Source organism: Candidatus Eisenbacteria bacterium (genome assembly GCA_016867715.1).
Lineage (GTDB): Bacteria > Orphanbacterota > Orphanbacteria > Orphanbacterales > Orphanbacteraceae > VGIW01.
In genome coordinates, this window is sequence record VGIW01000005.1 from 1 (window position 1) to 81,230 (window position 81,230).

Below are 81,230 nucleotides of genomic sequence, written 5' to 3' on the forward strand. Positions count from 1 at the left end.
CTCTTCGCGGATCAAACGTCCGGCGCGAAGAACGAGGCGAGTCCCCTCCCCCCCTTCGGGAGCGGTGAGAAGCTCGACCTCCGCCACCGAGGCGATGCTCGGGAGCGCCTCGCCCCGAAAACCGAACGTGGCGACACGGAGGATGTCGTCGGCGTCCCGGATCTTGCTCGTCGCGTGGCGCGCGAAGGCGAGGCGCGCGTCCTCGGCGTCCATTCCGGCGCCGTCGTCGGCGACCTCGATGAGAGCGCCGCCCCCCTCCTCCACGCGGACCTCGATCGCCCGCGCGTCCGCATCGAGCGCGTTCTCGACGAGCTCCTTCGCGACCGAGGCGGGGCGCTCGACCACCTCCCCCGCGGCGATCCGGTTCGCCGCCGACTCCGGGAGCACGCGGATCTTCGCCATCGCTACGCCCCTCCGTTCGCGGGGCCGAGCCGGGACTTCCATTCGTGCAGGAGCCGAAGCCCTTCGAGCGGCGGAAGGCGGTCGGGGTCGATCTCCCGGATCTCGTCCGCGATCCGCTCCTCCTCGCTCCGGAAGAGCGGGATCTGGCGGGGGACCCCCTTGCCGAGCACATCGATCGGCTTCGTCACGTGCTCGCGCTCGAGGTGCGCGAGAACCTCCTTCGCTCGCCGCACGACCTCCTCGGGAAGCCCGGCGAGGCGCGCGACCTGGATGCCGTAACTCCGGTCGACGCTCCCCGGGACGACCTGCCGGAGGAAGACGACGCGGTCGCCGTACTCCTTGACGAGGACGGAGAAGTTCCGCACGCGCGCGAGTTCGTCCGCGAGGACGGCGAGCTCGTGGTAGTGCGTCGCGAAGAGCGTCTTCGCGCCGACCTCCTCGTGCCGGTGCAGGTACTCGACCACCGCCCACGCGATCGAGACCCCGTCGAACGTCGAGGTCCCGCGCCCGATCTCGTCGAGAAGGACGAGGGAGCGCGGCGTGGCGTTGTGGAGGATGTTCGCCGTCTCGGTCATCTCGACGAGGAAGGTGCTCTGTCCGCGCGCGAGATCGTCCGCCGCGCCGACCCGGGTGAAGATCCGGTCCGCCGCGCCGAGCTCCGCGCTCTCCGCCGGCACGAAGGAGCCGGCCTGCGCGAGGATCTGGATGAGCGCGACCTGGCGAAGATACGTCGACTTCCCCGCCATGTTGGGGCCGGTGAGGATGTGGATCTGGCTCTCCGCCGCGTCGAGGTCGGTGTCGTTCGGCACGAACCGTCCGGGGCCGAGGATCGCCTCGACGACCGGGTGCCTTCCCGCGCGAATCCGGATTCGGTTCTCGCCGTCGACCCTCGGGCGCGCGTACTTCCTACGGACCGCGCAGTCGGCGAGGGCGAGAAGGACGTCGATCGCGGCGGCGGCTTCTCCGATCCTGCGGATCCGGGGCCCCTCCGCGGCGGCGGCGGCCCGCACCTCGACGAACCGCTCCTCCTCGAGCGCGCGGATCCGCTCCTCGGCGCCGAGGATCCGCTCCTCCTGCTCCTTGAGCTCGGGCGTGATGTACCGCTCGGCGCCGACGAGCGTCTGTTTCCGCGTGTACGAGGGGGGCACCTCTTGCGAGCGGCTCTTGGAGACTTCAATATAATATCCAAAAACTTTGTTGTAGCCGACCTTGAGGTTCGGGATGCCGGTCTTCTTCCGCTCGCGCTCCTGGAAGCCGGCAATCCATCCCCGTCCGTCCGTGCCGATGCTCCGGAGATCGTCGAGCTCCGCGTCGAAACCCTCGCGGATCACCCCCCCCTCCTTCATCGAGAGAGGGGGCTCATCGACGATCGCGCGCTCGATGAGATCGGCGAGCGCATCGAGGCTCTCCGCCCGCTCCGCGAGGGCCGCGAAACGCCGGCTCTCGGCGCCCGCGAGGCGCTCCCGAAGGTGCGGCACGAGGCGGAGCGAGCCTTTGAGCGCGACGACGTCGCGCGGGGTGCCGCGGCCGAGAACGATCTTCCCCGCCAGCCGCTCGAGATCGCCGAAGCGGCGGAGGAGATCGCGAACCTCCTCCCGCCACGAGGAGCGGCGGACCGCCTCCGCCACCGCTTCCAGGCGCTCCTCGATCCTCGCCGGATCGACGAGCGGGCGGAGGAGCCAATCGCGAAGAAGCCTCCCCCCCATCGCGGTGACGGTGGCGTCGAGAACGCCGATCAGCGTCCCGCTCTCCGCCCCCTCGCGGATCGGGCGGAAGATCTCGAGATTTCGCCGCGTGGTCTCGTCGAGGATGAGGTGATCCCGCGTCCGGATCGGGAGGACTCGGTCGATGTGGCGAAGGTCGGTCCGTCCGAGCGCGCGGAGATAATCGAGGAGAGCGGCCGCGGCGGCGAGCCCGCCCGCGAGGTCCGCGCACCCGAAGCCATCGAGCGTCTCGACCCCGAGATGATTCTTGAGGGCGCGCTCCCCGCTCTCGGCGTCGAACTTCCAATCCTCGACGTGCGTGAGGGAGGGCTCGCGGCTTCCCGCGGCGGTGAGAGAGAACGAACCGCGCTTCCCCTCCGGAAGGAGGAGCTCGGAAGGCTCGAAGCGGGCGACCTCCTCCGCGATCTCCTCGTCCGCGATCTCGCCGATTCGGAAATCGCCGGCCGCGAGGTCGATCGCCGCGATCCCCCACGCCCTCTTCTCTCGCCCGGCGCCCGGCGCGAGCGCGACGAGGTAGTTCGGGCGCTTCCCCTCGAGGAGGCTTCCGACGAGGGCGGTCCCCGGCGTGATGACCTCGGTCACCTCGCGCCGCACGAGGCCCTTCGCCTTCTTGGGATCCTCGGTCTGATCGCAGACGGCGACCTTGCAGCCGAGGCGAAGGAGGCGGTCGATGTAGTGATCCGCCTTGTGCCAGGGGACCCCGGCGAGAGGGATCGGCGTCTCCTCTCCCTTTGATCGCGTGGTGAGCGTGAGCCCGAGGAGCTGCGAGGCGACCTCCGCGTCCTCGTGGAACATCTCGAAGAAGTCGCCCATGCGGAAGAAGAGGATGGCGTCCGGATGCTGCTCCTTCACCGCCCAGTACTGGCGCATCATCGGCGTCCGGGCGTCCATCACTCGTCTTCCGGAAGCGCGCGGACGATGTCCCCCCCGAGCCCTTGCCGAGAGAGGTGTTCTCTCGCCGTCTGCGCCTCCTCGGGCGTGGCAAAGGGGCCGACGCGGACCCGATAGAGAACGCGTCCTTCTCCGCCGCTCGGATAGACGTCGATCGCGCCGACCCCCCGGGCCCTCTCGCCGGCGACGAAACGCCGGGCATTGCTTTCATCCTCGAAGGAAGCGATCTGAACATAATAGACGGCGAGGATCGTGTCCCGAGGGGGCGGGGCCGGAGGAGCCGCTGCTTCCGCGGCAACTTCCTCCGGGGCGCGCCGCGGCGTCTCCCCGGAGCCGGCGGCGGCCCGATCCTCGCGCGTGTCCGCCCCCTCGAGACGAGCCTTGAGGAGGAGCGCCGGGGCGCTGAAATCGTGCCTCCCGGCGAGAAGAGGTTTCAACACCGATGCCGCCCGATCGAGGGAACCCTTCCGAGAGAGCGCCTCGGCAGCGAGGTATCGGGCGCGGATCGCGGGGGGTGCGTCTCTTCCGTTCTCGGCTGTCCCGAGGAGAAGCTGGATTCCCGAATCGACTTCTCCCGCCGCGACGAGCGCGAGCCCGCGCCAGCAGGATGCGTCCATCTTCTCCTCCCCCGCGAGCAGCCTCGCCGCCTTCCCGAAATCGTCGGCGGCCGCCCGGTACGCGCCGACCGCGAAGCGATAGCGCCCGAGCGCGAACCAAGCGCGCGGGTCGTCCCAGCGATCGGCCAGGCGGGCGAGGCGCTCGAGGTAGACCGGGCCGTCCGGCTCGAGCTCGTTCCAGCGGAAGAGCGCCTCGTTTCCAAGCGCGCTCCCCTCGTGTTCATCGGCGATGCGCCGGAGCTCGGCGCGCGCCTCCTCGGCCTCTCCCGCGGCGAGAAGCTCGTCGGCGGCCGAGAAGATGCCACCCACGGCCGGCGCGCTTCCGATCGCGAGCGGGATCAGGATCGCGAGGAGGAGGTCGCCGGACCGGGAGCGGCGGCGTTCCACGTCAGGCATTGGGGGCACCTCCAGAACGGTTCCTCGCCGGGAAAGCCGCAGCGGGGGCACGCGAGGGGGGGCGTGGGGATCGGGTTCTCTTTCAGGAAGTCGGCCGCCTCGCGGACCGCCCGTTCGGGGGTCCGGTTCGTGCACAAGAGATAGAGAAGCCGGCTTCGCGCCGCAGAGGATGACGGATCGCTCTCCACCGCGCGCCGCGCGGAGTCGATCGCCTTGTTGTCCTCCCCTCGCCGGGAGTAGAAGTCCGAAAGGGCGAGAAGCGTCGGCGGGTTCTCCGGCGCTCGGCCGAGAATCGCTTGGAAGACCTCCTCCAAGCGGTTCAGGTTTCCGGTTTCGAAGAGAGCCTGCTCGAGGCGATCGAACGTGACGTAGGCCAGTTCCGGCGCCGCCTGGTGGAAACGCTCCCAATACCCGATCGCCTCCTCCATCTCGCCCGCGTCGTACGCGATCGCGCCGAGCCGGTAGAGAGCCTCGGCGCATTCCGGATGAAGCTTCAACGCTTCAAGAAAAATCAGCTTCGCGCGTTCCGCATCCCCCGCTTGGAGGACCGAGCTCCCGCAGATCGCGCGGTAGCGGGCCAGCTTCTCCGGCGCCTTCTCCTTCCGGATCTTCATCCCTTCCCGGAAAAGCTCGTAGGCCTCGTCCCATTCCGAGCGCCGCTCGTGGAGGGCGACCATCTTCGAGCGGATCCTCGCGTTCTCCTTGTCGTGCGCCAGAAGGCCGGAGAGGACCTGGAGCGCCTCTTCGGTCCGGCGCAGCGCGAGAAGATCGTCCGCGATCGCCTCGCGGACGCGCGCCTTCTCCTCGGCGCTCAGCTTGCGGCGAAGGATCGTCCCGACGTCGAGATCGCGATGGATGCGGAGCGCGCGGTCGAGCGCCCCCCGCTTCCGGAGCAGACTGCCGAGCCGAAGGTACGCGTCGGTATTCGTCGGATCGACCTGGACGGTCTGTCGAAGCTCCCGGAGCGCGTTCTCCTCGTCCCCTTCGAGAAGCGCGTTCAGCGCTTCCACGTAGCGAGGGCGCGGCGCGGGTCTTCTCCGTCGGAGAATCCAGACGATCAGCCCGGCGACCGCAAGAAGAAAGAGGAGGCCGAGCAGAAGGACGGCCGGGGATTCGGGTCTGCCGTAGTTGCCCAGCATGCGGGTTCCGTTCTATGGCCTTTCGGAGAGCGGGTTGCCTTCGTCTTCATCGACGACCGGAATGTTCCGGAGGGCGATCAGCTCCTTCTCGTATTGCTTGTTCCGCATTCGGAGCTCCCGGATCCGAAACTGCAGCCGGATCGTGTGCACGAGAAGGTACAGGAACGTGAGCAGGGACCCGAGGAGGAACGCCAGGAAGAGCGCGAGCACGAGCGGGACGTCGTAGAACGTTCCGAAGTACAGATTGAGCTTGACCCGCGGTTCCGGGTTCAGGACGGCGATGCCGAGCACGAGCAAGAGAATCAGAAGGAGCAGGAAGGACGTCAGGATTCGGCCCACGGTTTGTTCCCGCCTTTCCTCGGTGGATCCGCTTCCGTGTCGGGATTCTAGGGGGCTCGGCGGGGTCTGTCAATGCCCTTCGGGCGCGGGTCTTGCGCCGCGCCGCTTCTGTCTCCCGTGTCGTCGGACGCGCGGGTCCCAGACGACGAGGTCTGTCTTGCTCCGGAGACGGGGGGCGGGGCAGAGCGGCGAGTTGCCGCGCGCCGCGCGCGGCATGTTTGAGCAAGCGAGCCTCACCCTCGGCGCCGGAGCTTCCCGTCTTCGCTGGATCGGATCCGCGTTTTCCTGTCGCCGCCACCCGCCGTGGTTGCGTTGGTGAACGGCGGGTCTCTCCTTCGCGCCGCATGCGCGAAGGAGCTTCCTCGCCACCCCGTCGCTCTTCGCGACGGGGAGCCCCGGCTCGGTCGTGTCGGCGGCTGTCCGCTCGATGCTCGCCAGTCGCCCTTTCGGGCTAGGAAATAGGGTATCAGGTACCGAATTTAGAAGGCGAACGAGCCGGAGACGCGGTGCGTGTCGTCGAGGTCCGCGTTCGTGAGAAACGCGTAGTCGAGAGAGAGCGCGTTCCCTCCGAACGGAATCCGGAAGCCCGCGCCCGCGGCGAAGGCGTTCTCCCCCGAGCGTTCCTGTCCGAGCCGAAGCGCGAGGCGTTCGCGGAAGAAGTACTCGAGCCCGAGCCGGAGGTCGGCGCTCGCCTCGCCCATCCAGTAGGCGGTCGCGTACTTCCTCCCCTCGAAGCGCGCGTCGATGTCCGCCGCAAGAGTGAGCCTTCCCCCGATCGAGGGGAGATGAAACGGATACGAAACGCCGAGCTTCACCGTCGGCAGGATGGTTTCCGTCTCTTTCTTCCATGCAAGAAACGTCGTGGTCGCGTCCTGCACGTTGATCCCGACAGAGAGACGCCTCCACGGGCGGAGCAGGGTCCCGACGTCGAAGCCGATTCCGAGGGCGGAATCGTCGCCGATGCTCTTGCGGAGGATCTTCGCGCTCCCCCCGACCGCCGCCCAACTCTTCCAGAGGCGGCCGTACGAGAAGAAGAAACCCCACTCCGCGTCGCTCACCCAGCGGGAGACGTACGGCCGGAGCGTCGTCGAGTCGAGCTCCGTGTAGCCGATGTCGTCGATCCCGGTCCGCACGAACGAGAAGCCGAACGCGGCGCGGTTCTCGTTCGCCGTTCCGAGCTGCTGCACGAAGCTCCCTGCGTCGTAGTTCACGAGATCCCCGAACCGTTCCGAGTGCATGAAGACGATCTCGCGCCGCTCGACGAAAATCATGCCGGCCGGATTCCAGTAGCCGGCGGTCGCGTCGTCCGCGACGCTGACGAACGCGCCCCCCATGCCGAGAGCGCGCGCCCCGATTCCGGTCGCGAGGAACTCGCCGCCGTACTTCGCGAACCCGAATGATTCCGGCGCGAGACCGATGAGGAGGAGCCCTGCGAGAAGCCCACTTCTTTTCATGCTGCCGACGAATTTCCTTTCGGGAGCCTTTGGCCGGCCGAGGCGCGGCCGTGTGGGGGGCTCAATCGCGGGTCGGAGCCGAACTCCAAGGTGAATTGTACCCCTTCCGCGCTTCCGGGTCAAGACCACCTCCCCTTTCTTCCTTCCCAGAGGGCCCGAAGCCGGGAAAGCTCTCCCCCCTCCCTCGCCGCCGGGCGCCCCGCCCGCTCGAGCTCCCCCCTCCTCCGTTCCCTCGCTCGCTTCATCGTTTCGACCGCGCGATCGAAATCGTAGAGGGCGTTTCCTTCCCCCCAGGTGAACGGCGGGACGTAGCCCCCGACGAGCCCCCTCTCTCCGAAGAGGTTGCTCGCCGCGCCGACGACGGCCCCCGTTCCGATCCGCGTTCCGATCGCGCTCTTCACGTGGTCCCCGATGAAGCAGCCGAGCTTCCGAAGCCCGGTGTCGACCGAGCCTTCTCCCCAGTCGACGCGGATCGTCCCGTAGTTGTTCTTTAGGTCCGAATTGTTCGTGCCGGCGCCGAGGTTGACCCACTCCCCGACGTACGCATGCCCGAGAAAGCCCTCGTGCTGCTTGTTCGAGAAGGCGCCGAAGACGGTCTCCTCCACCTCGCCCGCCGCCCGGCTCCCCTCGCCGATCGTCGTCCCGGGCCCGATGCGGGAGCCGGACTTGATCCGTGCGTCCGGGCGGATCCAGAGAGGTCCCCGGAGCACGGCGTGCGCCTCGATGGCGGCCCGCTCCCCGATGCGGACCGGGCCGCCCTTCGCGTCGAGGAGGACGAACGGTTCGATCGCCGCGTCCTTCCCGAGGAAGACGCCCGCTTGTCCGAGGACGCGCGCGTCGGGAAGGTCGCCGCCGGATGCGGGCGCGTACGTGAAGCAATCAAGATCGGGGCGCCGGCGGCACGCGTCGAGAAGGGACCCGTCCTCTCCGATACGGCGCGCGTTCCCTGCCACGAGGTCCCACGGGTTCTCCACGATCGCTCCCGATCCCTCGGATGCCGGAAGATCCCCGCGAAGGTCATCGAGGAGCGGATCGTCCCCGCCGCCCGCGGCGCGTTTGGAATCCGCGAGGACCGCGAGGATCCTCCCTCCGTGCGTCCACGCGCGCGGCCGATCGCCGTTCGTTCGGATCGTCTCCGCGAGCGACGGCTCCGGGATCGAGAGCCGGTTCACGAAGAGAACGCATTCCGACTCGCTCGTGTCGAACCCCGCATCGAAGAGAACGAGACGCCAACGCTCCTCGAACGTGAAGCCCCCGAAGAGAAGGCGCTCGAGAGGGCGGACCGGAAAAAGACCGCGAAAGGGGCCGCTCCGGGCTTCGTCAGCGAAGAGGACGCGGGCCAAGGGCCTCTCCTGGGCGGCGTCGTGCCGAGGGCCGGACTCGAACCGGCACGAAGTTGAGAACTTCAGCGGATTTTAAGTCCGCGGCGTCTACCCGTTTCGCCACCTCGGCGCTTGCGGGCGGAAACGGAGCGGAGAGAAAGGCGGCACCCGGATTCGAACCGGGGATCAAGGATTTGCAGTCCTCTGCCTTAGCCACTTGGCTATGCCGCCTCGCGCAGGCTCGCAGGGCTTCATGGACGACGATGGAGCGGGAAACGGGACTTGAACCCGCGACATCCACCTTGGCAAGGTGGCGCTCTACCACTGAGCTATTCCCGCTCTCCATAACAACGAACGTTCGGGCGGCGGCCCTCCGTCACGCGTCCGGATAGAACCGCTCGCCCCTCTTCCGGTAACGACCGGCCCAATCATAGTACCGGATCCGGAGCAGGTCAACCAGCATTCGGGACGCATCCCGAAGCGGATCGACGCGCGTGTCCTCCCGGTTGATCCAGACGACCGGGATCTCGCGGACGGCGAGCCCGTGTTTTCGGGCGACGAAGAGGATCTCCACGTCGAAGCTGTATCGATCAATGCGGAGGAGCGGCAGAAGCGGAAGGAGCGCGCTTCGCCGAAACGCCTTGAAGCCGCATTGGGTGTCCGAGAACCCGGAGAGGGAGAGAAGGCGGACGATTCGATTGTAGACCCGTCCCATCGTCTCCCGATACCACGGCTGGCGGACGCGGACATCCGACCCCGGGAGGTCGCGCGAGCCGATCGCGAGGTCGCACCCGGCCTCCAGAGCGGCGAGCAGCTTCTCCGCTTCCTCGATCGGCGTGGAGAGGTCGGCGTCCGAGAAGAGAACGAACGCGCCCCTCGCTTCCTCGATCCCGCGGCGGACCGTGTATCCCTTCCCGCGGTTCGTCTCGTTCCGAAGGGGGCGGCATTCCGGGCGGCGCTCGGCGAAGGCGCGCGCGAGGCGGCTCGTTTCGTCGCCGCTCCCGTCGTCGATCGCGAGGATCTCGAAGGGCGCGCCCCGCCCGGAGAGGTACGCGTGAATTCGTTCAAGAGACGCGGGGAGGACCTTCTCTTCGTTGAAGGCCGGCACGACCACCGAGAGGCGCGGAGGGCTCCCCGGGCTCTGTGGATCGCTCAACGCTCGTCCCCGGCGGTCCGCATCACGAGCGTGGCGGTGACCCAGGCTTCGTCGAAGCCGGCGTCCTTCGCCCGATCGAGGAGGAGGCGCGCCTCCTCCCGCGTGAGGCAATCCCCGACCCGGACCTTGTAGTACGGCTCCAGGTACTCGACGTAGATCTTCTCACGGAAATGCGCTCGCGCGGACTCTGCGAACGCCTTTGCCTTTTCCGGTTCGCGGGTCGCGTAGAGCTGCACGCGATATCCGGAGACGTGCCGGACGGCGATCGAGGCCGACTCGGGCGGCGCGGACGGCAGGGGCAGCGGCTCGTCCTCAGGTACGGCGTGAAGAACCGGCTCGGCCTCCTCCGCGGGAAAGGCGACCGACCGTCTCTTCTCCGCGGCGGTCGTCTCGGGAGAGCGAACGTAGGTGTCGATCTCTTCCGCTTCGGTCTTTCGGACCGGCTCGCCCGAGCCGCGCGGTTCGAGGCCGGCGCAACCGAGGACGCCCGCGATCAGGAACACGGCGAGCGAGGCTCCCGCCGGACGCATGATCTGTCTCATGGCGATCCCCCTCCTCGCTTCCACTATAGCCGGAGCGCGCGTGAGGGTTCAAGGGGAAGACGAACCCGGTCGGGAAACGGTGACCGACACCCTCGGGAAGACGGTGTCGGTCGCTAGCATTCCCTCGCCACTAGTTCAGGTAGCCCAGGGCGCGGAGCTGCTCGCGGAGCATCGCGTCGTCGGCGTCCCCTCCCTCTTCGGGGACCGGAGAGGTGAGCACATAGGTCTCGGCGACGGGAGGATGCGCGGCGAAGTGCGCCTCCTCGAACGCGGGCGCGAGAACCCTCCCGACCATCGCCTCTCCGACCGGAAGCCCCATCATGTAAAGGGCGGTCGGGGCGACGTCGTACAGGTCCGCGTCTCCCCCGAGCGCCCCGCGGCGGATGCCGGGACCCTTGACGAGGAGGATCGCTTCCAGGCTGTGCTCGCCGGAGATCTTCGCGTAGGTCTCCTCGACGACCTCGCTCGCCGGGAACGACCCGCGTCCCGGAACGACGAGCCGCTCCGCGGCGACCTCTCGGACCGGCAGAACGGTGACGATGAAGTTCCCTATCTCGTCGATGTTCACCCCGAACACCGGCTCCCCCGTCCGCTCGACGCGGACGTCGCGGATGAAGGCATCGAGCCCGGGCGGGAGGTCTCGGCCTCGTTTCGGCTTGAGGTGCATGGTCGAGGCGAGGTTGACGCCGTCGATCGTCTCGTCGAGCCCGAGCGCCCGGAGGAAGTTCTCCGTCCGGATGAGGCGGACCGCTCCCGACTCCTCGGTCTCGATCGCCTGCTGGCCGTGGTCGGAGACGACGAGAACGGACACGTTCTCCGGCGCGAACCGGAGGATCTTCGCCATCACCCGGTCGGTCGCCTCGTAGATGTCCGGGATGTGATGGCGGTGGCGGGCCGCTTCTTCCGGCGTGACATCCGCGAACTTTTCGGGCTCGAAGTATTTCCAGCAGTAGTGGCAGGTCACGTCGATCGCGTTGTCGTAGAACGCGGCGAAGCGGGGCGTGTGCCTCTCGTACAGCTCGAGGAAGACGTCGCTATGGATGAGCATCTTGAGGCGGCGGAGCGCGACGGTCTTCTCGGTGAAGTCCATCCGCCCGGTCATGACCTCGAACGCGGAGCGGAAGGTGGAGAGCTTCACGCCATATTGGACCATGCGGACGGAGAACTCCGCGTACTTCCCGAGATTCCGCTTCCTCCCCCCCTTTTCGAGCATGGCGAGCTCGCGGATGAACTGAAGCTCCTTCGGGTAGGTTTCCGGACCGCGGGCGAAGAGATCGGGGATGAGGAAGCCGGGAACCGGGCGCGGCGGCCAGGTGACCGGCCATCCGAGGAGGCCGATCGTCCATCCCTTCTGCTCGGCGATATCCCACAGCCGCGGCGCGCGGACGTCCGACGCGGAGCTGTAGAAGCTCTCGACCCCGTGCGTCCAGAGAGGAACGCCGCTCCCGATCGTGGTCCAGAGGATCGGCGACATAAGCGGCGGGATCGACTCGAGGTCGAAGCGCGTGCCTTCCTGTTGAAGGGCGCGGAAAGTCGGGAGCCTCCCCTCGGCATCGAGCGGATCGATGATCTTCCATGTCGCCGCGTCCACGCCGAGGATGAGCAGGCGCGGCTCGTCGTCGAGCTCGATCGGCCGGTGGGAGAGCCAGGACCCGACCGGCGGAAGAAGAAGGAGCGCCGCGACGGGGAGAAGAAGAAGCGCCGGTCGCGGCCTTCCTTCGGCGAGAAGAACGCGCGCGAGCAGGCGCCCGATCTGGTAGCCGCCCGCGAGGAGGAGCACGAAGCCGATCGCCCCGGCGGCGAGCACGAGCGCGCGCGATTCGAGAAAGAGCCGCGCCGCCTGAAGGTAGAGGAGCGAGCCCCCGATCGGCGCGGCGACGAGGGCGACGAAGACGCCGAGAAAGCGTGCCCCGCCCTGCCCGGGATCCCGCGGCGAGAGGAGGCCGACGATCGCCGCGAGCACGAACAAGGGAACCGATGCGGCGAGCGGCAGGAGAACGAAAACGAGCCCTCCCGCCCTCGCGGAATCGATGAAACGCTCGTTGAGGGAAAGAAGCGCGAGGGCCGCGAGAAGGGCGGTCCACGCGGCGGCGAGCACCGCGAGCAGCCACGAGCGGAAGGCGAAAGCGCGCATCACGAGTCCTTTCTCTATGAGGAAGCTTCCCCTAGAAGATCGGCATAGACCTCCGCCAGCCTGACGGATGCGTTTCGCCAGCCGTGGCGTTCCCTGGCCAGGCGGGTCGCCTCCGGGTCCGGCTCCACTCGGTCCAAATGATAAGAAAACCGGTCGACCCGCGCGACCGTGACGTGCTCGAGAAGGTCGTCGAAGCCGCGCATGCCGAACGCGGTCGAGATCACCGGGAGGCCGGATCCGAGGTACTGCAGGACCTTGATGTTCGAGCCGGACCCGAAGCGGATCGGGTTCAGGCCGATGTCCGCGGCGCGGAAGTAGGGGACGATATCCGGGACCGGGCCGGTGAAGAAGACGCGGTCGCTCGCGGAACGCTCGAACGCGCGGCCGATCCCCCCCGCGACGAGAAAGAGAACGCCGGCCGGCGCATGCGGGGCGATCGCGCGGAGGATCGACTCGACGGCGTCCCGGTTCGGGGAGACATCCGAGCCGGCGAAGAGGGCGATGCGGCGCGCGGCCGGAAGCCCGAGACGCGCGCGGATCGCGCGCTTCTCCTCGTCGGTCGCCGGTCGGAAGCGCTCCTCGTCGAAGCCGTTCGGGACGACGGCGATCTTCTCCGGGTTCGCACCGAACGCGCGGACGAACTTCTCGCGATCCTCCTTCGTCGTCGCGAGCACCCGATCCGCGCGAAGGACGGCGTTCCGCTCGAGCGCGGCGAGCTTCGCGGCGTGGACGCGCGGGAAGAGGAAGCGCCGAATCTCCCCTTCGTACCAGTCGCTCTCGAAGTTGTGGCTTCCGTAGACGACGGGGATCCCCCGCGGCACGCGGCGCATCCAGGGCGTCAGCCAGAGGGAATCGAACTGGACGAGATCCCACTCTTCCCGAAGCCTGCGCGCCGCGGCTCCGGGAAAGAGGTCGTGCGCGGCGGAGACGTGAAAGAACGGAACCGCGCGCATTCTTTCGATGTAATAGAAAAGGGTCTGAAGCGGCGAGCGGAGGCGGATCTCGAGCACGCCGCCGGGAAGACGTCTCTCGCCGGCGGGGCCCCGGAGGCCGGTCAGCGAGACGAGCGTCCGCTCGTACGCGTCCGGAAGATGGCGGTACAAGCTCCCGATCCGCTCGGCCCCCGCGCCGAGGTTCTCGTCGATCGGAATCGAGGAGAGGCCGAGAATCTTCTTCATGCTTCATATACCCGGCGGTACGCCTCGAGCATCCGCTCGAACGAGAACTCGGTCTTGGCGCGCTTCCGGGCCGCCTCCGCCCGTTGCCTGGATGCGGCGGGATCCGAGAGAGCCTCGCGCATCGCCTCCGCCAGCGCTTCCGCGTTCTCGGGGGGGACGAGAAGCCCGTCGGTTCCGTGGCGGATCGCCTCGACGCTCCCGTCGACCGCCGTGGCGACGATCGGAACGCCGGCCGCCATCGCCTCGAGGATCGTGAGCGGAAACCCCTCCCATCGCGAGGGGAGAACGAAGAGGTCGAACCGGCGAAGGAACGGCCCCGCGTCCGGCACTGCTCCGGCAAAGCGGACGGCTTCGCCGAAAGCGAGGCGCCGCGCCGCTTCCTCGAGCTCGCCGCGCACGGAGCCTTCCCCCACGATGAGGAGCGCCGCTTCCGGACGCTCCTGTCGGAGCCGCGCGAAGGCATCGAGGAGGAGATCGAACCCCTTCTGCGTCTCGAGGCGCCCGATCGCTCCGATCCGAACGCGCGCCCAAGGAGGGAACGGGTCCTCGCCGCCCTCTTCGCCCTCTTCTCTTCTCTCCCCGATTGGGATCCCGTTTCGGATGATCGTGATCCGGCCGGGATCGATCTTCCAGTAGCGGACGAGGCTCTCTCGGACCGCCTCGGAGACCGCGACGATTCGGTCGTCGAACCGGGCAACGATCCGCTTCGTCGATCGATCGCGAAGGCCGCACGATTCCCACCGCACGTGCTCCGTGGCGACGACCCTTCGGACGCCGGCCCGCTTCGCGGCAAGCGAGGCGAATCGGTCTCCGAGCGGCCAGGTCCTATGGACATGAACGATGTCCGGGCGGATCTCTTCGGCCGCCCGCATGAAGGGGAGTGCGCGCGCCAAGCAATCCGTTTCCTGGAAGGGGATCGCCTCGACGCCGGACCGTCGGAGCTCCTCGCGGAAGGTCTCCGCTTTCTCCGACGCGAAGCAGAGGACCTCCGCCCCTTGCGCCGCGAAGGCGGAGGCCAAGAGAAGTGTGATCCGCTCGGCGCCGCCGAACGATCGCCCCGTGTCCACGTAGAGGATGCGGCGTCCTTTCATCGGATCACGCGAGCGACACGGTCTTCCCGTCCTTGCGGGCCGATTCGGTCGCCGCCTCGAGGCCGCGCACGACGGCGAGTCCCTCCTCCCCCGTCGCGCGCTCGGGCCTTCCGTTCGTGATCGCGCGGAGGAAATGGTTCGCTTCGGTCTTCAGGGGTTCCGAGTCGTCCAGCTTCGGGGTAAAGATGTCGCCGAACCGGTAGGCGAGATGGAACTCGCCGAAAGTCTCGTAGTGCGGCTGCACCGAAACCCCCTTGTCGTAGATTCGGATCTTCTCGAGCGTCTCCACGTCGTCGTAGACGACCATCTTCTTGCTCGCGACGAAGGTCGATCGCCGGATCTTGCACGGGTCGAGCCAGCTCACGTGGATGTGCGCGAGGACATCCCCCGGATAGCGGAGGGTGAGAAACGCGACGTCCTCCACCGGCCGGCGGATGAAGGACTGCGCGTGCGCGCTCACGGAGAGCGGCCGGTTGTTCAAGACGTAGTTCAGGATCGAGATGTCGTGGGGCGCGAGATCCCAGATCACGTTGATGTCTTCTTGGAAGATGCCGAGGTTGACGCGGGTGGAGGCGACGTAGTGGATGTCGCCGATCTCTCCGCTCTCCAGGAGCTGCTTCACCTTGTTCACGGCGGCGGTGAAGAGGAACGTGTGCCCCACCATGAGGGCGCTCCGCTTCTTCTCGGCCGTTTCGACCAGGTCCTCGGCGTCGGCGACGGAGAGGCTGAGCGGTTTCTCGATCAGCGTCGCCTTCCCCGCCTCGAGGAAACGCTTCGCGATCGAATGATGGCTCGCGACCGGCGTCGCTACGACCGCCCCATCCACCTCCGAATCCTCGAGCGCGTCCTCGAGGCGCGTCGTCGTTCGGACGTGAGGATAGAGAAGCCTCATGTGAGCCAGCCGCTGTTCGTTCGTGTCGACACAGTACTTCACCTGGGAGTCCGGAAGCTGGGTGAAGATGCGGATGAAGTTCGGACCCCAGTAGCCGCAACCGATGACCGCGATCTTGTGCATGTCGTTCCCTTCCTCTAGTATGCGCCTCTTCCGAAGAGGATGACCGGAATCGTTCGAAGTAGGATCTCGAAGTCGAGTTTTAAGGACCAATGATCGATGTAGTATAGATCGAGAAGAACCATCTCGTTGAACGGAACCTCGCTCCTTCCGCTCACCTGCCAGAGTCCGGTAAGGCCCGGCTTCGCGTCGAGGCGCCTCTTGTGCCACTCCTTGTAGTATTGCAGCTCGTAGAGGATGGGAGGCCGGGGCCCGACGAGGCTCATCTCCCCCTTGAGCACGTTGTAGAGCTGGGGAAGCTCGTCGAGGCTCGTCTTGCGGAGCATCACCCCGATGCTCGTGACGCGCGGATCGCGGGTCATCTTGTACACCGGTTTCTCGGACGCTTCCCCCTCGATCTTCAGCTCCCGTCCCGAAATGAAGTCGTTCGCGTATTCCCGGTGGATCCGGTCGTCGGTGTCGGTCCGCATCGTGCGGAACTTGTAGAACTCGAAAGGTACTCCCCTCTGCCCCGCGCGGGTCTGCCGGAAGAAGACCGGTCCGGGCGAGAGGATCTTGATGCCGAGCGCGATCATCGCGAAGATCGGAAGAAGAAGAACGAGCAAGATCGCCGCCGTCACCACGTCGAAGAGGCGCTTCACGAAATAGGAAACGCCGCGCATCGGGTTCTCGCGCACGCCGAGCATCGGGATTCCGTCGACCCGCTCGATCGTCGCGTGGGATGCGAAGAGCTGAAACTGGTCGGAGACCATCTTCACGGGGACCTTCCCGCGCATGCAGCGCGAGATGAGGTCGATCATCTGCTCTTCGTTTAGACCGCGGACCGCCACGAAGATCCTCTCGATCTCCTTTTCCTCGACGATCCGCTCGATGTCCGCCGTCGTTCCGAGGATCGGCGCGTCTCCGACCGTTGTTCCCTTCCTCTGCGGATCGTCGTCGATGAAGCCGGCGATCTCGTAGACGTGGTTCATCGTGAGGCGGGCGAGGCGGACGAAGTGGAGGCCCGTCTCCCCCGCCCCGACGACCGCCACGCGGCATCGGAACGGATCGCGCTGCTGATTCCGGAGAATCCTCACGCGGAGGATCCCCACGCGGACCACCGAGAGAAGAAGGATGCAGAGAGCCCAGGCGATCAGGAGCACGAGGCGTCTCTCGAGGAAGTAATGCGTCTTCGTCACGAACGCCGTGGCGAGGATGATGAGGACGCCGATGTTCACGCTGTTGAAGATCCCCATCATCTGGTCGAACACGGAAAGATACACTTCGCGGCGATAGAGCCCGTGGGCGCCGAAGATGAGGATCCAGAGAGCCAAGACCCCGAGAAGCGCGTAGACGTGGACCGGCTCGAACGGGATATGCGTGTCGAAGAAGCCGGAAAGGAGCCGGAACCAGAACGCGGCGAGGAAGCAGGCGACGATCACGGCGGCATCCGTCGCGACCAGCAGGAGGGCGCGATTGCGGGTCTCGCGCCTTCTTCGTTCCGCCCGGCTCTCCCTCATCCCTCTTCCTCTCGATCCTTTAGGCGTGGAGCGCCTCGCGAAGGGCCCCCGCGACCTCGTCGATCTGAGCCTCGGTCAGCTCGGCGTACATCGGGAGCGACAACCCTTGGCTCGCGACCCGCTCCGCGCGCGGGAAGCTCCCCGGCCGATGGCCGAGATGCCGGTACGCCTTGAGGAGATGAACCGGGATCGGATAGTGCAGCCCGGTCGCGATCCCCTTCTCGGCGAGCCGCTCCCTCAGCCGGTCCCTCTCCTCGGAGAGAACGACGAAGAGATGATAGACGTGGCGCCTCCCCTCCCCCTCCTTCGGGAGGACGAGAGGAAGCCCCTGGAGCTTCTCCTTGTAAAGCGCCGCCGCGCGTCTCCGTTTCTCGAGCCATCCCTCGAGATGGCGCAGCTTGACGCTGAGAATCGCGGCCTGGATCGCATCGAGGCGGTGATTGAATCCCTCGATCGTGTGGTCGTGCTTCTCGACGCGCCCGTGATCGACCATAAGGCGCACGTGCGAGGCGACTTCTTCGTCGTTCGTGACGAGGGCTCCGGCATCGCCGTAGGCCCCGAGGTTCTTTCCCGGATAGAAGCTGTAGCAGACGGCCCGCCCGAGCGACCCGAGCTTCTTCCCCTGATAGTGCGCCCCGTGCGCCTGCGCGCAATCCGCGATCACGACGAGGCCGCGCTTCTCCGCGATCTCGAGGATCGGCCCCATGTCGGCGGGTTGTCCGAAGAGATGCACGGGGAGAATGCACCTCGTCTTCGGCGTGATCGCGTCCTCGAGGGCGTTCGGATCCATGTTGTAGAACTCGGGTTCCACATCGACGAACCGGACCGAAGCTCCCGCTTGGGTGATCGCCTCCGTCGTCGCGATGAACGTGTTCGGGACGGTGATCACCTCGTCCCCGCGCCCGATCCCGCAGGAGACGAGAGCGAGTTGAAGCGCCGAAGTTCCGGAGCTCGTTCCGACCGCGAAGCGCGCCCCCACGTACGACGCGAACGCGGTTTCGAACTCCGCGACCGGCTTGCCGCCGATGAAGCTCGTGCTCTCCAGGATCGTGTCGATCGCGCCCCGGATCTCACCCTCGATGCTGCGAAGCTGTGCTTTCAAGTCCACGAACGGTATCGACATCTTTCGGCTCCTCGAAGGGCGGGTCCTCCCCCGCCTCTCTCGTTCGCGAAGAGGTCCGGCCCGCTCTCCGCACGATTCCGATTCTCCGGGGCAAACGGGGGCCGGACGGCCCGCTCGAGAACGTTTCTTGGATCGGTCCCCTTCCGCTCGCCGGAGAGACGGGGCGGGGGGCCCGCGGCCTGCCGGACGACGAGGCGTCCGACGGCGACTCCGGAAAACGAATCGCGTTCGCTCACGAAGTCCCGCAGATAGTAGTTTCGAATGAAAGAGGACCGCCGGAGGGCGACCTCGAGGTCGTAGAGGCCCGGTTCGAGATCGGCCGGAATCGTCCATCGGATCGTGTCCGCGACGAGCGCTCCGACCGGCCATTCCTCGGGCGGATAGGCCCCTCGTAGGAGGTTCCGCATGGTTCGCGCCCGCGCGAGCCGGCCGGTTCGGATCTCGCGGGCTTTCCGCTCCCACTTCGCCCATGCGCCGCCCGCCGCGCCTCCGGCTTGCACGAGGCGAAGGTAGACCTTGTGTGGGAGCGGATCGTCGGTCTCTCCTTCTTTCGACCAGTAGCAGGCGAGCGCGACCGTTCCTCCCGCGTGGATCGTGTCCGGGGACGCGAGCGCCCCCGCGAGACGAACGCGGTTCGGGAAGAGATGGTCCGCGCGCGAGGCCTCGGCCGGAAGCGCCTCGACGCGGGCGGAGAGAACCGCGGTCTCTTCCCCTCCGCCTTCCGCATCATCATAGCGGAACGCGAACAGGTGACAGCGGTCGCGCGCGTAGATCTCCCGGTAGCGCTTGGGATCGCGCCGGAACTTCTCCAGGGTCGGCTCGTAGAGTCCGGGATCGAGGCTCGCGAGGTAGCTCGTGTATCGATCGCGAAGCCGGAAGTTGATGAGTACATAATCGACATCATAATGCTTGAGAATACGCGCGGTTTCGGCACCGGAGACGTAGGGGCTCATCGACCGGATCATGTCGCGTACGCGCTCTGGCGCGAGCGGGTCGCCGGTCGAGCTGTGCTGCTCGAGAACGGCAATCGTCTTCTGCGGCGTGCAGGCGGGGATCAGGTAGCCGGTGATCGGGTCGGTCGCCACCGCCGCCCGCGCCGGAAGCTCCCTCTCCATGAACGCGAAGAGATCGCTCCACGCCTCGGGTCTGGGCGCGTCGGCGAGCCGGCACGGCTTCGCGGCGAGGCGCATCCGGAGGTCCTCGGCGTCCGCCGAGCGAAGGCTTCCGGCGAAGAGGGCAGAGAGGACGAGAAGCCCCGCGAGCGCGCCGATCCTCCGCGGCGCCGGCTTCCCGCGCGCGGCGGTCTCCGTCCAGCGCGCGGCCAAGAACCCGAGCACGAGGAACTGCCCGCCGAACCAGACGATCCGCCCGAGAAGGTATCCGACGAGGGGGACGAGGAGCGGCGCGAGGAGTGGGTTCAGGATGAGGAGGAACGGGAGGAGCGCCGTCGAGACGGCGAGGAGAACCCCGCGATCCTGGCCCGCCCGGGGGAGGAGGAGAAGGGCGAGCGGAATGCCGGCGAGGCCGAAGAGCCCTACGCGATCGAACGCGAGAAGTGGGTTCGCCGTGTAGAGACGTTCGGTCACGTGCACGATCCCTTGGAGGTGCGTGTGGATCGGGTCGAGCGGCGGGTAGCTCGTCGCGAGCCTCCAGATTCCGATCGGAAGGGCGCCGGCGGCGAGGAAGACGAGGGAGACGAGCGCGGGCTTGCGCGCGCCTCTCCCCGCGGGCGCGATCGCGAGCGCAATCCAGTAGAGCCCGCCGAGAAGGAGCGCGGTGACCGCGGAGAAGACGTGGATCCCCATGAGCGCGAAGCCGGTGAGGAAGAGGCCGACCGCGGGGGCTCTCCCTTCTCGCACGGCGCGGAGCACGAGCCAGAAAGCGCACCAGACCGCCGGAGCGGCGAAGAGGTAGGGAGATGCGCTCCGTCCGAACCAGGCGCCGAACACGCCTCCCTCCCACGAGAGGACGGCGAAGGCGAGAGCGAGAACCGCCGCCCTACTCCGGCCGAGGCTCTCCCGCGCGAGCGCGTGGAAGGAGAGCGCGAAGAGAAACGCGGTGAGCGCGGGGAGCGTGTCATGAACCGCGCGAGCCCCGACTCCCGCGAGCGAGCCGGCCGCCGCCGCGGCCGGAAGGACGAACCCCTTCCGCGAGTCAAGGCGCTGGTCGGTGCTCTTCGCGTAGTAGCTCGTGAGGGGGAAGCACTCCCCCGTGTCCTGAATCTCGCGGAGGACGGCGATGTGGTCGAGAGCGTCGCTCGGGAGCGTCACGAGGCCCCCCTTCGCGAGCGCCGCGGCCGCGATGAGAACCGCGAAGAGAAGAAGCGCCGGCGGCGTCTCCCCCACGGTCCTCCGCGCGCGCGCGAAAAGGACCACGGAGGCAACGAGGAGGAGCGGTCGGACGAGCCAAGCGAAGATCCTCGTGCCGGCCCCCGCAAGCTCCCCCGCGAAGAGTGGAAGAAAGGAGACCGCGCAGGAGACGGGGAAGGCTAGCGCGAGCACGTGTTCCTTCCTTGCGTCGCGCGCGCCCCCTGCGGCGGAGAGAAGCGCGTAGCCGACCGAGAAGAAGATCCCCCCCGCCACCGCGAGGAACCGGATCCGTTCGGGTCCGAGCGGGACGAACGTCGCCGCGAACCCGAGGAGCGCGACGGCGCCCGCGAGGACCGCCGCGATGTCGCCGCTACTCCGGTTCTGCTTCAAGGCGTGCCCTTTCCCTTTCGTCGGCTCTCCGCACGGCGACGCGGCTCGCCGAGACGAGGAGCCCGAGCATCGTCCATGTGAAATGCTGCGTGTTCTCGTACCGCAGGAACGCGATCTTGATCTCGTCCACGAAGAAGATCACGAGGATCCCGGATAAGAGCACGACGGTGTACGCCAGCTCGCTCCGCTGGGTCGCGTAGCGCTTCGCCGCGCGGTAGCTCATGCGAAACGCGCGAAACAGCATCCAATAGAAGACGAGGGCGCCCGGGATCCCGATCGTGTGCGCGAGAAACAGAAAGAGACTGTGCGGGTCTTGGTGATCGACGTTCTTCTCATCCACGCCCTGGAAATAGAAGGGGCCATAGCCGATCCAGGGGCTTTCCTTGATGCGTCCCCATGCCTCGCTCCACCGTTGTGCGCGCGTGTCCGGCATTCCGCTGATGAACTTCGTCTTTCCCAACCGGCCGAAGAGCGAGGCCGTTTCCGTGTACCTGTCCAGGACGAGGGCGGAAGCATAGAAGATCAAGGACGCCGTGATGAGAACCGGAAGGAGCTTCTGGTAGTTGATGATCTTGCGGGCGATCCAAACGAGATAGACGATGCCTGCTATAAGGCTGAGGAAGGCTCCGCGCGTTGCGGTCGCGAGAAGAAGCATGATCGCAATCCCGAGGAGAGGGGTCCAGACGAGCTGCTTCAGCACGGCCCTCTCGTTCAGAACACGGATGAGCAATATCGGGATGAAGATCGCGAGATACTCCGCGAACATCTCGTAATCCCCGAAGACCGAGCCGACGCGGATCCCTTGTACGGTAGCGATCTGCACGCTCTTCACGCGGAGGATTTCGAAAACGTACGCGTAGCGGGGCAGCCATAGCTCCACAATCGCCACGAGCGTGACGAAGCAGAACGATACGAGAAGCGCGTTCAGGACGAAGTGGATGTCCCTCTCCGTCCGAATCAGGTTCACCACCAGATAGAAGATGAGAATCGACGAGATGTAGATGCGGAACTTGGCCACCGCCTGGGCCCAGTGTCCGGGGTCCACCGCCGCGAACGAGATCACGTAGCAGAGGGTGAGAAGGATGAGCGGAACCTCGAGCCCGGACGTGATCGGCCTTCTCTCGTATCCGAGAGCCACGCGGAGAATCCAGAACGCGAAAATAATGAACGCGAAGATGACCGTGGTGCTTCCGATCGTTGTGTACTGCGGGAAGGGGATGATGAACAGCATGAAGCCGACCGACCAGCGGCTCGGCAATAGGAACGCCGCAACGAGGACGGCGGCGCCCATCAGGAACTCGATCATCCGCTTGCTCGGGCTGAGGATCTGTCCGGAGAGGATGAACCCGATCCCGGCCGCAACGAGAAGAGAGACGCCGAGCCCCACGACCTCCGGCCGCACGCTCCGCACCCGCTCGCCGAAACGCCCCGGGTTTGGCCTCACGGAAGCACCTCCAGCGTGTCGAGGACGGTCCATCCGGTTCGGATCGCGCCGCGTTCGAGCCCTCGGATCCTTCGCACCGGAAAGAAACGCGCCTCGTCCGCCGCCGCCTCGATCTCGTAGATCCCCGGCGGAAGATCGGAGGGGACGCGGACGAAATGGCTGTCGGCGACGACGTCCCCTTCCCTCCAGAGGAGGTACGGGTAGTCCGGCTCGCCGAGCAAGAACGCGTTCCACTGGCGCCGCGCCGGATCCCTCCGAAGCGCGAAGCGCTCGGGTGCGCGCATTCCGAGAGGCTGCGCGCGCACATGAAGTTGGACCGGAACCGCCCCGGCGTCCTCTCCCGTGAGCTCCCAGCGGGTGATCAGGACTCCTCCCTCGCCCGGTCTCGCCCGTTCGGCGCCGTACCGGGCCTCCAGAAGAACGAGGCCTGCCGCTGTCGGCTGCCGGAGGTGTGGTCTCCCGAGCGGAGGATCGGCGCGCGGGGAATCCTCCTCGTGCGGGGCGGGGGGGCCGTGGACCTTCCAAAGCGACAAGCCCTCCGGCGCGTCGATCCGTTCGAAGCGCTCCGGGCGTTTCTCGATCGCCTCGCGGCAGGAGCGGAACGACTCGCGCCGGATCGCGACGTTGTACGTTCGAAAGTCGCGCGGGAATCGTTCGTTGATGAGTACATAATCGATCTCATGATCATCGAGAATCGCGTCGGCCGCGCCGGCAGAGAGGCGGCCGAGGAGAAAGCGCTGGCTCTCGGCGAGGCGGCGCGGCGCCTCCTTGTCGTTCGGCGAGGAGTGCTGGTCGAGAATCGCCGCCGGGTGGACGAGGCCCTTCCCGAAAAGGGTGTAGCCGGTCACCGGGTCGGAAAGGAGACCCGCGCCCACCGGGATGCGATCGAGAATCCGCTCGAGAGGAAGCTCCCAATCCATTCTGGTTTCGGGAGTTCCGAGCGGGAGATCGCGGCGCGGCTCCGCCCGGGCCGCCGGGGAGAGAACCGTGGCTCCTACCGCGAGGAGGGCGGCGAGGGCGGGAAGCGCAGCGCGCGCGCGTCGTCTCCCCTCCCACCCCCCGCGGATCGCCGCGGCCGCCACGAACCCGGACGGAACGAGGAGCGGGATCCTCCGCGCGAGGTACCCGGCCTTCTCCTCGACGAGCGGAAAGAAGAGCGGGTTCAGGACGAGGAGGAGAACGACCAGCGACGCCGAGACGAGAAAGACCTCGCCCGCTCCGAAGGGCCGCTCCGGCGGCGCCACGAAGGGGAGCAGGAGAAAGGAGACGAACCCGGCGAGCCCGATCACCTGGGCGAGCGTGATCGGATCGATCACCGAAAGGTTTCCGGGAAGAAGGAGAACCCCCTGACGGTGCAGATGTAAAGCGTTCGACGGGGGATACGCGTGAACGAGCCTGAAGACGAGAAACGGAAGCGCGCCGATCACGCTCCCCGCCAGGAAGTGAACCGCCCCGGGCGCCTCGGAGCGGAGCCTTCGGACGAGAAGGAGCCCCGCCGCGAGCGCGCCGCTTCCGAGCCAAACGAGGATCGCGCTGAAGGCGTGGACGCCGGCAGTTCCCGCGCCGAGGAGAACGGCCAGAAGAGTTCCGCGCGTCTTCCGTTTCCGCCGGGAACTCTCGATCGCGAGCGCGGCCGCCTGGATGTAGAGAAGCGGCCCCGCCTTCCCCGGATAGCCGGCGGCGGCGAACCACTCGTCCTCGAGACCTGCGCGACAGAGAAGAAGGAACGCCCCGGCCGCGACCCAGGGGATCGTCCGCCCTCCGAACACGCTTCCCGCAAGCCAGAAGATCGTGAGCACGAGAAGGGCGATGTGCATCTTTCCGAACAGTGCATAGGCGTCCCCGGGGTCCGTTCTCGACAAGGCGCACGCGAGCGCGAAGAGCGTGTGGTTCGTCCCCTTCCGCGGATCGAGAAGCGCCTCCCGCCCCTTGTGGAAGTACTCGCCCGGCAAGACATCGGCGCGCGCGATCTGGAATCGGACGGTTCCGATGTGATCGGGCGCGTCGGTCCAGAAACCCTCGCGCGGGCTCGTCGTCAGGGCAAGGAGAAGAGCGATGCCGGCGAGAGGCCAGAGGCGTGCGTCCCTCTTCGATTCCGCGCCGGGAGGGTCGCCGGCCCACGCGCTCCAGGCGCCGAGAAGGAGGAACGGCGCGAGAAGGGCTCCGAGCGGAAGGCCGGCGACGTGGAACGCGAGAACGAGAAGAGCGAGGATGCCGTGGCCGATTCCCCACGCGAGCGGAATGCGGATGCGGAGCGGGCTTCCCGGGCGGAGCCGTCCCGCGATCCACCATCCGGGAAAGAGCGCGAGCGCGAGAAACGCGGCCGGGAAGCGAGCTTCCGCCGGGAGCGAGCTCCCGAGCGCCGCCGCGCCCCAAAGGGCGGCGAAGAGCGCGCCGCGGATCCATCTCCCTTCGTTCATCGGTTCACGATCTCCTCGGTCCGCCGAACCGTCTCTTCACGAGGAAGAGAAGGTTCTGAATGCCGTCCTTCCACATGTTCAGCTTCACCTCGCCGATTCGCTCGTGGTAGTCGATCGGGTGCTCGCCGAACCGCACGTCCTTCGCCAGGATCGCCTCGATCTTCAGCTCCTCCGAGAAGGCCATCCCGTCCGAACCGGGGGCGATCTTCGGGTAGATCGACGAGTAGAACGCCCACATGCCCGATTGCGAATCCCGGATCGCCCGGAGAAAGAGGAGAAGAGTGGCCGCGGTCAGCACCCAGTTGCCGAACCGGTTCATGATCTGCATCGATCCCTTCTTCCGTAAAGGGAATCGAGAGGCCGACACGAAGTCGAAGCCTCCGTCGAGAAGATGGTCGAGAAGCGGGGCGATCTCCTCGACCGGATAGCTCCCGTCGCCGTCGAGCGTGACGACGATCTCCGATTTCGCGGCGGGGATCCCGGTCTTGTACGCGCGCCCGTACCCCTTCCTCTTCTCGTGAATCACCCGCGCCCCGAGATTCCGCGCCACCTCGCCGGTCCGGTCGGTCGAGTTGTTGTCCACCACCACGATCTCGTCGATGAAGGAGGGCATCCGTTCGATCACGTGCCGGACCCCCTCTTCTTCGTTGTAGCAGGGGATCACTGCGGAGACGGTCTTGTTACGGTACATGCGAAGACTCCATCCTCAACGCGAGTCGCTGTTTCGGAACAGCCAGCGCGCGAGAAGCCGCTTCCCGGGGGCGTTCGACCGTTCGAGAAGCGCGCGCTCCTCCGGCCCGAACACCCCGACCCAACGGACGGCGATCGCGAAGAGCACGACGGCCGCGACGAGTAGCGCGAGAAACCCGGGCGGCGAGCCCGCGTAGGGGCGCGCCGGAACGAGGAGAACGAGCACCGCCGAGGCGAGATAGCACCTTCCGAGGAAGCGCCAAGGGATGCCGATCGGTCCGTAGTATTTCCGCACCGCCCAGCCCCGGAGAAACGGCGAGATCCCGACCGCGAGCGCGACCCCCGGGATCGCCCCGGGGAGGCCGTAGCGCGGGATGAGCAGGAGATCGACGCCGAGGTTCACCGCCGCGAAGAGGGCGGAGAGCGCGAGGTTCACGCCGGTCTTCTCCAAGAGATAGAGCGCCATCGAGTACGGGGTCCCGAAGAAGGACACGTGAAAGATCACGAAGAAGATCTGCGCGTAGGGGCCCGAGGCGGCGCGCTCCGCGCCGTAGAGAACCCGCACGAGGAGATCCCCGTAACACGCGCCGAAGAGCGTGATCGGCGTGACCAAGAGGAAGAGAAGCCGGAAGTAGTGGCGCGTCATTTCCGCGAGGCGGGCGCGGTCTCTCGTGTACACCTCGACGAACGCGGCGAGAACGAGCGGCCAGATCGTCTCCGGAACGAACTCGAGAAGAAGCTGCGGGAGCCGGTACGCGATGTCGAAGATCCCCGCCTCCGCAGCGCTCCGGAAGTGGCCGAGGAGAAGCGTTTCCGACTGGCGCCAGGTGACGAGGTTGAGGATCTCGATCGCGAGAAGCGGTAGGGCGTAGCGGGCGATTCTCGATCCTTCCCGCGGGCCCGGCCTTGCGGCAAGCGATTTCCGGAGAAGCGCGACCGCGACGAGACCGAGAAGAAGATGCGGCAACGAGGTCGCCGCGAGCACGCCGATCACTCCCCACCCGGCTCGGAGCGCACCCCAGGTGAGGAGGAGGATGGCGACGCTGAGAAAGCCCTGAAGAAACGCGAGCCGTTTCGTTTGGAACGTCGCGTTTAGCGCGTTCATCGCGAGGGAGAAGAGCAGGTTCCCCGAGAGGAGCGCGAGCCCCGCGAGGAGCGGGGTGCCGATCGGCGTCCCGTAGAGGGCGTCGATCGTCCCCCGGAGCCCGAACGCGAGAGCGACGAAGAGGACCCAACCCGCCGCTTGGAGAAGGCCGCAGAAGCGAAGGAGCCGGAGCGATCCCGCGCCGCTCGACTCCCGCTCGGGGAGATAGCGAAGGATCGCGTTCCCCATCCCGAGACCGATGATCGCCGCCGCGAAGGCGAGCGCCGTCCGCACGATCGCGAGCTCTCCGTACGCTTCCGCCGAGAGAAGACGCACGACGAGCATCGACGCCCCCAGCGAGAAACCGAACCGGAGCGCCTTCGCGAGAAGGCTCCACGGGACCGCCGAAGAGGCCTTGGCCAGCGTTCCGCTCAACGCTCGTCTCCATCTTCCATCCCGCCGTGCGCGCGCGCCGCTTCCGCCTCCACCAGAGACGCGAGATCCTGGATCGACCGAACCCCTTCCGGGATCGGCCGGTTCGAGAGAAGGCATCCGTCCGAGCCGCGCTCCTCGGGGCGGTATCCGTGCATGGCGGCCGGCGGCGCGGATCCCATGAACGAGGGGACGATCACCGTCCCCGCGTCGGCGACGAAGATCGACTCCCCGTACTCTCTCCCCGGGAAGTAGACGCCGTACCGCTTCTCCTCGTCGGTAGAGAGAAGACGTCCTCCTTCCGTCTCATCGAGCAGCGCGCGGATGCTTCGCTCCGCCTCGCCGTTTCGGAACCAGAAGCGGGCAAAGGTTGAATCATAAAATGGAAGGTAGTCCTTCCCCTCGCGGAAGGGGAGGGCGCGCACGCGCTGCATGAGGTCGATCGTCCGCTCGACGTCGACCATCCCGTGGTCGCTGAAGAGAAGAAGGGTCGTCTCGTCGAAGCGCCTCTTCGCTTCGTCCAGGACCGCGCGAAGGCGCTCCTCGTACCGCCGGATCCGCTCGCGCGTCTCGGGGGACCTCGTGCCGTGCTCGTGCATCGTCCCATCGAGCGCGAAGGCATAGAAGAAGAGGAAGGGAACGTCCCCCGCGCGCGCCGAGGAGAGAAGCTCCTCGAAATTCCGATCCTCGGGAGTGCGCCAGAACCAGACCCGATGCGGAATGCGGCGCTCCTCGATCCGGTCAAAGAGGGTGGGGAATCCATCGAGAGCGCCCGGCTCGAAGACCGGGCGGCGCTCCGGAAGGTCGAACCAAGGGAGGAGCCGGAGCGGGACCTGATACAGATGGTAGTAGCCGCGGATCTCGGTGAACGAGGCGAAGCACCTCTCATACGCCGTTCGCGCGCGCCTCCCGACCCCGGGGGTGCTCTCGAGGGGAGCGAGGAGGCGCGCGAAACCAAAGGGAGTCTCGGACGGGTTTCTGCGATAGAGAAACCAACGACCGTGCTCGTCCGGCCGGCGTCCGCTGAGGAGCGAGGGGAGAGCGGCTGAGCTGAACCCAAGAACGGTGCGGAGGGGTTTCCGGTGCTCGAGTTCGGGGAGGAACGGATGAGCCTTCAGAACCTCCCAACCGAACGCATCGATGAGAACGGCGATCGTGAGGCGCCTCATGGCATCTCCACGGGGAGCGGGGGGCGGCTCCCCCCCATCACCTCCCGGTTCCAGTACCCGCAGACGCTCCCGCGAAGGGCGAGCCAGCGCCGTGCGAACGCGTCCTTTCCGTTCGCGCCCACCGGAGCGATCCGCCCTGCCTCGGCGAGGAACGCGCGGTCGCTCGTCCTCTCCTCCTCACCGGTCAGAGGGCCGGACGCGCGAAGGAGAAGGACCGCCGCCGCGTAGTTGGCCGCGAGAGGCGTCGCCGGAAGCCCGCGCTCGAGCGCGCGCACGAGCGAGCCGAGCCCTCCCGCTCCCTCCCGCCGGATAAAGCGGATCCACGCGCGAGCTCTTCTCCGGAGAGGATCCGCGCCCCGAATCGCCTCCTCCGCGGCCGCGCCGGGCCGCGCGCCGAAGATGCGCGCCGTCTCCCAATCCCAGAGCGCATCGACGTACTTCCGTTTCCTCGCCTGCGCTTCTCGAAAAGCCCCCGCGTTCCCGTATCGTCTCCTGGCCTCTTCGAGGTCCGGGCGCTCCTTCTGCTCGCACCAGAACGCGTGGTCCTCGCCGAAGCCGGGCGCGCGCTCCTCGATCGGTTCACGCTTCAACAAATCGGGGAGCGCCTCCCTCCTCTCCCGCAAGGTCGGCCGGAACGAGCGGGCGACGACGAGCGCGCTCGTCCCGAGGTCCCGAACCGTCTTCCCGAAGCGGTACCAGAAGTCCCTCTCCTCCGCGCCGCGCGGGGCTCGCGCGCGGAACTCCGCGAGCTCTTCCGTCGCGCGGTTCAGGAGAAGAAGAAAACCGTCCCGGGGCGGGATCTCCTCGAAACGGGGACGGCTTGCGAGGCGGAGCGTTTCCGGGTCCCCGGCGAGGATCTTGCCGAAGCGGACCAGGAGGCAGTTCGCCACCGAGGGCTGGAGCTTGGCCAAGCGATCGGGCGAGGTCACGCCCAGATCGACGACGAGCCCGGGCACCCCGAGCAGAGAGAGCAGCCGCTCTCGGAAGCCGACCATCCGAGCGCTCAGCTCCCCAACGTTCTCTTCCTCTGTGACCAGATACAGGTCGATGTCGCTTCCCGGGCGCAACCCTCCTTCTTCCAGGGCGTACGCGCTCCCCTCGCCCAGCGCGAGGCTTCCAGAGAGAACGACCGAGACGAGACCGCGTCCTTCCGTTTCTTTCCGAATCTCCTCGGCCGCTCGCCGAAGGAGACTTCGGTAGAAGAGGTCCGTCTCCCGGTCCGGCGAGGTCGCGAACCGAAGAGGACCGCTCCTCTCCTCCTTTTCGCTCGGAACCACGGGTTCCCGGCCGCCTTCCCTACAGATACCGGTAAAGAAGTTCCGGAATCACGTAGCGTCTTCGGTTCAGGACAACCCCGAGGATGTTCCCCTTCGCCTCCTCGATCGCGGACTTGGCCCTCTTCACGATCTCCCTCTTCGTGCGGTCCGACTCGACGACGAGGGCGACCCCGTCGGCGACCGACGCGAGAATCGTCGTTTCGGCGAACGAAATAGCGGGGGGCGCGTCGATCAGAACGAGGGCGAAGCGCTCCTTCGCCTCGGCGAGAAAGCGCGTCATGCGCGTGATCGTGACGAGCGCGCCCGGCGAGGTCGTCGTGACGCCGGTCGGCAGAAGGTAGAGGTTCTCCTCGCCCAGGCGCACGGCTGCCGAGGCGAGGTCGGAGACGCCGAGAAGGACGTCGGCGAGCCCCTTCTCGTTCGGAACCCCGAAGATCTCGTGGAGGCGCGGCGAGCGGAAGTTCGCGTCGACGAGGAGGGTCGCCCGCTCCTTCGTCGGTCCGAGGGAGGCGGCGTACTCCGCGATCACCGTCGACGTCCCCTCCCCCTCGACCGAGGAGGCGAAGACGATCGCTTTGCCGGTCACGCCGCCCAGCGCCTTGCCGAGCGCGCTGTGGAGCGATTCGTACCGGTTCCAGACCTCGCGGAGCTGCGCGCCGAGCCGTCCCCGGGCTTCCTCCCGGATCGGGACCTCCCCCTCGGGGGGGCGTCCCTCGTCAGAGGGCTTCCCTGCCTTGTGCAGCGCTTCGTAGATCTTGCTCATGTCGATTCTTTATGCCTTGTTGTTCAATCCCTTGCGTTTCGGGATCGACGTGAGCACGGGGAGATCCACGTGCCGTTCCACGTCTTCCCGGCTCTTCAACGAGTGATCCATCGTCTCGACGAAGAACGCGAGGCTGATCCCGACGAGAAGACTGAAGGCCGGGACGAGGGCGAGCCGGATCGGATCCCTCGGGTTCGTCGCAACGGGAGACCCCGCCTCGGAAAGGAGCGTCAGGGTGTAGTCCCGCGAGCTCACGGTCGCCACGTCGATCGCCATCCGGTTCTCGAGCAGTTTCGTGTAGTTGGCGCGCGCGACATCGATCGCCTGGTCGAGCGCCTCGATCTCCCGTTCGGCCTCGGGGAACACGGCGAGCTGAACCTGGAGGTCGGCGATCTCGGCGCGGAGACGACCCGCCTCGGCCCGAAGAGCGTTCAGGGAGTGCTCCTTCAGGAGAAGGACTTGTTCCGCTTCCGTGCGCACCCTCTCCTTGAGATCCGCGATCCGTTCATCGAGCGCGACGACCGAGGGGTGCTGATCCGTGAAGCGAGTAAGGAGCTCGACGCGCTCCTGCTCGAGGCGGGCGAGGTTGGCCCGAAGGTCGGTGAGGATGCGAAGCGTTCCGGCCTGGTCCTCGATTTGAGCGATCTCGAACGGGCTGTCGAATCCCTCTTCGTAGAAGAGGCGCCTCATTTCCTCGATCTCGGTCTTGCGGGCCTCGAGCTCCCTCTCGACATCGACGAGCTTGTCGCCCGTGAGGGAGATCGCGCGGATCACGTAGTCCTGCTGGGTGAAGATGCGGACCATGGAACCCGCTTCCTGCGCCTGCTTCTTCCGGTCGCGCAGGTCCGAAAGGTCCTTCTCCGCCTCGGCCACCTTCTCTTCGAAGAACTGGCGCGCGTCGGGGAGCGCGAAAAGCTCGTCGTGCACCTCGACGTACGCCTGGGCGAGCGCGTTCGCCACCGGACGGACCTCGTTCCAGTCGAGAGACATGTAGCTGAGGCCGATCACGTTCGACTCGCCGAGGAGAAGAGAGCGGACCATCGCCGGATCGATCTCGATCGCCTCCACTCCCTCCTCGATCGCGCGTTGGTTCAAGATGCGCTGCGCGCGGTCGACGACCGGCTGACTCTCGGCGATCTGGAGCTCGGAGTTCACGGTCTCGTCCCACGTGAGCAGCGAGATGTTCCGGTCGAGGGCGCTGTTCCGCATCCCGCGGTTCAAGAGGACCTTTGCCACCGCGCTATACTCGGTCGGAATCCGGCTCGCGTTCAACGCGACGAAAGCGGTCGTGGAGAGAAAGAGGATCAGGATGATCCACTTCCTCCGAAACAGAACCTTGAAGACGTCGCGTCCGGTGAGCTGCGGAGCGGCGCGTTCTTCGGCCGGCTCCAGGGGGGCGCGGATCGTCGTGTTCGGCGCCAAGTCGGGACTCCTCCTCCTAGCGATAGCCCGTCAAGATCGCGGTCCTCCATGCTGCGTCGATCGGCGGCAGGATGATGCCGAAGAACCGCGTCGTGAAGTTCCGCGCGGAGGCCACGCGCCCCGCCGGAACGTACACGATGTCCATATGCGTCAAGAACGGATCGGCCTCCGGCGCGCGCTTGAGCGCCTCCTTCAAGTTCACCTTGAACGCGAAGGCGCTCCGATCCTCGCGCATCCGGATCACCATCACGTTCTCCATGCGCGCGTTGTCGGTCCAGCTTCCCGCGTGCGCGATCGCCTGGCTCAGCGTGAGAGGCGGGAGGAGCGGGTACTGTCCCGGGCGGTTCACCTCTCCGAGAACGAAGAAGAGCTGGTTTTCGAATGAGCGAACCACGATGTTGATCATCGGATCCCGAAGATAGACGGCGTACAACTCCTCCAGAGTTCGCGCCAATTCGCGCAGGGTGAGCCCCGCCACGGGGAGATCTCCGAGGAGGTCGAACGAGACCATCCCGTCCGGGCGCACGGTGAACTCCCCGTTCATGCTCGGCTGGTTCACGAAACGAACCGAGAACTGATCCCGCGCGACGAGCCGGTACTCGATCGGCTCCGGACGAAGCTCGACCTCCTCCTCCGACTCGATGTAGAGGCGCATCTCCTCGCGAAGCATCTCGCGGCGGCGGGCCGCGTCCTCCTCACTGAGTCGCTCGATTTCCTCGTCGGTCAGCTCCCTCTCGAGGCCCTTCGGTTCGGGAAGGCGCGTGAAGTCCTCCTCGAAACCGGGCCTGGACCCGCACGCGCCGAAACATGCGACGAGGAGAACGAACCCGAGGGCCGCGGCGAGATACCGTCTGTTCACGAAGCCTCCTTCAACGAGATCACGATGATCAGCGTTTTCCAGAGGATCTTCAAGTCGAGCCAGAGAGATCGCTTTCTCACGTACTCGATGTCCGAGTCGATCCACTCGTGGAACTGCGTGGAGCGGCGGTTCGTCGCCTGCCAGAGGCACGTGATCCCCGGCACGACCTTGAGGCGCTCGCGATCGGATTCCCGGTAGCGGGAGACCTCCTCCGGGAGATGCGGGCGAGGTCCGACCAAGCTCATGTCCCCCTTCAACACGTTGATCATCTGGGGGAGCTCGTCCAGGCTCGTCCTTCGAAGGAAGTACCCCACCGCGGTCACGCGCGGATCCCTCCGGATCTTGAAGAGCGGCTCCTCCGCTTCGTTCAGATCGCGGAGCGCCGCCTTGTGGCGCTCCGCATCTCGAATCATCGACCGGAACTTGAAAAACCTGAAGGGTTTTCCGCTCTTTCCGATGCGGGTTTGGCGGAAGAAGACAGGGCCGGGGGAATCGATCTTGACGAGGAGGGCGATGATGAGGAAGAGGGGCGAGAAGAGGAGAAGGGAGACCGACGCCGCGAAAAAGTCCGAGCCTCGCTTCACCGCGGGGTAGACGCGCCCCGCCCCTGTCTCGCGAGCCATCGGAGAACCCCCCTCGCCGAAGGCGTCCGCGAGCGTGCGCCCGCCCTCGGCGATCTCGCCGGTCTCCCGGAGAGCCTCGCTCTCGGCGCAAACGATCGCGTCTTGACGAATCGAGCCAGCCGTTTCTGCCAAAGAGCCTCTCGTCCCGCCCCGGATCTTAGGGCTCGAGGAGCAATTCGACTGCTCCTCCGCGCTCCGGCCTCGTGCATCCTCGCCTGATGTCCGAACTCGGCGTCCGCAGTCTGCGGAGAGGTTGCCGCTTCGGTCCGCGCTCTTTAGCAAAGGTCCTGTAGGCTGCCTCCTTGGTGAGAGGGAACGGAAAGCGACGGTCCGCAGGCTCGCCGCGGGTCGTGGGAGCCGCCTAACCGGGTGCGGCGAACCGCGATGCCCGGCACCATCGCCAAAACAAGAATACCAAAGCCGGCCTTCGGAGTCAACAACGAGAAAGGGGCGGAAGCCGAGAGGAAATCCCCGGGTGCGGCGCCCGGAGCGCCTTTGAATCCCCTGGACAGCACGCGCTCCGGCCGCGTATGATCACCGTCCGGAGGAGTGCGCACGATGAGCGTTCCGAGCGTTCGGTTGTCGACCGTCAAGAGCCACGCGGTGATTCGGGGGGGGCAGCCGGACGAGAAGGGGCTGATCCGGGGGGTCGTGGTGCGGCCCCTCAACGTCCTTCCCGACGACCGGGGCCATTTCGCGGAGATCCTGCGAGCGAGCGAACCGATCGCCGCGGGCTTCGAAGTCCGTCAAGCCTCGCTCACGCGGACGCGCGCGGGGGTGATCAAGGCGTTCCATTACCACGAGCGGCAGGATGACATCTTCTGCCCCATCGCCGGCACCGCCAGGATCGTGCTCGTCGACTTCCGGGAGGGATCGGAGACGCGCGGCTTCGCGAACTCGATCTTCGCGGGCGCGCTCTATCCGAAGGCGGTTCGCATCCCAGCAGGGGTCGCGCACGGGTACGAGGTCCTTCCGGGGGACGATCTCCTTCTCGTCTATTTTACGAACCGAGAATACGATGCGGACGACGAGCATCGAGCCCCTCACGACGACCCGAGGATCGGTTTCTCCGAGTGGGGGATCCGAAACCGGTAGTCTCCCCCGCGCCGTTCGCGGACGGAGCGACCTTCTCCCGATCGCCCGGAGGGCGCGGAGGTTTCCTCGTATGAAAGGGATTGTCCTCGCGGGCGGCCTCGGGACGAGGCTCTATCCCCTCACGAAGATTACGAACAAGCATCTCCTTCCCGTCTACGACAAGCCCATGATCTACTTCCCGATTCGGACGCTGGTCCGCGCGGGGATCACCGACATTCTCATCGTAACCGGTGGAAACCACTCGGGCGACTTCCTCACGCTTCTTGGAAACGGCAAGGAGTTTGGTCTTCAACATTTGAACTATACGTATCAGGAGGGGGAAGGCGGGATCGCGGAGGCGCTCGGTCTCGCTGAGTACTTCGCCGCCGGGGAGAAGATCTGCGTGATCCTCGGCGACAACATCATCGAGAAATCGATCGCTCGGGCGGTGGAAGCCTTCCGGAGGCAGCCGAAAGGGGCGCGGATCCTCCTCAAGGAGGTGCCGGACCCGGAGCGGTTCGGCGTCCCGGTGATTGAGGAGGAACGGATCGTCCGGATCGTCGAGAAGCCGAAGGATCCACCGTCGCGCTACGCGGTGACGGGGATCTACATGTACGACGATAAGGTTTTCGACATCATCCGCGGGCTCAAGCCGTCGGGGCGCGGAGAGCTCGAGATCACCGACGTGAACAACGCGTACATCGAGACGGGGGATCTCGCGTGGGATGTGCTGGAGGGATGGTGGACCGACGCGGGGACCTTCCCCTCCCTCTTTCGCGCGAGCGAGCTCGTGCGCCGGACGGGGGCGGACAAGAACGAATGAGAAAGGGCGGCGCGTGAGAATCCTCGTCACCGGCGGGCTCGGCTTCATCGGGTCGAACTTCGTTCACTTCATGCTCAGGGAACATCCCGAGGTTGCGATCGTCAACCTCGACAAGATGACCGACGTGGCGAACCCGGCGAACGTAGAGGGTCTCGAAGGGGACCCGCGCTACCGGTTCGTGCGAGGGGATGTGGCCGACCCGGCCGCGGTCGCCGCCGTCCTCGATGGAATCGACGCGGTCGTCCACTTCGCCGCGGAGTCGCACGTCGATCGGAGCATCAAGGACCCCGGCTCCTTCTTCCGCACGAACGTGGAGGGGACGCTCGTTCTCGTCGAACAGGCGACCCGCCGCAAAGTCCGCCGATTTCTTCACATATCGACGGATGAGGTTTATGGTTCGCTCGGCGCCTCGGGGAGCTTCCAGGAGGGTTCCCCTCTCCGCCCGAACAGCCCGTACGCGGCGAGCAAGGCGGCGGCGGATCTTCTTCTCAGGGCGTGGGCGAAGACTTACGGCGCGCCGGTCGTGATCACCCGCTCGTCGAACAACTACGGGCCGTATCAGTTCCCGGAGAAGCTGATCCCCCTCATGATCCTCCGCGCGCTCGAGGACGGGACTCTCCCCGTCTACGGCGACGGGTCCAACGTGCGCGATTGGATCCACGTCGAGGACCACTGCCGCGCGCTCGACCTGGTCCTTCGCGAGGGTCGCCTCGGCGAGGTGTACAACATCGGCTCCAGGAGCGAGATGCCGAACATCGAGATCGTGCGGACGATCCTTCGTCTTCTCGAGAAGCCGGAGTCGTTGATCCGATTCATCGAGGATCGGCCCGGGCACGACTTCCGCTACGCGATCGACCCGGGAAAGATCGAGAGCGAGCTCGGATGGAGGCCGGAGCGAACGGTCGGCGAAGGCCTCGCCGAGACGGTCGCGTGGTACCTCTCCCATCGCGAGTGGTGGGACGAGATCCGGAATCGCCCCTCCTGGCGCCGCTACTTCTCCGCGATGTACGACCGCCGCCTCGCCGACGGCAAACCGCTGCAGTAGAGGGTCAGGATTCGGGGACGTAGTTCCGTTCGTTCCGCTCGCAGCGGAAGGAACGGAACGACGCCCCCCGAGAGGAAGAGCGGCATCAGCGCCCAAGCCGCCCGCGGATCCCCGCGGCGAGGAGCGGGATCAGGATCTCGTGGTGGCCGGTCAGGTGGATCCCCTCGCCGGAGGGACGGCGGAGGACGTTTTCGGTCGGGCGGTAGGCGCGGTTCATGTCGAGGTCGACCGCGAGGAACTTCGCCGGCGGCTTCCCCGCGCTCTGAACCATCGCGACCGCTTTCAGGAAGACCTCGGGGAGAATCACGGCCGATCCCGCGTGAAGCACGACGCTCCGGTCGGTGAGCGTCTCGACTGACGCGACGAAGGCGAGGAAGTCGAGCATCGTCGCCTCTCCGATCGCGGCGCCGTCCGCGCTCTCGTGCATGTGCACGATGTCGGTGCCGACCGCGACATGCACCGAGATCGGAACGCACGCTTCGTAGGCCGCCGCGAAGATCGAGCGCTCGCGATGCGGCGCCTTCTCGCGGACGAGCGCGCGGCCGACCGCCTCGCCGAGGCCGATCCCCTCCTTCGCCCCCTCGCGCGCGGCTCGGTTCATCCCCTCCGCCGTCTCCCTCGCCATGCCGAAGATCCCCTTCGGCAGGTTCTCGGGGACGTTCTCCGAGGTCGATCCGAACCGCGCGATCTCGTAGTCGTGGATCGCCGCGGCGCCGTTCGTGGCGAGAGCGGTCACGATTCCCTCGCGGATGAGCGGGATGAGAACCGGCGCGAGGCCGCACTTCACGACGTGCGCGCCGAAGAGGAAGAGCACGGGGTCCTTCGCGCGCGCCGCGGAGACGATCCGATCGATCACGCGGTTCAGATCGCGCGCGGCGAGGAGGTCGGGGAGGCTTCGGAGCAGATCGCCGACCGCCGCATCCTTCTCGATCGGCGAAGCGAACTGCTCGATCCGAACCTTGTGGCCGATGCCGGCGACCGGGACCGAGCGAATCCGTTTACGGTCGAAGCGATCGCGCCGCGGGGGCATGAACGACTCCATCCGGCCGGGTGTCTCGGCGCGCGCACCGCCGGCGCCGAGAGGACTCCGTTCCTATTGATACTCGGTCAGGACCGCCTCGAACGCGCCGAACACGACCTTGCTCTCGAGCTTCACCGGCATGCGCCGCTCGTCCGCCGTGATCCAGATGCGGAGCCGGCCGGTTTGGCGGAAGACCCCCACGCTCTTCAGGTTCGGCTCGATGACGAAGCAGCGGAAGGTTCCCGCCGGAACCTTGACCGTCTCGACCGCCCCGACATCCACGTGGATCGACCAGTTCTTTTTACTTGAGTGATAAACGAGCGGGACCTGCTCCCCGATCCGAAGCCGCTGCCGGCGAAGAGAATAGAACGAAGCGAGAATGTCGCGCGCCCCCGGAAGGAGGGGAATCTCCTTGCCGTCAGCATAAACGGCGAGATCCCTCTCCCGATCGTACACGACGATCTCCGTGTCGCGAAACTTCCCCTCTTGGAGCCGCTTCTCGAAGCGGAGGCTCTCCAGCGTGTTCGCGTCGACGGTAGAACGAACCTCGTCCCGCACCTTGAAGAAGTGGTCGAAGAAGGAGTTCGTCCACGCGCGCGAGGAGAGCACCCACTCGTCCTCTCTCTCTCCTCGGCTCACCCGGAGCTCGGCGGTCCCGGCCCGGATGAACCCGTACTCGATCGCGAAGGTGAGCGTCTCGCCGAGACCAAACGGCTTCTCCGACGCAGCGGCGCCCGCCGCGAAGAACGAAAGCGCGAGCGCCGCCGAGACGATCCGAAGAAGCGCGTTCCCCCGAGATGCACGCACGTTGGAGTTCCCCTTCATTTGCCGATCTTCTCGATCGGGCGCGCCGATCGACCGGAGGCTGCGCCGGCCGCGCGCCTCGTGTCTTCCCCCGCGCGCAGCTCCCGAGACGAGTCGGATCATGGTACCCCGGGCCGCCGCTCCGAGTCACGGAGGATGTGCAGAGCGGCGCGCGCGACCTCCTCGGGAGAAACGCGCGTCATGCAGACATGGCTTCGATCGGGGAGCGGACAGATCTCGGTGCCGTGAAGCGAACAGGGACGGCACGGGAGATCGACCGACACCACCTGGTCCCTCTCACCCGCCGGACCGAACCCGAGTTCCGGCGTCGTCGGCCCGAAGATCGCGACGACCGGCGTGCCGACCCCGTTCGCGAGGTGGAGGAGCCCCGAGTCGTTCGTGACGAGGAGCGCCGCGCGTCGAAGACTCGCCGCGATCTCGGCGAGCGATGCTCCGGCGAGAACGCGCGCGCCCGTTCCCGACTCGCGCGCGATCGCCTCGAGCATTCCTCGCTCCGCCTCGGAACCGAGAAGAAGAACCGGTCGGCCGGCGCTGGAGGCGATCACTCGCATCGCCGAGGCGAACGAAGACGCGGGCCACCTCTTGGTCGCCCGCCCGGCGCCGGGCGCGAAGGCGATCGCCCCCTCTCCTCCCCTCGCGCCGCCCGTGTCGATCGTTCGGAGCCTCGGCGGCTCCTCGCGCACGGCGAGCCCGATCCTCTCGAGCGCGGCGAGATAGCGGCGCCAGACCGGCGGGAACGCGCGCCCCTTCCCCCTCTTCCAGCGGACGAGCATTCGGCGCGAGAGAGCAAGCCTCGGGTAGAGCGCGACCTTCGCGGGAAAGAGAAGAACAGCGAGCGCCCGGCTCCGAACCCCGCCGTGAAGATCCACCACGAGGCCGTATCGTTCACCTCTCGGTCTTCGATAGCGAAAGAGTCCGGCGATCCCGCCGCCGAGCGCCGTCACGCGATCGACCCCGGGGAGGAGATCGGCCGCCTCCCGGTACGATTCCTTGACGGCGAAATCGATCCGCGCGCCGGGGAACGCCCGCCGGAGCTCCCGCGTGGCCGCCGCGGCGAGGAGCACGTCCCCCAGCCGGCCCCAACGGATCACGAGGATCCTCTCGGGCGGCCTCACACGCCCGCCCCTCCCGCGCGCGGAAGGAACTGCATCTCGAAGAGCCGCTTGTAGAGCCCGGGGCGGCCGAGAAGCTCCTCGTGCGTCCCCTGCTGCACGACGCGCCCGCGCTCGAGCACGACGATCCGATCGGCGCGCCGGATCGTGGAGAGGCGGTGCGCGATGACGAGGGTCGTTCGGTTCCGCACGAGGTTCTCGACCGCGCTCTGGACGAGCGTCTCCGACTCGCTGTCGAGGCTCGAGGTCGCCTCGTCGAGGATCAGGATCGGAGGATCCTTCAAGATCGCGCGCGCGATGGCGAGCCGCTGCCGCTCTCCTCCGGAGAGCCGGACCCCGCGGTCCCCGACCCTGGTGTCGTATCCTTGCGGCATCTTCTCGATGAACGCGTCCGCGTTCGCGGCGGCCGCCGCGGCGCGGATCGCATCGAGAGGAAGGTCGCTCCTTCCGTACGCGATGTTGTCGCGCACCGAATCGTTGAAGAGCACGACTTCCTGCGTGACGATCCCCATGAGGCCGCGAAGCGAGCCGAGGTCGATGGCGCGGATATCGGTCCCGTCGATCGTGATCCGGCCCGCGGTCGGATCGCGGAAGCGCGCGAGAAGATCGACGAGCGTCGACTTCCCCGCACCGCTCGGGCCGACGAGTGCGACCATCGTCCCGGCCGGAACGCGGATGTCGACGTTCGTGAGCGCGGGGACCCCTCCTCCCTCGTAGCGGAACGAGACGTCTTCGAAGCGGATTCCCTCGCGCACCTCGCGAAGACGCGCTCCGTCCCTCGGGCGCGGCTCCTCCCCTTCATCGAGAACGACGAAGACGCGCGCCGCCGCGGAGAGCCCTTGCTGCACGAGCGTGTTCACGTGCGAGAGCTTCCGGATCGGCTGCATCATGTTGAGGACGGCGGCGAGGAAGAGGAAGAACCCCTCCGGTTCGAGCCCCCGTCCCTCGAGGACCCGGTTCCCTCCGGCCCAGAGGACGAGGATCGCGCCGACGACGCCGAGCTGCTCGGCGATCGGGCTCGCCAGGATCGCGACCCGCTTGAAGCGGAGATACGACCGAAGGTATCCGCCGGTCGCCTGCTCGAACTTCGCCTGCTCGAAGCGCTCCGTCGAGAAGGCCTTCACGATTCGAATCCCCGCGATCGTCTCCTGAAGACGCGCCGTGATCCTCGCCATGTCCTCCTGGAAGCGCGTGCTGTACTTCCTGAGGCGCCGCGAAACCCTGCCGGTGAAGACCCCGAGGACGGGAAAGATGACGAACGAAAGGAGCGCGAGAGGCCAGCTCACGAGGAGCGCCACCGCGGCGAACACGAGAAGGAGCATCGCGTTCTGGATCGCCTCGGTGAAGAGGACCGAGACCATGTCCTTCACGAGCGCCACGTCGTTCGTCACGCGCGAGATCAGCTCTCCGGCGCGGCTCCTCTCGAAAAAGGCGATCGGGAGCCGCTCGATGCGGAAGAAGAGGTCGTCTCGGATCCGTTTGATCACGCGTTCTTGGAGGGTGATCATGAGGATCTGGTGCAGATAGTGGAACAGCCCCTTGAGGAGAAAGACGACGAATACCCCCGCGCACACCTTGGCGAGCGCCCTTCTCGGTTCTTCGTCCGCGAAGAGGCCGAGGAAGCCGGCGCGGAGTCTCTCCTTCCACTCGGCGAGCGCGGGGATGAGCGCGGACGGCTCTCCCGCCGGCCCCCGAATCATATCGATATCAATCTTTCCTTCAAAAAGGATCTGCGTGAAGGGGAGGATCATCCCGATCGTGACGCCGCTGAATAGGGCGAACAAGAACGTGAAGAGGAGCGCGGCGGCGAGATCGCGCCACCAAGGGACCACGTAGCGAAGCAGTCTGGCGAGGGTGTTCATCCCTCGGGCCCCGCGACGAGCGCGCCGAGTCCGTCCACTGCCGCGAGAAACCGCTCTTCCGTGATCTCCTTCTGGAGCGGAAGGAGAGCGGCGGCCGCCTCGGCGGGAGGACGGTACCACGCTTCCTCGTGTTCCGCGAAAAGGCCGAGGGCGGGGACGCCGAGAGCGACCGCGTAGTGAAAGAGAGGCGTGTTCGTGCACACCGCGAGGTCGGCGCGTGAGAGGAAGGCGATCACCTGCGCCTGCTCGTCCACGGGCGCGCGGTACGGCTCGAGAAACGCCAAGCGGCGCTCGAGCTCCTCCCCCGCCGCGCGGTTCTCCGGTTCGGTGACGATGAGGATCCGCGCGCGGTAGGAACGCGCAAGAAGACGCGCCACTGCGGCGAACTTGTCGAGATCCGGCTCGCGCCCCTCGATTCCCGCCGGTTCGATCGCGACAAGAAGCTCCTCGGCGCGCGGCTGCCAAAAATGGATGAGGCGGTCCGCTCGGCGCGCATCGGGCTCCGGGACGCGCCACCGGACCGAATCGTCAAGGTAGTCGACGAAGCGTCCGGTGATCGCGCCGACCAGCGACAAAAACGCGCGCGCGAGGTACGGCTCCCCCTTGGGCGGAACCGCCTCGAAATTCAGGAACGGGAAGTGATCGCCGCATCCGAAACCGATTCGGAGAGGGACGGCCGAGGCGTGCGCGAGCGCGAGGAGCGCCGGATCCGGCCCCGGATCGAGCACGAGGAGGAAGTCCGGCTTCAGCTCGGCGATCTCTCTTCCGATGCGGCGGATCTCGCGGACGAGCCCGGCTCCCTTCGAGGCCCGAAAGACCAGGGCTCGATCTGCAAGCTTCTCCCGCCGGAAGACGGTCGTGTTCGAGGAGCTGGAGGCGAGAAGGAGCCGAGCCTCCGGGAATCGATCGCGGAGAAGCCGAAGAGCCGGCACCGCGAGAGGCGGGAGCCGCGGATCGCCGCGCATGCAGACGGCGATCCTCTTGGGCGAGGAGAGCGCCTGGCGGACCGCCACGGGAGAGGCGGGCGACCGACGGCTCAGCCAGTCTTTCTGATATCGAAGATAGAGAGCGAGAAGGTTCACGTTAGGCCCTCCTCCTGCGCGGAGGACAGGCGAGCGCGAAAACCTCTTCCACCCGATGGGCCGGGAGGATCTCGAGAAGGCTCCGAACCTCGGTCGGGATCTCCTCGAGCTCGGGGAGGTTTCGCTCGGGGAGGATGACGCGCCGAATTCCCGCGCGATACGCGCCGAGGATCTTCTGCTTGACGCCGCCGACCGGAAGCACGTGCCCGCGGAGCGTGATCTCCCCCGTCATCGCGATGTCGTGGCGCACCGGATAGCCGGAGATGATCGAGTAGAGCGCGGTCGCCACCGCGACGCCGGCGGAGGGGCCGTCTTTCGCGATCGCCCCGGCCGGGACGTGGATGTGAATGTCGTGGTTCTCGAGGAGCTCGCGCGGCGCGCCGCTCCGGTCGAGGAAGCTTCTCACGAACGAGAGAGCCGCCTCGGCCGATTCGCGCATCACCTCCCCGAGGTGCCCCGTGATCTGCAGCGTCTGTCGGCCCGGCATCAGGGTCGCCTCGACGAAGAGGATCTGGCCTCCGGACGGAGTCCACGCGAGGGCGGTGGCGACCCCGATCTCCGGGCGCCTCCCCTTGAGCTCCGGGTAGTGATGCGGCGTGCCGAGATAGTGCGGAAGGCCCTTCTCGCCGACGACGACCCTCCGCTTGTCTCCCTCGAGCAGCGTCATCGCGCGCTTCCGGCAGATGGCGGCGAGGCTTCTCTCGAGCTCGCGGAGCCCCGCCTCGATCGCGTACTCCTCGATCACCCTCCGGATCGCACGGCGCCGCACGACGAGGGTCCCCGCGGAGAGCCCGTTTCTTCGGATCTGCTTCGGCAGGAGATGCCTCTCGGCGATCCGCACCTTCTCCTGGGTCGTGTAGCCGGGGAACTCGATGATCTCAAGCCGGTCGAGAAGGCCGGCCGGGATGCTGTCCATGCTGTTCGCGGTCGTGATGAAGAAGACGTCCGAGAGGTCGAACGGAAGATTCAAATAATGATCCGCGAAACGTCGGTTCTCCTCCGGGTCGAGCACCTCGAGGAGGGACGCGGAGGGATCTCCCCGGAAATCCGATCCGATCTTGTCGATCTCGTCGATCATGAAGAGCGGATTCCGCACGCCGACCCTCCGGATCTCCTGGAGGATCCTTCCCGGGAGCGCCCCGCTGTAGGTGCGGCGATGCCCTCGGATCTCGCTCTCGTCCGTGATCCCTCCGAGGGAAAGATGGGCGACGCGGCGTTCGAGCGCCTCGGCGATCGAGAGGCCGAGCGATGTCTTCCCGACTCCGGGCGGCCCGACGAAACAAAGAAGCGGCGGCGGCGAGTCCTTCTTCAGCTTCCGCACGGCGAGAAACTCGAGCACGCGCTCCTTGATCTTCCCGAGCCCGCAGTGGTTCCGATCGAGGATGGCCCGCGCCTTCTCGAGGTCGATCGTGTCCTCGGATACGCGCGCCCAAGGGAGGTCGAGAACCCAATCGAGATGCGTGCGCCCGATCGTGAACTCGCCGCTCTGGACCGGAACGCGGGAGAGGCGGATGATCTCCTCGCGGCAGGCCTGGCGGACCGGCCCGGGGAGAGCCGTCTCGGTGAGGCGCCGCTCCATCTCGCGGATCTGCGTCTCCCGCTCGTCCTCCTCGCCGAGCTCTCTTCGGATCGTCTCGATCTGCTGTCTCAGAAACGATTCCTTCTTCTTCTCGTCGAGCGCGGTCTCGACCTTCTCGTTGATCTTCTTCTGCAGCTCCGCGATCTTCTTCTCGCGGTCGAGAAGACGCCCGATCTCCTCGAGGCGCCGCTCCACGTCCTCCGTCTCGAGGAGCGTCCTTCTCTGCTCGAAGGGGAGGCGGAGGCGCGCGGTGATGAGATCGGCGAGATGGCCGGCGGTCGCCACGCGCCTCGCGATCTCCAGAATCTCCTCTTCGGGTGAACCGCCGAGAAGCTCTCCGAACGAATCGAGGCAGGAGCGCCGGAGCGCTTCGATGCGAAGCTCGTGCCCCTCGCTGGAGGGGGCCGGGGAGACGGCGGCGATCGGGAACGGTTCGGCGCGGACGAGCGCCGCCCGGTCGATCCGCGCGATCCCCACCACGGCGATGCGGACCGTGCCGTCCTCGAGGCGGCGCATCTGCTCAATCCTCGCCGCGGTGCCGCGGACCGGGAGCGCGTCCCACGTGTCGGCCGCCGGATAGAGCGCCACGAAACGGTCGTTCGAGAGAGCGGCGTCGACGAGATGGATGTCCGACTCGCGCTCCAACAACAATATCAAACGTTCATAAGGAAAGAGAATCGTCTCCGGCACGGCGAGAAGCGGAAGCTCGCTCGGGATCGGGATCTTGGGCGGAGCGGTCACCGAGTGATTCCTTCCCCGGCGCCGGGAAAGGAGATCTCCAGGACGCCGTCGACGTACCGGGAGCTCGGCCGCGCGAGGTCGAAACCGGCGGGAAGCGGGATCCGCTTCTCGAAAGGTCCGCTCGCCCATTCGAGCGAATGGTAGCGCCGCGGCTTGCGGTGGTGCGGGGCCTTCCGCTCGCCTCGCACGGTGAGGACGTTCTCCTCGACGCGGATGTGGAAGTCCTTCGACTTCATGCCGCCGATCTCGAGAACGACGAAGAGAACCCCGTCCAGCTCGTAAACGTCGGCGGGCGGGGACCAGAAGACCGGTTCCAGAACCGCTTCGCGCCGTCCAGGATAGGGGGCGTGCGTCGCCAAGAAGTCGAGCATCTCGCGCACGCCCTCATCCTTCTTCGGTCCTTCCCTTTCGGGCACGTCCTTCCCCCCGCGGATGTTCTACTCGGAGGTCCAGCAGTAGCGGTCCTCGAACACCGTCTTGAAATCGTAAACGCCGACGAAGTCGTCGATCGAATCGGCGGCGGTCTTGGAGAGAACTCCGTGATCGATGAGCATGAACACGATCCGGCCGAAGTCCTCTGTCGAGCGGAGGCCCCAGTGTTCGAAGACCATGCGCGAGGTCGGACCGAAACGTTGGATCGCGAGGCGCCGGATTCCATCGAGGAGTTCGCGCCCGTCGACATGCCGCGGCCTCTCGAGCCCGGAGAGCGTGAACTCGAGCGCCTCGAGAAGGAAGAGATACGCCTCCTCTCGGTAGGGGGACTCCCCGCTTCGTATCGCCTCGAAGGTCGTCCGAAGATCCTTCGCCACGTGCTCAAGCTCCTTCACGGATCACGCGTTGATAGATCGCCTCGTATTCGGCCGTGATCTTCTCCGTGGAGAAATCCGCGGCCGCGCGCTCCTTGGCCGCGCGGCTCATCTCGCGTCTTCGTGCGGGATTCTGCAACAGCTCCCGGGTCATTTCAATCATTCTTTCGAGGTCGCCGAGGGGCGCGAGCGCGCCGTCGACGCCGTTCCGCACGACTTCCGGGAGCCCGCCGCCGTCGTAGCCGACGACCGGCACGCCGGAAGCCATCGCCTCGAGCGCAACCAGCCCGAAGCTCTCGACGGTGCTCGGGAGAAGGAGCAGGTCGGCGAAGGGGAGGATCCGGTGAACGGCGATCCGGTTCCCGAGAAAGTGGATCCGGTCTTGCACGCCGAGCTCCTCGGCGAGGATCCGGCAAGGAACCCGCTCCGGCCCGTCGCCGACGAGAAGGAGCTGCGCGCCGGTCGCCTCGCGCACGCGCGCGAGAAGGCGGACCACGTCCCTCACGTTCTTCACCTTTCGGAAGTTCGAGATGTGCATGAGGACCGGCCCCTCGTCGAGATCGAGGCGGTCGCGGAGGCTCTCGTCGGGCGTTCCGGAGAAGACCCTGGGGTTCACGAAGTTCGGGATGACGTCGATCGGCTTCTCGACGCGCAGCTTCTCCCTCGTCTCGCGCGCGAGGAAACGCGAAACGGCGGTGACCGCGTCGGAACGCTCGATGCTGAACTTCGTGATCTCGAAGAAGCTCTCCTCGCTCCCCACGAGGGTGATGTCGGTCCCGTGGAGCGTCGTGACGACCTTCACCCTGCTCTCGCCGAGGATCTGATTGGCGAGGAAGGCGCTCGTCGCGTGCGGGATCGCGTAGTGGACGTGCAAGAGGTCGAGCTTCTCGCGGCGGACCACCTCGGCCATCCGGACGGCGAGGGCGAGCGAATAGGGAGGATATTTGAAGAGTGGATAGGTCATGGTCTTGACTTTGTGGAAGACGATCCCGGTCCCCTCGGTCTCGAGACGGAACGGGCGCGAGTAGCTGACGAAATGAACCTCGTGGCCTTTTTCGGCGAGGGCGTGCCCGAGCTCCGTGGCCACGACCCCCGATCCTCCCGCGGTCGGATAACAGGTGATGCCGATCTTCATCATTTGCTCCTCTCGACGACGAGAAGGCGCGGGGTTCCCTCGAGGGACGCGGCCTCCTCTTCGACCGCCTCGAGAATCCCCGGCCCATAGCGCGCGAGAAGATGGAGAAGAGAAAGAACCGTCTCCTGCGGCTTGCCTCCGGGAAAGAGCTCGTTTCGGATTCGGTGGATTCGGTTGCGGCGGTTCTCGCCGCTCTTGTCCGCGAGGCGGAGGAGCTTCTCCCCCATCCGCTCCGCTTCTCGCGGAAGGCGGGTCCGGGCCGCGTCCTCCGGTCCGAGCGCCCCGGGCGCCGCGCGGTCGAACGCTTCGAGAAGCGACCCGGTCTCGGCGCGCACTCGCTCGGCGAAGTCCCGAACTTGTTCTTCGATCTCTCCGCCGGTCGTCTTCGGCGTCCTTCCGGGAAGGAGATCCTCGGGCTGAAGGTTCATCTGTTGAAGAAGTTCGTCGGAGCGCCGGGAGAGGACGAAGACGCTCGCGCGGGGGACGAGCGGCGCTCGTCCTACGCCGAGGCATTCGTAGAGCGGCCCGAGCTCCGCGTGGTAGAGGAGCTCGGAGTGCCCCGCGATCATCCCGGCGCTCGGGAAGACCGCGTCTTGGACGACCGGGCGGAGAGCGGCCGCGGGAGTCGCGCGCGTCGCCCCGCTCTCGATCCGATCGGCGAGCTCATTCGCCGGAACCGTCTCTTCCCCTTCCGCGCGCACCCGGTCCCCTTCGAGGAAGAGAGGGACCCGCGCGTCCCCGTCGACCCGAAAGAGAGGAAGACGCTTCTCATCGAAAGGAATCGGCGGCGCGAAGCCGGCTCGTTCGAGAAGATCCGTTCCCGCGCGGAGCGCTTCGATCGCCCGGGGAGCGCTGCGAACGGCGGCGGCGAGCACGGAGCGCCCGCGCGGATCGATCTCCGCGTCCCTCCCGTCGAAGAAGACGATGTTTTCGGTGCGTCCGATTCGGCGCGCGGTTCGCGCGAAGAGGAACGGGAGGTGTGTTCTCTCTCCGACGAGCGCGCCGAGCTCTTCCAGGAGCGCTTCCGCTTCGGCGCCCGGGGGAAGGGCCGCGCCAACCGCGCCGAGAAACTCCCTCCATCCATTCGGCTCCGCCGCGAGGGCGCCGACCTGCGTCCTCGGAGGAGCCGCCGCGAGCGGGGAGCGGATCGTTCCCGGCTCGCCGTGCTCTCGCGCGAGGACGATCCGGTCGATCTCGTCGCGATCCGCGTCGTGCGATGCGATCCAGAAGAGCGGAACGACGGGGCGGCCGGTTTCGGCGGCGCGAGCGCGCGCGAGCGCGCGGAGCGAGGCCATCTTGTAGAAGACGAGGCAGGGGCCGAGAAGAACCCCCGGCTGTTGTCCGGCGACCACGAATACCGTGCGGGGATCCGCGAGCGCCGCGCGAAGGTTCGAGCTCTTCTCTCCGTCCGTCTCCCGCGCGAACCCGAGAATCCGCTCGGCCGTCTCCGGCGCGATCGGTCCGGGCGAGGTCGGCCCGGACGGAGCGGCCGCGGGTCGGCGAAGCGGGAATCCCGCGTAGAGCGGCCCGAGCCTCTCCTCGCCGTCGAGATACGACCGGAGGAGCGCCGGGGCCGCCTCGGGGAAGAGCCTCCGCTCGACGCGGAGATCGCTAGGCGCCATGAATGCGCTCCAGAATCACCGGCTCCCCGGCGGCGACGCCGAGGCGCCGCGAGGCATTCCCCATCGACACCGCGACCTCGAGGGTTTCCCAGCTCCCGAAGAGGAGGACGAGGCTTCCGGCCCCCGCTTCGAGGAAAGTGTGAACCCTCGCGTCGATCGAGGTCGCGCCGACGCGCGCCCGGTACGGTGTTCCCCTCGCCCAATCCTCGATGAGCGAACGATCGAGGTTCGTAAGAAGGTTGCCGAAACGATCGACCCAGACGACCTCGCCGGTCAGGCGCTCCGCGGTTCGCTGAGGGGGGCGGATCGGGGAGGGGACGAGCCTCTCGACGCCGATCGGGACGCCGAACCGCTCCGGGTTCTCGCCCCGCGCGAGGCCCGCCGCCGCATGTGCGAAAAGATCGCGTGCGTGGAAGGTCGGGCAGATCCGGGGCGGCAGCCATTCCCCTTGCTCGATGCGCCAGGCGCGCGGGGATCCCATGCGGAGGACCTCTCCGAAGATCCCGTTGTCCGGCCCGACGTAGAAGAACCCTCCCGCCTCCGCGATCAGCGCGATTCGATCGGTCCCGACCGCCGGATCGACCACGGCGAGGTGGATCGTGCCGGACGGGAAGCAGGGGGCTGTGTGATTGAGGAGGTGCGCCGCCGATCCGATCGCGCCCGGGGGAACCGAGTGTGTGATGTCGACGAGCACCGCGTCGGGGGCGAGGCGGAGAAGGACTCCCTTGACCGATGGGACGTACGTCCCCTCGCCGAAATCGGTGAGAAGCGTGATGACCCGCGCGCGTGCGCCGCTCACTTCTCTTCCCCCCACACCTCGGCCTCGAACCGCTCGATCGACGCGCCCTCGCGCCACGAGCCGGGAGGAAGGCCTGCTTTCCGGCAGGTCTCCTCGAGAAAACGCTCTGTGCTCCACCCTTCTTCTCCGGCCACTTGCGGGAGAAGGAGCCCGCTCCGATCCCCCTTCCGGATGATGAGACCGTCCCGGCCGACCGCGATCTCCGACGGGTCCCGCACGGGAACCGGAGCCGTCAGCGCGGAGATCTCGATGCGAATCTCGGGGAGCTCGCGCGGAGCGAGGCTCTCGAAGCGGTAATCGTCGCGCGCGGCGGCGACCGCCATCTCCGCGACAACGCGCGCGAGCGGCTCTTCGGCGAGCACGCGGCCGATGCACCCGCGGAGCCGACCGGCCCGCGTCAGCGTCACGAACGCGCCGCGCGCCTCGGCGAGCGGTCCGGCGAGAGGGATCTCGGGCTCGTAGCGTCTCCCCTCGAGAAGAGCCTCGATCGCGGACCTGGCGACGGCGAGGAGCTCTTTCCGGTCCGATTCGCCGATCATTCGCGCCCCTCCCGAACGAACGCGAGGGAGGCGTAGCCGACCACCTCGCTCTTTCCGCCGGCCGTATCCCCGGAGTTCGCGTAGCGGAGAAGGCGCGCGCGCGCGCCGAATCGGTCGCGGGCGGCCGCGCCGAGCGCGAGGATCGGACCGATCCCGCACGCCTCGGTGTTTCCCGCCTCGATCGCTCCGGCGAGCTTCTCGATCTCGAGCCTCTCGAGAAGGTCGAGGAGGAGCCGATCGATGCGGACCGCGTCATCATAGGAGTGAAAATGCGAGAGATCGGAGCTTGCGAGATAAAGCGTATCGTCCGAGCCGAAGAGGTCGGCGAGCCGCCCCGCGAGCTCCTCGGCGAAGGAGAGGTCGTGCGAGCCGAGCACGAGCGGGATGAGGCGGAACGCGCCGAGAGAGACCTGGAGGAACGGGATCTGAACCTCGAGCGCGTGCTCCTCGATGTGCGGTCCCGGCAGGTCGCGGACGAGATCCTTCGCCGCCAGTAGGAGACCGGCCGCCCCCTTCTCGTCGATCGGGACGTCTCCGAGAGGCGTTCGGTAAGCTCCCGCCGGCCAGATCGACGCTCCGTGAAACGCGGCGCGGTGCGAGGGGGAGAGGACGACGACGCGGGCGAATGAGCGCCCGCGCACCGCGGCGTACGCGGAGCCCGCCACCGGTCCCGAGTAGACGTAGCCGGCGTGGGGAGAGACGAGACCGATCACTTCTCCGCCCGGGTTCGATCCCTCCGCTTCGTCCAGGAAGCGGAGGATCTCCCGTTCCAGATCGCGCGGGTCCGCGGGATAGAACTGCCCGTCCCAGCGGGCCTCTCGAATCGAAGGATGCGTCCTTCGCACGGCCCTCCCTCCTTCTCCTCAAGCTATCCGATTCTCCGGCGGTAAACAACGGTGTTGCGGAGGAAGCGCGGGTCGGCGTGGGGGTAGTCCTCGACGTAGTGGAGGCCGCGGCTCTCGCGGCGGCGGAGGGCGCAGCGCACGATGAGCGATCCGGTCGCCGCGATGCTCCGAAGCTCGATCAGGTCGCGAGTGAGGACGGAGCCTTCGTAGCACGCCTCCACGTCCTTTCGGAGCGAGCGAAGCTCGCGGCGAGCGATCATCAGGCGGTCGACGGTGCGCGCGATGCCGACGTAGCGCCACATGATCGTCCGAATTCGGTCCCAGAGATCGAGAACGAGGAGCCGCTCCGGCTTCTTCCGTTCGCCGTCCGGCCTGGCCGAGGGGATCCGCCGCGGGAAAGGATCGCCGGAGAAGCGCGCGGCCACCGACTCGGCCGCGCTCGTCGCGAAGACGAGCGCCTCGAGAAGCGAGTTCGAGGCGAGACGGTTCGCCCCGTGAAGTCCGGTGTGGGCCGCCTCCCCGCACGCGTAGAGCCGAGGGAGGTTCGTTCTTCCCTCCAAGTCCGTCGAGACGCCGCCGCACATGTAGTGGGCGGCGGGAACGACGGGGATCGGTTCCTTCGTGACGTCGATGCCGAGGGAGAGGCACTTCCGGTAGATGTTCGGAAAGCGCGAGCGGATCCGTTTCGGCGGGATCGCCGAGAGATCGAGATGCACGTGGCGTTCGCCGCGGGTCTTCATCTCGCGATCGATCGCGCGGGCGACGACGTCTCGCGGGGCGAGCGAGTCGGTGAAGAGCCGCCCCGCGAGATTGCGGAGGACCGCCCCCTCTCCGCGCACCGCCTCGGAGATGAGAAACGACTTGTCGCGCGGGTGGTAGAGGCACGTCGGGTGGAACTGGACGAACTCCAGGTTGGCGAGGCGCGCCCCGGCCCGATACGCCATCGCGATCCCGTCCCCGGAGGCGATGTCCGGATTGGTCGTATAGAGATAAACCTTTCCGGCGCCGCCCGTCGCGAGAAGGGTCGTGCGGGCGAGGAAGACGCTCACGGCCCCGCGCGAGGGCCCGAGGGCGAACGCGCCCCAGATCTCGCCGTTCTCGGTTCGGATGAGATCGAAGACCTGGCGGTCCTCGAGGACCTTGATGTTCCGGTTCTTTCGGATCGCGGCGAGGAGGCCTCGTTCGATCTCCCGCCCGGTGGCGTCCTTCGCGTGAACGATCCTCCGGCGCGTGTGCCCCCCCTCTCTGCCGAGCGCGAGCTTCCCCTCTTCCCGAGAGAACCGGATGCCGATCTCGATGAGCTCGGCGACGAGGGCCGGCCCCCTCTCCACAACCAGTCGCGCCGCCCTCTCGTTCGAGAGACCCTCGCCGCAGCGAAGCGTGTCGGCGAGGTGGATCTCCGGCGAATCGTCGGGACCCATCACGGCCGCGATCCCGCCTTGCGCCAAGTTCGTGTTCGTGTCCGCGCTGTTCTTCTTCGTGAGAACGGTCACCGTTCCGCCGGCGGCGGCGCGAAGGGCGAAAACGAGCCCGCCGATCCCGCTTCCGAGCACGAGGAAATCGCTTCGATGGATCACGGGAGATCTTCCTCTCCGAGCGCGGCGAGGAGAGCCGGGAGTCTCCCCTCGGGGTCCTGAAAGCGGACCTCGACGCGCAGCGTGTGGAGCCCGGCCCGCTCTGCTTCTTCCGGCGCGAGTCGGCTCCGATCTTTTTCGGTCGTGACCGCGAGCGCGCCGATCCGCGCGGCGCTTTGCGCGATGCGTGCGCGATCCTCGCAGTCGAAACGATGATGATCGGGGAAACGGAGGCGTCCCGCGATCCTTGCACCCGTCTCCTCGATCGTCTTCTCGAACGATTCCGGGCTCCCGATCCCGCTCACCGCGAGCACACGCCGGCCGCTGAGGAACGTCCGCGCGTCGGCGGTCGCGCCGGTCGGAAGAAGCACGCCGATCGTTTCATAGGTAAAGCGAATGCGGGCGGCGGGCGCTCCCGCCCGGTCGAGGACCGCGTCGAGGTTCTCGTCCGTCCCCTCGAGCGCGCGGACGAGGACGAGGCCGGCGCGGCGGAGCGCGCCCGGAGGTTCGCGAAGGGTCCCGCGCGGAAGAAGACGGCCGTTTCCGAACGGCCGAACGCCGGGGACGAGAACGATGTCGAGGTCGCGCGCGAGCCTCCGATGCTGCATGCCGTCGTCGAGGAGGAGGAAGTCCGCTCCGAACCGATCGATCGCGAGGCGCCCCGTTCGGACCCGGTCTGCGCCGAGGACGATCGGGAGATCCGGGAGGCGGAGCCGAACGAGGCACGGTTCATCCCCGTAGAGAAGATGTCCCCGAGGTCCCGGCTCCTCTCCGGGAGGCATCGCGACGATCCGTCCCGCCCGCTCCCTCCCGTAGCCTCGGGAGAGGAGCGCGGGGCGTCTCCCCTCCCCGAGGAGGATCGAGGCGAGCGCGATCGCGACGGGGGTCTTCCCCGTTCCGCCGACCGAGAGGTTCCCGACGCTCGCGACCGGCGCGCCGAGCCGGACCGAACGGAGAATCCTTCGGTCATAAAGAGTGTTTCGCAAAAGGACCGCCGCGCGGAAGACCCACTCCCCCGCGGCCCCGAGCGGTCCGCCGATCGGCTCCGGCCGTCGTTTCATGCGGGAACCTCCCCGAGGAGGCCCTCGCGCGCGAGACGGCCGGCGCAGCGCGCGGCCGCCCCTCGTTCCGCGAGAAGGGCGGCGCGCCCCGCCTCGCCGCGGCGCCTTCGCTCCCCGTCGTCGGCGAAGAGATCGAGAATCCTCCGAGCGAGCGCCTCGCTGTCGCACGTTTCCTCGAGCGCGCCCGCCTTCTCGAGAAGGTCGGCGATCTCGCGGCAGTTCTCCCGGTGCGGCCCCATCAGCACCGGCACGCCGAATCGGGCCGGTTCCGCCGGGTTGTGTCCGCCGTGGCGCGAGAGGGACCCGCCGACGAACGCGACGTCCGCCGCGGCATAGAAGGAAAGAAGATCGCCGATCGTGTCGACGAGGACCGCCCGTCCCGGGGAACCGCGCGCCTCGCTCCAACGACTCCACGGAATCCCGATCGCCGCGAGGTACTCGGCGGCGCGCGCGGGGTGTCTCGGGACCACCGCAACGCCGTGCTTCTCGTTCGCCGCGAGCACGGCGCGCACCGCGCGGAGAACCGCGCCTTGCTCGCCCGATCGAACCGAACCGAAAACGACCCATCGCTCGTCCGCGTGTTTTCGGAGCCCGAGGTCGCGGGGATCGGCTCCCTCCGAGTCGATCTTGGTGTTCCCGTGGACGAAGATCCTCTCCGCCGGAACGCCGAACGCCGCGAAGCGCCGTGCGTCGATCGCCCGCTGCACGCCGAGGAGCGACACGCGCGCGAGCGCCGCCCGATAGAGCGGCCGCGCGAAGCGCATCCTCCGGAACGCCCTCGCGGAGATCCGCCCGTTCACGATCGCGACCGGGACGGAGCGGCGCGACGCCTCTCGCAGAAGGTTCGGCCAGATCTCGGTCTCGACGAGAAGAAGGGCGCGCGGGCGAATCGCGTCGAACGCGGAGCGCACCGCGGGCTCGAGATCGAGAGGCGCGTAGAGGGAGCGAACCTCCGGGATCCTCCCGGCGCGCCGCTTGCCGGCGGCGGTCATCGAGGTGAGCACGAGGTCCGCCTCCGGCCGCGCGCGACGGATCTCGCGAACGATCGGCTCCGCCCCTTCCGTCTCTCCCGCCGAGGCGGCGTGAATCCAGATCGGGCGGCGGGTCCCGAGCGCCTCGTAGCGACCGAGCCTCTCGTTTCTCTCGCTGGGGTCCCGGACGAGCAGCCGAAGCAGGGGAATAGCAAGAGGGCCAACGCATTTCGTAGCAATTCTATACAAAGCTTCCATCATGTGGATTCTCTCGCCCCGCAGAGCCGGTCCGCCTCCTTCGAGAGAACGACGAGCGCGTTCTCCACGCGAGCGCGCGCCTCCTCCACCTCTTCGGGCGAGAGAGTCCTCGGCACATCGATCGGCGGGCCGTACCCGACCGCGACGCGCGCGAAAGGGGCCGGGATCCGGAATCGGTCCCACGATCCGAGCGTGAGGCCTCGGTTCGAAGCGCTCGCGAGAGGAAGGATGGGAACACCGGCCCTCTGCGCGATGCGCACAACCCCCGCCTCGGCCGATTCCCGCGGGCCTCGCGGACCGTCCGGCGTGATCGCGAGATCGTAGCCTTCGGACGCGCGGCGCGCCATCTCCAGAATCGCGCGTGCTCCCCCTCGTCCCGTCGACCCGCGCACCGATCCGAAGCCGAGGCTCTCCGTGACGCGGCGGATCATCTCTCCGTCCCGGTGGCGGCTGATCAGAATGTGGATGCGCCGCCCGCGGTGCGTGAAGGTGAGCGGAAGAAGACGCCCGTGCCAGAACGCGTAGAGGACCCGCATGCCTCGCGACCGGCACGACTCGAGATGCTCCTCGCCGAACCATCGAACCCGCCACGTGGAGCCGAGGATGCGGATGACGACAGGGCCGAGCCGCACCGCGAGATGAAAGACGAGCGCGTCGGAGAGCTTCGAGAGGCGGCTCATTCGAGAATCCTCAAGACTTCTTCGGCGGCGCGTCCCGAGGCGCCCCCCTCGCCGAGCGTCTCCTTGACGGCGCGGATCCGCGCGCGCATCGCCTCGAGGCGTTCGGGATGCAGGAGCCACTCGCGGGCGACCGGAAGAAGACGATCGGGCGCCGCGTCCCCCTGGAGAAACTCGGGGGCGAGGCGTTCCCCCGCGAGGAGGTTCACCATGCCGACGTGCGGAACGCGCACGAGCCTCTTTCCGATCATCCAGGAGATCGGCGAGACGCGGTAGAGGACCGCCATCGGGGTCCCGACGCAGACCGCCTCGACCGTCATCGTCCCCGACGCGACGAGCGCGAACCCCGAGGCGGCGAGCAGGTCATAGGTCTCCCCTCGAAGGAGCGGCGTCTGCCCCGCGTCCGAACGGCGATAGACGACGTCGTCCAAGGTGGGCGCCGCCCCGATGAGCGGCGCGACCGGAAAGCCCTCGTCCGCGAGGCGCCGAATCGTCCGCGTCATGACGGGGAGGAGGCGCTCGACTTCATGCGCGCGGCTTCCGGGGAAGAGCCCGATGATCGTTTGGCTCTCAAGAATCTCCCGGCGCTCGCGAAACTCCCCCGGGGTTCCGGAAGGCCTCGCGAGATCGACGAGGGGATGGCCGACGAAGCGGACCGGCACGCCCCGCGCGCGAAAGAAAGTCTCCTCGAACGGGAGGATCACGAGAAGAACGCGGACGAGCTCCCGAAGAGCGCGCACCCTTCCGGCGCCCCACGCCCATGCTTGCGGCGCGACATAGTAGACGACCGGAACCGACTCCGACGCGGCGGCGCGCGCGAGACGAAGGTTGAAGCCGGGGAAATCGATGAGGACGACCGCGGCGGGGCGCCTCCGGCGGATCTCCTTACGCATGCGGGAGAGGGCGCGGAGGAAGAAGGGAACGCGGAGCGCCACCTCGGAGAACCCGAGCACGGAGAAGTCGCGGATCGGGAAGAGGATCTCAACCCCCTCCTTCTCCATCCGCTCCCCGCCCGCGCCCCAGAAGGCGAGGTTGTCCGTTCGCGCGCGAAGCTCGCGGACGAGCTCCGCTCCGTAGAGCTCGCCCGAGGCCTCTCCCGCGACGACCAGCACGTTCTTCATCCGCGCCCCCCGAGAAGCGGCGCGCGAAGGAGCATCGCGCCGAGAAGAAGACCGATCGCGGCAAGCGTTGGTCTCTCGACGCGGAGCGCCGCGCGCATCCCGAGGCCCGGCTTCCCGATCGATCGTCCCCACCCGCGCGGGAAGAAGCGGGGAACGGCGTTCTTGTATGCGGCGAACTCTTCGGGAAAGCGGCGCGCGAGCTCCGCCTCCTCCGCGCGGATGATCGCCGCGTACTGGACCGCGAAGAGGATCCAGAGAAGAGGAGGAAGGACCGGAATCCCCGAGAAGAGAGCGAGCCCGGTCGAGAGAAGGAGGTTGCCGAGATAGAGCGGGTTCCGCGTGCGGGCGTAGGGTCCCTCCGCGACGAGGGTCTCCCCTCCGAGCGCGCGCGAACGGGACGATCCCCCGATGAAGCGGAGCGAGTCGATCCGAAGCGTCTCGCCGAGAAGAACGAGAGGCATTCCGGCGCCGATCGACCATCCCGTCGGCCGGCTCGCGAGGAGAACGACGAGGACGAGGGGAAGGGGCGTGTAGGCCCGCCATCGATAGAGGAAACGCCCGATCCGTTCCGCACGCGGCCTCACGCCCGCCGCCCTATCCACCGGTCCCCCGGTTCTTGCGGATCTTCTCGAGAATCGCGTGGCCGATGCAGAGCGCCTCGGTCGCCTCCCCCGCCGGAACGACTCTCGCTTCCCCTCCCCTCACGGCTCTTAAGAAATGAAGGATCTCAATGCGAAGGGGTTCTCCCTTCTCCACCTCGAGGGCGCGCCTCTCGATCAGTCTCGCGAACGACTCAGGCGTGAGACGGTCGGGCGGCGGGAGCTCGCCGGTCCGTCGATAGATCGTGGCCGCCTGCTCCGTGTAGTCGAGGGAGATATACCGGTTCTCCTCGAAGATGCGGATCTTGCGGGTCTTCGCGAGGGAGATCCGGCTCGCCGTGAGGTTCGCGACGCACCCGTTCTCGAAGCGAAGGCGGGCGTTCGCGATGTCGATGTTCGGCGAGAGGACGGCGACCCCCGTCGCCTCGAGCCCCGCGAGGGGCGAGCGCGCGATCCGTAGGAGGATGTCGATATCGTGGATCATGAGATCGAGGACGACCGAGACATCGAGACCGCGCACGTCGAAGGGGGAGAGACGGTGGATCTCGACGAAGCGGGGATCGCACCCCTCGGCGAGAAGCGCCGCGACCGCCGGGTTGAAGCGCTCAAGATGCCCGACGGCGAGGATCCTTCCGGCGCGGCGGGCCGCGCGCTCCATCTCCTCGGCCTCGGCGGGAACCGGAGCGATCGGCTTCTCGACGAGAACATGGACGCCGCGCGCGAGTGCCCGGAGAGCGACCTCGCCGTGCGCGGAGGTCGGAACGGCGATCGTTGCCGCCTCGACCTCGCCGAGCAGATCGTCGAGGTCGTCGTACGCGCGGCCGCCGCCTCGGGCCGCCGCCGCGCGCGCCCGCTCCGGATCGCGATCGTAGCAGCCGACAAAACGGGCTTCCGGCGCCGAGGCGAGCACGCGGACGTGGTTCGCACCCCAGGCGCCGACGCCGATCACCCCGATGCGAACCGGTTCCATCGTTCGGAGTCTCTCAACAATCGGCTCGTGCCGCGCCCTTCCCCGCGTGCCGGGCGGGGGGTTCCGCCGATTCACCGGGCCGGGACTAGGTGATGCCCCTCTCCGAGGTCTCGATGAAGCGGAGAAGGTGCCGGATCTCCGGCAGGTCAGGAAGCTCCGCGCGGATCGCCTCCACCGCTTGCGGCGTGTTCTTCTCCGACCGGTACAGGATCTTGTACGCCTTGCGGAGCGCCGCGCGCGTCTCGGCCGGGAAACCGCGCCGCTCGAGCCCGACCTGGTTGATGCCGGCCACTCGAAGAGGATTGCCCGCGGCGAGGAAATACGGAGGAACGTCCTGGGCCACGCGCGAGCCGCCTCCGATGAAGGAGTGTCCTCCGATTCGCACGAACTGGTGAACCGGGGTGACCCCGCCGATGCTCGCGTGATCCTCCACCGTCACGTGGCCGGCGAGGTTCACCGCGTTCGCGAGAATCGTGTGGTTCCCGACCACGCAGTTGTGCGCGATGTGGACGTACGCCATCAGAAGATTGTGGCTCCCGATGCGCGTCGCCTCGTTCTCCTCGGTCGCGCGGTGGATCGTGACGAACTCGCGAATCGTGTTCTGTTCGCCGATCTCCACGAGGCTCTCCGCCCCGCGGTACTTGAGGTCCTGCGGCTCGACCCCGATGCACGTCGAGTGCAGGATCGTGCATCCGGCTCCGATCACGGTCCGCCCGTCGATCACGTTGTGCGCGCCGATCGAGGTTCCGTCCCCGATCGACACGTTCGGGCCGACGATCGTGTACGGACCGACGGCGACATCCTTGCCGATCCTCGCCCCCGGCGCGACGAGAGCGGTCGGGTGAATGGTCCCGGGCATGATCCCGGGTTCGATCCTCATGTTCGTCTCCTCGGGGGTCGCTCTGCTTCGGCTCACCGGTCCACGATCATGGAGAGGAGATCCGCTCCGGCGACCAGGTCGTCTCCCACGTAGGCGCGGCCGCGCATCTTGCAGGCCCTCGTCTTCAACCTCAGAAGCTCGAGTTCGAACCGGAGCGTGTCTCCGGGGAGAACCGGCTTGCGGAACTTCGCGTCATCGATGCCCATAAAGTAGACCAGCTTCCCTTCCGGGTGATCCACCGACGAGAGGAGAAGAATCCCGCCGGTCTGCGCCATCGCCTCGATGATGAGCACGGCGGGCATGATCGGGTGCCCCGGGAAATGCCCGATGAAGAACGGCTCGTTGATCGTGACATTCTTGATCCCCACCACGCGGGTTTCCGTGAGCTCGATAATCCGGTCCACCAGGAGGAACGGATAGCGGTGGGGCATGATCTTCATGATGAAGTTGATGTCGACGTTGGATGCGTGAAGGACCTCGTGCCGGAGCTTCAGGGTCGGCCCGTGCTTCTCCTCGGCGTAGCGGCGAAGGAGGCGCGCGAGCTTCACGTTCGCCGTGTGCCCCGCCTTGTGGGCGAGGATATGGCACCGCATCGGCAGGCCGACGAGGAAGAGGTCGCCGAGGAGGTCGAGGACTTTGTGGCGCACGAACTCGTCGGCGAACCGGAGCTGCTCGTCGCTCTCGACCGTCTCCTTGTGCACGACGATCGCGTTCGCGTATGTCCCTCCCTTGATCAGCCCCATCTGGCGCAAGCGGTCGACCTCGTTCTGGAGGGCGAACGTCCGCGCGGGCGCGATCTCCCGGCCGAACGATTCCTCGTCGATGTCGAAGTTGACGTGTTGCGTGCCGATCACCGGGTTGTCGTACTGGATCGTGAAGCTGACCCGGAGCCCGTCGTGCGGAAGAACGACCAGCTCGATCCCGTTTTCTTGAAGCGCGATCGGGCGATCGACGCGCAAGTAGAAGCGTTCGGCGTCCTGCTCTTGAATCCCCGCTTCGCGGAGGAGGCGCACGTAGGGGAGAGCGCTCCCGTCCGGCTCGGCCGGCTCCTCCGAGTCGATCTCGATGCGGACGTTGTCGATCCCGAGCCCGGCGACCGTCGCGAGGACATGCTCGACGGTGCTGATCCGGACGTTTCCTTTCTCGAGAATCGTCCGGCGCATGCTCCCTTCCATGTCGACGGTGTTCGTGATGTCCGCGACGATCTCGACCGGTTCATCCAGATCGACGCGCACGAAGCGGACGCCCGTGTTCGGCGGCGCGGGGCGAAAGCGCATCGTGACCTCGTGCCCCGTATGAAGCCCCACGCCGGAGATCGAGGCCTCGCGGGCGATCGTTCGCTGGCGCGTGCGGGAGCTCATTCTTCGTCCCCCTCTTCGCCGTTCTCGAGCGGCGGGTCGCCCGCGGGCTTCCCCTCGAGCACGTTGACGCGCCTCTCGAGCGTCGCGAGCCTTCGAATGAGATCGGGAAGGCGCGTGATGCTGGCGTAGATCTTTCGGGAGAGGCTGTGCTCGCGCGCCGGATAGCCGGAGACGGCCGTGTTGGACGGGACGGATTTGGTGACTCCCGCCTGGGCCCCGACCTTGACGTTGTCTCCGATCCGGATGTGCCCGACGATGCCGGCTTGCCCCGCGAGCGTGACGTTGTCGCCGATCTCGGTGCTCCCGGAGATCCCCACTTGCGCAACGATGATCGTGTTCTCGCCGACCACGGCGTTGTGCGCGATCTGCACCAAGTTGTCGATCTTCGTCCCCTTGCCGATGCGCGTCGTTCCCACCGTGGCCCGATCGATCGTGGTGTTCGCGCCGATCTCCACGTCGTCTCCGATCACCACGCGGCCGATCTGCGGGATCTTCATGTGCCGGGGCCCGTTCTTCGTGAAACCGAAACCGTCGCTCCCGATCACGGAGCCGCTATGCAGAATGACGCGATCTCCGATCTCGGAATCCTCGCGGATCGTCACGTTCGGGTAGATGAGACAATCGCGGCCGATCCGCGCGCGGAACCCGACGTAGGTGTTCGGAAGAATGCGCGTCCCTTCCCCGATCGCCGCGTCGTCCTCGATCACCGCGTGCGGTCCGATCGTGACCGACGCGCCGATCGTCACGTTCTTGCCGATCACGGCGGTCGGGTGGATCCCGCATGGCTTCTCGTAGTCGCGCGGCGCGAACAGTTCAATCACGCGGAGGAACGCCACGTACGGATTCGGGCTTATGAGCAGCGTCTTTCCGGCGCCGGCCTCGACCCCGTTCTTGGAGAGGATGATCGCCGACGCGTCGGTGGAGCGGAGATGCGCTTCGTAGCGAGGGTTCGCGAAAAACGTGATATCGCCGGGACGCGCCTCGCGAATCCCGGCAACCCCCGTGATTTCGATGTCCGGATCCCCGACGATCTCCCCGCCGACGCGATCCGCGATCTCTTGGAGTTTCATGACAGCGGAATCCTAGCTGCGGGGGCGCCTTCCGTCAAGGTCTTTTTCGCTCACGGCGCCGGTCAAGGCGTTGCGGAACCGCGAGTTATCGCGTCTCCGTCGGCTCGATCCCTCTGTTCAGCTCCTCGAGGATCCGGTCGGTGAGGTCGATCCCCGGGGCGGCGTAGACGATCCCTCCGACCGACGCGTCGAGCACGATCGTGTAGTTCTCCTCCTCGCCGATGCGCTGGAGGACGACGTTGATCTTCTCGATGATCGGCTGGATCAGCTCGCTGTTCTTCTCGGCGATCTTTCCTTGCGGGCCCCAGACCGACTGCGTGAAGGTCTCATAGGCCGCCTTCTTCTGATCGATCGCCTGCTTCCTCTCCTCCTTGCGCGTGTCCGAGAGCATGAGGCTCTGCGCCTGAAACTCCCTCTGAAGGGAATCGAGCTCGGCCTTCATCCCCTCGGCCTCCTTCACCCAGCCCGCGACCTCCTGGTCGAAGGAGCGCTGCGCGTCCTCGGTTCCTTTGAACTCGGCGAAGATGCGCGCGGAGTCGATGTACCCGATCTTCGGTTCCGCCGCGTCGATCGGACCGGCGCCGAGGGCCGCCGCAACGAACGCCGCGACCGCGCCTCCTCGAACGAGCCGCGCGATTCCTGTCTTCACTCGGTCACCTCCTGGTTCCGCGACGAAGCCCGCCGGGTGCGGCGGGCCCGTCTTCTCCTTCTCGTCACAAGTATCCCACAATCGTCCGCCGTTCCCGGTTCCCCGGCTCGGAGCGAGTGTTGTGTCCCGTGGGTGACTTGGCCGTTTCCGGCGAGGCCTCGCGGTTCCTGGCGAGGCGCGACGACGACCGCGTATCCAAAGAGATACGCCGAGGAGGAGCAACGAAGCCAGGGGCCGCGAGGGTCGTCGAAAACGTCAAGGAATCCCCGGGACACGACACTAATAGTCCGTTCCAATCTGGAAGTGAGGCTCCCACCGTCCCCCGCCCTCCCGATCGAGACCGTATCCGAAGTCGAACCCCATCTGGCCGAGCATCGGGATCTGGAAACGGATGCCGAAGCCGACGCCCCGCTTGAGCTCGTTCGGCCGGATCTCTCGGAAGCTGTTCCACGTGTTCCCCGCATCGAAGAAGAAGAGCCCGAAGATCTGCTCGACGACGGGAAACTTGTATTCCGCCGAAAGGGAGAGCATGGTCCGTCCCCCGAAATCGAAGTCGTTTCCCTCCGGGACGACGTCGCGGTCGTCGTAGCCTCGCAACCCCCAGATTCCCGTCCCGCCGAGCCGGTAGCGCTTGTAGATTGGAACCGTGGAAGCGTTCTCAAGACCGTCCACGACGCCGATGCGCGCGCGGAGCCCGAGGAAGAACTTCCAGAAGCTCGGGAAGTACCACCGGTTCTCCAGCTCGTACAGCTGGTATTCGGTGCTTCCTTGGAGAGGACCGCCGGCCCATTCTCCCGCGAGGATCGCCACCGAACCCTGCGTCGGATGGTAGAGCCGATCGGTGGAGTTCCGCGTGAAAGTAAACCGGGTGCTCGAGATCGATTCCGTCCCCGCCGCGGCCCGCACCGCCGCGCTCGCGTTCGCCCGCGGCTCGATCTCGCGCTCTTCGAGGCGGTAGCGCGCGTCCATGCGCGAGTAGTCGAGCCACGGAAGTCTCCGCCCGAGGAGGACGCCTCCCCCCTTCCGTTTCTCGAAGTAGCTGTCCCAATTTCGGCGAACGCTCGCGATGTCGAAGCCGGCCGCGGTCGGCGTATCGAAGAGCCACGGCTCCGTGTACGAGAGCTCGAGCTGGTTGAAGTTGCCGAACTCCCACATGAGGTTCGCCCGCTCGCCCCCCCCGAAGAGGTTCACCTGTCCGAGCCGCACGAATCCTGTCGCGCCGTTCATCGAGCTGAACCCCGCGCCCATTTGCGCCTCGCCGGTCTGCCGCTCCACCACCTCGAAGCTGATGTCGATGAGGTCCGTTCCCTTGACAGGTCGATAATCGAATCGCACATCGTCGAAGAACCCGAGCTGGAAGAGCTCCCGTTGGGAGCGCATGATCCGCGAGCGCTGGAAGAGGTCGCCCGGCGCGGCGACGAGCTCGCGCCGGATCGTCCGCTCCTTCGTCCTCTGGTTCCCGGTGATGTTCACCTTCCCGATCCGGGCCGGCTCTCCCTCGGTGATGCGGAAGACGAGGTCGACGACGTTCCCCTCGCGCACCGTTCTCTCGGGGACGATGTTCGCGAAGATGTACCCCTCCTCGGAGTAGACCGCATAGAGGTTCGAGAGGGTTTCGTCGTATTCATCCCGATTGAACACACGGCCCTCGCGGAGCTTCACCGCGGCGGAGAGGACCGCGTCGCCGAAGCGCTCGTTCCCGTCGAAGGAGACCTCCCCCGCCGCGTACTTCTCTCCCTCGGTGACGAAGATCCGGAGGATGAGATCGCGGGGAGTTTCTCCCGGCTCGACCTCCGTGCTGTCGACGCGCGCGTCGAGGAACCCGTTCCTTCCGTAGACCGCGCGGATCTTCTCCTTGTCCTCCTCGAAAACCTCCGGCTTGAACTCGCCGCTTCGAATCCACGAGTCCGGCTTGGTCTCCATCTTCTTGCGAAGCGCCTTCTCCTCGACCTCCTCGACGCCGACGAACTCGATCCTTTTGACACGAACCTTCTCTCCCTCGCGGATCTCGAGGAGCACATTCCGGTTCCCGAGGCTGTCCTCGCCGGCGAACTTCCACTCGACCTCCGCGTTCCGATAGCCCTTCTCCTTGTAGAGGTCGAGGATCCTCTTCTTCTCCCGCGAGAGGAGATGAGGTCCGACGACGAGGCTCTTCTTGAGCAGGGTCTCCGCAAAGAGATCCTTGTCCTTGATCTTCTGGTTTCCGCTTGCGGAGAACGAGCCGAGGAGCGGGTACTCGGCGACGCGCACGAAGAGGTCGACCGAATCCCCCGCGATCTCGCGCGTCACCTCGATTCGCTCGTACTGGTTCGTGGCGTAGAGATTGCGGATGCCTTCGGCGACAGCCCGCGGGTCGTAGCGGTCTCCCGGGCGAATCGCGAAGGTGCGGACCGCGGACGCCTCGCCGATCCGCGAGCCCCCGCGGATTTCTACGGAGCGAACCGACTCGGCGCCGCGCGCCGTTTGGGGAAGGAGCGAGAAGGAGAGGAAAGAGAAAAGAGAGAGAAGGAACAAAGGCGCGGCGGCCCTTCCCGCTCTTCTTCGAACGAGGACGGCTCCTCGGAGCCCTTCTTTCGAGACCATCAGCCTTCCCGATCAGGGGTGCCTAGACGAGGCGGGAGGCTCGGAGAGGAGCATCCCCCCCGCTCACGCCTGCTCGGTGCTCTCCTGCCCGGGGGCCTGTGCCGCGCTGATCGTCTCTCCGTCCGGCGGGCGGACCTCCTTGCGGAACTCCAGCCCCTCCTCTCCTCGATCGACCACGATCCGGTCGCCGGGAAGGAACTTTCCGCCGAGGATCTCCTCCGAGAGCGGATCCTCGATCGCCTGCCGGATGACGCGCCGAAGGGGACGCGCCCCGAAGCTCGGGTCGTAACCCTTCTCGACGATCAGTTCCCGGGCCCGGTCCGTGAGGACCAGCGCGAGATCCCGATCACCGAGACGATTCTGGACCTCCGTGAACAGAATGTCCACGATCTTGAACATGTCCTCCCGCTCGAGAGACCGGAAGATGATCGTCTCGTCGATCCGGTTCAGGAACTCCGGGTTGAACGTGCGGCGCACCTCGTCCATGATCTGATCGGTCATCAGGTTGAACTTCGATTCCTTGTCCTCTCGCTGGAAGCCGAGCGTACCGCCCTGCTTGATCCGCCGCGTGCCGAGGTTCGAGGTCATGATCACCACGGTGTTCCGGAAGTTCACGCGGCGCCCGAAGCTGTCCGTCAGGTGCCCGTCCTCGAGAACCTGGAGGAGAATGTTGAACACGTCCGGGTGCGCCTTCTCGATCTCGTCGAGCAGGATGATCGAGTAGGGTTTCCGGCGAACCTTCTCGGTGAGCTGCCCGCCCTCCTCGTGCCCGACGTACCCCGGGGGCGCCCCGACGAGCCGGGAGACGGCGAACTTCTCCATGAACTCCGACATATCGATCCGGATGAGCGCCTCCCGGTCCTCGAAGAGGAACTCGGCGAGAACGCGGGCGAGCTCGGTCTTTCCGACACCGGTCGGTCCGAGGAAGATGAACGAGCCGATCGGACGCCTCGGGTCGTGCATGCCCGCGCGGTTTCTCCGAATCGCCTTCGAGATTGCGACGACGGCCGCGTCCTGGCCGATGATCTTCTTGTTGATCTCGTCCTCCATGTGGAGGAGCTTCTCCATCTCGGTCTGCGTGAGCCGGCGCATCGGGATGCCGGTGATGCTGGAGACGACCGCCGCGACCGCCTCGGCGTCGACGACCGCCTTGTCCTCTTTCTTCTGGACGTCCCAGTCCTTCTGGAACGAGAGAAGCTCCTGGCGGAGCCGCTTCTCCTGATCACGGAGGGCCGCCGCCTTCTCGAACTCCTGGGCGCAGATCGCGGCTTCCTTCTCCTGCGTCACCTTGTTCAGCTTCTTCTCGATGTCGTTCAGGTCCTTCGGGATCGCGCTCACCGCAAGCCGCGCGCGCGAGCCCGCTTCGTCGATGATGTCGATCGCCTTGTCCGGAAGGAAACGGTCGCTGATGAAGCGGTCGGAGAGCTTCACCGCGGCGACGATCGCCTCGTCGGTGATCTCCGCCCGGTGATGCGCCTCGTACTTGTCCCGAAGCCCGCGGATGATCTCCATCGTCTCCGCCGCGGTGGGCGGGTTGATCATGATCGGCTGGAAGCGGCGCTCGAGCGCGCCGTCCTTCTCGATGTACTTCCGGTACTCGTCGAGCGTGGTGGCGCCGATGCACTGGAGCTCCCCGCGCGCGAGCGCCGGCTTCAGCATGTTGCTCGCGTCGATCGCCCCTTCCGCGCCGCCCGCGCCGACGATCGTGTGGAGCTCGTCGATGAAGATGATCACGTTGTCCGATTCGCGGATCTCGTTCATCACCGCCTTGAGGCGCTCCTCGAATTGTCCTCGGTACTTCGTCCCCGCGACGATCGATGCTAGGTCGAGCGTGACGAGCCGCTTGTTCATGAGGATGTGGGGGACGCGGTGCGTCGCGATCCGTTCCGCGAGCCCCTCGGCGATGGCGGTCTTGCCGACCCCGGGCTCGCCGATGAGCGCCGGATTGTTCTTCTTCCGCCGGCAAAGGACTTGGACGACCCGCTCGATCTCCTTGTGCCGCCCGATCACCGGGTCGAGCTTCCCCTCGCGGGCGAGCTGCGTGAGGTCGCGCCCGAACTGGTCGAGCGCCGGCGTCTCGCTCTTCTGCGGGGAGGCCGCTTGCCCCGGCGCGCTGTGCCCGCCGAGCAGCTTCAGCGTCTCATCGCGCACGCGCTTCTTGTCCGCCCCGAGGTCCATGAGAACACGCGCCGCCACGCCTTCCCCCTCGCGGATCAGGCCGAGCAGAAGGTGCTCCGTTCCGACGTAGTTGTGACCGAGAAGCCGCGCTTCTTCGACGGCGAGCTCGAGCACGCGTTTCGCGCGCGGCGTGAAGGGGATCTCGCCGATCGTGAGCGTTCCCCCGCTCCCCGACACCATGCTCTCGACCGCCTGGCGGATCTGGTCGAGATCGAGGCCGAGGTTGCTTAGAACCGTCGCGGCGATCCCTTCTCCCTCGCGAACGATGCCAAGAAGGAGATGTTCCGTTCCGATGTAGTCGTGCTGGAGCCTTCCCGCTTCCTCACGGGCGAGGTACATCACCTTTCGGACTCGTTCCGTGAATCGGTCGTGCATGTCTTCAGTCCTCTAGCGGGACTTCCCGCTCGTTCCTCGGCCCCCGATCCCGCGTCTTCTTCCCCTATATACTACCGGCCCTCGCGCACGGCAACCGCCGCGCGGGCCGCAGGTCGCGATGCCCACGTCGTTTTCGCGAACAGGGTCGTCGCCGACAACCCTCTACTATAGATCGGCGTTCGGGGGTGTTTGCGCAAGCCCCCCGTCCCGTTCCCGCGCGAGGAGCCCCCGGACGAGGGCGGCGCGCTGATAGTCCCGCTCCACCTGGTCCAGCTTCTCCCCCGCCCGCTTCTGGAGGTGCGCGGGGAGCGTCTCGATCATCAAGCGGTTCAAAACGCCGAGATCGATCGAATCGAGGAGACCCGCGGTCCGCCCGAAACGGACGGCGGAGACGAGGCTCATCACCTCCTGCGATGAGATCACGCGGCAATGCGCGAGCAGGCCGACCGAACGGAAGACCTTGTCCTCGACCTGCACGCGGGCGCTTCGGAGAAGCACCTCGGATGCGCTCTTCTCGTGATCGAGGATCTGGCGCGTCACGCGGTCGAGGCTCTCGATGATGTCCGGCTCGCTCTGGCCGAGCGTCGTCTGGTTCGAGATCTGAAAGAAGTTCCCCATCACCTCGCTCCCCTCGCCGAACATCCCGCGCACCGCGAGACCGACCTGCGCGATCCCGCGGAGAACCTTGGCGATCTGTTTGGTGAGGACGAGCCCCGGAAGGTGGATGAGGACGGAGACGCGTAGGCCCGTGCCAACGTTCGTCGGGCACGCGGTGAGGTAGCCCCATTCCTTCGAGAACGCGAAGTCGAGCTGCGAGTCGAGCTCGTCGTCGATTCGGTCGGCTCGTCTCCAGGCCTGCAAGAGGTCGAGACCGGAGTGGATCGACTGGACGCGCAGGTGGTCCTCCTCGCTGATCATGACGCTCGCGCGTTCGTCCGCGCCGATCGCCACCCCGCGCGGCCCGTTCCCGTTCGCGAGGTCGGGCGAGATCAGATGGCGCTCGACGAGATACTGGCGGTCGAGCGAGGAGGTCCGGTCGACGCGCACGACCCGCGCATCGGCAAGCGACGTGGAGCGTGCGATCGCCTCGCGCGCGGTCTCGAAGACCTGTGCGCGCTCGTCCGGGTTCGCGCGTTGCGAGAACGGATGGCCGGCGAGGTTTCGCGCGAGACGGACGCGGCTGGAGAGAACGATCGCCGCCTCGGGTCCGCCGCCGCCGAGCCACGACGGATCTCCGAGGAGCGGGAGGTTACTCATCGCTCTCCTCCAGCTTGCGGATCTCGTCCCGGAGGCGCGCCGCCTCCTCGAACTCCTCGAGCCGGACGCAGCGGTCGAGCCTTTCCTTTAGGGCGCGCATCTCCCTCGCCTTTCGATGCTTCTCCCCCGATTCGCCCGGGTTCTTCCCCGCGTGCCGATCGCTCCTGTGGATTCTCCGGAGAAGAGGGACAAGGGGAACTCGAAACGTCTCGTAGCAGTCGGAGCATCCGAGGCGCCCGGAGGACTTGAAGTCGATGTAGGTCATGCCGCACAAGGGGCACGCGGCCGGGCCGGAGTCCTCTCCGGCGCCTCCGACATTCTCATCCGCCATGCTTCCGAGGAGGTTCGGAACCGAGAACTCCTCCTTGGGCGAGGAGGCGATAATCCCCTTATCCTCGGCGCACTCCGCGCAGAGATGAACCTCCTTCACCTGGTCGTCCGAGATTTCCTTGTAGTGGACCGTCGCGTCCCGCTTGCCGCAGTGTTGACATTTCATTGTGGAATGGTCTCCCGCCGTTCGGACCTCCGGCCGGCCTCGGACACGCGGCCGTCGTGGAGGCGGAGCTTTCGGTCCGCGCGGTCCGCGAGGGACTCGTCGTGCGTGACGAGGACGAACGCCTGGCCGTGCTCGTCGCGCAGCGCCCAGAGAAGCCGGTGGAGATCCTCGCTCGTGGTCTCGTCCAGATTGCCCGAGGGCTCGTCGGCAAGAACGATATCCGGCCTCGCCACGAGCGCCCGCGCCACCGCCACACGCTGCTGCTCGCCTCCCGAGAGATCGGCCGGGAGGTGGTGGAGGCGCGCGGAGAGACTAACCGCGTCCAGAATCTCCCGCGCTCGCGTTCTCGCCTCGGCCGGTCTTCCCCCCGCGATCAGAAGGGGGAGCATCACGTTCTCCTCGGCGGTGAACTCCCCGAGCAGATGGTGAAATTGAAAGACGAACCCTACCCGCCGGTTCCGGAGGCGCGAGAGGTCGCCGTCCTTGAGACGGAAAACATCCTCTCCCCCGATACGGACGAGCCCGGACGTCGGGCGGAGGAGCGCCCCGCAGATGTGAAGGAGCGTGCTCTTCCCGGCCCCCGAGGCTCCGACGATCGAGACGATCTCTCCTCTCGCGACGGCGAGATCGACCCCCCGGAGAACGTGAAGCTCCTCCGCGCCCGAGGGGAAGATCTTTCGAAGCCCCTCGGCCCGGAGAACGATCTCGTTTCGCGCGTTCGCATCCATCATTCGTACCGGATCGCATGGACCGGCTCGAGACGGGACGCCTTCCACGCGGGGTAGAGGGTCGCGGTGAGGCAGATCGCCATCGAGGCGGCCGCGACACGGATGAAGTCGAGCGCTTCCATCCGCACCGGAAGCGAATCGATGAAGTAGATGTCCCCCGGCAGCGGGATGAACTTGTAGCGGTCGAGGAGCCAGCAGAGGACCGAGCCGCCTGCGAGTCCGAGGAGCGTTCCGATCGCGCCGATCACGGCCCCCTCGAGTACGAAGATGAAGAGCACCGCGCGCAAGGGAGCGCCGAGCGTCTTCAGCACGCCGATCTCCCGCGTCTTCTCCATCACGACCATGATGAGCGTGCTCGTGATGTTGAACGCGGCCACGAGGATCACGAGCGCGAGGATCACGAACATGACCCTCTTTTCGGTGCTCATCCAGGAGAAGAGAGTCCGGTTCAGATCGATCCAGTTGTTCGTGCGGAACGGGGGATGCCCCACGCGGGCGAGGAGCCGGCCCGCGATCGCGGGCGCGCGATACGGATCGTCGACGCGGACGGAGATCCCCGTCACCGCTTTCCCCATGCCGAGGAGATCCTGCGCCGCCTCGAGCGGAACGAGGACGAGCGAGGAGTTGTATTCGTACATGCCCGCGTCGAACGTCCCCGCCACGCGGAAGCGCCGCATCTTCGGAACCGAACCGAAGGGGGTGACCGCCGTGTTCTCGAACGAGGCGAGCACGATCGTCTCTCCGGAGAGGGTTCCGAGGTTGAGGGCGAGCTCCGTTCCGATGAGCGCGGGGGGCGGTCCGGTCCCGTCCCACTCGAGGCTCGCGCCGCGCGGGGTCGTGCGGGCGAGGAGATCCGAGACGCCCATCTCCCGCTTCGGGTCGATTCCCTTGAGGACGACGCCGTCCATCTCGTCCTCGACGCGGATCATCGCCTTCGTGTACACGAAGGGAGAGAGGGCGGCGACGCCGTCGGTCGTCCGAACCCGCTCCTCCAGATCCTCGTCCGTCTCGAACGGCTCGTTCCCGTAGCGGAGGAGGATCACGTGCGCGTTCGTCCCCATGATCCGCGATTTCACCTCTTGCTCGAAGCCGTTCATCACCGCGAGCACGACGAGAAGCGCGGTGACGCCGACGAACACCCCGAGAACCGAGATGAGGCTGATGACCGGGATGAAGCCGAACCGCTTCTGCGAGTGCAGATGGCGGCTCGCGATGAAGAGCGTGTAGCGCATGGCTCACTCGCCCCCTTCGGGGCGGAGCTGCGGGAAGAAGAGGACGTCGCGGATCGAGGGCTGATCGGCGAAGATCATCGACAGGCGGTCGATGCCGACGCCCATCCCTCCGGTCGGCGGCATCCCGTACTCGAGGGCGCGGAGAAAATCCTCGTCGACCTGCTGCGCCTCCTCGCGTTCCTTTCCGCGGAGAAGCCGCTGCGACTCGAAGCGGGCCCTCTGCTCGATCGGATCGTTCAGCTCGGAGAACGCGTTCCCGATCTCCATTCCGAAGAGATACGGCTCGAACCGCTCGACGATCCCGGGCCGGTCGTGCCGTTCCTTGGCGAGAGGCGAGATCTCCTTCGGGAAGTCGACGACGAAGGTCGGCGCCTCAATTCCCGGCTCGATCCACGCGGCGAAGAGCGCGTCGAGAAGCGCTCCGCGCGAAGCATCCGCGGGAGCCTCTCCCCCGCTCTCCCGAACGGCGGCGCGAAGCTCCTCCTCGCCGGCCCGAAGGACGTCCTTCCCGAGCCTCTCGGAGAGCGAATCGACGAAGGAGACCGTCTTCCAGGGACGGGAGAGGTCGGCATTCTTCCCGCCGAAGGAGACCGCCGTTCCGCCGAGCGTCTCGAGAGCGATCGACCGGAGCATATCCTCGAGAAGCCGCATCATGTCGCGGAAGTCGGCGTACGCTTCGTACAGCTCGAGCTGGGTGAACTCCGGGTTGTGCGTCCGGTCGATCCCCTCGTTCCGGAAGTCCTTCCCGATCTCGTACACCTTTTCGAGACCGCCGATGATGAGGCGCTTGAGGTAGAGCTCATCCGCGATCCGGAGATAGAGTTTTAGGTTCAAAGCGTTGTGATGCGTGACGAAAGGCCGCGCCGACGCCCCTCCGTAAAGCGGCTGAAGGATCGGCGTCTCCACCTCGAGAAAACCCCGCGCGTCGAGAAAAGAGCGGACCGAGCGGACGACCGCCGCGCGCGTCCGAAACGCCCGTTGCACGTCCGGGTTCACGATGAGGTCGAGGTAGCGCTGGCGGTAGCGGGTCTCCTTGTTCGTGAGCCCGTGCCACTTCTCCGGAAGAGGCCGAAGCGACTTCGCGAGCACCTCGAACGAGCGGACCTCGATTGAGATCTCGCCGCTCTTCGTGCGGAAGAGGACGCCCCGCGCGCCGAGGAGATCTCCGGCCTCGATCTGCTTCCAGGCTTCGTACGCCGCTTCGCCGAGAATGTCCGCGCGGAAGTAGAGCTGCACGTCTCCGCTCCGGTCACGGAGGTGGGCGAACGAGGCCTTCCCCATCCGCCGAATCGTGAGGATCCGGCCCGCCACGGCGACCAGGGTCTTCTCCCTCTCCAGCTCGTCGAAACGCTCCGTGATCTCCGCGGCGAGGCGATCTCTCTCGAAGCGGGTCGGGTAGGGCCGAATGCCGCTCTCCTCGAGCCGGCGCCGCTTCTCGAGCCGCACCTGAAAAAGCGCTTTCTCTTCGGTCACGCGGAACTCCTTCGGTTCGTCCTTCGGGCGCGGGCCGGAACGGACCCAATATAAGCGCCTCACGGCCTTCCGTCAAGAAAGGCCGCGCGTTGAACCCGTGTTTTTCCAACGACTTTCGCCGAACGCTCTATCGCATCCGAAGAAACGCCTGCACGAAGAGGTCGATCTCCCCGTCCATGATCGCCTGGATGTTCCCGGTCTCCGCTCCCGTGCGGTGGTCCTTGACGAGCGTGTAGGGCTGGAAGACATAGCTTCGGATCTGGTTCCCCCAAGCGATCTCCTTCTTCTCTTCTTCTTTCTCGGCGCGCTTCTTCCTCTCCTCCTCCAGGCGGGCGGCCATCAGGCGCGCCTTGAGCACCTTGAGCGCGTTGGCCCGGTTCCGGTGCTGCGAGCGCTCGCTCTGACAGCTCACGACGATGCCGCTCGGGATGTGCGTGACGCGCACGGCCGAGTCGGTCTTGTTCACATGCTGGCCGCCGGCGCCGCTCGCGCGGAACGTTTCGATCCGGACCTCCGATTCCTTGACGTCGATCTCCTCGATCTCCTCCGGCTCCGGATAGACGAAGACGCTCGCGAACGATGTGTGGCGGCGGTGCGCGGCGTCGAAGGGAGAGAGCCGGACCATCCGGTGGACGCCGATCTCCGCCTTCAGGTACCCGTAGGCGTAGTCACCTAAAACTTCGAGGGTTACACTTTTCAGACCCGCTTCTTCGCCCGATTGATAATCGAGAAACGAATATTTGTAATCACGAAGATCGCACCATCGTTGATACATGCGTAAGAGCATTTCCGCCCAGTCTTGAGAGTCGATCCCGCCGGCCCCAGGGTGGATCGTGAGGATCGCGTTCCCTCGGTCCTCCGGCTCCGGAAGGAGGGAGCGGATCTCCATCTCGGAAACGAGGCGGACGAGCCGTTTCATGCTCTTCTTGAGCTCGGCGCGGAGGTCGGGGTCCTCCCCGTCGTCTTCCGCCATCTCGAGAAGGAGACCGATCTCCTCCTCGGCCGATCGAAGCGCGTCGAACTCCTCGAGAACGCGCTTCTCCGAGGAGAGCGCGCGCGTTACCTCCTCCGCCTTCTTCCGATCGCCCCAGAAGTCCCGGGCCGACATGCGGGTTTCGAGTGCCTCGATCTTCTTCCGCCTTCCGGCGATGTCAAAGATACCCCTCGAGCTCGTCGATCTTCTTCCGGTGCTCTTCGAGTGACGCCCGAAGCTCCTTCGTGTCCCACATCGCTCGTCCTCCCCTATCGGGACTCGGCCTCTCTCTGGAGCGCGCGCCAGACCTCGCGGGCCCGCTCTTCCAGATCGGCCGGTCTGCCGACGTTTTCGATCACGAAATCGGACCGGCGCGCCTTTTCTTCCTCGCCGGTTTGGCACTGGACGCGGCGGAGCGCCTCCTCCTCGGAGATCCCGTGGCGCCGCGCGATCCGACTCGCCCGCGCGGCCGGGGGCGCGGTGACCGCGACGACCCGATCGACCTCGTTCTCGATTCCCCACTCGTAGAGGAGCGCGGCATCCAAGACGAAGATCGTTTCCGGCTTTCTCCTCGCGTTCCGGATCTCGGTCCGAATCTTCCTCAATAGTATAGGATGAACGATCCGGTCGAACAGACGGAGTTTCTCGGGATCGCTGAAGACCGCCTCGCCGATGAGACGGCGGTCGAGCGATCCGTCCGGGCGCGCGATCGAGGGGCCGAGCGCGGTCACGATGCGCGCGGCGACCCCGGCATCGGTCTCCCAGACCTCGCGGCCGATCCGGTCGGCGTCGATCCGCTTCGCTCCCCATCGTGCGAAGAGCTCCGCGACGGACGTCTTCCCGCTCCCCATGTTTCCGGTGACGGCGACGATCACGGGGTGCTCCCCAGGCCGTGGGCCTGGAGCCAGTTCCTCCCGGCTCCCGCTTCCGCGACGAGAGGGACGCGAAGCTCCATCCGGCTCTCCATGATCTTTTTCGCGCGCCGGCCCACCTCCTCGGCACGATCCGCGGGGGCCTCGAAGACGAGCTCGTCATGCACCTGGAGGATCATGTGGACCTCCGGTCCGATTCGGGCGAGCTCCTCGTCCACGGCGATCATCGCGAGCTTGATGAGATCGGCCGCCGAGCCTTGGACCGGCGTGTTCACCGCGGTTCTCTCCGCCGTCGCGCGGATCCTCCCGTTGTCGCTCGAGAGCTCCGGAAGATAGCGGCGCCTTCCGAGCATCGTCTCGACGTATCCTCTCTCGCGGCCCCGCGCGACCGTCACCTCGAGGAAGGTCTTCACGCCGGGGTACGCGGCGAAGTAGCCGGCGATGAACTCCTCCGCCTCCGCCTGCGGGATCGCGAGCCGCCCGGCGAGGCCGTACGCCCCCATCCCGTAAATGATGCCGAAGTTCACCGTCTTCGCGCGCGCGCGCATCTCGTCGGTCACGTCCTCCTCGCCGACGCCGAAGAGGGTCGCCGCGGTGCGGCGGTGGATGTCCTTTCCGGCGCGGAAGTCGGCGATGAGCCGCTCGTCTCCCGAGAGATGGGCAAGGAGTCGAAGTTCGATCTGCGAATAATCGACGGATATGATTCGACGATCCTCCGCCCCGGCGACGAACGCCTTGCGGATCTTCCGGCCGGCCTCGGTCCGGATCGGGATGTTCTGGAGGTTCGGATCGGACGAGGAGAGGCGTCCCGTCGCCGCCACGGTCTGGTTGAACGAGGTGTGGATCCGCCCGGTGGACGGGTGGACGAGCTTGGGGAGCGCGTCGACGTACGTGCTCCGGAGCTTCTCGAGGAGCCGGTAATCGAGGATGAGCGCGGGGAGCCGGTGCCGGAGGGCGAGCTCCTGGAGAACCGAGGTGTCGGTGGAGAGCCCGGTCTTCGTCTTCCGCACCGGGCGGAGGCCGAGCCTCTTGAAAAGAACCTCGGAGAGTTGTTTCGGCGAGTTGACGTTGAACGGCACCCCTGCCGCCTCGTGAATCGACTCGACGATCTTCGCGATCTCGCCGGCGAGCTCTGCGGACATCCTCTCGAGGAACGGAACGTCGATCGCCACCCCCCGCTCCTCCATCCGCGCGAGGACGTCGACGAGGGGGATCTCGACCTCTCGAAAGAGCTTGTCGGCCTGGCTCTCGCGGAGGCGCGGCTCGAGGATGTCGGCGAGGCGGAGCGTCCAGTCCGCGTCCTCGCAGGCGTACTCTCGAGCTTCCTCCGCGCGGACTCGGTCCATCGTCCTCTCAGTCTTTCCCTGGCCGATCACCCGCTCGATCGGGATCATTTTGTGGTTCAAGTGAACGAGAGCGAGATGGTCGAGTCCGTGCTGCCGCTTCTCCGGGTCGAGGAGGTAGGAGGCGATCATCGGGTCGAAGGAGAGCCCGCGGACCGGGAAGCCGGCGCGCCGGAGAACGAGCATGTCGTACTTGGCGTTCTGCGCGATCTTCGGGATCTTTCCCTCGGCGAAGAGCGGTCTGAGCGCATCCCGCGCGGCCTCGAGCGGAACGTTCCCATCTCCGGCGTGGCGGAGGGGGACGTACCATGCTCTCCCCGGACGGGCGGCGAGCGCGATTCCCACGAGCTCCGCGCGCATCGGGTCGATCGAGGTCGTCTCCGTGTCGAAGGCGAAGCGGCCCTTCCGGCGGATCTCCTCGGCGATCGCCAGGAGGTCCCCCGCCGCGGCGAGGCGGTACGAGGTCTCCGTCTCCTCGGGCTTCCCGCCGAGAGAGGCGAGCAGGCTGTGGAACTCGAGCTCTCGAAAGAGAGGCGCCGCCTTCTCCGTCGCGATCGGACGCCGCGCAAGGTCCTCGATGCGGACAGAGAGGGGAACGTCCTTGCGGATCGCGACGAGCTCGCGCGAGAGGAGCGCGTCCTCCCGATGGGCGCGCAGCTTCTCGCCGAGTTTTCCGGGGATCGAATCGACCGCCGCGTAGAGCGCGTCGAGCGATCCGTGCTCGTTGATCAGCTTCGCGGCGATCTTGGGGCCGATCCCGGGAACCCCCGGCACGTTGTCGCTCGCATCGCCCGCGAGCGCCATGAGATCAACGATCCGGGATGCGGGAACCCCCGCGCGCTCGATCACCGCGGCGTCGTCCGCGGCGACCGTGTCCTTCCCTTCCTTTCCGGGGATCACGAGACGGATCCCCGGACGGACGAGCTGGAGAAAATCCTTGTCGCCGGAGAAGATCTCCGTCTCGATCCCCTCGGCGGCCGCGCGCTCGGCGAGGGTCGCGATCACGTCGTCCGCCTCGTACCCCTCGACGGCGAGCACCGGAAGGGAGAGCGCCTCCACCGCCTCGAGGATGCGCGGGTATTGCCCGGCGAGCTCGTCCGGGATCGCGGGGCGGTTCGCCTTGTACTTCTCGTATCGTTCGTGGCGGAAGGTCGGCTTGGGCGTGTCGAGGACGAACGCGGCGTAATCCGGCTTTCGCTCTTCGAGAATGCGGAGAAGCGCGCTCGCCGTCCCGAAGACGGCGCTCGTCTCCTCCCCCTTCGCGGTGCGAAGCGGGTTCCGAATGAACGCGAAGTGCGAACGAAAGATGAGAGCCGATCCGTCGATGAGAAGAAGGCGCGCCGCCATGCTACCCCCGCGGCTCCGCGAAAAGCGTGGAACCCGCCGCCCCGGTGATTCGTACCTCAAGGAAATCGCCCGGCGCTCCCGCCCCCGGAGGGAGAAGCACCGCGCCGTCGATCTCGGGCGCGTCCCGTTCGGTCCGCCCCCAAACCCCTTCTTCGTCCTCGGAATCGACGAGGACGGGGAGGGTCCGGCCGACGAAACGCGCGGTCCCGGCATCGACGATCCTCTCTTGGAGGTCGAGAAGCGTCTGCGCCCGCTCCCGCGCGAGCTCCTCCGGAACCGGATCGGGGAGTGCCGCCGCCTCGGTCCCCTCCTGCCGGGAGAACCGAAAGACGCCGAGGTGCTCGAAAGCCGCCTCCTCGGCGAACCGAAGAAGCTCTTCGAAGTCTTCGTCGGTCTCGCCGGGAAAACCGACGAGAAGGCTCGAGCGGAGCGCGATCCCCGGGACGCGCGCCCGAAGCTTGCCGATGATCGTGCGCACGGCCCGGCCGGACATCCCGCGCCGCATCGCCTGAAGCATCCGGTCGCTCGCGTGCTGAACCGGAACGTCGAGATAGCGGCACGCCCGTCCGTCGGCGAGGCGCTCGATCAGCGAATTGTCGATCTCTGATGGATATGTGTATAGGACGCGCACCCAGGGGATCCCTTCGATCGCGGCAAGCCGGTCGATGAGGGCGGGGAGAGTCGCTCGGTCCCCGAGGTCGTTTCCATAGGCGGTCGTTTCCTGGGCGACGAGGACGAGCTCCCTCGCGCCGCGCGCGGCGAGGATGCGCGCTTCCCTTTCGAGCGATTCGAGGGAACGGCTCCGTTGTCTTCCTCGGATGAGCGGGATCGAGCAGAACGAGCACGGGCGATCGCATCCTTCGGCGATCTTGAGGTACGCGGTGTGCGAAGAGCCGAGAGGGAGCCTCCCCTCGCCGATCGAGTCGGGGTCGTCGGGTTCCTCGGCGGCGCGCGGCGCGCGTGCCGGCCGATCCGCGAAGAGCGCGCGCGCGGCGCGGCCGACGGCTTCAAGCGAGCGGACGCCGGCGAGCGCGTCGATCTCCGGCATCTCGCGGAGAAGCTCGGCTCCCGAGCGCTCCGCGAGGCAGCCCGCGACGAGGAGCTTGCGCGTCCCCTTCGCGCGCCCCGCCTCGAGTATCGCGCCGATCGATTCTTCCTTCGCGTCATCGATGAAGCCGCAGGTGTTCACGAGGATGAGGTCCGATTCCTCGGCGCTCGGCGCGATCGTCCATCCGTCCCGCCGGAGGATGCCCGCGATCGTCTCGCTGTCGACCTCGTTCTTGGGACAGCCGAGCGTGTGGATGTAGACCCGTTTGGTTTGCATGTCGAGCGCCCCGCCGCGAGAGTAGCACGGGGCCCTGGCCAGGGAAAGGCGGCGCTGCGGTCACCCGCCGTGGTGATGTCGTCGGCCGGCGGGGCCCGCCCGCGGCTGTCCGCTCGATGCTCCCCCTCCGCGCTTCGCGCTCCGGGGACTCCCTCGGCAGCCTCGGTCGCGCCTATGGGACGAGTGGTTGAATACGCCGAGCCTTGGTGGCTGCGCTTCTCGCGGACACCTGCCGCCGCCACCCGCCGTGGTGGCGTCTTCGGACGGCGGGCGCGGACCCGCTCGTCAGGCCGACCTCCCCCTCGGGGACGCCTCCGAACGCGCCCCGCGCGTTCTCGGCTCCAATCGCTCGGCCACCCGCCCCCACGGGCGGGAGCCTTCGGCTCCGTTGTCGAGGGGGCGGGTACCCGGCCTCGTCGATCAGGCCCCGAGGGGGAGGTCGGCCCGCCGAGCGAGCAAGAGCGCGCACCGTCAGGGTTGTCTCTTAGATCGACGATGCAACCACGGCGGGTGGCGGCCACGGGCGCCCGCGACGCGCGCAGCGAAAGCGAGCACGGCAGCGGGCGGATGGCCGACAGGACCCGCCGTCCGATGACGTAACCACGGCGAGTCTCGGACGACGAGATCTGTCTTCCTCCGGAAACGGGGGGCGGGGCAGTGCGGCATGTTTGCCGGAATTCGGTACCTGATACCCTATTTGATACCCTATTTCACCGCAGGAAGCACCCCAACAGTCGAGTCATAGCCCGGAAATGGGGTATCAGGTACCGAATTCCGATGAATGGGTCGGCTACTCCGCTTCCGCCGATGTGCCCGCGCGCTTCTCTTCCTCGCGCGCGCGGAGCCACTCCTCGCCGACCAGGACCTCGCGCGCCTTCGATCCTTCGAACGGACCGACGACCCCCGCGTCCTCGAGAAGATCGATGAGACGCGCCGCGCGCGAGTAACCGACCCGGAGGCGCCTCTGGAGAAGCGAGACCGAGCCTTGCTCGGCGTGGATCACGATGCGGGCCGCCTCGTCGAAGAGCTCGTCGTCGAGGTCGATGTCCGCGCCTTCCTCGTCGCTCCCCCCTTCCGTTTCGAGAAGGACCGTGCGGCGGTCCTTCGGCTGGTAGCCCTGTTCCTTGAGGAAGGTGACGATGTCGAACGTCTCCTCGGTCGAGATGTACGCTCCGTGGATTCGGCTCACCTCGGGACGCCCGGAGAAGACAAAGAGCATGTCCCCCTTCCCGAGGAGCTTCTCCGCGCCGTTCGCATCGATGATCGTTCGCGAGTCGACCTTCGATGCGACCTGGAACGCGATCCGCGAGGGGAAGTTCGCCTTGATCACGCCGGTGATCACGTTCACCGACGGTCTCTGCGTGGCGAGAACGAGATGGATCCCGACGGCGCGCGCCATCTGAGCGAGCCGCGCGACCGGATCCTCGATTTCGTTCGGAGCGGTGAGGATGAGGTCGGCGAACTCGTCGATCACGATCACAAGATACGAAAGCGGCTCGAGCTCGATCCCCTCCTCCTGGATCTCGCGGCTCGCCTGAAGCTTCGGGAGCGTGCGGTTGTAGTCGAGGATGTTCCGCACGCCGACGCGGGCGAGGAGCTTGTAGCGGCGCTCCATCTCGAACACCGCCCACCGGAGGACGCGCACCGCCTCCTTCGCGTCGGTGACGACCGGCGTGAGGAGGTGCGGGATCCCGTTGTAGACGGTCATCTCGAGCATCTTCGGGTCGATGAGGACGAGATGGACCTCTTCCGGGGTCGCTCCGTAGAGGAGGCTCGTCAGAACCCCGTGAATGCAGACGCTCTTCCCCGATCCGGTCGCCCCCGCGATGAGAAGGTGCGGCATCTCCTCGATCGACGTGCAGAAGGGGGCGCCGGAGATGTCCTTGCCGAGCGCGGCGGTGAGCACGCTCTTCCGAGACGCGTATGCTGTTGATGTAAGAAGCTCTTTGAGATAAACCGTCCGCGGCTTCGGGTTCGGGATCTCGACGCCGACCGCGCCTTTCCCCGGAATCGGGGCGACGATCCGGATCCGCTTCGCGCGAAGAGCGAGCGCGAGATCGTCCGCGAGCCCAGCGATCTGCTGCACCTTGACGCCGGGGGCCGGCTCCAGCTCGAAACGGGTGATCACGGGCCCCGGGTGCACCTCGACGACGCGCGCGCGCACTCCGAAGTGCGCGAGGGCTTCTTCGAGCCGGGCCGACTGCTGCCGGAGATACTCCTCCTCCACGCTCGGCTCGTTCGCCGGAGGATCCCGAAGGAGCGTGATCGGCGGGAAGAGGTACTCCTTCTCCCCCTTCCGCGCGCGGCGCTTCCGTTCGGTCTTCCCCTTCGTTTCCTCGGCCATCGCCGGCTGGTGGATGACGGGGCCCGGATCGGCGGACGTCTCGTTCTCATCCTCCGTGTCTGGCGCGGGGCTCTCCACATCGACGGTCTGCTCTTCCGATTCCTCGATCGCGACCGCGGGAGGGCTCGGTTCCGCCGGCTCCGTCTCCTTCTTCTCTCTCTTCTTCTTGCGGGGCTTCTCCTCGGGCGCGTTCTCCGCGCGCGCCGGTCGGCGGACCCGGGCGCGGAACGCCGCGAAGCATCCGCCCGCTCCGCGCGCGAGAAGAACCGGCAGTCGGAGGAGGCGCGCTCCGAGATCGGGCGGGTGGACGCGCGGGATCGTGAGGTCGTAGAGCGCGGTGAGGACGACGAGGAAGAACGTGATCGCGATCAGCGTGCTCCCGATCGAACCGAAGGCGCGGTTCGTCGCTTCGAAGAGCGCTTCCCCGAGCGATCCGCCGAGAGAGGCCGCGTCCGATCCGAAAACCCTCGTCGAGAAGAAGAGGAGCGAGAAGGTGACGAGGATCGACCCGAAGAGGACGACCGCCCGGAGCACGGAACGAAGCGTGCCCCCCGTGAGGCGGTTCCATCCGACGCGGAGAAGAAAGACTGGGATGAGCCAGGATCCGAAACCAAAGAAGCCGACGAGTCCTCGCGAAAGAAAACGGTTGAAACGTCGAACCTCGTCGGACGAAGTTCCGATGTGCTGGACGAGCCCGATTGCCACGAGGAGCCCGAGCGAAAGGAGAAGGATCCCGAGGATCTTCCTCTCCCGATCGACGCGGATCTCCCCGTTCTTGGCTTGGTTCTCCTCTCCCATCACGCCTCCCTCCCCTCGCGGAACGCCCGAACGAGGCGCCGCGCCGCTCCCTCCGGGTCGCCGGAAGCGAAGAGCGCCGAGATCGCCGCGATCCCGTCAAGCCCGCGCTTCGCGGCCTCGCGCGCGTTCGACGGCCCGATGCCGCCGATCCCGACGAGCGGAAGCGAGACGGCTCTTCGGATCTCCTCCGTCCTCCCCACGGGAAGAGGGACGAGAGCCGGCTTCGTCCGGCTTCCGAACTGCGGCCCCACCCCGAGGTAGTCGGCTCCCTCCGCCTCCGCGCGGCGGGCGGTCTCCGGGTCCCGCGCGGTCCGGCCGATCCGCCTCGCGGGTCCGAGGAGCTTCCTCGCCTCGGCGATCGGAAGGTCCTCCTCTCCGAGGTGAACGCCGTCCGCCTCGACGGCGAGCGCGACGTCCACGCGATCGTTGATGAAAAAAGGAACGCCCGCGGTCTTCGCCGCCCGGGCTGCCACGCGAGCGTAGCGGACGAAGTCCCCGGTGGCAAGGGTTTTTGCGCGGACCTGGATCCAGGTCGCGCCCCCCCGCGCGACGGCGGCGATGCTCGCCTCGAGAGCATCCTCCGGCACGAAGTCGGCGTCGATGATCGCCAGAAGCGTCCAGTCCATCGAGCCGATTCTACGCCGCGAAGCGCGCGGGATCCAGAAGGGACATGGCGTGCGGCATTGCGAGTTCGAAGGCGAAGAGGACGAAGGCCGGCTTCTCGACGGCGCGGCGCGGAGCGTCCGCGCCATCCTCTTGAATCGAAGTCGTGAGGAGAGCGGCGGCTCGGATTACTTCGCCGGCTTCGCGATCCGGCCGTCCTTGACGATCGGGACGATCGGGATGGAGTCGATGCGCGAGGAGAAGGCGACGTCTGCCTCGAGCCCGAGAGCCTTGAGGCGCTC

General features: G+C 66.9%; 67 protein-coding genes and 3 tRNA genes. 4 read left to right on the top strand and 66 right to left on the bottom strand.

Annotated elements, in window-relative coordinates; all coding sequences use genetic code 11:
* From FJY73_01905 to FJY73_02045, 29 genes are all read right to left on the bottom strand, one after another.
* Nucleotides 1-402 (bottom strand): ATP-binding protein (locus FJY73_01905; GenBank protein ID MBM3319414.1); only part of this gene is annotated, 402 nt, incomplete at its 3' end.
* Between the two features lie 2 nt (nt 403-404).
* Entirely contained in the window at nt 405-3,017 is a 2,613-nt protein-coding gene (gene mutS, locus FJY73_01910; protein ID MBM3319415.1) for a DNA mismatch repair protein MutS, read from the bottom strand.
* On the bottom strand, nt 3,017-4,030 hold the full coding sequence (locus FJY73_01915) for an SPOR domain-containing protein (protein ID MBM3319416.1): 1,014 nt from the start codon (nt 4,028-4,030) through the stop codon (nt 3,017-3,019). Before FJY73_01915 ends, mutS begins: the two co-directional genes overlap by 1 nt.
* Nucleotides 3,973-5,169 carry a tetratricopeptide repeat protein gene (locus FJY73_01920; protein ID MBM3319417.1) on the bottom strand — a complete coding sequence of 399 codons (1,197 nt, stop codon included), beginning with the start codon at nt 5,167-5,169 and terminating at the stop codon, nt 3,973-3,975. Before FJY73_01920 ends, FJY73_01915 begins: the two co-directional genes overlap by 58 nt.
* A gap of 12 nt (nt 5,170-5,181) precedes the next feature.
* Nucleotides 5,182-5,508 (bottom strand): LapA family protein, encoded by a 327-nt coding sequence (locus FJY73_01925; GenBank protein ID MBM3319418.1) that lies wholly within the window; start codon nt 5,506-5,508, stop codon nt 5,182-5,184.
* 479 nt (nt 5,509-5,987) lie between these two features.
* The gene (locus FJY73_01930; protein MBM3319419.1) at nt 5,988-6,962 is read right to left on the bottom strand and encodes a PorV/PorQ family protein; all 975 of its coding nucleotides are present in this window, start codon (nt 6,960-6,962) and stop codon (nt 5,988-5,990) included.
* A gap of 119 nt (nt 6,963-7,081) precedes the next feature.
* Nucleotides 7,082-8,305: a hypothetical protein gene (locus FJY73_01935; GenBank protein MBM3319420.1), complete on the bottom strand. Its 1,224-nt coding sequence runs from the start codon at nt 8,303-8,305 to the stop codon at nt 7,082-7,084.
* 22 nt (nt 8,306-8,327) lie between these two features.
* Nucleotides 8,328-8,414: transfer RNA gene (locus FJY73_01940), tRNA-Leu, on the bottom strand.
* A 29-nt stretch (nt 8,415-8,443) separates the two neighbouring features.
* Nucleotides 8,444-8,515, bottom strand: a tRNA-Cys gene (locus tag FJY73_01945).
* A gap of 33 nt (nt 8,516-8,548) precedes the next feature.
* Nucleotides 8,549-8,623 (bottom strand) — tRNA-Gly (locus tag FJY73_01950).
* 37 nt (nt 8,624-8,660) lie between these two features.
* Nucleotides 8,661-9,440: a glycosyltransferase family 2 protein gene (locus tag FJY73_01955; GenBank protein ID MBM3319421.1), complete on the bottom strand. Its 780-nt coding sequence runs from the start codon at nt 9,438-9,440 to the stop codon at nt 8,661-8,663.
* Entirely contained in the window at nt 9,437-9,982 is a 546-nt protein-coding gene (locus FJY73_01960; GenBank protein MBM3319422.1) for an SPOR domain-containing protein, read from the bottom strand. The genes FJY73_01955 and FJY73_01960 overlap by 4 nt, the downstream gene beginning before the upstream one ends.
* 130 nt (nt 9,983-10,112) lie before the next feature.
* The gene (locus FJY73_01965) at nt 10,113-12,116 is read right to left on the bottom strand and encodes an alkaline phosphatase family protein (GenBank protein ID MBM3319423.1); all 2,004 of its coding nucleotides are present in this window, start codon (nt 12,114-12,116) and stop codon (nt 10,113-10,115) included.
* A 14-nt stretch (nt 12,117-12,130) separates the two neighbouring features.
* Entirely contained in the window at nt 12,131-13,294 is a 1,164-nt protein-coding gene (locus FJY73_01970; GenBank protein ID MBM3319424.1) for a glycosyltransferase family 4 protein, read from the bottom strand.
* Complete coding sequence (locus FJY73_01975) at nt 13,291-14,385, bottom strand: glycosyltransferase (GenBank protein ID MBM3319425.1); 1,095 nt, start codon at nt 14,383-14,385, stop codon at nt 13,291-13,293. The genes FJY73_01970 and FJY73_01975 overlap by 4 nt, the downstream gene beginning before the upstream one ends.
* 4 nt (nt 14,386-14,389) lie before the next feature.
* Complete coding sequence (locus FJY73_01980) at nt 14,390-15,400, bottom strand: Gfo/Idh/MocA family oxidoreductase (GenBank protein MBM3319426.1); 1,011 nt, start codon at nt 15,398-15,400, stop codon at nt 14,390-14,392.
* 14 nt (nt 15,401-15,414) lie between these two features.
* Nucleotides 15,415-16,896 (bottom strand): sugar transferase, encoded by a 1,482-nt coding sequence (locus FJY73_01985; GenBank protein ID MBM3319427.1) that lies wholly within the window; start codon nt 16,894-16,896, stop codon nt 15,415-15,417.
* Between the two features lie 19 nt (nt 16,897-16,915).
* Nucleotides 16,916-18,019 (bottom strand): DegT/DnrJ/EryC1/StrS family aminotransferase, encoded by a 1,104-nt coding sequence (locus tag FJY73_01990; protein ID MBM3319428.1) that lies wholly within the window; start codon nt 18,017-18,019, stop codon nt 16,916-16,918.
* The gene (locus FJY73_01995) at nt 17,995-20,718 is read right to left on the bottom strand and encodes a hypothetical protein (GenBank protein MBM3319429.1); all 2,724 of its coding nucleotides are present in this window, start codon (nt 20,716-20,718) and stop codon (nt 17,995-17,997) included. The genes FJY73_01990 and FJY73_01995 overlap by 25 nt, the downstream gene beginning before the upstream one ends.
* On the bottom strand, nt 20,699-22,162 hold the full coding sequence (locus FJY73_02000) for an O-antigen ligase family protein (GenBank protein MBM3319430.1): 1,464 nt from the start codon (nt 22,160-22,162) through the stop codon (nt 20,699-20,701). Before FJY73_02000 ends, FJY73_01995 begins: the two co-directional genes overlap by 20 nt.
* On the bottom strand, nt 22,159-24,582 hold the full coding sequence (locus tag FJY73_02005; GenBank protein MBM3319431.1) for a hypothetical protein: 2,424 nt from the start codon (nt 24,580-24,582) through the stop codon (nt 22,159-22,161). The genes FJY73_02000 and FJY73_02005 overlap by 4 nt, the downstream gene beginning before the upstream one ends.
* A 4-nt stretch (nt 24,583-24,586) precedes the next feature.
* Nucleotides 24,587-25,273 carry a glycosyltransferase family 2 protein gene (locus FJY73_02010; GenBank protein MBM3319432.1) on the bottom strand — a complete coding sequence of 229 codons (687 nt, stop codon included), beginning with the start codon at nt 25,271-25,273 and terminating at the stop codon, nt 24,587-24,589.
* A gap of 15 nt (nt 25,274-25,288) precedes the next feature.
* Nucleotides 25,289-26,791, bottom strand: a complete 1,503-nt coding sequence (locus tag FJY73_02015) for an oligosaccharide flippase family protein (protein ID MBM3319433.1) — start codon at nt 26,789-26,791, stop codon at nt 25,289-25,291.
* Complete coding sequence (locus FJY73_02020; protein MBM3319434.1) at nt 26,788-27,957, bottom strand: alkaline phosphatase family protein; 1,170 nt, start codon at nt 27,955-27,957, stop codon at nt 26,788-26,790. Before FJY73_02020 ends, FJY73_02015 begins: the two co-directional genes overlap by 4 nt.
* On the bottom strand, nt 27,954-29,234 hold the full coding sequence (locus FJY73_02025; protein ID MBM3319435.1) for a nucleotidyltransferase domain-containing protein: 1,281 nt from the start codon (nt 29,232-29,234) through the stop codon (nt 27,954-27,956). Before FJY73_02025 ends, FJY73_02020 begins: the two co-directional genes overlap by 4 nt.
* A 19-nt stretch (nt 29,235-29,253) precedes the next feature.
* Nucleotides 29,254-29,997 (bottom strand): CpsD/CapB family tyrosine-protein kinase, encoded by a 744-nt coding sequence (locus FJY73_02030; GenBank protein MBM3319436.1) that lies wholly within the window; start codon nt 29,995-29,997, stop codon nt 29,254-29,256.
* A 9-nt stretch (nt 29,998-30,006) separates the two neighbouring features.
* On the bottom strand, nt 30,007-31,419 hold the full coding sequence (locus FJY73_02035) for a hypothetical protein (GenBank protein ID MBM3319437.1): 1,413 nt from the start codon (nt 31,417-31,419) through the stop codon (nt 30,007-30,009).
* A 16-nt stretch (nt 31,420-31,435) separates the two neighbouring features.
* Nucleotides 31,436-32,278 (bottom strand): polysaccharide export protein, encoded by an 843-nt coding sequence (locus FJY73_02040; GenBank protein ID MBM3319438.1) that lies wholly within the window; start codon nt 32,276-32,278, stop codon nt 31,436-31,438.
* Nucleotides 32,275-32,901 carry a sugar transferase gene (locus FJY73_02045; GenBank protein MBM3319439.1) on the bottom strand — a complete coding sequence of 209 codons (627 nt, stop codon included), beginning with the start codon at nt 32,899-32,901 and terminating at the stop codon, nt 32,275-32,277. The genes FJY73_02040 and FJY73_02045 overlap by 4 nt, the downstream gene beginning before the upstream one ends.
* A 558-nt stretch (nt 32,902-33,459) precedes the next feature.
* Here FJY73_02045 and FJY73_02050 point away from each other — a divergent pair.
* The 3 genes from FJY73_02050 to rfbB all read left to right on the top strand — a co-directional run bounded on the left by FJY73_02050 (nt 33,460) and on the right by rfbB (nt 35,843).
* Complete coding sequence (locus FJY73_02050) at nt 33,460-33,996, top strand: dTDP-4-dehydrorhamnose 3,5-epimerase family protein (protein ID MBM3319440.1); 537 nt, start codon at nt 33,460-33,462, stop codon at nt 33,994-33,996.
* 70 nt (nt 33,997-34,066) lie between these two features.
* The gene (locus FJY73_02055) at nt 34,067-34,798 is read left to right on the top strand and encodes an NTP transferase domain-containing protein (protein ID MBM3319441.1); all 732 of its coding nucleotides are present in this window, start codon (nt 34,067-34,069) and stop codon (nt 34,796-34,798) included.
* Nucleotides 34,799-34,811: 13 nt separating this feature from the next.
* Nucleotides 34,812-35,843, top strand: a complete 1,032-nt coding sequence (gene rfbB / locus FJY73_02060; GenBank protein MBM3319442.1) for a dTDP-glucose 4,6-dehydratase — start codon at nt 34,812-34,814, stop codon at nt 35,841-35,843.
* Nucleotides 35,844-35,928: 85 nt separating this feature from the next.
* On the opposite strand, the gene FJY73_02065 is transcribed toward rfbB, so the two are convergent.
* From FJY73_02065 to thiE, 37 genes are all read right to left on the bottom strand, one after another.
* A complete protein-coding gene (locus FJY73_02065; GenBank protein MBM3319443.1) occupies nt 35,929-36,873 on the bottom strand; it encodes a hypothetical protein in 945 nt (314 codons plus the stop codon).
* A gap of 63 nt (nt 36,874-36,936) precedes the next feature.
* A complete protein-coding gene (locus tag FJY73_02070) occupies nt 36,937-37,671 on the bottom strand; it encodes a DUF3108 domain-containing protein (GenBank protein MBM3319444.1) in 735 nt (244 codons plus the stop codon).
* 116 nt (nt 37,672-37,787) lie between these two features.
* Nucleotides 37,788-38,780, bottom strand: coding sequence for a glycosyltransferase family 9 protein (locus FJY73_02075; GenBank protein ID MBM3319445.1), 993 nt, complete (start codon nt 38,778-38,780; stop codon nt 37,788-37,790).
* Between the two features lie 20 nt (nt 38,781-38,800).
* Nucleotides 38,801-40,663 (bottom strand): ABC transporter ATP-binding protein, encoded by a 1,863-nt coding sequence (locus FJY73_02080; GenBank protein MBM3319446.1) that lies wholly within the window; start codon nt 40,661-40,663, stop codon nt 38,801-38,803.
* Entirely contained in the window at nt 40,660-41,745 is a 1,086-nt protein-coding gene (locus tag FJY73_02085) for a glycosyltransferase family 9 protein (protein ID MBM3319447.1), read from the bottom strand. Before FJY73_02085 ends, FJY73_02080 begins: the two co-directional genes overlap by 4 nt.
* Nucleotide 41,746: 1 nt before the next feature.
* Nucleotides 41,747-44,065 carry an endopeptidase La gene (gene lon, locus FJY73_02090; GenBank protein ID MBM3319448.1) on the bottom strand — a complete coding sequence of 773 codons (2,319 nt, stop codon included), beginning with the start codon at nt 44,063-44,065 and terminating at the stop codon, nt 41,747-41,749.
* Entirely contained in the window at nt 44,062-44,445 is a 384-nt protein-coding gene (locus tag FJY73_02095; protein MBM3319449.1) for an Hsp20/alpha crystallin family protein, read from the bottom strand. Before FJY73_02095 ends, lon begins: the two co-directional genes overlap by 4 nt.
* A gap of 57 nt (nt 44,446-44,502) precedes the next feature.
* Complete coding sequence (locus tag FJY73_02100; GenBank protein MBM3319450.1) at nt 44,503-44,874, bottom strand: hypothetical protein; 372 nt, start codon at nt 44,872-44,874, stop codon at nt 44,503-44,505.
* 4 nt (nt 44,875-44,878) lie between these two features.
* On the bottom strand, nt 44,879-46,006 hold the full coding sequence (gene bshA, locus FJY73_02105; GenBank protein ID MBM3319451.1) for an N-acetyl-alpha-D-glucosaminyl L-malate synthase BshA: 1,128 nt from the start codon (nt 46,004-46,006) through the stop codon (nt 44,879-44,881).
* Nucleotides 46,006-47,628, bottom strand: coding sequence for a bacillithiol biosynthesis BshC (gene bshC, locus FJY73_02110; protein MBM3319452.1), 1,623 nt, complete (start codon nt 47,626-47,628; stop codon nt 46,006-46,008). The genes bshA and bshC overlap by 1 nt, the downstream gene beginning before the upstream one ends.
* The gene (locus tag FJY73_02115) at nt 47,618-48,427 is read right to left on the bottom strand and encodes an SAM-dependent chlorinase/fluorinase (protein ID MBM3319453.1); all 810 of its coding nucleotides are present in this window, start codon (nt 48,425-48,427) and stop codon (nt 47,618-47,620) included. The genes bshC and FJY73_02115 overlap by 11 nt, the downstream gene beginning before the upstream one ends.
* Nucleotides 48,424-48,966, bottom strand: coding sequence for an AmmeMemoRadiSam system protein A (gene amrA / locus FJY73_02120; GenBank protein ID MBM3319454.1), 543 nt, complete (start codon nt 48,964-48,966; stop codon nt 48,424-48,426). The genes FJY73_02115 and amrA overlap by 4 nt, the downstream gene beginning before the upstream one ends.
* Nucleotides 48,963-49,811 (bottom strand): AmmeMemoRadiSam system protein B, encoded by an 849-nt coding sequence (amrB, locus tag FJY73_02125; GenBank protein ID MBM3319455.1) that lies wholly within the window; start codon nt 49,809-49,811, stop codon nt 48,963-48,965. Before amrB ends, amrA begins: the two co-directional genes overlap by 4 nt.
* Before the next feature lie 23 nt (nt 49,812-49,834).
* Complete coding sequence (gene nadB, locus FJY73_02130; GenBank protein ID MBM3319456.1) at nt 49,835-51,388, bottom strand: L-aspartate oxidase; 1,554 nt, start codon at nt 51,386-51,388, stop codon at nt 49,835-49,837.
* Nucleotides 51,385-52,446, bottom strand: coding sequence for a tetraacyldisaccharide 4'-kinase (gene lpxK, locus FJY73_02135; protein MBM3319457.1), 1,062 nt, complete (start codon nt 52,444-52,446; stop codon nt 51,385-51,387). Before lpxK ends, nadB begins: the two co-directional genes overlap by 4 nt.
* Entirely contained in the window at nt 52,443-53,678 is a 1,236-nt protein-coding gene (locus FJY73_02140; GenBank protein MBM3319458.1) for a glycosyltransferase, read from the bottom strand. The genes lpxK and FJY73_02140 overlap by 4 nt, the downstream gene beginning before the upstream one ends.
* Nucleotides 53,675-54,355: a lysophospholipid acyltransferase family protein gene (locus FJY73_02145; GenBank protein ID MBM3319459.1), complete on the bottom strand. Its 681-nt coding sequence runs from the start codon at nt 54,353-54,355 to the stop codon at nt 53,675-53,677. Before FJY73_02145 ends, FJY73_02140 begins: the two co-directional genes overlap by 4 nt.
* Nucleotides 54,352-55,473: a lipid-A-disaccharide synthase gene (gene lpxB / locus FJY73_02150; GenBank protein ID MBM3319460.1), complete on the bottom strand. Its 1,122-nt coding sequence runs from the start codon at nt 55,471-55,473 to the stop codon at nt 54,352-54,354. Before lpxB ends, FJY73_02145 begins: the two co-directional genes overlap by 4 nt.
* Entirely contained in the window at nt 55,470-56,057 is a 588-nt protein-coding gene (locus FJY73_02155) for an isoprenylcysteine carboxylmethyltransferase family protein (protein ID MBM3319461.1), read from the bottom strand. Before FJY73_02155 ends, lpxB begins: the two co-directional genes overlap by 4 nt.
* A 10-nt stretch (nt 56,058-56,067) precedes the next feature.
* On the bottom strand, nt 56,068-57,042 hold the full coding sequence (locus tag FJY73_02160; GenBank protein ID MBM3319462.1) for a Gfo/Idh/MocA family oxidoreductase: 975 nt from the start codon (nt 57,040-57,042) through the stop codon (nt 56,068-56,070).
* An 85-nt stretch (nt 57,043-57,127) separates the two neighbouring features.
* Nucleotides 57,128-57,901: an acyl-ACP--UDP-N-acetylglucosamine O-acyltransferase gene (gene lpxA / locus FJY73_02165; GenBank protein ID MBM3319463.1), complete on the bottom strand. Its 774-nt coding sequence runs from the start codon at nt 57,899-57,901 to the stop codon at nt 57,128-57,130.
* 53 nt (nt 57,902-57,954) lie between these two features.
* A complete protein-coding gene (locus tag FJY73_02170) occupies nt 57,955-59,283 on the bottom strand; it encodes a bifunctional UDP-3-O-[3-hydroxymyristoyl] N-acetylglucosamine deacetylase/3-hydroxyacyl-ACP dehydratase (protein MBM3319464.1) in 1,329 nt (442 codons plus the stop codon).
* On the bottom strand, nt 59,280-60,353 hold the full coding sequence (gene lpxD, locus FJY73_02175) for a UDP-3-O-(3-hydroxymyristoyl)glucosamine N-acyltransferase (protein MBM3319465.1): 1,074 nt from the start codon (nt 60,351-60,353) through the stop codon (nt 59,280-59,282). The genes FJY73_02170 and lpxD overlap by 4 nt, the downstream gene beginning before the upstream one ends.
* An 85-nt stretch (nt 60,354-60,438) precedes the next feature.
* A complete protein-coding gene (locus tag FJY73_02180) occupies nt 60,439-61,002 on the bottom strand; it encodes an OmpH family outer membrane protein (protein MBM3319466.1) in 564 nt (187 codons plus the stop codon).
* 279 nt (nt 61,003-61,281) lie between these two features.
* Entirely contained in the window at nt 61,282-63,585 is a 2,304-nt protein-coding gene (gene bamA / locus FJY73_02185; protein ID MBM3319467.1) for an outer membrane protein assembly factor BamA, read from the bottom strand.
* Nucleotides 63,586-63,648: 63 nt separating this feature from the next.
* Nucleotides 63,649-66,138 carry an ATP-dependent Clp protease ATP-binding subunit gene (locus tag FJY73_02190; GenBank protein MBM3319468.1) on the bottom strand — a complete coding sequence of 830 codons (2,490 nt, stop codon included), beginning with the start codon at nt 66,136-66,138 and terminating at the stop codon, nt 63,649-63,651.
* 165 nt (nt 66,139-66,303) lie between these two features.
* Nucleotides 66,304-67,395 carry a protein arginine kinase gene (locus tag FJY73_02195; protein MBM3319469.1) on the bottom strand — a complete coding sequence of 364 codons (1,092 nt, stop codon included), beginning with the start codon at nt 67,393-67,395 and terminating at the stop codon, nt 66,304-66,306.
* Nucleotides 67,388-67,891, bottom strand: coding sequence for a UvrB/UvrC motif-containing protein (locus tag FJY73_02200; protein ID MBM3319470.1), 504 nt, complete (start codon nt 67,889-67,891; stop codon nt 67,388-67,390). The genes FJY73_02195 and FJY73_02200 overlap by 8 nt, the downstream gene beginning before the upstream one ends.
* The gene (locus FJY73_02205; GenBank protein MBM3319471.1) at nt 67,888-68,622 is read right to left on the bottom strand and encodes an ABC transporter ATP-binding protein; all 735 of its coding nucleotides are present in this window, start codon (nt 68,620-68,622) and stop codon (nt 67,888-67,890) included. Before FJY73_02205 ends, FJY73_02200 begins: the two co-directional genes overlap by 4 nt.
* On the bottom strand, nt 68,619-69,851 hold the full coding sequence (locus tag FJY73_02210; GenBank protein ID MBM3319472.1) for an ABC transporter permease: 1,233 nt from the start codon (nt 69,849-69,851) through the stop codon (nt 68,619-68,621). The genes FJY73_02205 and FJY73_02210 overlap by 4 nt, the downstream gene beginning before the upstream one ends.
* Before the next feature lie 3 nt (nt 69,852-69,854).
* A complete protein-coding gene (gene lysS / locus FJY73_02215) occupies nt 69,855-71,324 on the bottom strand; it encodes a lysine--tRNA ligase (protein ID MBM3319473.1) in 1,470 nt (489 codons plus the stop codon).
* Nucleotides 71,325-71,451: 127 nt separating this feature from the next.
* The gene (prfB, locus tag FJY73_02220) at nt 71,452-72,570 is read right to left on the bottom strand and encodes a peptide chain release factor 2 (GenBank protein ID MBM3319474.1); all 1,119 of its coding nucleotides are present in this window, start codon (nt 72,568-72,570) and stop codon (nt 71,452-71,454) included.
* A complete protein-coding gene (locus FJY73_02225) occupies nt 72,567-73,172 on the bottom strand; it encodes a dephospho-CoA kinase (GenBank protein ID MBM3319475.1) in 606 nt (201 codons plus the stop codon). Before FJY73_02225 ends, prfB begins: the two co-directional genes overlap by 4 nt.
* Nucleotides 73,169-75,859 (bottom strand): DNA polymerase I, encoded by a 2,691-nt coding sequence (gene polA, locus FJY73_02230; GenBank protein MBM3319476.1) that lies wholly within the window; start codon nt 75,857-75,859, stop codon nt 73,169-73,171. Before polA ends, FJY73_02225 begins: the two co-directional genes overlap by 4 nt.
* Before the next feature lies 1 nt (nt 75,860).
* Nucleotides 75,861-77,183 (bottom strand): 30S ribosomal protein S12 methylthiotransferase RimO, encoded by a 1,323-nt coding sequence (gene rimO, locus FJY73_02235; protein MBM3319477.1) that lies wholly within the window; start codon nt 77,181-77,183, stop codon nt 75,861-75,863.
* A gap of 790 nt (nt 77,184-77,973) precedes the next feature.
* Entirely contained in the window at nt 77,974-80,325 is a 2,352-nt protein-coding gene (locus FJY73_02240) for a DNA translocase FtsK (protein MBM3319478.1), read from the bottom strand.
* Nucleotides 80,325-80,951: a thiamine phosphate synthase gene (gene thiE / locus FJY73_02245; protein ID MBM3319479.1), complete on the bottom strand. Its 627-nt coding sequence runs from the start codon at nt 80,949-80,951 to the stop codon at nt 80,325-80,327. Before thiE ends, FJY73_02240 begins: the two co-directional genes overlap by 1 nt.
* Between thiE and FJY73_02250 the strand changes: the two genes are divergently transcribed.
* The coding region (locus FJY73_02250) for a hypothetical protein (protein MBM3319480.1) at nt 80,926-81,230 on the top strand (305 nt) is incomplete at its 3' end. The genes thiE and FJY73_02250 overlap by 26 nt on opposite strands.

Excerpts from the sequence above, each read along its gene's own strand:
- FJY73_01990 (MBM3319428.1), bottom strand. The coding sequence starts at position 18,019 with ATGTCGATACCGTTCGTGGACTTGAAAGCACAGCTTCGCAGCATCGAG.
- FJY73_01915 (MBM3319416.1), bottom strand. The coding sequence starts at position 4,030 with ATGCCTGACGTGGAACGCCGCCGCTCCCGGTCCGGCGACCTCCTCCTC.
- bshC (MBM3319452.1), bottom strand. The coding sequence starts at position 47,628 with ATGGCGCCTAGCGATCTCCGCGTCGAGCGGAGGCTCTTCCCCGAGGCG.
- FJY73_02190 (MBM3319468.1), bottom strand. The coding sequence starts at position 66,138 with ATGCACGACCGATTCACGGAACGAGTCCGAAAGGTGATGTACCTCGCC.
- lpxB (MBM3319460.1), bottom strand. The coding sequence starts at position 55,473 with ATGAAGAACGTGCTGGTCGTCGCGGGAGAGGCCTCGGGCGAGCTCTAC.
- FJY73_02200 (MBM3319470.1), bottom strand. The coding sequence starts at position 67,891 with ATGAAATGTCAACACTGCGGCAAGCGGGACGCGACGGTCCACTACAAG.
- FJY73_02195 (MBM3319469.1), bottom strand. The coding sequence starts at position 67,395 with ATGAGTAACCTCCCGCTCCTCGGAGATCCGTCGTGGCTCGGCGGCGGC.
- FJY73_02005 (MBM3319431.1), bottom strand. The coding sequence starts at position 24,582 with ATGAACGAAGGGAGATGGATCCGCGGCGCGCTCTTCGCCGCCCTTTGG.
- FJY73_01920 (MBM3319417.1), bottom strand. The coding sequence starts at position 5,169 with ATGCTGGGCAACTACGGCAGACCCGAATCCCCGGCCGTCCTTCTGCTC.
- lpxD (MBM3319465.1), bottom strand. The coding sequence starts at position 60,353 with ATGAAACTCCAAGAGATCGCGGATCGCGTCGGCGGGGAGATCGTCGGG.
- thiE (MBM3319479.1), bottom strand. The coding sequence starts at position 80,951 with ATGGACTGGACGCTTCTGGCGATCATCGACGCCGACTTCGTGCCGGAG.
- FJY73_02030 (MBM3319436.1), bottom strand. The coding sequence starts at position 29,997 with ATGAGCAAGATCTACGAAGCGCTGCACAAGGCAGGGAAGCCCTCTGAC.
- amrA (MBM3319454.1), bottom strand. The coding sequence starts at position 48,966 with ATGATCGGCGAATCGGACCGGAAAGAGCTCCTCGCCGTCGCCAGGTCC.
- FJY73_02145 (MBM3319459.1), bottom strand. The coding sequence starts at position 54,355 with ATGAGCCGCCTCTCGAAGCTCTCCGACGCGCTCGTCTTTCATCTCGCG.
- FJY73_01980 (MBM3319426.1), bottom strand. The coding sequence starts at position 15,400 with ATGCACAAGATCGCGGTCATCGGTTGCGGCTACTGGGGTCCGAACTTC.
- lpxA (MBM3319463.1), bottom strand. The coding sequence starts at position 57,901 with ATGCCCGGGACCATTCACCCGACCGCTCTCGTCGCGCCGGGGGCGAGG.
- FJY73_02045 (MBM3319439.1), bottom strand. The coding sequence starts at position 32,901 with ATGGCTCGCGAGACAGGGGCGGGGCGCGTCTACCCCGCGGTGAAGCGA.
- FJY73_02055 (MBM3319441.1), top strand. The coding sequence starts at position 34,067 with ATGAAAGGGATTGTCCTCGCGGGCGGCCTCGGGACGAGGCTCTATCCC.
- bshA (MBM3319451.1), bottom strand. The coding sequence starts at position 46,006 with ATGAAGATCGGCATCACCTGTTATCCGACCGCGGGAGGATCGGGGGTC.
- FJY73_02210 (MBM3319472.1), bottom strand. The coding sequence starts at position 69,851 with ATGCGCTACACGCTCTTCATCGCGAGCCGCCATCTGCACTCGCAGAAG.
- FJY73_01930 (MBM3319419.1), bottom strand. The coding sequence starts at position 6,962 with ATGAAAAGAAGTGGGCTTCTCGCAGGGCTCCTCCTCATCGGTCTCGCG.
- mutS (MBM3319415.1), bottom strand. The coding sequence starts at position 3,017 with ATGGACGCCCGGACGCCGATGATGCGCCAGTACTGGGCGGTGAAGGAG.
- FJY73_02065 (MBM3319443.1), bottom strand. The coding sequence starts at position 36,873 with ATGCCCCCGCGGCGCGATCGCTTCGACCGTAAACGGATTCGCTCGGTC.
- FJY73_02080 (MBM3319446.1), bottom strand. The coding sequence starts at position 40,663 with ATGAACACCCTCGCCAGACTGCTTCGCTACGTGGTCCCTTGGTGGCGC.
- FJY73_02140 (MBM3319458.1), bottom strand. The coding sequence starts at position 53,678 with ATGATGGAAGCTTTGTATAGAATTGCTACGAAATGCGTTGGCCCTCTT.
- FJY73_02010 (MBM3319432.1), bottom strand. The coding sequence starts at position 25,273 with ATGTACCGTAACAAGACCGTCTCCGCAGTGATCCCCTGCTACAACGAA.
- polA (MBM3319476.1), bottom strand. The coding sequence starts at position 75,859 with ATGGCGGCGCGCCTTCTTCTCATCGACGGATCGGCTCTCATCTTTCGT.
- FJY73_02240 (MBM3319478.1), bottom strand. The coding sequence starts at position 80,325 with ATGGGAGAGGAGAACCAAGCCAAGAACGGGGAGATCCGCGTCGATCGG.
- FJY73_01965 (MBM3319423.1), bottom strand. The coding sequence starts at position 12,116 with ATGCGCGCTTTCGCCTTCCGCTCGTGGCTGCTCGCGGTGCTCGCCGCC.
- FJY73_02050 (MBM3319440.1), top strand. The coding sequence starts at position 33,460 with ATGAGCGTTCCGAGCGTTCGGTTGTCGACCGTCAAGAGCCACGCGGTG.
- FJY73_01960 (MBM3319422.1), bottom strand. The coding sequence starts at position 9,982 with ATGAGACAGATCATGCGTCCGGCGGGAGCCTCGCTCGCCGTGTTCCTG.
- FJY73_02170 (MBM3319464.1), bottom strand. The coding sequence starts at position 59,283 with ATGAGCTCCCGCACGCGCCAGCGAACGATCGCCCGCGAGGCCTCGATC.
- bamA (MBM3319467.1), bottom strand. The coding sequence starts at position 63,585 with ATGGTCTCGAAAGAAGGGCTCCGAGGAGCCGTCCTCGTTCGAAGAAGA.
- FJY73_02160 (MBM3319462.1), bottom strand. The coding sequence starts at position 57,042 with ATGGAACCGGTTCGCATCGGGGTGATCGGCGTCGGCGCCTGGGGTGCG.
- lpxK (MBM3319457.1), bottom strand. The coding sequence starts at position 52,446 with ATGAAACGACGGCCGGAGCCGATCGGCGGACCGCTCGGGGCCGCGGGG.
- FJY73_01970 (MBM3319424.1), bottom strand. The coding sequence starts at position 13,294 with ATGAAGAAGATTCTCGGCCTCTCCTCGATTCCGATCGACGAGAACCTC.
- rimO (MBM3319477.1), bottom strand. The coding sequence starts at position 77,183 with ATGCAAACCAAACGGGTCTACATCCACACGCTCGGCTGTCCCAAGAAC.
- FJY73_01985 (MBM3319427.1), bottom strand. The coding sequence starts at position 16,896 with ATGAGGGAGAGCCGGGCGGAACGAAGAAGGCGCGAGACCCGCAATCGC.
- FJY73_01975 (MBM3319425.1), bottom strand. The coding sequence starts at position 14,385 with ATGAAAGGACGCCGCATCCTCTACGTGGACACGGGGCGATCGTTCGGC.
- FJY73_02205 (MBM3319471.1), bottom strand. The coding sequence starts at position 68,622 with ATGATGGATGCGAACGCGCGAAACGAGATCGTTCTCCGGGCCGAGGGG.
- FJY73_02020 (MBM3319434.1), bottom strand. The coding sequence starts at position 27,957 with ATGAGGCGCCTCACGATCGCCGTTCTCATCGATGCGTTCGGTTGGGAG.